Source organism: Acuticoccus sp. I52.16.1 (assembly GCF_022865125.1).
Taxonomy (GTDB): domain Bacteria; phylum Pseudomonadota; class Alphaproteobacteria; order Rhizobiales; family Amorphaceae; genus Acuticoccus.
This window is the reverse complement of record NZ_CP094828.1, coordinates 3988008-4101272: the sequence shown is the minus strand read 5'-3', so window position 1 is coordinate 4101272 and position 113265 is coordinate 3988008. Positions and strand designations below refer to the sequence as shown.

Sequence of the window (113265 nt, the reverse complement as noted above, 5' to 3'; positions counted from 1 at the left end):
GTCGACGTCGAGGATCGGCATGCCGTAGATCGGCGAGGACGGGTCGTCGCGCGCCGCCGGGTTCGTCACGTCGTTGGCGCCGATGACGAAGGCGACGTCCGTCTGCGCGAACTCCGAGTTGATGTCCTCCAGCTCGAAGACGTCTTCGTAGGGCACCTGCGCCTCGGCCAGGAGTACGTTCATGTGCCCCGGCATGCGGCCCGCGACCGGGTGGATCGCGTACTTCACGGAGATGCCCTCCTCCTTGAGGACGTCGGCCATCTCGCGCAGAGCGTGCTGGGCCTGCGCCACCGCCATGCCGTAACCCGGCACGATGATGACCGACCCGGCGTTCTTCATCATGTAGGCCGCGTCTTCGGCCGAGCCCTGCTTGACCGTGCGGTCGCCGAGGTCGCCCGCGGGGCCGGCCGTCTCGCCGCCGAAGCCGCCGAGGATGACCGAGATGAACGAGCGGTTCATGCCCTTGCACATGATGTAGGACAGGATCGCGCCAGAGGAGCCGACCAGCGCGCCGGTGATGATGAGCGCGGTGTTGCCCAGCGTGAAACCGATGCCGGCCGCCGCCCAGCCCGAGTACGAGTTCAGCATCGACACGACGACGGGCATGTCAGCCCCGCCGATCGGGATGATGATGAGCCCGCCCAGCGCCAGCGCCGCCAGCACGATGAGCCAGAACAGGAAGCGCTGCTGCAGCACCATCTCGTCCGCGCCGACGAACCACACCACCAGCAGGATCAGGACGATCGCGAGGCCGGCGTTGATGAGGTGGCGCGCCGGAAGCAGGATCGGCTTGCCCGACATGCGACCGTCCAGCTTGGCGAAGGCGATGACCGAGCCGGTGAAGGTCAGCGCGCCGATCGCCGCGCCGATCGCCATCTCGACCAGCGACAGCGTCTTGATGTGGAAGGGCGTGCCGATGCCGAAGGCCTCCGGCGCATAGAGCGCGCCCGCCGCCACGAAGACGGCCGCGAGACCCACCAGCGAGTGGAAGGCGGCGACGAGCTGCGGCATCGCGGTCATGGGGATGCGCCGCGCCATCACGGCGCCGATGCCACCGCCGATGCCGACGCCCAGCAGGATCAGCACCCAGCCCAGCACGTCCGGCGCTGCGACGATCAGCGTCGTCAGGATGGCGATCGCCATGCCGATCATGCCGAACATGTTGCCCTGGCGGCTCGACGTCGGGTGCGAGAGACCGCGCAGTGCCAGAATGAACAGGACGCCGGAGATCAGATACAGGATGGCGGCGATGTTGGGGCTCATTGCTCGTCCAATCGCTTCTTGTCGTTGTGAGGCCGATGGGTGCCGGCGGCGGCGTGGATGCGGGCGCGGGGCCCGCTACGCCGAACGAAGGGAGCCGCGCCGGACCGGTGAGGCCCGGACGGGGCGGCGCGCCGCACGATCGCGGCCGCCAGGCCACCCCGCGCGCGCCAGAGGCGGGACGTCATCGCTTCTTCTTGTACATCGCCAGCATGCGCTGGGTGACGAGGAAGCCGCCGAAGATGTTCACCGACGCCAGGATGAGCGCGATGAAGCCGAACACCTTGGCCCACAACGCCCCGTCCGCCTCCGCGAAGGAGACGCCGGTGGCCAGCAGCGCGCCCACGACGATGACCGAGGAGATCGCGTTGGTGACGCTCATCAGCGGCGTGTGCAGCGCCGGCGTCACCGACCAGACCACGTAGTAGCCGACGAAGATCGCCAGCACGAAGATCGCCAGGCGGAAGATCGTCGGGTCGATGGCCCCGGCGGTGGCGGCGCTGGCGGCGACCGCCAGCGCATCCGCCTGCTGCGCCGCATGGCCCGCGGCCTCCGCCGCGACGGACGCGGCGTGCGACGCCTCGGCCGCTTTCGTCGCCGCGTCGGCCGCGACCGTCGCCGCCTGCGCCGCGTCGCTGGACCGCGCAGCAGCTTCGGCGGCGGTGCGCGCCGCCTCCAAGGCGGCTTCGGCGTTGTCCTCGTTCATTCGCTCTTCCCTGCTCGCCACACCGGTCGGGCCGACCGGGGCTCACGGCTGTTCTGGTTGGTCTGTGGGTGTCAGCCCGCGGAGCTTGCAGCCTGAGGCGCCGCCGTTGCCGGCGCCGTCCCCCCGAACTTCGGATGCACCAGGCCCCCGTCCTTCGTCAGCAGCGTCGCAGTCATCAGCTCGTCGTCCCATTTCGGGGCGAACGCCTTCTCCTTGTCGAGAAGCACGGTGTCGATGAAGGTGTAGAGGTTCTTGGCGTAGAGCAGCGAGGCCGAGGCCGCGATTCGGCCCTGCATGTTGGTGTGGCCGATGATGGTCGTCGGACCCACCGTGACCACGTCGCCCGGAACCGCCCCCTCGACGTTGCCGCCCCGCTCCACCGCGAGGTCGACGATCACCGAGCCGGGGTTCATCGACGCCACCATCGCCGCCGAGATCAGCTTCGGCGCCGGGCGGCCGGGGATGAGCGCGGTCGTGATGACGATGTCCTGCTTGGCGATGTGCGCGGCGACCAGCTCGGCCTGCTGCCGGCGGTAGTCCTCGCTCATCTCCTTGGCGTAGCCGCCGGCCGTCTCGGCCGCCTTGAACTCTTCGTTCTCCACCGCGATGAACTTGGCGCCCAGCGAGGCGACCTGCTCCTTCGCGGCCGGCCGCACGTCGGTCGCCGAGACGGCGCCGCCCAGGCGCCGCGCCGTGGCGATCGCCTGAAGGCCCGCCACGCCCGCGCCCATCACGAAGATCTTGGCCGCCGGGACGGTGCCCGCCGCAGTCATCATCATCGGGATGGCCCGGTCGTAGACCGAGGCGGCGTCGATGACCGCCTGGTAGCCGGCGAGATTGGCCTGGCTGGAGAGAATGTCCATGGACTGCGCGCGGGTGATGCGCGGCATCAGCTCCATCGCCACCGCGGCGAGGCCGGCGTCGGCGATCGCCTTCATCCCGTCCGCGTCCCCGTAGGGGTCGAGCGCGCCGATCAGGAAGGCGCCGCGTTTGGCCGCGCCCAGCACCGCCGCGGACGGGCGCCGCACGGTCAGAATGATGTCGGCCCCGCTGACGGCGGCCTCGGCGGAGTCGGCGATGGTGGCGCCCGCCTCGCGGTACGCCTCGTCGGTCACGCGCGAGTCCGCGCCAGCCCCGCTCTCGATTGCAACTTCGGCGCCGGCATTGACGTAGCGCTTCACAACGTCGGGCGTTGCAGCGACGCGCGTGTCTTCGGCCTCGGCCGGAACGGCGATCTTCAAGCGTATCCTCCTGTCGCGAACTTAGGTGTCGCGTCGTGTATTATAGGAGGAAGACGGCCATAGCGATCAAGATGACCACAACGGTGCCGATCCCCCACTTTGTCAGGGAAACGAACGCCTCGTAGGTGCGCACGTGATCCTGATAGTCGGTGCGCGGCGGGTTGCCGCTTTCGTCCGCAAAGGAATAAGTCGGTTCACTGGCCATCGGGTTCCTCCGTCAATCGAGGGTTCTAGTCGGGTGCCTCGACGCTGGCAAGAAAGAGGGCCCGAGCCAAGCCTGGATGTTCCCGATTTCGCAAGGAACGGCCCGCCGCGGCGCAACACCTCAGACCAAAGTACGCACCTTGGATTGCGCCACCAGCGCCATGAAGCGCTGATAGTTCTCCTCCAGCGCGTCCAGCACCGCCGGCTCGATCGGCAGCTGCGCCTTGTCGGCGTAGCCGCGGTGCATCTCGGTCTCGTCCTCCACCGGCGCTTCACCCTTCAACAGCTTGACGACGTTGGCGACCGAGCGTGCCATCCGCTCCTGCGCCACCACCGTCACCCGTTCGGCCGGGAAGACGCGCAGCATCTGGTCGAAGAACATGTCGATCCGGAAGCGGTGGACGCTGCGATGGTAGTAGTCGTCCACCGAGCAATGGGCCCAGAACTCCGGGTCGCGGTGGACGAAGTGGTTCGGCTGCAAGTGCGCCCCGGTCCGCGCGATCCGCCGGTGCATGTTGTGCCAGGACAAGAGCACCCGCGGCAGCCGGCGAAAGCACAAGACGATCTGCGCATCCGGCGCGATCTCCCCGTTGAGCTGCTCGAGGTCTTCCCGCTTCAGCACGTAGGAGGGGCACTTGTGAACGATGATCTTGTCGAGCGGCAGGTTCGCGCGGTCGGGAAATTTGGCGTCCACCGAACCGCCGGCGGAGCGGATGACGTGAACGTCCTCCTCCTCCTCGAAGCGGCGGATCAGTGCCGACGTCCCGCACTTGGGGAAGCCGACAATGGTGATCTCACGCATACGAGCCCTTTAAACAATCCCGTGAACAACCGGGCGTTGATACAAAAGCGATCCCCGATTGTCAGCCCGAAACGGACGACGGCGCGACACGGGCGCGATCAGAAATGTTGGAAGCGCCCGTCGCGGACCTCGGCCGACCGCCCCTCGCGCGTCAGCGCCACCCGCGTCTCGCCGGCGACGATCTCGCCCACCGCCGTCGCCGTGACCCCCGCCTCGGCGAGGGCCGCGAGGTAGGCGGCGAGCCTGTCACCGGGCACCGTGGCGAGGATCTGGTAGTCGTCGCCCCCCGTCACCGCACGGTCGAACGCCGCCGGGTCCGCCGCGATCGCCGCCCGCGCCGCCGCCGACAGCGGCACCGCGCCGAGGTCGAGCCGCGCTCCGACACCGGCCGCGCGGCACAGCTTGGCGAGATCGCCGATGAGCCCGTCGGAAACGTCCATCGCCGCCGCCGCATGCGCCCGCACGGCACGCCACGCGGCGACCGGCGGGTCGGGCCACAGATAGGCCCGGTCCAGCGCGGCCGCGTCCTGCGGCTCGATCGCCCACGGTTCGGCGATCCGCGCCTGCAGGCCGAGCGCGGCATCGCCGATCGTCCCCGTCACGACCACCACGTCTCCCGGCCGCGCCGCCCTTCGGCGCACCGTCGCCCCGGCCCCCGTGCGCCCGAAGGCGGTGACGGTGATCGTCGCCCCGCCCCCCGGCGAGGCGCGCAGGGTGTCGCCCCCCAGAAGCGAGACGCCGTAACGCGCCTGATCCGACGCGAGGCCGCCGGCGAACGCACGTGCCCACGCTTCGCCGCAACTGGCGGGAAGCGCCAGCGCCAGCAGGTAGCCGAACGGCTCGGCCCCCTTGGCGGCGAGATCGGAGAGGTTGACGCGCAGCGCCTTGGCCGCGATCGCCGCCGGCGGATCGTCGGCGAAGAAGTGCACCCCGGCCGCCAGCGCGTCGCAGGTGACGACGATGTCCCCCGCCCCGCCCTCGAAGGCGGCGGCGTCGTCGCCGAGCCGGTCGGCGCCCGCCGCGGTCGCCAGCGGCGCGAACACGGTGGCGATCAGCGCGTCCTCGTCCACCCGCGATCAGCCGAGGAAGGCGAGGATGTGCCGCGCCACGGCGTCCGGTGCCTCGCGCGTCGGAAAATGGTTGAGGCCGGGGAGCACGTGCCGCTCGTAGCGCCCGGTGAAGAGGCCGTCCTTGCCTTCGGACGTCCACGCCGCCGTGACCGGGTCGGCGCCGCCGTGCAGCATCAGCGTCGGCACGCGGATCGTGCGGTCCGCCCGCTGCGCGGCCCGCAGCGCGTCGTATTGCGGGTTCGCCGGCGCGTTCCCCCAGCGCATCGCGTACGAGTGGATGGTGACGTCCGGCCAGGCGGGATTGTCGAACGCATCGGCCGTCGCCTCGAACCCGGCGAGCGCCGCGGGGAAGTCCGGCATCCAGATGGTCCAGATGTAGCGGGCGAACCCGCGCGGATCCTCGCGCAGCCGCGCCGCACCGTAGGGTGTGGCGAAGAACCAGTGATACCAGTAATCCTGCGCCTGGTTCAGCGGCAGCGGCTGGTCCGCCGTGTTGGTGCCCCAGCCGACCGAGATCGCCACGCACGCCCGGATCCGCTCCGGCGCCGCATGCGCGGCCACATAGGCCGCCCGCGCCCCCCAGTCGTGCCCCACCACGACCGCCTCGGCCAGTCCCAGCCGGTCCATCAGGTCGAGGACGTCCTGCCCCAGCGCCTCGAGATCGCCCGACACGGTCGCGCTCTGGTGAAACACCGTCGGCCCGAAGCCGCGAAGGTAAGGCACGATCGTGCGGTAGCCGGCGGCGTGCAGCTCCGGCAGGAGGGCGTCCCAGGTGCGCGGGTCGTCCGGCCAGCCGTGCAGCAGAATCATCGGCCGGCCGCCGGTGGGGCCGGAAATCTCCGCCGAGATCGTCAGCGTGCCGGTGTCCAGCGCGACGACGCCCAGCGTGTCAGCCACCGATCGGCTCCGGGCGCACCTTCTTCGCCACCGCGTCGAGGACGCCGTTGGTGAGCCGCGGCTCGTCCTCGCCGAAGAAGGCCTTCGCCACCTCGACATATTCCGACACGATCACCCGCATGGGCACATCCTCGCGATACATCAGCTCGAATGTCCCCGCCCGCAGCAGCGCACGCAAGGTCAGATCGATCCGCCGCAGCGGCCACCCCTCCTTCAACGCCTCGTCGATCGCGCCGTCGACCTCGCGCTGGTGCGCCACGACGCCCGAGACGATGCCGTCGAACCAGTTCATGTCGATGGCGCGCAGCTCCTCGCCGTCGAGGTCCTGCTTCAGCCGGAAAAGCTCGAATTCCTTGACGATGTCGCGCGCGCCGGCGCCGGTCACGTCCATCTGATAGAGCGCCTGCACCGCGGCGAGGCGCGCCACCGCCCGCTTGTTGGCGGGCTTGGGCTTGTGGTCCTTGCGCGGCGCCCTCATCGGTTCAGCGCTTCGCGCAGGTCGTAGAGGGCGATGGCCGCGGCGGCCGCGTCGCCGCCTTTGTCCTTCTGCTTCGGGTCCGCGCGCACCAGCGCCTGCTCGTAGGTTTCCACCGTCAGAATCCCGTTGCCCAGCGCCAGCCGGTTGGTCACCTGCAGGTCCACCACCGCGCGATTGCCCTCGTTCGAGACGATCTCGAAGTGGTAGGTCTCGCCGCGGATCACGCATCCCAGCACCACGAACAGCGCGTATGGCAGGTCGCGCCGCCGGGCCGAGGTGAGCGCCATGGAGAGCGCCGGGGCGATCTCCAGCACCCCCGGCACGCTGATCACGTCCGATTCGAACCGGCGCTTGGCCAGCTCCGCCTTGGCGCCGGCCTGCAGCATGTCCGCGATGTCGTCGTAGAAGCGGGCTTCGATGATGAGCGCGCGTGAAGCCATGGGTGTCGTCCTTCGAAACGCCGCGTGGCGGCTGTCGCCCTCGTCGGTCGGCGGTGTGGGCTGATCGGATCAGCCGGCTGTCCGCGCGCCGACAAGGCGGGCGACGTACCGCGCAATCGTGTCGACTTCAATGTTGACAAGATCGCCCGGTTGACGGTCGGCCCAGGTGGTCACGGCCAGGGTGTGCGGGATCATCGCCACCGAGAAGGTGTCCCCCGGCTCGTTCGTGGTGAGCGACGTGCCGTCCAGCGCCACCGAGCCCTTGTGGGCGATGAGCGACAGCAGGTCCGCCGGCGGCGCAAAGCGGAAGGTGGTCATCTCCTCCCCCTCGATCCGCTCGACGATCTCGGCGCGCCCGTCGACATGGCCGGAGACGAGGTGGCCGCCCAGTTCGTCGCCCGCTTTGAGCGATCGCTCGAGGTTGATGCGGTCGCCCTCGTTCCAGGTGCCGATGGTGGTCTTGTCCATCGTCTCGCCCGACACGTCGACGCTGAAGGTCGCGCCGTCCGCCCCGCCCGCCAGGGTCGTCACCGTCAGGCAGCAGCCGCCGCAGGCGATCGAGGCGCCGATCGCAATGGTGTCGGCCGGGTAGGACGAGGCGATGGAAAGCCGCGCCCCGTCGCCGAACGCCTCGCGCCGGGTGATGGTGCCGACGTCGCTTATGATGCCTGTGAACATTTATCGCTGCCAGTGGAGCCATCGGTCGTCGCCGACCCGAGACACGTGGCAAAGGGCGAGCCGTTCCGCAAGCCTCGCGCGGCCCTCTCCGCCGAACGGACGCACCAGCGCACCGCCGATCGCCCGCGGCCCCTCGATCCAGACCGCCGCGTCGACGAGGTCGGCCGCCCACAGGGCCTCGGCGAGAACGGCCCCGCCTTCGACGAGAAGCGTCGTCACCCCCGCGGCGCCGAGCGCCGCCAGCGCCGCCGCGAGGTCGAGCCGCCCCCCCGCTCCGCGCGGCACTGCCATGACCGCAGCGCCCACCGCCCGCAGCGCGTCGAGGCGCACCGCGTCCGCGTCGGCCGCCGTCAGGATCGTCGGCGCCGCCGCCGCCACCGCCGCCGTGCCTGCGCGCACCCCGCCCAGCGCCTTTGCCGGCCCCGCGAACACCGCCGCGGTCGGCGGCGTGCGAGCCTCGGTGTCGAACACCAGGCGGTGCGGCGAGAGCGCGGCCATTCCCGGCAGGCGGCACGTCAGCGCCGGGTCGTCGGCCAGCACCGTGCCGACGCCGATGCCGATCGCGTCGTGCTCGGCGCGCATCAGGTGGACCCTGCGGCGCGAGGCCGCCCCAGAGATCGCCACCTGCCCCGACCCGCGCCGCCCGATCCCGCCGTCCGCCGAGACCGCGAGTTTCAACGTCACGTGCGGGCGGCCGAGGCGCATTCGCGTCAGGTGTCCGGCCATGTCGCGCCGCGCCGCCGCCGCACCGAGCCCGACCGACACCTCGATCCCCGCCTCCCGCATGCGCCGCGTGCCGCGGCCGGCGACGTCCGGGTTGGGATCCTCGATCGCGACGACCGCGCGGGCGATGCCGGCGGCGATCACCGCGTCCGCGCAAGGCGGGCTCTTGCCGAAGTGCGAGCAGGGCTCCAGCGTGCAGTAGAGCGTCGCGCCGCGCGCCGCCTCCCCCGCCTGCGCCAGCGCGACCACCTCCGCGTGCGGCCGCCCGCTGTCCGCCGTCCGCCCCAGCCCCACGACAGCCCCGTCCTTTACGACGACCGCGCCGACGGATGGATTGGGCGCCGTTCGGCCGTTCCCTTGTCGCCCAATGGATAGCGCCGCGGCCATGTGGGTGTCGTCATCCTGACCGTTTCGAGCCTCGAATAGTTCCAAATTTAATATAATCCCATCTTCAATCAGCAAGGTCTCGAAACCATACTGATCCCGTGACCGATTGGGCCATCTTCATAAAGCGCGCCGGCGCATTGACACGGACCAGGGCCGTCGCGCTGGCACTGGCTGCCGCGCTGGCGCTCGCCTGGGCGGCCGTGGATGCCGCCGTGGACGCCGCCGCCGTCGCCGCGCACACCGAGTTCGCCTCGCGTGCCGGCCTCCTGCTCGCCGTCAGCCTCGTGCTGACGGTCCGCTTCGACGCGCACCTCGTCTGGCTCGCCTACCTGCTGGAGAGCCTGGCGAGCCTCTTCTGGCTCTTCGTGCTCGAGGGTCTGCGCGTGGCCGGCGGACCGGTCGCGCTCGTCCTCGCCTGCCTCTACGTCGCCACCACGCAGGACCTCGTGCCCGACACGGCCGGCGGTCTGTCCCGCGTGGACGACATGGTCGTCGCGCTGGTCCTCGTCATCGGCGCTCATCGCGCCGCACTGGCGGTCCCGCGCCTGCCCTCCCCGTTCGCCGAGCCGGGGGGTCTCGCCCGCATCGCCGCCGCCCTCGTCCCGGCCTATGTGCTCCTATGGAGCCTCGGGGTCGCCCCGGTCTGACGGCTCGTCCGCCCCGGCGGCGCCGCGGCCCTGGCCCACATTCTGTGCCAGCTCGGTGACGAACGCCTCGAAGTCGCGCGCCTCGGAGAAGTTGCGGTAGACGGACGCGAACCGCACGTAAGCGACATCGTCGATCCCCTTCAGCGCCTCCATCACCCGGTCACCGATCTCGGCCGCCGTGACCTCGCTCTCGCCGCCGGCTTCGAGCTGGCGCACCAGCCCCGAAATCATCCGCTCGAGAACGTCCCCGTCCACGCAGCGCTTGCGCGTCGCGATCTGGATGGAGCGGGCCAGCTTGTCCCGGTCGAACGGCTCGCGCTTGCCGGAGCGCTTCGCCACGGTCAGCTCGCGCAACTGCACCCGCTCGAACGTGGTGAACCGGCCGCCGCACACCGTGCAGGCGCGGCGGCGCCGGATCGCGGCCCCCTCCTCGGAGGGTCGCGATTCCTTCACCTGGCTGTTGTCGGCCCCGCAGTACGGGCAGCGCACCGTCTACTCGGCGTAGATCGGGAAGCGCGCGGTCAGCGCGTGCGCTTCGTCCTTCACCCTCTTCGACACCGCCTCGTCGACGTTGCCGCCCTGGTCCATCGCGTCGACCACCTCGGCGATCATCCGCGCCACGTCCTGGAACTCGGCCACGCCGAAGCCGCGCGTCGTGCACGCCGGGGTGCCGACGCGGATGCCGGACGTCACCATCGGCTTCTGCGGATCGTTCGGCACGCCGTTCTTGTTGGTGGTGATCGACGACAGGCCGAGCCCCTTCTCCGCGTCCTTGCCGGTGACCCGCTTGGGCCGCAGGTCGACGAGGATCACGTGCGTGTCGGTCCCGTTGGAGACGACCTCGAAGCCGTGGCCCTTCAGCGCCTCGGCGAAGGCCTTGGCGTTCTCCACCACCTGATGCGCATAGGCCTTGTAGGCCGGCTGCAGCGCCTCGTGGAAGGCCACCGCCTTGGCGGCGATCACGTGCATCAGCGGCCCGCCCTGGAGGCCGGGGAAGATCGCCGAGTTGATCTTCTTGGCCATGTCCGCGTCGTTGGTCAGGACGATGCCGCCGCGCGGGCCGCGCAGCGTCTTGTGCGTGGTCGACGTGACGACGTGGGCGTGCGGGAACGGGCTCGGGATCACCCCGCCCGCGACGAGCCCGGCGAAGTGCGCCATGTCGACGTGGAAGACCGCGCCCACGCTGTCGGCGATCTGGCGGAACTTGGCGAAGTCGATCAGGCGCGAGTAGGCCGAGCCGCCGGCGATGATGACGCTCGGCTTGTGCTCGGCGGCGAGCGCCGCGACCTGGTCGTAGTCGATGAGGCCGGTGGCCGGATCGACCCCGTAGGCGACCGCGTCGAACCACTTGCCGGACAGGTTGACCTTGGCGCCGTGGGTGAGGTGGCCGCCGGCGTCGAGCCCCATGCCGAGCAGCGTGTCACCCGGCTTGGCGCAGGCCAGCAGCACCGCCTGGTTGGCCTGGCTGCCGGAGTTGGCCTGCACGTTGGCGAAGTCGCAGCCGAACAGGCGCTTCACCCGGTCGATCGCCAGTTCCTCGGCGATGTCCACGAACTGGCAGCCACCGTAGTAGCGCCGGCCCGGATAACCCTCTGCGTACTTGTTCGTCAGGACCGTGCCCTGCGCCTCGAGCACCGCCTTGGAGGCGATGTTCTCGGACGCGATCAGCTCGATCTCGTTCTGCTGGCGCTCCAGTTCCAACGCCACTGCGCGGGCGATCTCGGGATCGGTCTCGCTGAGCGCCTGGTCGAAGAAAGAACGGGTCTCAGCGGCTTCGCGTAGGCTCATACGCGCCTCCTCAATGTTCGGTACTGTCGGGCGGCACGCCGTGTCGCCGCGGAAGATGCGCCGCGTGGTGACGCGCGCGCGGACCATAGTGGCGCTGCCGACGGTGCGCAACGCTCCCCCCTCGCCCGCGGCGGCATATAAATCACGACATCGAACGTTCGAGTGACCGCGTCGCCGAGCTGAAGCGCGGCCCGCTCGCCCGCTGGCTGGAGCGCCCGCTGGTGCGCCCGGTCGTCGCCGCCTACGGCGGGACGCTGCGGCGCGCCGACGTCGCGGCGGTGGCGGACGCGGAGCGGTACGGGCGCTGCAGATCTCCGCCGCGGCCACCGCTGGCGTCGCCGCCGCCGTCACCCTGCCGTGGCACGACTGCGCCCTCTCCTTCACTCGCTGGGGGAGCCGGACCCACGGTTCCTGCGCCGCACGCGCCGCAAGGACCTCGGCCCCTTGCGCAGAGCGGAGGCGCCGCTCTTCCGGCGCCTCGCATCTCTGGCGCCTGGCATTGAGAGGCGCCGCAAACGCAAGAAGCGAGGCGCACCGGCCGGTGCGCCTCGCTTCCATGTCACATCGCCGGGCTCGTCACATCGCCGCACTCTTCGCGTCGGCCCGGGTCGGGCGGGACGCGGCCGACCCGGTGCCGGCGGGCGTCCCGTCTCGCGCGCATCGGCGCATTCGGCGCGATCAGCGCACCGTGTTGGAGGCGCTGTAGGCCAGCGTCTCGGCGCCGTCGCGGTTGTAGATGTCGTCGCGGAAGTGGACCACACCGTCCGCGTTCACCCAGGCGGTGATGTAGGCGAACAGGATCGGCGTCTTCAGGTCGACCGGCACGTCCAGCCGCTCGCCGTTGCGGATCACCGCGTCGACCTGCTGGCGGTCCCAGCCGTTCGGCGCCAGCAACCACGTGATCAGCTCGCGCACGTTCTGGACCCGCACGCAGCCGGAGGAGTGGAACCGCGCCCCCTCGCCGAAGAGGCCCTTCTGCGGGGTGTCGTGCAGGTAGACCTGGTGCTGGTTGTGGAAGTTGATCTTCACCGTGCCCAGCGAGTTCAGCTCGCCCGGCTCCTGGCGGAACATGTACTGGGTCGCCTCGTCGGTGTTCCAGTCGATCTCGGTGTAGGCGTACTCGCGCGTCTCGTCGCCCCACTTGAAGATGTGGATCTTCTGGTTGGCGAGGTAGGACGGGTCGTTCTGCATCTTCGGGATCAGGTCGCGCCGCACGATGGAGACCGGCACGGTCCAGTACGGGTTGAAGTTGATCTCGTGGACGCGCGAAGTGAGAATCGGGCTCGGCCGGTCGACCTTGCCGACCACCGCCGTATGCCGCGAGCGCACGCGCCCGTTCTCCACCGCCTCGATCTCGGCGGCGGGGATGTTCACCAGCACATAGCGGTCGCCCAGCCCCTGCCCGCGCTCCTGGATGCGGCCGAGGTTGGTCTCGAGCTGGCGCAGGCGCACGTGCACCGGCACGTTCATCGCGATCAGCGTCGGCGCGTCGAGCACACCGCTCGCCGGCAGGCCGTGGCGCAGCTGGAAGCGGCGCACCGCGGCGGCGACATAGGAATCGTAGACGTCCTGTCGGCCGCCGCGCTCCTGAAGGTCGCCGGTGATGATCAGCCGCTGGCGCAGCGTCGGCACGTTGCCGTCCCGCGCGCCCAGTTGCAGCGCCTGCTTGGGAGAGTTGACCGTCGGCCATCCGCCGGACGCGGCGATGGAGCGGTACTGTTCGATCGCCATCTGCATGCGACCCAGCGCCTCGGGCGACAGGGTCGGATACAGCGAGTTGACGGCGCGCACTTCCGGCAGCGTCGCGTCGAACCGGTCGGACCATTCGGCCTGATGCTTGTAGTCCCTGAGCGCGGCGAGCGGGCTCTGCCCGATGTCCTGCGCCGATGCGGCTCCGCTAAAGGCCATCACGGCCAGACCGAGCCCAAATACACCCCATCGGGCGCACACCGAACGACGTGCCATTGAAGTCACGCGACCCCCCGAAACTCACGGAACAGATGTCGCGGTACCACGCAAATGGTGAACGAACAACGTTTTCCGGCGCGATGGAGGCCTGCGACCCTCGGTCTCAGCCCGCGGCCCGCCGCCGCCCCGGCGCAAAAAGCAGAGGGCTCGCCGGCGTCGACCGCCCCGCGAGCCCTCTCGATGTCCCGCGGCGCGCGGCCGGTTCGGCACCGCGCCCGCCCTCGCGCGCCCCGTCAGAGGCGGTAGAGCACCTGATCCTTCCAGAACCGGTCGAGCCGCTTCAGTGTCTGCGTCGCCTGGTCGAGCTGCTCGGCCTCGACGCCGCCGATCGGCCCCAGCGACTGCATGTGCCGGTTGATCAGGTTGTCGACCAGCGCGGCAACCTCGGAGCCCTTCTCGGTGACGGAGATGCGCACCGTGCGCCGGTCGCGGTTGGACTTGCGCTGTTGCAGGTAGCCCAGCTCGTTCAGCTTCTTGAGATTGTAGGAGACGTTGGAGCCCAGATAGTAGCCCCGCGTCTTCAGCTCGGAGGGGGTCAGCTCCTCCTCGCCCAGGTTGTGCAGGAGCACCGCCTGCACGTTGTTCACCTCGTCCCGGCCGACCCGGTCGAGTTCGTCCTTGACCACGTCGAGGAAACGGCGGTGCGCGCGTTCGATCAGCCGGATCGCCTCCACGTACGCATCGTTTCCTCGTGGGGTGACGGGTGCATCCATCACCCTGTCACAGTCCGTCTGCCGCACCACTAAGTTCATGGGTCTGCCTCTTGGTTATCGGCCCGTTCGGGCGCTTTTCCGCGAGGTTGGCGCGAGGCGTTAAAGCGGTCCTTAAGCCGCAGCGTTAACCAAAGGTGAACGCAATTCTCGTGGTATTATCGTCACAAGGCGCCGCAGCCCCTATTTGGGCGCCCCGGACCGCCCGCCGACGCCGCCACTCAGCGGTTTCGGCTGCGCTGGCTCCAGCCTTTGACGGCGGCGAGCCCGCACGCCAGCGCCAGTCCGGCGACGTTGGCGACCAGCGCCAGCATGCCGAAGGGCACCGCCTGGGGATTGACGATGGTGGAGATGATCGCCGCCAGCACCGCGCTGGACCACAAGACGACGCCCCACGAGGCCGACAGCCAGAGCCCCACCGAGATCACCGGCATCGTCACCGCGGCGATCGCGGTCGAGATCCACGGCCCGCCCGGCTCGTGCCAGCTGGCGACGAGCGCGTCCTCCGAATAGCCCAGAAGGCGGATCCACACGATCACCGCCCCCGCCAGCCACACCACCGAGGCGATCTTGACGACGACGTCGATGGCGAGGCGGACCGGGTCGTGCCCCTCCTGGTGTCCGGCCATCGCCGCGTGGATCGCCGCCAGCGACATCGGCGCCGTGCGCGAGACGGTGCGGCGCGGCGGGCGGGCGTCGCGGGGCGACGCCTTCGCGCCGGGTTTCGCGGGGGCGGGCTTGGCCTGGCCGGTGCCGGCGGGCAGCTGCGCCTTGGCGGGAAGCTGCGCGCGGGCCGGTGCATCCGCCCCGCCGCCCTTGGTCGGGCGCGCGGGGGCCTGGGCCTTCGCCGGATCGGCGGGGGGCGGCAGCGCGAGGGTGGTGCGCTGGCCCGGCGCTGCCTTGGCCGCCTCGCCGGTCGGCCGGGGGGGCCGGGCCGCGCCGGTCGCCCGTGCCGCCGCGGCAGCCTCCCGCCGCGCCGGCGTGTCGCCACGCTGCGCCGCACGGCGAGGCTCGCCGCCCTGTTGTGCGTCGGCGGACGCGGTGTCGCTCGGCGCCGGGGGCTCGGGCGTGGCGTCCGCCGGCGCGGCGTCGGCCGGCGGCTCGGCGGACCGCGTGCGCATCAGCCCGCGCGCGGCTTTCGGCCTGGCCTCGCCCTCGGGCGGGGTGTCCGGCGGCGTCGGTTCGTCAGGACGCATGCGACGACGCTTGGTCGGGACGCTCGCCACCGCCCGCCTTCAGCCCCAGCGTGCCGTGCGGGCCGGTCACGAAGTGGGCCGCGATGTCGGCCGGGTCCACCTTCTCGATGTCCGCCGGGTCCCACTGGGGGGCCTGGTCCTTGTCGATCAGCACCGCGCGGACCCCCTCGTAGAGGTCGTGCCCGTCGAGGACGCGGCCGACGATCGCGAAGTCCATCTCCAGCACCCCCGCCGGGTCGAGCTTCGCCGCCCGGCGGATCTGTTCGAACGTGATGGCGAGGCTCGTGGGCGAACGCTGCCGGATCTCGCCCGCCGCGGCCGCCGCGAACTCGCTCTCCGCCGCCTCCAGCCGGTCCAGCACCGCAACGACGCTCTCGGCGGCGAACGCCTCGCCCATCACCTTGCGGTCCGCCTTCGGCATCGGCTCGATCTCGACGACCAGCTCGTCCAACGCCGTGCCGAGGTCGCGCCCGTGGGCGACGCGGTCCAGGGCGGCGTCGAGCGAGCCCTCCACCGGGTGCGTCACGTAGCCGACGTCCGCGGCGAGGTCCCGCTTGATGCGGTGGCCTGTGAGGCCGAGCCACATCCCCGCCTCGTCCGCCATGCGAGACAGCAGGTGCGTGGCGCCGACGTCCGGAAAGAGGCCGATCGCCGTCTCGGGCATCGCGAAGGTCAGCGTCTCGTTGGCGACGCGGTACGGCCCGTGCGCCGAAAGGCCGACGCCGCCCCCCATGCACACGCCATGGATCAACGACACATACGGCTTCCGGAAGCCGGCGATGCGGTTGTTGGTGCGGTACTCGTTGGCGAAGAAGTCGATCGCACCGGCGCGCCGGTCGTAGACGGAGCGGATATCGCCCCCGGCGCAGAACGCCTTCGGCCCCTCGCCGCGGATCGCCACACGGGCGATGCGGTCGTCCGCGGCCCATTCGTCGAGCGCCTCGCCCAGTTCCAGGACCATCGCCTCGGTCAGCGCATTCAGCGCCTTGGGGCGGTTGAGCGTGATCAGCCCGGCGCGGCCGACGGTCTCGAACAGGATATCGCTCATCGCTCGCAGGCTCCCGCAGGGGGGCGGACTGTGGTTACGCGCATGGTGTCGGTCGTGCCTTCCAAACTCGGGTGGCCGGGCGATTCCAGGCGGCGGCGCCGCAAGGGTTCGACCCACGACATAGCGGCCACCGCGGCGAAGCTGAAGTGCATCGTTGATGATGGCGCGCGTGATTTTCAGGGCAAGGGGCGCCTTCGGCCCGCGCGGCGCCGCCGCGGGGCTCGTCATGTGCCGTCGAAATTCGTGTGACCTTATGTGCCGTTGCTTCGCCCGCCCCGCCGACCGACCGCACGCCCGCCACCGCCCGGATCGACGATGCGGCCGAGGCCGCCGCGCGCCGTCTGCTACGGTCCCGCGCCCTGACCCTGCCGGTGCTGGACGCCGCCGGCACGCTCGTCGGTGTCGCCGGGCTCTTCCTCTATTTCCAGATCACCAGCCGCATGCAGGGCCTCAGCCCGATCTAGTAGCACCGGCGCCAAGCGCGTGGACGGGAACCGGCGCCATCCGCTAAAGTCCGGCTTCGAGCGGTGCTGAAGAGGCAAGTCATGGATATCGATCCCCGCACGATCAGCGGCGGTCCTGTCGACGTTGCTGGCGTGCTCAAAGGCCGGCGCATGCGGCGCACGCGGCGGGCCGACTGGTCGCGCCGCCTGGTGCGCGAGAACACGCTCACCGTCGACGACCTGATCTGGCCGCTGTTCGTGACCGAGGGTCGCGGCGTGCGCGAGCCGGTGCCGTCGATGCCCGGCGTCTTCCGCCTGTCGGTCGACGAGGTCGGCGCCGCCGCCGAAGAGGCCGCCGCGCTGAAAATCCCCGCCGTCGCCCTCTTCCCCTACACCGGCCCGGACAAGCGCGACGAGGCCGGCAGCGAGGCCTACAACGCCGACAATCTCGTCTGCCGCTCGTGCCGCGAGATCGCCCGCCGCGCCCCCTCCGTCGGCATCATGACCGACGTCGCCCTCGACCCCTACACCAGCCATGGCCACGACGGCATCATGGTCGGCGACGAGATCATGAACGACGTCACGGTCGAGGCGCTGATCCGTCAGGCGCTGACGCAGGTCGAGGCCGGCTGCCACATCATCGCCCCCTCGGACATGATGGACGGGCGCATCGGCGCCATCCGCACCGCGCTCGACGAGGCGGGGCACGAGAACGTCCTCATCATGGCCTACGCGGCGAAGTTCGCCTCCGCCTTCTACGGCCCGTTCCGCGACGCGGTCGGCGCATCCGGCGCCCTCAAGGGCGACAAGCGGACCTACCAGCTCGACCCCGCCAACGGCGACGAGGCGATGCGCGAGGTCGCCCTCGACCTCGACGAGGCGGCCGACATGGTCATGGTGAAGCCCGGCATGCCCTACCTCGACGTGGTGCGCCGGGTGCGCGAGAGGTTCGCCGTGCCGACCTTCGCCTACATGGTGTCGGGCGAATACGCCATGATCGAGGCCGCAGCCGCCAACGGCTGGCTCGACGGCGAGCGGGCGATGATGGAGAGCCTGATGGCCTTCAAGCGCGCCGGGGCCGACGGGATCCTCACCTACCACGCGCCGCGCGCCGCGCGCCGCCTCGCCGCCGGCTGACCCAGCCGATGGAGGCCGCCGCGCCCTCGTCCGCCACCGCCGCCCCGCCGCCCGCGATCACCGCGGAGGCCATCCGCGAGGCCGCGCGCCGGCTCGACGGCGTGGCGCTGAAGACGCCCTGCCTCGCCGCGCCGCGCCTGTCGCAGCTGACGGGCGCCAACATCTTCGTCAAGTACGAGAACCTTCAGCCGACCGCCTCGTTCAAGGAGCGTGGCGCCTACAACAAGCTCACCTCGCTGACGGAGGCGGAGCGACGCGGCGGCGTCATCGCCATGTCCGCCGGCAACCACGCCCAGGCAGTGGCCTACCACGCGGCCCAGCTCGGCATCTCCGCCGTCATCGTGATGCCGGAGCGGACGCCCTTCGTGAAGGTCAACGCCACCGAGGGCTACGGCGCGCGCGTGGTGCTCGCCGGCGAGACCATCGCCGAGAGCGCCGAGGCCTGCGCCGAAATCGCCGCCGCCGAAGGCCGCCTGCTGATCCACCCCTACGACGACCCTCGCATCGTCGCCGGCCAGGGCACCATCGGCTTCGAGATGCTGGAGGCCGTGCCCGAACTCGACGTCATCGTCGTGCCGATCGGCGGGGGCGGGCTGATCGCCGGCATCGCCACCGCCGCCAAGGCGATCAAGCCGGAGATCCGCATCGTCGGCGTGGAGGCCAAGCTCTTCCCCTCCTGCTACGCGGCGCTGCGGGGCGAGCCGGGCCGGTGCGGCGGGTCCACCATCGCCGAGGGCATCGCGGTCAAGACCATCGGCAAGGTCACGCTGCCGATCATCGCCGCGCTGGTAGAAAGGGTGATCCTGGTCGACGAGCCGACGCTGGAATGGGCCGTCAACGCCTACCTGACGCTGCAGAAGACGATGGCCGAAGGGGCCGGCGCCGCGGGCCTCGCCGCGCTCCTCGCCGAGCCGGACCTCTTCCGCGGCCTCAACGTCGGCCTCGTATTGTGCGGCGGCAACATCGACCCGCGCATCGCCGCCTCGATCATGGTGCGCGAGCTGACCCGCGCCGGGCGCATCATCGCCATCGAATCCGACTATCCGGACGAGCCGGGGCTGCTGGCCCGGATCACCTCCGCGGTCGGGCGGGCCGGCGGCAACATCCTCGAAGTCACGCACAATCGTCTCACCCTCACCCACCTGGCGCGCGAGACCTCCATCCGCCTCACCATCGAGACGCGGGACGACGCGCACACCCAGCGCATCGTCGAAGCGGTGCGCGCGGCGGGGCTGCCGGTCCGCCTCACCGAGCACGTCGACGGGCGCTTCTGAGGCCACGCCATGACCGCCGCGACACCCGCCACCGCCGCCATCGAGACCGCCCACGCCCCGGCCGATCCCGACCCGCACGCCACGCCCACCCACAGGCGCGATAGCCTCGCGCGCCGCGGCATGGCAGAACACTGTGGCAAAAAGGGAGAGGGAATGGACCTCGTGACGGGACAATTCGAGGGGACCTGCGATTGACGGCAGGTCCAAAGTCCACCGCGCACGTCGTCATCCGGACGCGGCGCGCCGGCGCGTCGTGCTTTGACGAGCAGAGCCCCGGTGCGCCAAAACCGCCGATGACACAGTCATGACGCGAGCCTTCGCCTAGATGGAAGCCGATCTCGCGATGGTGGGGACCCTCCTCGTCATCGCCGTATCCACCATACTCTACGCCACCGAACGCTACTCGATCGAGGCCATCAGCCTCGGCGTGCTGGCGGCCTATATCGCGATGTTCGCGGTGATCGGCCTGCCCGCCGGGCATGGCGAGTTCAACGTCGGCGAGATCCTGTCGGGATTTGCCAACTCCGGCCTCATCACCATCGTCGCGCTGCTGGTGGTCGGCCAGGGACTTTTCCACACCGATGCGCTGGAGCGGCCGGCGCAGATCCTGGTGCGCTGGGTGGTCAAGCACGGCAGCATCGGCATCTGCGTCACCTTCGTGTCGATCGCCGCCCTGTCGGCCTTCCTCAACAACACGCCGGTGGTGGTGATGTTCATCCCGATCATCGCCACGCTCGCCTCGGCGCTGAAGTCGACCGGCTCGCGCTTTTTGATGCCGCTCTCCTTCGTCACCATCCTCGGCGGCATGACGACGCTGATCGGCTCGTCGACCAACCTCCTCGCCGCCAATGTCGCGCGCGATTCGGGAGCGGTGGACCTCTCCTTCTTCTCGTTCACGCCGATCGGGCTGATCATCGCCGGCATCGGCCTGCCTTATGTCCTCGGCGTCATGCCGCTGCTCCTGCGCGAGAACCGCACCATGGCCGAGGCCATGCGGGCCTCCGGCGGCAAGCAGTTCATCGCCGAGATCCCGATCCGCGCCGGCCACCCGCTGGTGGGGGCGGAGAGCAAGCAGGGAATGTTCCCTCAGCTCCAGGACATGACCGTGCGGCTGGTCCAGCGCGGCGAGCGACCGCACCTGCCCCCGTTCGAGAACGTCAAGCTCCAGCCGGGCGACATCGTCATCGTGGCGGCGACGCGGCCGGCGCTGGAGCGCGCCCTCTCCACCAAGTCCGCCGTGATGGGCAAGGAGAGCGGCGAGGACAAGCCGCTCGGCGTCGTCACCCTGGCGGAGGCCATCGTCGCGCCCGGCTCGCGCCTGATCGGCCGCACGGTGGCGCAGTCCGGCTTCCGCGGCGAGGTGGGGTGCGTGGTGCTCGCCATCGAGCGTCGCTCGCGCATGCCGCGCATGCCGATGGTCGACATCCGGATGGAGGCCGGCGACGTGCTGCTCTTCGCCGGCCCGCGCAAGGCGATCGAGGAGCTGCGCGGCAATCGCGACGTGCTGCTGATCGACTGGACGGCGGCGGACGTGCCGGCGCGCCGCCACGCGCCCGCCGCCATCGCGGTCTTCCTGTCGGTGGTGCTGTCGGCCGCGTCGGGGATCATGCCGATCGCCGCAGCCGCGGTGCTCGGCGCCTTCGCCATGCTTGCGACACGCTGCCTCAACACCCGCCAGGCCGCGCGCGTGGTGGACGGGCGCATCATCATGCTGATCGCCGCGGCGATCGCCTCGTCCAACGCGCTGACGGCGACCGGCGGGGCGGAGACGATCGCCCACGGGCTGCTCAGCCTGCTGGCCGGCGCACCGCCCGGGGTCGTCATGTCGGCGCTCTTCATGTTGATCGCGCTGACGACCAACATCATGACCAACAACGCCGCGGCGGTCCTGTTCACCCCCATCGCGATCGGAATCGCGGCAAGCTTGGGCTTGCCGGCCGAACCCTTCGTCGTCACAGTCATCCTCGCGGCCAACGCCTCGTTCGCGACGCCGGTGGCGTACCAGACGAACCTTCTCGTCATGGGTCCCGGCCATTATCGCTATCGGGACTTTATGGTCGCGGGCGGTCCGTTGGTTCTGTTATTATGGGGGGCATTCTCAATCATCGGCCCCTGGTGGTACGGTCTTTAGCGGTCGCGATCGGCGACCGAACGTAATGGCGGAGGCGTCCCTCAGCTCATGGTGAAGTCGAACGACCGTTTCGACCACGACGCGACGGCCGAAGCCGAACGGGAGGCTCCGGCTCGTCCGCGGCGCCGGGTCACCGTCCGCCGCTTGTCCGAGCATCCGCAGTTCTATCTGACGGCACCGTCCCCCTGCCCGTATCTGCCCGAGCGTTACGAGCGGAAGGTCTTCACCCATCTCGTCGGCGAGCGGGCCGAGGCGTTGAACGACCTCCTCACCCAGGGCGGGTTCCGTCGCTCGCAGAACATCGCCTACCGCCCCGCCTGCGAGGGATGCCGCGCCTGCATCTCCGTGCGCGTCGTGGTCGACGAGTTCGAGTGGACGCGCTCGCTCAAGCGCGTCTGGCGCGAGAACAAGGACCTCGAACGGCGCGAGCGGCAGCCGCTCCCCTCGTCCGAGCAATACAGCGTCTTCCGCGCCTATCTCGACACCCGCCACGCCGACGGCGGCATGGCCGACATGACCGTCCTCGACTATGCGATGATGGTCGAGGACACGCACGTCGACACGCGCATCTTCGAGTACCGCGAGCCGGGCGGGCGCACCCGCGGCCCCCTCGCCGGCTGCGCGCTGACGGACCTGCTGACCGACGGCCTGTCGATGGTCTATTCGTTCTACGAGCCCGAACGGCGAGCCACCTCGCTCGGCACCTACATGATCCTCGACCATATCATGCGCGCCAAGGAGATCGGGCTGCCGTACGTTTACCTCGGCTACTGGGTCGATGGGTCGGACAAGATGGCCTACAAGACCCGCTTCCAACCGCAGGAGCGACTGGGCCCCAAGGGCTGGTCGCGCGGATAGACGCGGACGCCCTGTGAGACGCGCCGGATGACCGAGCATATCCCGAACGGCGGTGGCACGCCGAGCGCGCCGCTGCGCCCCCGTCCGCCCCGCGTGCCGGGCTTCCGGCCGGCGCGACGCCTGCCCTACGTCGCCAACGTCAGCTGGCCGCGCTCCGGCCACGTCCTGCTCGCCCGCATCCTGACCGAGACGTTCGAGGGCTGGTTCGGGTACTGCGAGTACTATACCCCCTCCAAGGTCGAGAATTCGCCCTGCTGCGGCGCCTTCCCCTGCCGGCGGACCGACATCGTCAGCATGTCCAAGCAGCACGACTTCAAGTTCGACGCCGAGCTGCCGGACGACCACCTCCTCATCGTGCAGTACCGCGCCTTCCTGCCCTCCCTCGTCTCGCACTGGGACCAGCGCGCGGCGACCTCGCCCGGCCTCGTCGACAGTGCCGAGGAATTTCGCCGCTTCGCCCGGCACAAGGCCGAGGACTACGAGCGCTTCCTCGAGCGCTGGGTGCGCCGTCCGCGCACCAACCGCCTCCTCCTCCCCTACGAGGCGTTCACCGCCGAGCCGTCCCGCAAGATGCGCCAGGTGCTCGACCTGTTCGACGCGGCCGATTGCGCGGGGCGCATGGAGGAGGTGATCGCCACGATCGACGGCCTCACCTTCGCCGACGGGGGCGAGAAGAAGCTCGCCGGCGCCGGCATCGCCGACCGGCGGGACATCACGCAGTTCCGCTACTACGACGCCGCCTTCTTCGCCGAGCTCGGCGAGACGACCGACACCGACGTCACGACCTGAGCGCGCGATGAAACTCTGGCCGCGCCGCGCGACGGCGGATCCGACGCAGAAGACCCGCGGCTACTACCCCGCGACGCCGCTCCCCTACGTCGCCAACGTGAGCTGGCCGCGCTCGGGGCACCATCTCCTGGTGCGCCTGCTGCAGGGGACCTACGGACCTCTGTTCGGCTACTGCGAGCACTTCGTGCCCAAGGGGCTGGCCAACTCGCCCTGCTGCGGGGCCTTTCCCTGCCGCCGCGGCGGCCTCGTCCACATGTCCAAGCAGCACGACTTCGACCTGACCGCGGTCGTTCCGGAGGGCCTCGGCCTCGTCGTCCAGTATCGCGGCTTCCTGCCTTCGGCCGTCTCCCAATACGAGATGCACATCCACAAGAGCGCCGAGCCCGACACGCCGGCCACCTTCCGCGCCTACGCCGAGGCGATGCTGCCGACCTACCGCGGCTTCATGGACCGCTGGGTGCGCGGTGAGCGCGCCTCGCGCGTGGTAATCGCCTACGAGGACCTCGTCGCCCACCCGGTGCGCGAGGCGGAGAAAGTGCTCGGTCTCTACGGCACGCCCGACTACGGCCCCAATCTGCGCAAGGCCGTGAAGCGGGTGAAGGCCGCGACCTACGTCGACGGCGTCGAGAAGGTCGCCAAGGAGCGCGGCGTCCAGGAGGCCCGCGACGAGACCGCCTTCCGCCACTACGACCCCGCCCTCTTTACCGACCTCGCCGCCCGCGCCGCCCGCTGACGCCGGCCCCGCGGCTGCCGAGCCGGTGGGCCGAGCCCGGTTCAGTCGCCCCAGAAGCGGGCGTCCATCTCTCGCCGCATCGCCCACAAAGTGGACGCCTGTGGGGCGTGGAGGTGTGCCAGTGTCAGATCCTCGCCAGCGCTGAGGTTCGCCGCCAAGGTGCAGCCGGAGGCCATATGAAACGGGACCGGTGCATCGCCCCGCACCGGACCCGCCGGCACCAGGCGACCATCGAGACCGTCGATGCTATGGTGAGCGCCGTTCGGCGTCAGCACCGTTCCGGCGGGAATCGGCTTGTTGGCACGGGCAACGACGTCGAATTTGGCCGTCTGCGTTCCAGATCCGGACGAACGACGCTCCACCGCCGCCAGAAGCACAGTCGTTGCCGACTGCACGCCGAGGAGGTGCACCGGCTCAGGGATGACCGCGGAGCGGCGGTCACGGCTGACCAAGTGACCTTTGCGTGCCAACATCTCCCAAGTCCGCTCGTCGTCGCACGCCACCACCACAAAGACGCCACCCGCGAGGCTGAACTCGTCCGGCCGGCGGAGCAAGTTCACGACGTCGACCACGCCGCTGTGATCCAGGATGCCTCCGCGCGCCTTCGTGGTCAGTATGTCGGCGATTTCGGTGACACGGGCGATCGGCGCGTGGAAGGCGGGCGTATCCACCTCCAGTTCAAGGGCGTTGGCGACGATTGCCATCTCGGTTTGGTCCGCGACAGTGTGCTGCGGTAGCCCCGCCAGCATGGTCGAGCGCGCCGCGACGATTTCGGATGGCGTCGTCATCTGCCAAAGCGAGCCGAAGTCGGGGACACTGACTGTTCGGTCCAAGCAACTCACGGTGCCCGCGGCCTCGTCCCACACGAAGTCGTATTCACTGGCCTTCGCGGCGCAGATCAGCTCCATCCCGCAGATTTTCGCCCACAACACCTTCTGAATGAGGAGCGCCGGCTGATCCCCGTCGACCGGGGTGTAGACGACGCCCGCCGCCGAGGCTTCCGCCGCCAGCAGCGCCCCCACCACGCTGTCGGCCTCCTTGGAGACCATCACCACATGCCGTCCGGCAGCGATCGCCTCGCGGGCATGACGTGCAGCCGCCTCAGCGTTGCCCGTCGCCTCAACCACGACATCGACGTCAACGTCCGCGAGCAACGCGACGTCGCAGGTCGAAACCAGCTTGCCCGCCTGCGCTGCAGCCTTGGCATCGCTCGAGGTCGTCGCGGTGACGACGCGGTCGGAAGCGATCCCCGCACGAGCGAGCGCGTTGGTGGCAGCGTCACCGTCCGTATCGCACACGGCGACGACTTCAAGCCCCGGCGTACCGGTCGACTGGAAGACGAAGGAACGACCGAAGTCGCCCGTGCCGATCACCGCCACGCGGACGCGCGCTGTGGCCGCCGCCGATAGGAGAGCCCCTGGATGCATCTAGTAGTCCGTCCCCTGTTGCGCCGCGAGGATCGCGGCTTTCACGGTCTGTATCTTGGCCTCCAGGTGGCGCTTCAGGATGCGGCTCAGCCGCTCTCCGTCGCGCTTGTGCAAGGCGTCGAGGATGAGGTCGTGCTCCTCCATCGCCTTGCGCCAACGCACCGGGCTGATGTTGGAGATGAAGCGCGCGCGGCGCATCCGCTGCGACAGCATGCGGTGATGCTGCGACAGGATCGGGTTGCGCGCCGCATCCAGCAGCGCGTGGTGGATCGCCTGGTTCAGCTCGAAATATCCCGTCAGGTCACCCGCCTCGTAGGCGACGCGCATGCGCGCGTTCATGTCGGCGATGGCGGCGATCTCCGCGTCGGTGGCAAACTTCACCGCCAGCTCGCCCGAAAGGCCCTCCAAGGTGGCGATCACCGGGAAGCCCTGCTCCACCTCTTCCACCGTCAGCCCGCAGACCCGCGCGCCGCGGTTGGGGACGAGCTGGATGTATCCTTCCGCCGAGAGGATCTTCAGCGCCTCGCGCAACGGCGTGCGGGAGACGCCGAAGCGCTCGCACAGCGCCTTCTCCGGCACCTTCTGGTCGTCCTTCAGGTCGCCGGCCATGATCATCGAGCGAATGTGCTCGGCCAGTTCCATCGACAGCGGCGGGCGAACGAGCAGAGCATCATGGGTGTTCATGCGGTTCCTCCATTCTATGCCGGCTCGGCGCGTGGCAAGGCGCTCTCCAGGACACGCGCGACGTGGATCGCCTCGCGCGCCGCCCCGTCGTGGATCTGGTGGCGACAGGACGTCCCGTCGGCGACGATGATGGCGTCCGCCTCCGCCGCCCGCACCGCCGGCAGAAGCGACAGCTCGCCCATCGCGCGCGACACGTCGGCCGTCTCGGCGGCGTAGCCGAACGCGCCGGCCATGCCGCAACAGCTCGATTCGATGGGCTCGACCGCAAGCTCCGGGATGAGCGCCAGCGCCTTCTGCGAGGCGGAGAACGCCCCGAACGCCTTCTGATGGCAGTGGCCATGGATGTAGGCCTTGGTGGCGCGCGGCTCGAACGGGGGCACGATGTCGCCCGCTTCCACCGCGGCGACGAACCATTCCTCGAACAGGAAGGCGTTGTCGGCGATCTCGGCGGTCTCCGCGCCCGGCAGCAGCGACAGGAACTCGTCGCGCAGCGTGAAGAGGCACGAGGGCTCCAGGCCGATCACCGGGCGCCCGGCCGCCATGTGGGGCGCCAGCGCCGCCACCATGCGCCCGGCTTCGGCGCGCGCCTCGTCGACGAGGCCGGCGGCAAGGTAGGTGCGCCCGCAGCACAGCGGCCGCCCGCCCTCCCCGGCCAGCGCGTGGACCGGCACGCCGCTGGCGCCGAGCACGTTGACGGCGGCCCGCAAATTCTCCGGCTCGAACCAGCGGTTGAACGTGTCGGCCAGCAGCACCACGCCGGGGCTCGCGCCGTCGCCGGGCCGCGCGGCCTCGGCGTCGCGGAAGAAGTCGCGGCGGAAGCGGGGCAGCGAGCGCCCGGCGGCGAAGCCGGTGATACGCTCCGACAGGGCGGCGATGCCGGGAAGGTCCCGCAGCGCCAGGAGCCCGCCGGCGCGGGCCGCCGCGGGGGCATAGCGCGGCAGATAGGCGACGAGGCGGTCCTTCAGCGGCAGGCCGTGCGCCTTCACCCGCGCCGCCATCACCTCGATCTTCATCTTCGCCATGTCGACGCCGGTCGGACACTCGCGCTTGCAGGCCTTGCAGGAGACGCACAGCGACAGCGTCTCGGCCATCTCCGGCGAGGTCAGCGCGTCCGGTCCCAGCTGGCCCGACAGCGCCAGCCGCAGCGTGTTGGCCCGGCCGCGCGTGACGTCCCGCTCGTCGCGCGTGACGCGGTAGCTGGGGCACATCGCACCGCCGGCGGTCTTCCGGCAGGCGCCGTTGTTGTTGCACATTTCGACCGCGCCCTGGAAACCGCCCAGCGCGCCCGGCCAGGCCGACCAGTCGAGCTGCGGCGTCATCTCCACCGCGCCGTAGTGCGGCGGGTAGCGGAACAGCGTGCGGTCGTCCATCTTCGGCGGATGCACGACGCGATTGGGGTTCAGCCGCCCGTCCGGGTCGAACCGGTCCTTCACCTCCTCGAAGGCGCGCACGATGCGGGAGCCGTACATCGGCTCGTGGAACTCGGAGCGGACGATGCCGTCGCCGTGCTCGCCGGAGTGGGAACCCTTGTACTCTCTGACCATCGCGAACGCCTCCTCGGCGATGGCGCGCATGGTCCTGGCGTCCTGCTCCAGCTTCAGGTTCAGCACCGGGCGCACGTGCAGGCAGCCGACGGAGGCGTGCGCGTACCATGTACCCTTGGTGCCGTTGCGCTCGAACACCTCGGTCAGCCGCTCGGTATAGTCGGCGAGGTCGGTGAGCGGGACGGCGCAGTCCTCCACGAAGGACACCGGTTTGCGGGCGTCCTTCATCGACATCATGATGTTGAGGCCGGCCTGGCGGAACTCGGCGATGGCGCCCTGCAGCCCCGCGTCCAGGATCTCGACTGCGCCGCCTTCCTGTGCCCCGCCCTTGCCGAAGGCGAAGCCGAGATCGGCCATCACGTCATGCACGGAGGCGGCCTTGCGGGCGCTCTCGTCCCAGTCCTCCTCGGCGAACTCCACCAGGAGCAGGGCCGCCGGCTCGCCCTTCACGAACCGGTCCAGCGTGCGGGCGAACATCGCGATTTCGCGGCCGAGGCCGATCATCGTGGCATCGACCAGCTCCACCGAGGTCGGCTCGGTGGCGACGAGGTGCTGCGCGGCCTCCATCGCGGCGCGGAAGGTGGGGAAATGGCACGCCATCATCGCCTTGCGCTTGGGCGGCAGCGGCCACAGCGTGATCTCGACAGCTGTGGAGAGCGCCAGCGTCCCCTCCGAGCCGACGAGGACGTGGGCGAGGTTGATCGGCTCGTCCCGCGGCACCAGCGCGTCGATATTGTAGCCGCCGACGCGGCGCGAAACCTGGGGGTAACGGGCCGCGATCTCGTCGGCCTCGCGCAGGCCCAGCGCCACCAGCCCGTGGGTCAACGCATCGTTGCTGCCGGCGGGGATCTCGCCGAAACGGCGGGCGGTGCCGTCGGCCATCAGGGCGTCGATCGAGCGGACATTGTCGCGCATGATGCCGTAGCGCAGCGAGCGCGCGCCGCACGAGTTGTTGGCCGTCATGCCGCCGATGGTGGCGCGCGAGGCGGTCGACACGTCCACCGGGTACCACAGGCCGTGCGGCTTGAGCTGTCGGTTCAGCTCGTCGAGCACGATGCCCGGCTCGACCACGGCGCGGCGGCCGGCGACGTCCAGCTCCAGGATGCGGTTGAGGTGGCGCGAGAAGTCGACCACGATCCCGGAGTTGACGGTCTGCCCGCATTGCGAGGAACCGCCGCCGCGCGCCGTGACCGACAGGCCCTCCTCCCGCGCTGCGTCCAGGGTCACGCCCAGATCCTCGATCGTGCGGGGAATCACCACGGCGCTCGGGATCACCTGGTAGATGGAGGCGTCCGTCGCGTAGCGGCCGCGGGTGAAGGCGTCGTGATGGGCGGCGCCCTTCAGTTCACGCTCGAGTCTGCGTTGCAGGCCGGGCCTCAGCAAATCCGACAATTGCCCCCCCTTGACGGAATAATGAATGCATTATTCACTCTGGGCCAAAGGAGCCCTTATGCGCAAGGGGCGGAACACGCCGCGGGCAAAAGGGCCGACCGGTGAACAACGCCGGCGCTGGGGACGGAACGGAGCGAGGCGGGAGAAGCCTGTGACATACATGCCTGGCCGGCATTTTCTTCAGATTCCGGGGCCGACGAACGTCCCCGACCGCGTGCTGCGGGCGATGGACATGCCGACCATCGACCACCGCGGCCCGGACTTCAAAGCCCTCGCCGAGGGGGTTTTGGTGCGCGTTCGCGAGGTGTTCGGCACCACCAACCCGGTGGTGATCTATCCCGCGTCCGGCACCGGCGCGTGGGAGGCGGCGCTCGTCAACACCATGTCGCCGGGCGACCGCGTGCTGATGTACGAGACTGGCCACTTCGCGACGCTGTGGAAGCGCCTCGCCGAGCGGCTCGGCCTGACGCCCGAGTTCATCTCCGGCGACTGGCGCTCCGGTGTCGACCCCGCCGCTATCGAGGCCCGCCTCACCGAGGACAAGGGCCACGAGATCAAGGCGGTGTGCGTCGTCCACAACGAAACCTCCACCGGCTGCACCTCGCGGATCGACGAGGTCCGCGCCGCGATCGACGCCGCCAAGCACCCCGCCCTCCTCCTCGTCGACACGATCTCCTCGCTGGGCTCGATCGAATTCCGCCACGACGAATGGGGCGTCGACGTCACCGTCGGCGGCTCGCAAAAGGGGCTGATGCTGCCGCCGGGGCTGTCGTTCAACGCCGTTTCCGACAAGGCGATCGAGGCGTCGAAGACCGCCAAGCTGCCGCGCTCCTTCTGGGCGTGGGACGAGATGATCGAGGCGAACGAGAAGGGCGTCTTCCCCTTCACGCCGGCGACCAACCTCCTCTACGGCCTCGACGAAGCGCTGACGATGATGAACGAGGAAGGCCTCGACACCATCTACGCCCGCCACCAGCGCCACGCCGAGGCGACCCGCGCGGCCGTCACCCACTGGGGCGGCAACGGCAGCGTCGAAGTGCTGTGCGAGAACCCGCGCCACTATTCCGGGTCGCTGACGGCGGTGATGCTGCCGGAGGGCTACAACGCCGACGACTACCGCAAGGTGGTGCTGGAGAACTTCAACATGAGCCTCGGCAACGGGCTCTCGAAGCTGTCGGGCCGGGTGTTCCGCATCGGGCATCTGGGCGACTTCAACGACCTCATGCTCATGGGCACGCTATCGGGCGTGGAGATGGGGTTCGAGGTCGCCGGCATCCCCTACCGCAAGGGCGGGACGCAGGCGGCGATGGAGGTCCTCACCGCCGCCGTGAAAGAAGGCGGCTGACGCGGCGGCACCGCCGCCCATAAGACGAACTTTGCGAGGCGGCCACCAGAAGCCGCCCGCACAGGCCACAGTCGACCAACCAAAAACACAGGGAAACGCACAATGAAGAAGCTACTTCTCGCCGGCGCCGCGCTCGGCTTGCTGCTGACGCCGGCCAGCGCGCAGAGCACCATGAAGCTAGGCCACGTCGGCGAGCCGGGCTCGCTGTACCACGTGACGGGCGACGAGTTCGCCAAGTGCATGAAGGAGACCGCCGACGTCGAGGTGCAGCTCTTCGGCTCCTCGCAGCTCGGCAACGACGAATCGATGCTGCAGAAGCTGAAGCTCGGCCAGCTCGATTTCTCGATCCCGTCCTCGATCATGTCCTCGGTGTCCGACACGTTCGGCGTCTTCGAGATGCCCTACATCGTGAAGAGCCGCGACCACATGCGCGCCATCCGCGACCAGGCCGGCGACATGTTCCGCGACGCGGCCCGTGACGAGGGCTACGAGATCATCTCCTTCTGGGAGAACGGCTTCCGCAACGTGACCAACAACGTGCGGCCGGTCTCCACGCCGGAGGATCTGAAGGGCATCAAGCTGCGCACGCCGAAGGGCCAGTGGCGCGTGAAGATGTTCCAGGCCTACGGCGCCAACCCGACGCCGATGGCCTTCTCCGAGGTGTTCACCGCGCTCAAGACCGGCGTGATCGACGGCCAGGAGAACCCGCTGATCCAGATCTACGCGGGCAAGTTCCAGGAGGTGCAGAAGTACCTCTCGATGACCGGCCACGTGTATTCCCCGGCCTACCTCGCCACGTCCTCGCGCAACTGGAACAAGTGGGACGACGACCTCAAGTCGGCGATCTCCGACTGCGCGCTCCAGGCCTCCAACTACGCCTATGAGCAGGGCGCGAAGGTCGACGAGGAGTTCGTCGCGAAGTTCGAAGAGGCCGGCGTCGAGGTGAACGAGGCCAACAAGCAGGCATTCATCGACGCTTCGGCCGCGATCTACGAAGAGTTCGGTGAAGAGGTCGATGGCGGCGCAGATCTCATCAAGAAGATCCAGTCGCTCGACAGCGGCGCGTCCTGATCCCGATCGACGCACCCTGATCCTGGGGCGGCTCGGCTGTGGCCGCAGCCGCCCATTCATCCCTTTCGTCCCGTCCCCCCGTCCGAGGAGGCGCCGACGTGCGCGTGCTAGCCCGCATCATGGGCGAATTCCTGACCTGGGTCGTCATCGGCCTCATGGTCCTATTGACCGTCTTCGTCGTCGTCGCGGTGATCTTCCGCTACTCCGGCGCATCCCTGTCCTGGTATGACGAGGTGGCCGGCGTGCTGCTGGCCTGGATCACCTACTACGGCGCGGCCCTCGCCGCCCTCCATCGCGGCCACATCGGCTTCGACGACGTGTTGCTGATGCTGCCCATCAAGGCACGCGCCGTCGCGGTCATCGTGTCGGAGGCGCTGGTGATCGGCTTCTTCGCGTTGCTCGCCTGGGCGGGCCTCGAAGTGCTGCACATCCTGCAGGGCGAGACCCTCGTCGCGCTCGACTGGGTGCCCGTTGCGGTCACGCAGTCCGTCATCCCGATCGGCGCGACCCTCTTCATCATCGCCGAGATCCTGTCGTTCCCGTTCTACTGGTACGACGTGATGCACGGCCATTCCACCGAGCACGCCGTCATGGCGCACGGCGAGACGCCGGAGCACGACGCGGCGACCCCCACGCCCGACGCGACGGAGAACGGCCGATGATCGTCCTACTGATGTTCTTCGCCCTGGTGGCGATGGTGTGCATCAACGTGCCCATCGCCATCGCGCTGTCGCTGGCGGCCATCCTCGGCATCGCGATCACCGACGGCATCGAGTCGCTCGTCATCGTCGGCATCGAGATGTATTCGGGCGCGCAATCGTTTTCGCTGATCGCGATTCCGATGTTCGTGCTCGCCGGCGCCATCATGAACTCGACCGGCATCACACGGCGCATCATCGCCTTCGTGTCGGCCCTCATCGGGTTCGTGCGCGGCGGCCTCGCGATGGTCAACATCGGCGTCTCGCTCTTCTTCGCCGAGATCTCCGGCTCGGCCGTGGCGGACGTCGCCGCGCTCGGCTCGGTCATGATCCCGGAGATGAAGCGGCGCGGCTACAGCGCTCCGCTGGCGGCGGCGGTCACGTCCTCGTCGGCCTCGCTGGCGATCATCATCCCGCCGTCGATCCCGATGATCCTCTACGGCGTGTCGGCCGGGGCCTCGATCCAGGAGCTGTTCGTCGCCGGCATCGTCCCCGGCCTCCTCGGCGCCGCGGGCCTGATGGGCGTCGCCTACGGCTTCGCCAAGCGCTACAACCTGCCGCGCGAGGAAGCCTTCCAGATGAAGCGCCTGCGCTCGACCTTCGTCGAGGCGCTGCCGGCCTTCATGCTGCCGGTCATCATCCTGGGCGGCATCTTCGGCGGCTTCGTCACCGCCACGGAGGGCGCGGGGCTGGCGGTGATCGCCTCCATCGCGGTCGGCATCTTCTACCGCGAGATCGACTGGCGCCAGCTCAAGACCGCGATGGTCGAGGGCGGCGTGCAGACGGCGGTGGTGATGCTCCTGGTGGCGGCGTCGGTCCTCATGGGCGGCTACCTCACCTCCGCGCGCATCCCGCAGGAGATCGCCGAGGGGATGCTGGAGCTGACGTCCAACAAATACGTCATCCTTCTGATCCTCAACGTCTTCTTCCTGATCATCGGCTTCTTCCTGCACTCGGCGGCGGCGATCATCCTCGTCATCCCCATCATCGTGCCGCTGATCAATCAGGCGGGGATCGATCCGGTGCACTTCGGCCTGGTGGTGACGCTCAACCTCGCGATCGGCCAGCAGACGCCGCCGGTGGCCTCGGTGCTGATCACCTCGTGCTCCATCGCCAAGGCCAACATCTGGGAAGTGTCGAAGGTCAACGTGTTCTTCGTCGCGGTGCTCTTGTTCGTCCTGCTGTTATGCACGTACGTCCCCGCGGTACCGATGTTCCTTCCCGACCTCTTCTACAGGTAAGCGCATGACCACCCTCACCGCCGGCACCGACGATCTGATCTACGAGATCGAGGACGGCATCGCGACGCTCACGCTGAACCGCCCGCAGGCCCGCAACGCCTTCACCTTCGCCATGTACGACGGCGTGCAGAAGCTGTGCGAGGAAATGCCCACGGACGGCTCGGTGCGCGTCCTCATCATCACCGGTGCCGGCGAGAAGGCCTTCGCCGCCGGCACCGACATGAGCCAGTTCCACGCCTTCGACAAAGCCCAGGACGCGCTCGACTACGAGAAGCGCGTCGGTCGCGTCGCCGAGGCGGTGGAGAAATGCCCGGTGCCGACGATCGCCGCGATCGCCGGCGCCTGCACCGGCGGCGGCGCGGGCATCGCTTCATGCTGCGACATCCGCATCGCGACCGAGGGGCTGAAGTTCGGCTTCCCCATCGCCCGCACGCTCGGCAACACGCTGTCGATGGAGAACTTCGCCCGCGTGAAGGACCTCATCGGCGTCGCCAAGGCAAAGGAGATCATCTTCACCTCCCGCCTCGTCGGTGCGCAGGAGGCGCTGGCGGCCGGCCTCGTCAGCGAGGTGCTGCCCGACCATGCCGCCCTGATGGCCCGCGCGAAGGAGCTCGCCGTCCACATCGCAGGCCACGCCCCCCTCACCTTGCGCGCCTGCAAGGAGGCGTTCCGGCGCCTCAGGATCGACGGGCCGCACGCCGAGGGCGACGACCTCGTCGTGATGACCTTCATGAGCGAGGACTTCCGCGAAGGCCTCGACGCCTTCTTCAACAAGCGCAAACCGGAGTTCAAAGGCAAATGAGCGAGCGGACCGGCCCTTTGACGGGCATGCGCGTCATCGAGCTGGCGCACATCATGGCGGGCCCGGTGTGCGGGCTGATGCTGGCCGACATGGGCGCCGACGTCGTCAAGGTGGAGAAGCCCAACGGCGACGACACGCGCCGCACCATCCCGCCGGAGGTGAACGGCGAGAGTGCGGCCTTCATGATCATGAACCGCAACAAGCGCGGCATCGCCCTCGACCTGAAGTCCGACGAGGGCAAGGCGGCGCTGCGCCTGCTCCTCGCCGACGCCGACGTCGTCATCGAGAACTACCGCATGGGGACGATGGAGAAGCTCGGCCTCGGCTTCGAGGAGCTGCGCAAGGAGAACCCCGGCCTCATCTACTGCGCCGTCTCCGGGTTCGGCCGCACCGGCCCCTACGCGGCGCGCGGCGGGTTCGACCTCGTGGCGCAGGGCATGTCCGGGCTGATGGCGATCACCGGCGAGGGGCCGGGCCGCCCGCCGGTCAAGGTCGGCGCCCCGGTGTCGGACATCACCGCCGGCATTCTCGCCGCGCTCGGCTGCGCGTCGGCCTACGCCCACAAGCTGCAGACCGGCCAGGGGCAGATGGTCGACACCTCGCTCCTGGAAGCGGCGATCACGCACACCTACTGGCAGTCCGCCATCGCCTTCGCGACCGGCGTGTCGCCGGGGCCGATGGGCTCGGCCCATCCGCTGAACGCGCCCTACCAGGCGTTCCCGACGGCGGACGGGTGGATCAACATCGGCGCCGCCAACCAGAGCAACTGGGAGCGGCTGGTGTCGGCGCTGGGCGCGCCGGAGCTCGCCGCCGACCCGCGCTTCGCCAACGGTCACGCCCGCATGGACAACCGCGAGGTGCTGATCGCGACGCTGGAGCCGCTCTTCAAGCCGCGCACCACCGAGGCGTGGCTGGCGGCGATGGAAGAGGCCGGCGTACCGGCCGGCCCGGTCCTGTCGATCATGGAGATGCACGAGGATCCGCACGTCCTGGCACGCGACATGGTCGTCGAGCTCGACCATCCGACCGCGGGTCCGACCAAGGCGATCGGCCTGCCGATCAAGTTCTCCGACACGCCGGGGAAGGTGCAACGCCCGGCCCCGCGCCTCGGCGAGCACACGCGCGAGATCCTGGCCGAGGCCGGTTACGGCGCGGATGCGATCGAGCGGATCGTCGGCGCCGGCGCGGCGATCACCGCCGACGCGGTCTGAGCCGGGGCGGTCCGAGCCCGGGCGGCGGCCGGCCGGTGCGGGCCACGTCGCCGCGCGCCGGCCGGCGTCGCTCCAGCGCCGGCCCTATCGCGCCACGTAGTCCAACGTGACACCGCCCAGCCCCTCGACCGTGCCCTCGACGTGCGTGCCGGGGGCGATGAACGGCATGCCGGTCAGCGAGCCCGTCGTCAGCACCTGCCCCACCTGGAACCCACCGCACAGCGTCCCGACATGGCGCGCGAACCGCTCCAGCGCGCCCCAGGCGTCGCCCCCCGGAGGCGCGGCGCGGCCCTCGAAGGCGACCGCACCGTCGAAGGTCAGCCGCACCGCAGCGTCGGGCGCGAGGATCGTCCCCGTGTCACCCAGCACCAGGCCGCCGTTGCTCTGGTTGTCGGCCAGCTTGGCGGGGGCGGGCGAATTGGTGAAATCCTCGATCCGTCCGTCGACCACCTCGATCACGACGATCGGCGTCACCGCCGCGCGCAGGGCCGCGGCGAAATCCGGCGCGTCGACGGGCGGCAGCGGTCGGTCGAGGCGGAAGGCCATCTCCAGCTCGATGCCGCAGGCGCCGATCTCGTCGGTCCCGAAGGTGGCGCCGGAGGGGCGCACGTCACCGGCGAAGATCGGCGCGATCATCGGCCGGTCGGGGCCCGGCGCGGTCTTCCATGCGCCGACGGGGCCCAGCGCCCCGGCCACCAGCGCCTGCACGGCCTGCACGTCGGCCGGTGTCGCCTCTTCGGCGAATGCGGCCGCCTTCGCCACGGTGGTGCGTGAATTCTCGCGATGCGCCGCGATCAGGATTGCGGCAAAGCGTTCGGCTAGACTTGTCGGCACGACGTCCCCTCTGTGTTGTGGCGGCTTGCCTGCCGTCCGCCGCTGCGTTCGGCCGGGCGCCATCTTCAGGCCACATTCTCCACTCCCCGCCCCCCGAAAGGCAACGCGCAAACGCGATTTCGGCACGACTCCGCCGCCCTCGCCCCCGCCGAGAGCACGGCCACGGCACGCGACCCTGTTCATCGGTGCATCCGAGGCCCCGCAGCATCTCCCCAGCCCAAGAGCAGGCCAATGAAAATCACGAAAATCACCGCGGTCCCGATCTCCTTCCGCATCCCCGAGGGGGGCAACGTCACTCTCGGCATCGGCCGGGCCGTCAAGCGCGACGCGGTGCTGGTGCGGGTCGACACCGACGAGGGCATCACCGGATGGGGCGAGGCACACCATGGCCGCTGTCCCGGCGCCATCGCCAAGCTGATCGACACGACGTTGGCGGACATCGTCGTCGGCATGGACGCGGGGGACATCGTCGGTGTGTGGAGCCGAGTCTACCGCATGCAGCTCGCCAGCCACGGGCTCGGCAGCGGGTCGGCGATGGCGCTCTCCGGGCTCGACATCGCCCTGTGGGACATCAAGGGCAAGGCGCTCGGCCAGCCGCTCTACCGCATCCTCGGCGGCGCGCCGCGGCCCAGTCCCGCCTACGCCGGCGGCATCTCGCTCGGCTGGCAGGACTCCGCCTCGCTCGCCGAGGAAGCGCTGCGCTATGTGGCGCAGGGCTACCGCGCGCTTAAACTGCGCGTCGGCGACAGCCCCGCGCGCGACATTCCGCGCGTGCGGGCCGTGCGCGAGGCGGTCGGCGACGACATCGCGATCATGGTCGACGCCAACACCGGCTACACCCTCGGCGACGTGCGCCGGGTGATGCCCCTCTACGAGGAGCTGGCGGTGGAGTGGCTGGAGGAGCCCTTCCCGCCGCACGACCTGCGCGACTATCGCGAGGCGCGCGCCCTGGGCACGGTCCCGCTCGCGGCCGGCGAGAACCACGTCATGCGCTACGACTTCATGCAGATGCTGGAGGAAGGCGCCATCACCGTCCCGCAGCCGGACGTCTCCAAGACCGGCGGCCTCACCGAGACGCTGCGCATCGCGGCGCTGGTGTCGACCGTGAAGATGAACTGCAACCCGCACACCTCGCTGACCAGCATCAACATGGCGGCCTCGATCCATCTCCTCTGCGCGATCGACAATCCCGGCTACTACGAGGGCGACTGCGCACCGCACAACCCGTTCCGCGACCGCGTCGGCGGCACGGTCGGCACCCTCGACGCGAACGGCTGCGTGTGGCCCACGCAGGGGCCGGGCCTGGGTCTCGAGATCGACGAAGAGTTCATCGCGGCCCACCCCCTGATCGACGGCCCCTGCTACGTTTAGAGCGGTTCGCGCTCGGTTCGGGGCGACCGACGTCGGCGGTACCCGCGCGTCACCTCGCAGGATCGCCCGCGCGTCAGCCGTGGCCGGCGATCAGGGCGGCGACGCCGGCGACCGCGAGGACGATGCCGGCGATCTGGCGCGGGCTCGTCGTCTCGGCGAGGCGGCGTGAGACAACCTGCGCGAAGAGCACCTCCACCAGGCCCAAGGTGCGCACGTTGGCGGTCGACGTCAGCGCGAAGCCGATGAACCAGAACTGCGTCGCCAGCGCGCCCATCGCCCCGGCGAACACCGATTCGCGCCACGCCCCGAGCGTCGCCACGATCACGCCGCGGTCCGTCAGCCCCAGCCAGCCCACCAGCAGCACGCACTGCATCGCCTGCGCCCAGACCAGCGTGGTCGACGCGCGCACGAACTGCCCGCCGTCGTCGAGCGAGAGGATGGCCGCGCGGAAGAGCACCGCCGCCACCGCAAACCCCGCCGCCGAGGACAGGCCGAAGAGGGCGGGCCGCGCCGCCAGCCCCTTCGCCAGCGCCGCACCGCGAACCTGCGACATGACGATGACCCCCACCGTCGCCGTGACGATGCCCGCCAGCGACAGCGCCGACAGCCGCTCGCCCAGCACCAGGAAGCCGAAGATCGCCACCTGCACCGGCTCGGTCTTGGTGTAGGCCACCGTGATCGAGAAGGTGGTGATGCGCATTGCCGCCAGCATCAGCGCCGTGCCGGCGATCTGCGCCACCGAGGCGAGCGCGACGAGGCCGAGGAACTCGGCATGCGGCGTCGGCACGCGGTCGCCCGTGAGGAGGACCATGAGCGCCAGGAAGACGAGCGCGAACGGCAGGCCGTAGAGGAAGCGCACCAGCGTCGCCCCCAGCGTGCCCAGCGAGGCGGTGAGGTGACGCTGCATCGCGTTGCGGGCGGTCTGCGCCGCCGCCGCCGCGATGGTCGAGAGAACCCAGATCGGTATGAAGGTCATCGCCCGACGCCCCTCGCGGCCCGGTCGCCGCGGCGGTCAGGCCGGGGCATCGCCGTCGGCCCACCAGGCGCCGCCGATCACGATGCCGGACGCTGCGAGGCGCGTGTCCGCCCGCAACCGCTCGCCCGAGACGTCGACGTGCTCGACCGGCTCGTCGCGCAGCTCCAGCACCGTGGCATCGCCCGGCGTGCCGACGGCGAGCGAGCCGAGTTCCGGCCGGCGCAGCGCCGCCGCCGGGTTGGCCGTCACGCACCGCACCACGTCGCCCAGCGCCATCCCCAGCGCCATGAACTTCGACATCACCGCCAGCACGTCGTGCGCCGGCCCGTCGACGCACAGGATGTGCACGTCGGACGAGATGATGTCGGGATAAATGCCTTCGTCGAACATCGTGCGCGTGGAATCGAACGAGAAGCCGCCCTGCCCGTGGCCGATGTCGAAGATGACGCCGCGCTCGCGGGCGGCCAGCACCTCGGCCCGCACGTTGCGCTTGCCGTCGATCGGCGCGTTGGGCCACGGGCGGAAGCAGTGGGTCAGGACGTCACCGGGGCGCAGCACCTCGATCACCTCCTTCTGGCTCGGCGGCGCGTTGTCGATGTGCGCCATCACCGGCAGGTCCAGCTTGTCCGCCACCTCGAGCGCCAGATGCAGCGGCGCCATGCCGGACATGCCGCCCGCCTTGGCGCCGATGCGCGCCTTGATGCCGACGACGATGTCGCGGTTGTCCCTGGCGGCCGCCAGGCATTCGTGCGGGTGGACGAGGCGCATGTCGCCGCACTCCCCCACCATCACGTTCTTGGAAAAACCGTAGATGCCGGGGAAGGAGATGTTGACGTAGGCGAGGATCCGCGGCGCGACGCGCTCGATCACGTGGGCGCGGAACCCCGGGAAGTTGCCCGCGCCGGCGCTGCCCGCGTCGATGAAGGTCGTCGTGCCGCTGCGCCGCGCGATCCGCTCGGCGTCGACGCCGAGCGAGGTGCCGCCCCAGTAGACGTGGGTGTGAAAGTCGATCAGGCCGGGGGTGACGATACGGCCGGTGACGTCGCGCACCGGGGCGCCGGCGGGGTCGATGTCGGGTCCGACGGCGGCGACCTTGCCGTCCGCGAAGGCGACGTCGGCCATCCCGTCGAGCCCTGACGCCGGATCGACGACGCGGCCGCCCTTCAGAATGAGATCGTACATGCCATCGTCCTTCTCGTCGGCCGAGCGGGTCGCATGCCCGTCACGACCCTCTCGTCGGTGGGGGTGGGAAATTCTCTCTGATGCCGGACCGTCTCGGGAGGCCGCGCCGGCCGCCTCCCGCCGACGCTAGGCCGAGCGCGGCTCGGCCGGCAGGAAGATGGCGATGACACCGGCCAGCGGCAGCACCGAGCACACCTGGTAGACGAACGTGATGCCGTAGGCGTCCGCCAGCATGCCCAGCAGCGCCGCGCCGATACCGCCGACGCCGAACGCGAAGCCGAAGAAGAGCCCCGAGACCAGCCCGACGCGCCCCGGCACGAGCTGCTGCGCATAGACGAGGATCGCCGAGAAGGCCGAGGCCAGGATGAACCCGGCACAGGCGCTCAGCACCGCGGTGCCGACCAGGCCCGCGTGCGGCATCGCCAGGCTGAACGGCAGGACGCCCAGGATCGAGCCGACGATCACCGCCTTGCGGCCGATGCGGTCGCCGATCGGCCCGCCGGCGAAGGTGCCGGCCGCGACGGCGGCGAGGAACAGGAACAGCATCATCTGCGACTGACCGACGCCGAGGTCGAAGGTCTCGATGAGGTAGAACGTGTAGTAGCCGCCGAGCGAGGCCATGTAGACGTGCTTGGAGATCACCAGGATCCCCAGCATCGCGATCAGCAGCGGCACCCGGCCGGGGGGCGCGATGGGCGCCTTCACCGGCTTGGGCCGGCTGGCGACGCGCACGTGCTCGCGCTTGGCCCACGACCCGGTGTTGAAGAGCAGCACCATGCCGATCATCGCCAGCACGCCGAACCAGGCGAGGCTCGCCTGCCCGAACGGCAGCACGACGAAGGCTGCCAGCAGCGGGCCGATGGCTGTGCCGGTATTGCCGCCGACCTGGAACAGCGATTGCGCGAAACCGAAGCGACCGCCCGAGGCGGCGCGGGCCGTGCGCGAGCTGTCCGGATGGAAGATCGACGAGCCGACGCCGATCAGCATCGCGCCGATGAGGAGCAGCGAATAATCCCCGGCGTAGGCGAGCACCACGAGCCCGACGAGGCTGGCGGCCATGCCGAGCGTCGCGATGTGGAACACCGGCCGCTTGTCGGTGGCGATGCCGACGGCGGGTTGCAGCAGCGAGGCCGTCGCCATGAAGGCGCAGTGGATGATGCCGACTTCGGTGAAGGTCAGCGCGTAGTTCTCCCGCAGCAGCGGATAGATGGCCGGAAGGAGCGACTGCATGGTGTCGTTGAGGCCGTGGCAGATGCTGAGGGCGACCAGAACGGCGAGGGTGGTGCGGGGAACGCTGTCGTCACGGGGGGCGGCAGCAGCATCGGGTGTGATGGTGCTCATGGGGGTGCCTTTCGGCTCTTGTCTCGCATGCCGCAAGTGCCGGGGCAATCGGCCGCATCGCGATATCGTGCAGGGCTATATGGTGGGCCTATGGCGCCGCCCTGCCCGCCCGGCGGCGCTCGGGGGGCGTCCCGTCCCGCGGCCGCGTCTCACGCCGTGCGCTCGGCTGCCGCGACCCCGCATGGCGCCGGCCCCGCCGGGAGGAAGCGCCCCGCCTGACGCCGCACCTCCTCGGCGATGAAGTCCGCCGTAAGGCGCACGCGGGCGAGGTCGCGGGTGTCGCTGTGGACGACCATGTAGAAGGTCCGCGTCAGCGCGACGCGCCGGGGCATGATGCGCGTCAGGCGCGGGTCGTCGTCGGCGAGGAAGCAGGGCAGCACGCACAGCCCCGCGCCCGCCGCGGCCGCCTCCTTCTGGGCGAGGAGGTTGGAGCTCGTCAGGCGCGGGCGGATGCCCTTGGCGATCGCCGGCAGATAGTCGAGCTCGGGGGCGAAGATCAGGTCGTCGATGTAGCTGACGAAGGGGGCGCGGGCGAGGTCCTGCGGCTCGGCGAGGCCGGCCCAGCGCGGCGCCTGCGCAGCGGCGGCGTAGACGCCCAGCTCGTAGTCCGTCAGGCGGCGCACGTGCAGGCGGCCGCGGTCGGGACTGGAGAGGCCGATCGCGATGTCCGCCTCGCGCCGCGAGGTGGAGAAGTTGCGCGGCAGGGCGACGAGCTGAATCTCGAGATTGGGGTGATCGCGCTGCAAGCGGCCGATCGCGGGCGACAGGATGGCGGTGCCGAACCCGTCGGGTGCGCCGATCCGCACCACGCCCGACGCTTCCGTGCGCGCCGTTCCGACGTCGGACTGGATCGAGAGCATGGTGCTCTCGATCGTCTCGGCGTGGCGCAATAGGGCGAGGCCGTCGGGCGTCAGCGCATAGCCGCTGCTGCCCCGGTCGAACAACTTGGTCTCCAGCGCGCGCTCCAGGGCGGCGAGCCGGCGGCTCAAGGTGGAGTGATCCGCGCCCATCCGGCGCGCGGCTTCGGTGAGCGTCCCCGCACGGGCGATCGCCAGGAAGGACTGCAACAGATCCCAGTCGAAGGAGGGCTGCATGTGGATTTACGCACACCGGATGTGATCTTGTGAGCCTATGGCTGTGCATCGCTGCGTGCAAGGCTTCGACAAAAGCAAAGCAATGAGGGACGGATATGCGCGAGATCGGGCATTTTATCGGCGGCCAGCGGGTCGCCGGGCGCAGCGGGCGCACGGCGGACGTCTTCAACCCGTCGACCGGTGACGTGCAGGCGCAGGTCGCGCTCGCCGGCACCGAGGAGCTGCGTCAGGCGGTCGAGAACGCCAAGGCCGCGCAACCGGACTGGGCGGCGCAGAACCCGCAGCGGCGCGCCCGCGTGATGATGAAGTTCCTGCAACTGGTGCAGGACGAGTTCGAGGACCTCGCCAAACTCCTCGCCAGCGAGCACGGCAAGACGGTGCCGGACGCACGCGGCGACATCCAGCGCGGCCTCGAAGTCGTCGAGTTCGCGTGCGGTATCCCGCACCTCCTGAAGGGCGAGTATACCGAGGGCGCCGGACCTGGGATCGACGTCTACTCCCTGCGCCAGCCGCTCGGCGTGGTGGCCGGCATCACCCCGTTCAACTTCCCCGCCATGATCCCGCTGTGGAAGTGCGCCCCCGCCCTCGCCTGCGGCAACGCCTTCATCCTCAAGCCGTCCGAGCGCGACCCGTCGGTGCCGATGCGCCTCGCCGAGCTCTTCGTCGAGGCGGGGCTGCCGAAGGGCGTCCTCAACGTCGTCAACGGCGACAAGACGGCCGTCGACGCGATCCTGACCGACCCCGACATCGCCGCCGTCGGCTTCGTCGGCTCGTCCGACATCGCCCAGTACATCTATGCCGAGGCGGCGAAGACGGGCAAACGCGCCCAGTGCTTCGGCGGCGCCAAGAACCACGCCATCATCATGCCCGACGCCGACATGGACCAGACCGTCGACGCGCTGATTGGCGCCGGCTACGGCTCGGCCGGCGAGCGCTGCATGGCGATCTCGGCCGCGGTGCCGGTGGGCGAGGCGACGGCCGACCGGCTGATGGAGAAGATGATCCCCCGCGTCGAGGCGCTGAAGATCGGCCCCTCCACCGACATGGCCGCCGACTACGGCCCGCTGGTGACCGCCGCGGCGGTCAAGCGCGTGCGCGGGCTGATCGACAAGGGGGTCGAGGAAGGCGCCAAGCTCGCCGTCGACGGGCGCGACTTCAAGATGCAGGGCTACGAGAACGGCTTCTTCATCGGCGGCTGCCTGTTCGACGAGGTGACGCCGGACATGGAGATCTACAAGCAGGAGATCTTCGGTCCCGTCCTCTCCGTGCTGCGCGCCAAGACCTACGAGGACGCGCTCGCCCTCGCCACCGACCACGAGTACGGCAACGGCGTCGCCATCTTCACCCGCGACGGCGATGCGGCGCGCGATTTCGTGTCCCGCGTGCAGGTCGGCATGGTGGGGGTCAACGTGCCGATCCCGGTGCCGGTCGCCTACCACACCTTCGGCGGCTGGAAGCGCTCCGGCTTCGGCGACCTCAACCAGCATGGGCCGGATTCGGTGCGCTTCTACACCAAGACCAAGACCGTCACCTCCCGCTGGCCCTCGGGCGTGAAGGAGGGTGCCGAGTTCGTCATCCCGACAATGGGCTGACGGCGGTGATCGGTTTCACCCCCACCGAAGAGCAGGAGGCCATCCGCGAGATGGCCTCCGAGTTCGCCGCCAGCGAGATCGCCCCCCACGCGCTGGAGTGGGACGAGACGAAGACCTTCCCGGTCGAGACGCTGCGCGCGGCGGCCGCCTTGGGCTTCGGCGCGATCTACGTCGCCGAGGACGTCGGCGGGTCGGCCCTGTCCCGGCTCGACGCGGCGATCGTCTTCGAGGCGCTCGCCACCGGCTGCCCCACCGTGTCGGCCTACATCTCGATCCACAACATGTGCGCCTGGATGATCGACCGCTTCGGCAACGAGGAGCAGCGCCGGGAGTGGATTCCGGGGCTCGCCACGATGGAGACCCTGGCGAGCTACTGCCTCACCGAGCCCGCAGCCGGCTCCGACGCGGCCGCCCTCAAGACCCGCGCCCGGCGCGAGGGCGACGATTACGTCCTCGACGGGCAGAAGCAGTTCATTTCCGGCGCCGGCGCCTCGGGGCTCTACGTCGTCATGGCGCGCACGGGGGAGGACGGGCCGCGTGGCATCTCGACCTTCCTGGTGCCGGGCGACACGCCGGGGCTGTCGTTCGGCGCCAACGAGCGCAAGATGGGGTGGAACGCGCAACCGACCCGCACCGTGGTGATGGACGGCGCGCGCGTCCCCCCCTCGGCCCGGTTGGGCGAAGAGGGCGTCGGTTTCAAGATCGCGATGGCCGGGCTCGACGGCGGGCGGCTCAACATCGCCGCCTGCTCGCTGGGCGGGGCACAGGCCGCACTCGACAAGACGCTCGCCTACATGGCCGAGCGGCGGGCCTTCGGCAGTGCGCTCAACGAATTCCAGGCCCTGCAATTCCGCCTCGCCGACATGGCGACCGAGCTGGAGGCCGCCCGCACCTTCCTGTGGCGCGCCGCCGCCGCGCTCGACGCCAAGGCGCCCGACGCCACCAAGCTCTGCGCCATGGCCAAGCGCTTCGTCACCGACGCGGGCTCCGACGTCGCCAACCAGGCGCTGCAACTCCACGGCGGTTACGGCTATTTGTCCGAATACGGGATCGAGAAGATCGTGCGCGACCTGAGGGTCCACCAGATCCTCGAAGGCACCAACGAGATCATGCGCCTCATCATCGCCCGGTCGCTGACCGCCGGCCGCTGAGCCGCGCCCACACTTCAGGAGGAACCACAATGGCCGAGAAAACGGCATTCATCGGCGTGGGCAACATGGGGGGCCCGATGGCCGCCAACCTCGCCGAGGCGGGGTACGACGTCGTCGTCTTCGACCTCTCCACGAAGGCCTGCGACGACGCCAAGGCGCGCGGCCTCGCCGTCGCCTCGTCCGTGGCGACCGCCGTGGAAGGCGCCAGGATCATCATCACCATGCTGCCCGCCGGCCGGCACGTCACCGCCGTCTGGGGCGAGCTGGCGGGCCTCGCCGAGGACGGGGCCCTCCTGGTCGACTGCTCCACCATCGACGTCGCCAGCGCCCGCGAGGCGCACGCCCTCGTCGAGGGGCGCGGCCGCCTGACGCTGGACGCCCCGGTCTCCGGCGGCACCGGTGGTGCGGAAGCCGGCACGCTGACGTTCATGGTCGGCGGCTCCAAGTCCGCCTTCGCCGTCGGCGGGCCGGTGCTGGAGGCGATGGGCAAGAAGGTGGTCCATTGCGGCGATCCGGGCGCCGGCCAGGCGGCGAAGATCTGCAACAACATGATCCTCGGCATCTCGATGATCGGCGTCGCCGAGGCCTTCGTCCTGGCCGAGAAGCTCGGCCTGTCGCACCAGGCCCTCTACGACGTGGCGTCGACCTCGTCCGGCCAGTGCTGGTCGCTGACGACCTACTGCCCGGTGCCCGGCCCGGTGCCGACCTCACCCGCCAACAAAGGCTACACCCCCGGCTTCTCGGCGGAGCTGATGCTGAAGGACCTCACCTTGGCGCAGGACGCCGCCCTCTCCTCCGGCGCGGCCACCCCCCTCGGCGCCGAGGCCCGGCAGCTCTACAAGCTGTTCGACCAGCTGGGCGAAGGCGGGCGCGACTTCTCCGGGATCATCAACTTCCTGCGCGGCGCCGACCACTCGGGCCCGGCGGACTGATCCACCGCCGCACGACCGGCACGCGAGCCGGCGCCCCTGCGCGCCGGCCTCAGCGGAACTTGTTCGTGCGGGGCATGCCCTGGGGCGCCATGCGGCCGGCCGAGGCGCGCTCGCCGCGCCAGTCGGCGAGGTCGTCCATCGTGCGGCGGTGCTCGCGCCCGGACTTGTCGCGCCAGGTCAGCCCGTCCGCGCCGACGAAGGTCTTGATGTCCGATAGGCCGCCGTCCTTGTAGCGCTGCAGCCGCACGCCCCGGCCGCGGGCGAGTGTCGGCACCTGCTCGATCGGGAACACCAGGAGTTTGCGGTTCTCGCCGATCACCGCGACATGGTCGCCGTCCGCCCGCACCGCCAGCATCGCGATGTCCCCGTCCGCCGGCGACATGACCTGCCGCCCGCGCTTGGTGTTGCCGATGAGATCGTCCCCGCCGACGATGAACCCGCGGCCCACCTTCGAGGCGATCAGCCATTGCGCGTCCGCCTGGTAGACGAACATCGCCGAGATCTCGACCCCGCCGGACAGTTCGAGGATCAGCCGCAGCGGCTCGCCGTGGCCGCGCCCGCCGGGCAGCTTGTCGGCCCCCAGGGTGTAGACGCGGCCGTCGCTGGCGAGCACTAGCAACTTGTCGGTGGTCTGGGCGTGGAACCACGAGCCCATCTGGTCGTCCTGGCGGAAAGCCAGCTTCTCGAAGTCGTCGGTATGGCCGCGCAGCGCCCGCACCCAGCCCTTCTGCGACAGAACGACCGTGACCGGCTCGCGCTCGATCATCGCCTCGGCGACGATGTCGGGGCTGATCGTCGTCGGCGCGTCGCCGAAGGTCGTGCGGCGCTTGCCGAGCGGGGTGTCGGGGCCGAAGAGCTTCTTCACCTCCCGCACCGTTCCGGCGACCTTCTGCCACTGCTTGTCGTCCGAGCCGAGCAGCTCTTCGAGCCTCGCCCGCTCGGCGGTCAGCGACTCGTGCTCCTTGCGGATCTCCATCTCTTCGAGCTTGCGCAGCGACCGCAGGCGCATGTTGAGGATCGCCTCGGCCTGCACGTCGGTCAGCTCGAAGACCTCGATCAGCTGCTCCTTGGGGTGGTCCTCGTAGCGGATGATCGCAATCACCCGGTCGAGGTCGAGGTAGACGATGAGGAAGCCGGCCAGGATCTCCAGGCGGTGAACCACCTTCTCCAGCCGATGCTGCGCCCGCCGGACGGCGACCTCCTTCAGATGGTCGAGCCAGGCCTGGATGACCTCGATCAGGCCGACAACGCGGGGCACCTGCCCGCCCATCAGGATGTTCATGTTGAGCGAGATGCGCGTCTCGAGATCGGTGACGCGGAAGAGGCTTTCCATGAGCACCGTGCCGTCCACGGTCTTGGCGCGCGGCTCCAGGACGATGCGGATGTCCTCCGCGCTCTCGTCGCGCACGTCGGCCAGCAGCGGCAGCTTCTTCTGGTCCAAGAGTTCGGCGATCCGCTCGATCAGGCGCGATTTCTGCACCTGGTAGGGGATCTCGGTGACGATGATCTGCCAGGTCCCGCGGCCGAGATCCTCCGTCTCCCAGCGGGCGCGGGTGCGGAAGCCGCCGCGCCCGGTGCGGTAGGCCTCGGCCATCGACGACGCACTCTCGACGACGACGCCGCCGGTCGGAAAGTCGGGCCCCATGATGGGACCGTTCTGCGGGTCGAACAGCGTCTCCAGCCGGGCGCTCGGGTGCTTGATGAGGTGCAGCGCCGCCTCGGCGATCTCGGCCGCGTTGTGCGGCGGCACGTTGGTCGCCATGCCGACCGCGATGCCGGAGGCGCCGTTGGCCAGCAGGTTGGGGAAGCCCCCCGGCAGCACCACCGGCTCGCGCTCGGAGCCGTCGTAGGTGTCGCGAAAGTCGACCGCGTCCTCGTCGAGCCCGTCGAGCAGGAGGCGTGCGACGTCGGTCATGCGCGCCTCGGTGTAGCGCATGGCGGCGGCGCCGTCGCCGTCGACGGTGCCGAAATTGCCCTGCCCGTCGACCAGCGGGTAGCGCACCGCGAAGTCCTGCGCGAGGCGCACCAGCGCATCGTAGACCGCGGTGTCGCCGTGCGGGTGATATTTACCGATCACGTCGCCGACCACACGGGCGGACTTCTTGAAGGCCTGCCCCGGGTCCAGCCGCAGCTGGCGCATGGCGAAGAGGATGCGCCGGTGGACCGGCTTCATGCCGTCGCGCACGTCCGGCAACGCGCGGTGCATGATCGTCGACAGCGCGTAGGCGAGATAGCGCTCCTCGAGAGCCGCCTTCAGATCCACGGATGTATCGTCGCTATCGCTCAACACTGCCCTCCCGAGCCGCCGCCCTGCCCCGGATCGCCAGACCCTCGCTTCGCCGCAGTCGCCCACCCATACACCGCCCGGCGCCACACTCCCACCACGCGGCGCGCTTCGTCCCGACGATCCACACGCCGGGGCCGGCGCGGCCGAGCGGACGGCTCATGCGGACGGCGCTATGCACTTTTGCGCGGCAGATATCGCACATCTTTGGTGCACAACCGGGCGTCGACGCCCCATGTGCTCTTCAGCGGCAGGTGATGCCGCCAACCCCAGCCGAAAGCCCGATCCGATGATCTTGTATGTTCTCTCCTCCCGGTCCCTGCGGCGCGCGTTCTACGCCGCGATGACGCTGATGGCCCCGCCGCGCGAGCAGGCCAACATCGCCCGCCACGGCCGCTGACCGCATCACGGCACGGTCGAACGTTCGACGCCGGGACGGGCACGCGCTAGTTTGCCCCGGCCGAACGCCCTCCGGGTGTTCCTCTCGGAGGGTCCATGCCTCACCGCGTCCCGCTCGGCCTCGTCGCCATCCTGGCCTTTGGTGCCGCCGTCCCCGCCGCGGCCGACTCGCTGATCGGCCGCACGGCCGCGTTCAACGTGCTCGCCTACGACGACCCCCGGCACCCGCGCTACCAGGGCCTCGTCCATACGGCGACGATCACCGAGCAGGTCGAGTTCGGGCTGATCCCCGAAGGCGTGCAGAACGGGCTCGACGTCGTGCCCGTCACGGTCGACATCTCCGCCCACCGTATCGAGATCAGCTTCACGCCATCCCCGCCCGGCCTGATTGCGGACGCCACGTTCAACGGCTACGTCCTCTCGTTCACGCCCGATTGCCTGATCTTCAACACCGCCCGCGTCGACACCCGCACGACGACACTGCCCGTGAGCGATGCCGACATCACGCTGAACGGGCGCACCCTCTACGTGAACCTGGAGGGGCTCGCCTACGAGAGCACCAGCCGCGTCGACATCGAGCTCGACGTGACGGACTGCCCGGTCACTTAGGAGATGTCTCGCTCTAGCGGCTGTCGAGGCGGGTGTCGGGGTCCATGTGGCGCGCGGTCCAGCGGGCGTGGCGCCAGGGGCGGCGTCCAGCGTCCGGCGGCAGGTCCGGGACCGGGTCGTAGCCGGCGGCGCCGAAGGGATTGCAGCGCAGGATCCGCGCCAGCGTCAGCCATGCCCCGGTCCACGCGCCGTAACGCTTCAACGCCTCGTCGGCATATTGCGAGCAGGTGGGCAGATAGCGGCACTGCCGGCCCATGATGGGCGACAGCAGCACCCGATAGACGGCGACGGCCCCGCGCAGCAGCGCCGTGGCCGGCCTCACGCCGCCTCGGCGACGTCGGCGGCCTTGCGCGCCGCCTCCAGCGTGGCGCCGAAGGTCAGCATGGTGGAGGCATGGCGGGATTTGTGATCGCGCACCGGCTCCAGATACTTCAGCTCCTCCCAGCGATCGCCGGTCGGCGGCGGACCGTTCTCCTTCAGCATCGCCTCCATCTGGTCGTGCACCGCCTCGAGCTCCTCCACCGTCGCGCCGATGACATGGCGCGCCATGATGGAGGAGGACGCCTGGCCGAGCGCACAGGCCTTCACGTCGTGGGCGAAGTCGGTGACGCGGCCGTCCTTCATCGTGAGGTCGACGGTGACCTGACTGCCGCACAGCCGCGAGCGGTGCGTGGCGGAAGCGTCGGGCGCGTCGAGCCGGCCCAGCCGCTCGATATTTGCAGCCAGCCCCAAGATCTTGTCGTTGTAGAGGTCACTCAGCATAACGGCCCTCCTCCGTCAGACCCGGATATATGTCGTGACACGTGTCGCAGAAAGCCTTCAATTGCCCAGCACCGATGCCGCCGAGCAGGAGCTCGGCCTCACCTTCCGCCCCAAGTTCGGCGCCGATGGGCTCGTGACCGCCGTCGCGGTCGACGATGCGTCGGGCGAGATCCTGATGCTCGCGCATATGGACCGCGAGGCGCTCGCCGCCACGATCGCCACCGGCGAGGTCCACTATTTCAGCCGGTCGCGCGGCGAGCTGTGGAAAAAGGGCGAGACGTCGGGCCAGATCCAGACGGTGCGCCGCATCCTCGTCGACTGCGATCAGGACGCGCTGGTGCTGCGCGTCACGGTCGGGGGTGACGGCGGCGCCTGCCACACCGGCGCGCGCTCGTGCTTCTACCGCGCGCTCGGGGCGGACGGCGCGCTCCAGCGGGTCGACTGACCGGACGCTCACCGCGCGGGGCCGGCTCAGCCGGTCGGCCCGCGGCGGCGGAACTGGTCGGTCGGGATCACGGCAAGGATCAGCATGAGGAGGAGGCCGAGGCCGCCGACGCTGCCGCTCTCCCCCGCCTGCGAGCCGCCGCCCGAGATCAGGAGATAGACCACCGCGACCAGCCACCCGGGGAGCCCCGTGTCACGCGCGCGCTTGGCGACGATGTTGAGGTTGGCGAAGACGGCGGCGAGCGCCAGCACGATCAACGCCACGATCGCCGGCAGGCCGATGGCGTCGGCGATGCGCTCGGGCATGGTAGCGAACTCACCGCTGGCGACGCCGAGCCCCACGCCCATGCCGACCAGGATCAGCAGCATGCCGAGGAGCAGAAAGCCGATGAGCCCCACCCACAGCAGGACATACCGCCCTCGCCCCAGGCGGCCGGCGGCCAGCTGCGTGAAATAGTCTCTCAGCACGGTGCCCCGGCCCCCGTCGTCCGCCTCCGTCGTCCGCGGCCGTCGTCCGCCGCCTGGCCCGGCCGCACCCCACGGCCGCGGGAGCCGACACGTTCGCGCAGCCTGGCGGCGCGTCGCTAGGTGGACATGATGTAGTCGCGGATCTCGTCACGCTCGCGCACGGCGGCTTCGATCCGGCGCTTCACGACGTCGCCGATGGAGATCAGGCCGACCACGCGGCCGCCTTCGACCACCGGCATGTGACGAAAGCGCGAGGTGGTCATGCGCGACATCACGTCGTCGATCAGATCGTCCAAGGCGGCCGTCTCGACCGACTTGGTCATGACCGAGGCTGCGGGCGCGTCGAGCGCCGCCGCGCCCGTCGCCGCGATTTGACGGACGATGTCACGTTCCGACAAGATCCCGGCCAGTCGATCGCCTTCCATGATCAACAACGCGCCAATCTTCCGGCTGGATAGCTCCTGCGCAACCGCGGCCAAAGTCGTATCCGGAGACATCGAGAAGACGTCACCGCCCTTTTCCTTAAGGATCGCCTTTACAGTCATCGTTGTCCGCCTCCCTCTGCCGTCAGAGTTGCGAGCGTCACACAATTTTAGGGATAAGACCAGAGATCAACGTGGCGAAACCGGGTCGAAAAAACGAAACAGCAGGAGCCCCACGAGGAAGCCGCCGATGTGCGCCTCCCAGGCGATGGCGATGCCACCCGAGACCGAGCTGCCGAGCCCGACGGCCAGGTTGATGCCGAACCAAATGACGATGAAAAGCAACGCGCTACGGTTTCGGAACGTGTCCACCAGACTGCGCGCGGGGCGGCGGAAGGCGCTGTCGTCGCCCGGCCGGCGCAGCACGATGGGCCCGCCGGCGTCGAACACGAAGCGGGCGGCAGCGGCCATCTGCCCCGCAATCGCCGCGGATGCGCCCACCACCGGGATCGGATCGCCGAAGTGGAGCGCCAGGTGCAGCGCCGCGCCCCCGGCCGCCGCAGCCGCCGAAAACAGCCAGAAGCGCAGCGGCCCGAACCGGCGGGCGACCGCGCTGCCGAATGCCACCAGCCACACCGCGTTCGTCAGCAAGTGCACCCACGAGCCGTGCAGCAGCGCATAGGACACGAAGGTCCACACGTCGGCACCCAGGCCGCCGGGGAAGGGAAAGAAGCTGTCCGCGTAGCGCGCCGGGATGAACGCGAACCACAGCTGTGTCACCACGTCCTGCTGCGGGCTCAACGTCGAGCGGACGAGCTGGACGAGGGCGATGATGGCGACCATCACCACGACCGAGCCCGGCAGCATCAGCGCCGGCTCGCGCGCGGGCTCGGCGCCCGCCCGGTGCGGGTCGTGGCCCGGCGGCGTCCCTTGCGGCGTGCCCGAACGGGGCGTGCCGCCCTCCGCGCCGGGCCGCGCGGCGGCGGTGCGCCAGGGGCGCGGGCGAGCGTCGTCGCCCTCCGGCGGAATGCGCGGGATGTGGCTCATGCCGAACCGACCACCGATGGCCGAGGGCGGGCGGCCTCTGCCGCGGCGGGATGGGTCATGATGTTGAAAATGGGATGCTCACACCGGTTCGCAACCGGCGGCGAAACGCCGCCAGTTGGCCGCATAGCCCGCTGCCGAGCCCAGCTGCCGCCGCACTTCGTCGTCCGACAAGGTCCGCACCGGCTTGGCCGGCGCCCCCAGCGCCAGGGTGCGCTCCGGCACCACCTTGCCCTCGGCCACCAGCGCCTGCGCGCCGACGAGGGCATGGTCGCCGATCACCGCATGGTCGAGCACCACCGCGTTCATGCCGACCAGCGCGCCCCGCCCCACGGTGCACCCGTGCAGCATGACCTTGTGGCCGATCGTGACCTCCGGACCCAGCGTCAGCGGGGCGCCCATGGAGGTGTGGCAACAGGCGAGATCCTGCACGTTGGAATTCTCGCCGACCTCGATCCATTCGTTGTCGCCGCGCAGCACCGCACCGTACCAGACGGAGGCGCCGGCGAGCAGGCGCACGCGTCCGATGAGGATCGCCGTCGGGGCGATCCAGGTGTCGGGGTGGATCTCCGGCCCGATGCCGTCGAGCCGGTAGAGCGGCATCAGGCGCCCTCGACGTCCATTTCGAGGATGGCCATCGTGAAGTTCCACGACAGCTCGCCCTCGTCCTCGTCGCGGTAGAGCACGCCGATAAACTCGTCGTTGATATAGACTTCCGCCGAGTCGTCCTTCTTCACCTGCGGGCGAATGCTGATCGTTTCGTTGCCGAATACACGACGCATGTAGGCCTCGAGCTTGGCCATCTCGGTCTTCTTCAACGCTATCTCCTGAGGGTTAACCGGGACGCGGCAAGCGGCCGCCTCCGGTGCTGATGGCACGCTGCCCGAACGTGGCCCCCCGATCAACACCCGCCGCGTGCGAACAACGCCGCCATGCAAGGCTGCAGACGCGCGGCGACGGCCCGCATCGCGGTGCGCAACGCAGCCGGCCACGCATGGGCCGGCCGTCGATACGGCGCCCAGCGCGGCGAAATGTGGGGGATATCGGGAAAGCTAGAGGCGGGTGGCGCGCACGACCACGTCGGCGTCGTCGCCGGAACGGACCGTGAAGGAGCGGCGGAACTCGATGTCCCGGTGCTGGGCGACCACCTCGTAGGTGCCGGCGGCGAGGGTGATGGCGGCATGGGCGCCGACGCGCTCGTAGATCGGCTGCCCGTCGTCGGCGTAGACGGTCCACGACGTGTTGGCGAGAGCCTCGCCGCCGTTGTCCCGGACCAGCTTCAGCCGGACCTTACCGGCGGCGTGGCGCAGCGACACTCGGGTCAGCTTCCCGGCGTCGACCGTGACGTCGGCACTGCGCACGGCGTTCACGCCGCCATAGCGGCTGACCACATGATAGACGCCGGCCGGAAGACGGGCGATCGCCCCGGCACGGATGTCGCCCAGGAGGACGCGGTCGTCGTCCTGGACCATGTAGAGCTGAAACTCGGTGTCCTTGGAGACCGGCTGGTTGCTCTCGTCGAGCACCGCGGCGAGCTGCAGGCCGCCGGCGTTCAGCACCATGGTCTCGGAATTGACGGGCTTGTAGAGGTCGATCGTGCGGGAGACCGACGCGCGGCCATAGCTGGCGTGCACCACGTAGCGGCCCGGCTTGACGCGCAGCTCGAGGTCGCCGCCCGTCGCCTTCTCCACCAGCGGCAGCTGGCCCGAGACGGTCGGCCCGTCGCGATAGACGCGCCAGGTGACGCCGCTGCCGATGGGACCGGATTTTTCGGAGAGCTTGCCCACCAGATAGAGGGCGACTTCGCCGCCGACGTCGGGCCGCAGCTCGGCGGCGGTCGGGGCGGAGGGGGCGTAGGCGTTGATGCGGGGGGAGCTGCTGATGTCAGCCCCGCCCATCAGGCGCTGAATGGCCGATTGCGGGTCGGCGGAGGCGAGGGCTCGGCTGGGGTGCGGCTTCGGGACAGGGACTTCGGCGAGTGCAACGCAGGGAACAGTACTCACGGCGACAATGGCAAGAGCTGTCCAACGTTTCATCACGCGTCCCTCGATCGCTCGAATAGCTCGCCACGCAAAAGCACGGCCCGGTGCGGTTCGACCGCACCTGTTAACCTCTGACGTGGTTGATACCCTATTGCAACGATGTCGGACCATTGAGTGTAAAGCGCTCAGATCAGTTCAGGAGATGACGGAATGCGCGAGCTGCGTGACTATTTGGCAACGCGTCGGACCACTGCAGCGAGCTTTCTCGATTCCCCGAGCCCCGAGCAAGCGACCCTTGATAGAATGTTGTCGATAGCGACGCGTGTCCCCGATCACGGCAAGCTGGCACCCTGGCGCTTTATTGTAATCGAGGGCGCAGCGCGAGAGGCGGCGGGCGAAATCGTTGCGCGGATTGCCGCGGCGTCGGGCACGCAGCGCGACCTCGCGGAGGAGCGCGGCCGGTTCACGCGGGCGCCGCTGGTGGTCGCCGTGGTGAGCACCGCGGCGCCGCATGTGAAGATCCCGGAATGGGAGCAAGTGCTGTCGGCCGGCGCGGTCTGCCTCAACCTCGTCCATGCCGCGCACGCCTTCGGCTACAGCGCGCAGTGGCTCAGCGAGTGGATCGCCTACGACCGCGAGGTGCTGCGCGCGCTGGGTGTGGCGGACGGCGAAAATGTCGCGGGCTTTATCCACATCGGCACCCCGCAATTCGTCCCGGCCGATCGCGACCGGCCCGCGCTGGAGGCCGTCGTCACGCGTTTCGAGCCGGGCTGACGCGCCGCGCCCTCCCCGCGCCGCCGCTCCCGGCCGGGCAGCGCGCCGCGGCGGCGCGGCGTTCGCCGGTGCATCGCGGCGGTGTGGGGTTCCGTCGACAGTCATCGTCTGCGGTGACCTCGACGAAGCGGTCAGCTCTTTCATGTTGCAAGCGTGCCACAGAGTGCTTGCGCGAGGCCGACGAAGTGTTGTGCGGGCCTGAACTTCCAGTCATTCCCGAAGCATCACGGTCGCGGATCGGAACATCCGCGCAATTCTCGGCGCGACTGCGCGACAGGCCGACGAAATGTCAGGCGCCCCGGCCGAACCTAACGCTCCTCGCGGGCCGCCTTGATCGCGGCGATGCGGTCCACGTCCCCGGTGTGCAGATATCGCCCGCGCTCGGCGATCTCGCGGGCATATTCGTCGTAGGTGAGGCCGAGGGCCGCCGCGTTGCGCAGGCGAAGCTCCATGACGGCGCGCGACACCGGGGCGCGCTGGCGTTTGTAGGCCGCGCGCCAGGCGAAGAAGGTGCCCAGGTGCTCGCCCCACGGCGGCCGGTGCTCCAACGGCGGCCCGCCGTTGTGGCCGATGGCGGGCGGCTCGTTCGCCCCCTCCCCGGCGGCGTGCTCGCGGCCCGGATCGGCGTCCTTCAGCCGGCTCGCGGCGGCGACCAGCAGCGCCACGCGCCGCCGCGTCGCGCGGCTGGGCCGTGCCTCGCCCATCGGCTGGCCTAGCCCTTGGCGCGCCGGCGCGCGGCGGTCGCGGGGTCGGCGAGCGGCAGGCGCACGCCGGCGGCGATGGTCTTGGGGTTGTAGGGCTCCCGCGCGAACACGGCTTTCACCAGCGGGCGGAAGAAATCCAGCGGCAGGCTCTCGTAGTCCGGATCGAACGAGGCCTGGTCCCAGCGCTCGCAGAAGGCGACCGCGTCGTCGTAAAAGGGGTGGCCCTCGTGGCGCTTGCGGGCGTTGCGGTCACCGCCGAAGTGATGGGCATAATAATAGCGCTGGAACAGGCCGTGATGGGCCACCACCCAGGTGCATTGCTCGCGAACGTACGGCCGGAGCACCGCCGCGGCGTACTCGTCGTGATTATAGGGTGCGTACACGTCGCCGATATCGTGCAACAGCGTCGCGACGATCCAGTCCTCGTCGGCACCGTCGCGCCAAGCCCGCGTCGCCGACTGGACCGAGTGCTCGAGCCGCGTGACCCGGTAGCCCGACTCGGCGCTGTCCAGGGCCGAGAGACCCTCGAAGAGGCGCTGCGCGACGGCCGACGCCGCGGCCCGCTCGTGCTCCTCGAGGAAGAGGTAGTCCTCGCGGTCCCCCTCGGCCATCTGCTTGAACTTGACCGTCTCCACTTGTCCCTCCGTGGGCGTCGACCGCGCCGATCGGCGAATGGTCAGAGCCGTGTCGGACGGCTCTGACTCATCGCGATGGGCTCGGCAAGAGCTCCGACGAGGTATAATCGGTCTAAGTTGCCCGCGCGAGTGCAGTTTCGACCAGCTGGGTCCAGTAGGAACAGCCGACGGGGATCAGCTCGTCGTTGAAGTCGTAGGATTCGTTGTGGAGGTTGGCGACGTCCTCGCCCACGCCGGCGAAGATGAAGGCCCCCGGCCGCTCCTCCAGCATGAAGGCGAAGTCCTCGCCGCCCATCGTCGGCGTCGCGTTGCGGTCGACGTTCTGCTCGCCGACGATCATCGCCGCGACGTCACCGGCGAACTGGGCGTCGACCTCGTGGTTGGAGAGGACCGGGTAGTCGCGCCGATAGGCGAGCGTCGCCTTGACGCCGTAGGCGGCGCCGACCTGCTCCACCACCTGGCCGAGCCGCTCCTCGACGAGGTCGCGCACCTCGGCGCGAAGGGTGCGCACGGTGCCCGTCAGCGTCGCGGACTGGGGGATGATGTTGTCGGCCGTGCCGGCGTGGAAGGTGGTCACCGAGACCACCGCCGCCTCGTTGGGGTCGACGTTGCGGCCGACGATCGCCTGCGCCGCGGTCACGATCGCCGAGCCGGCCACGATCGGATCGCACGACAGGTGCGGGCGCGCCGCATGGCCGCCCAGACCCTCGACGGTGATGGTGAAGCGATCGGCCGATGCCATCTGCGGCCCGGTGCGGATCATGAACTTGCCCACCGGCTGGCCGGGCCAGTTGTGCATGCCGAACACTCGGTCGATGCCGAAGCGCGTCAGCAGCCCGTCGTCGATCATCGCCTTGGCGCCGCCGCCCCCCTCTTCCGCGGGCTGGAAGATCAGCACCACCGTGCCGGCGAACTTGCGCGTCTCGGCGAGATATTTCGCAGCCCCCAGCAGCATCGCGGTGTGCCCGTCGTGGCCGCAGGCGTGCATCTTGCCGTCGACCTTGGAGGTCCAGGTCTTGCCGGTCTTCTCCAGGATCGGCAGTGCGTCCATGTCGGCCCGCAAGCCGACCGTCGGCCCCGCGCCGGCCCCCTTGATCACGCCGACGACCCCCGTCCGGCCGATCCCGGTCACCACCTCGTCGCAGCCGAATTCGGCCAGGCGCTCGGCGACGACGGCGGCGGTGCGCACCGTGTCGTAGCCGATCTCCGGATGCTCGTGCAGGTCACGGCGCCAGGCGGCGATCTCGTCGGCGAGATCGGCGAAACGGTTTACGATGGGCATCGACGGCTCCAAATAGTCGGGTCGGAGAGTTGAACCACAAGAGCACGACCCGCGCCAAGCGCCAGGCGCGAGGCCCCGGCGCGCCGGGAACGCCCCGCCACGCGCGATGCCGACGCACGAACATGTCGCATCCGCGCAACGCAGATGCGACCGGTTAACAATTAACCGGCGTTCACAAGACGGCGGCGTGTGTTTACGCAAATCTCGCGCAGGCGGGCCGCGAACTCGTCCGAGCGTTGTGGACGCCGCCCCGACGGCGCCATAACCGACCAGAAGCGAAGCCGCGCGGGCCCGCCCGCTGCGAGTCACTCAACGATGATGAGGAAACGTTCATGAGCGATACAATCCCGGTTCCCGCGTCCATCGCCTCCAGCGCGCATGTGGACAAGGAGAAGTACGCGGAGATGTACGCCGCGTCCGTCGAGAATCCAGACGCGTTCTGGGCCGAGGAAGGCCAGCGGATCGACTGGATCAAGCCGTTCAAGACCGTCCGCAACGTCGACTACACCTACGGCGACGTCGCCATCAAATGGTACGAGGACGGCACCCTCAACGCCGCCGCCAACTGCCTCGACCGCCACCTCGAGGCGCGCGGCGACCAGACCGCAATCCTCTTCGAGCCGGACGATCCGGACGCCGCGGCGCAGCACATCACCTACCGCGAGGTGTACGAGAACGTCTGCAAGTTCGCCAACGTCCTCAAGAAGATGGGCGTGGCGAAGGGCGACCGGGTCGTCATCTACCTGCCGATGATCCCCCAAGCGGCCTACGCCATGCTGGCCTGCGCGCGCATCGGCGCGATCCACTCGGTGGTCTTCGCCGGTTTCTCGCCCGACAGCCTCTCCAACCGCATCAACGACTGCGAAGCCAAGGTCCTCATCACCGCCGACGGCGCCCCGCGCGGCGGGCGCACCACCAACCTGAAAGCCAACGCCGATAATGCGCTCAAGAACTGCGCGGCGGACGTGAAGTGCCTCGTCGTCAAGCGCACCGGGCAGGACGTCGCCTGGAACGCGCAGCGCGACGTGTGGCTCGAGGAGATGGAGGCCGGCGTCTCGGCCGAGTGCCCCCCGGCGGAGATGAACGCGGAGGACCCGCTCTTCATCCTCTACACCTCCGGCTCCACCGGCAAACCCAAGGGCGTCGTCCACACCACCGGCGGCTACATGGTCTTCGCCGCGATGACCCACCAGCTCACGTTCGACTACAAGCCGGGCGAGGTCTACTGGTGCACCGCGGACGTGGGCTGGGTGACGGGGCACACCTACATCGTCTACGGCCCGCTCGCGAACGGGGCCGTCACGCTGATGTTCGAGGGGGTGCCGACCTACCCGGACGCGGGCCGCTTCTGGGCCGTCGTCGCCAAGCACAAGGTCAACACCTTCTACACGGCGCCGACCGCGATCCGCGCGCTGATGGGCAAGGGCGAGGAGCTGGTGAAGAAGCACGACCGCTCGTCGCTGCGCATCCTCGGCACCGTCGGCGAGCCCATCAACCCCGAAGCCTGGCGCTGGTACCACGAGGTCGTGGGCGACAAGCGCTGCCCCGTGGTCGACACCTGGTGGCAGACCGAGACCGGCGGGCACCTCATCACCAACCTCCCCGGCGCCACGCCGATGAAGCCGGGCTCGGCAACGACGCCCTTCTTCGGCATCCAGCCCGCCGTGCTCGACCCGGCGACGGGCGAGGAGCTCTCCGGCAAGGCGGAGGGCGTCCTCGTCATCAAGGCGTCGTGGCCGGGGCAGATGCGCACCGTCTGGGGCGATCATCAGCGCTTTATGGACACCTACTTCCAGCAATATCCGGGCACCTACTTCACCGGCGACGGCTGCCGGCGCGACGAGGACGGCTACTACTGGATCACCGGCCGCGTCGACGACGTGCTGAACGTCTCCGGCCACCGCATGGGAACGGCCGAGATCGAGTCGGCGCTGGTGGCCCATCCGGCCGTCTCGGAGGCGGCGGTCGTCGGCTATCCGCACGATCTCAAGGGCCAGGGCATCTACTGCTACGTCACCTTGATGGGCGACCGCGAGCCGACCGATGCTTTGAAGAAGGAGCTGTCCGACTTCGTGCGCTCCGAGATCGGCCCGATCGCCAAGCCGGACCTCATCCAGTGGGCGCCCGGCCTGCCGAAGACCCGCTCCGGCAAGATCATGCGCCGCATCCTGCGCAAGATCGCCGAGGACGACTTCGGCGCCCTGGGCGACACCTCGACGCTCGCCGAGCCGGGCGTGGTCGACGACCTGATCGAGAACCGCCAGAACCGCAAGACGGACGCCTGAGCGCGCGCGGCGGCCGCCCGCGGGGCCGCCGCGTCCTCCCGCTCGGGCCGGGCCTTGCGGGCCTCGGTCCGGCATGAAATAGACTTCGCGCGTCCAGTTAAAGTGAGCGCGCGATGCCTTCTTCGACCAATCCCGCCCTCTCCTCGATCGACAGCGCCACCGCGTTGACGAGCAACGACGTCGCCGTCTACTTCGCCGCCGACGGCGAAGCGTTCGACATCATCGTCAACGACGGCGACTGGAGCGCATACGAGCAGGACCAGGTCATAGCCGCGCTGGAGACCTACGGCGCCTTCGCCGACGTCTCCTTCCACACCGTCGCCGACCCCGCCGAGGCCGACTTCAAGCTCACCAAGTCCGCCTCGGAGTTCGGCTCGCTGGCGTTCATGAACCTGCCGGACCCTGCGTTGGGCGACCTGCAGGGCCTCGCCTGGTTCAACACCTACTTCGACTGGAGCGGCGCCGCCGGGGGCCTCATCGACGCCGGTGCCTACAGCTACACGATCCTCCTGCACGAGTTCGGCCACGGTCTCGGCCTGGCGCACCCGTTCGAGGCGTCGGGCGGCTCCACGGTGATGCCGCAGGTGGGCGAGGGCCTCGGCCTCGACCAGGGCGTCTACACCGTGATGACCTACAACGACGGCTGGCCCGAAGCGCCCGCCGGCCCGGCGGACGGCCCCGCCTACGGCTGGAACCTCACCCCCTCGCCCATCGACATCGCGGTGATCCAGGAAAAATACGGCGCCAACAGCGGCACCGGCGCCGGCCGCGATACCTATATTCTGCCGGACACCAACGCGCCGGGCACGGGCTATGCCGCGATCTGGGACGTCGGCGGGCTCGACACGATGGTCTACGCCGGCGACGAGGACGCGGTGATCGACCTGCGCGCCGCGACGCTGCTCGCGGCGCCGGGCGGCGGCGGCTTCGTCAGCTACGCGGACGGCATCCACGGCGGCTACACCATCGCCCACGGCGTGGTCATCGAGAATGCGACCGGCGGATTGGGCGACGACACGCTGATCGGCAACGAGGCGGAGAACCGCCTCAACGGCGGGGCGGGCGCGGACCTGATGATCGGCCGGCGCGGGGACGACATCTACGTCGTCGACGACGCGGGCGACGTCGCCTACGACGCGCGCGGCGGCGGGATCGATATGATCCGCACCAGCCGGGTCGACGTGACGCTGCGCGAGCACCCTTACGTGGAGGACGTCACCCTCTTCGGCAGCCGCGACCTCGACGTCACCGGCACGCGCGCGCACAACCGGATCGACGGCAACAAGGGCGACAACACGATCGCCGGCGCGGGCGGCGACGACGCGCTGTTCGGCGGCGCGGGGTTCGACGTGCTCGACGGCGGGGCCGGCGACGACACCCTCGAAGGCGGTCGCGGACCGGACAGGCTGACCGGCGGCGCCGGTGCGGACCGGTTCGTCGTCGCACCCGACGACGGCCGCGGGGTCATCACCGATTTCTCCGGCGGGGACGTGCTGGACCTGACGGCGTTCGCCCTCCCCTCCTACGCGGTGCTGGAGCGCGGCGTCGCGCAGACCGACGCCGGCATCGAGATCCAGCTCGACGGCGCATGGGTGCTTCTCGCCGGCCTGGAGGCGGGCGACCTGACCGAGGATATGGTGCTGATCTGAGGCCGGCGCGACGCGCGGCTCGGCGACCGCCCGACAAGCGGCGACGGCCGCCCGCGGCGCGACGACGCGCGTGGACGACGAGGGAGGGCCGCACTCCGGCGGCAGCCGGCGCGGCGTCGGGCGTCAACCCGCGAGGCGGGGCCGAGCGGGGCGGCGATCCGCCCCGCGTCCGCGCTTACGCGCCCGGGATGCCCTTGAACTTGTTCTTGAAGCGGGAGATGCGGCCGCCACGGTCGAGCAGGGTCTGCTGACCACCGGTCCACGCCGGGTGCGTGCGGGGGTCGATGTCCAGCGCGATACGGTCGCCGGTGCTGCCCGCGCAGGAGCGGGTGACATACTCGCTGCCATCCGTCATCACGACGGTGACCGCGTGATAGTCCGGGTGAAGATCCTTTTTCATCGCTCGCCTCATCAGGTTGCAGCGGGACGCAGGCTGGGACGCGTCAAAACCGCCGCGCCGCCGTCCACACTGCCGATCCCGGGAATCCGGATGCATCTAACCGTTCGGCCGCCACCATGCAAGCCGTCAAACGGGTTTCGCGCCACCTTATAAGCGCTCAAACCGCATTGACTTCATCGGCTTCAAACGGTTCTGAAACGTCATGCAGTCGCGCGCGCCGTCGTCGGCCTCCCCCAGCCCCGCCTCCGAAACGAAACGCGTGCGCCTCGCACCGCTCCGGTTCCTGTGGCCCTATGCCCTGCGCTACAAGGCGCGCCTCGCCGCGGCGTTCGTCGCGATGCTGGCCGCCACCGGCGCCACGCTCGCCGTGCCGATGGCCGTGCGGCGCATGATCGACCACGGCTTCGGTCCCGAGAACGCCGGCTTCATCGACACCTATTTCGCCATGCTGGTCGTCGTCGCGGGCTGCCTCGCGGTGGCGTCCGCCTCGCGGCTCTACCTCGTCACCACGCTCGGCGAGCGCGTCGTCGCCGACGTCCGGTCCGACGTTTTCGCCCGCGTCATGACGCTGTCGCCGGGTTATTTCGACCGCACCCTGTCGGGCGAGATCGTCTCGCGCCTGACCGCCGATACCACGCAGATCAAAGCCGCGGTCGGCTCGACGGCGTCGGTCGCGCTGCGCAATCTGCTGATGTTCGTCGGCGCGATGGGCATGATGGCGGCGACTAGCCCGACCCTGTCCGGCACGGCGCTGGCGGCGATCCCCATCCTGGTGCTGCCGCTGGTGGCGGTCGGCCGGAGGGTACGGCGCAAGTCCCGCGCCGCGCAGGACCGCCTCGCCGCCATCTCCGCCTACGCCACGGAGGCGATCGGCGCGGTGCGCATGCTGCAATCCTTCGGCGCCGAGCCCCGCGCCACCCACCGCTACCGCGCGGGCGCGATGGACGCCTTCGCCGCCGCCCGCAGCGCCACCGCCGCCCGCGCCGCACTGACGGCCGTGGTGATCTTCATCGTCTTCTCGGCGATCGTCGGCGTCCTGTGGATGGGGGCGCAGGAGGTCCTGCGGGGCACGCTGACGGCCGGCGCACTGGGCCAGTTCGTGCTCTACGCGCTGTTCGCCGCCGGTGCCCTCAGCGAGCTGAGCCAGGTCTGGGGCGACATCGCGCAGACTGCCGGTGCCGCCGAGCGCCTCGCCGCCCTCGCCGCCGAGGAGCCGGACGTCGCCTCTCCCGCGCGCCCGGTGCCGCTGCCCGAACCCGCCCGCGGCAGCGTCGGCTTCGAGGCGGTCTCCCTGGCCTACCCGACGGAGCCGAGCCGCAAGGTTCTGAAGGCGGTGGACTTCACCGTGGAGCCGGGCCGCACGGTGGCGCTGGTCGGCCCGTCGGGCGCCGGCAAGACCACCATCTTCCAGCTCATCGGCCGCTCCTACGACGTCACCGCCGGCGCGGTGCGGGTCGACGGGCTGGACGTGCGCGAGGTGGACCTCACCGCGCTGCGGCAGCGGATCGCGCTGGTGCCGCAGGACACCACGATCCTCGCCGCCTCCATCGCCGACAACATCCGCCTCGGCCGGCCCGACGCCGGCGACGCCGAGGTGCGCCAAGCCGCCGAGGCCGCCTACGTCGACCGCTTCGTCGCCGCCCTTCCCGAGGGGTACGACACCGTGGTCGGCGAGCGCGGCATCACCCTCTCCGGCGGCCAGCGGCAGCGCATCGCCATCGCCCGCGCGATCCTGAAGGATGCCCCGATCCTCCTGCTCGACGAGGCGACCTCCAGCCTCGACGCCGAGAGCGAGGCCCACATCCACGCCGCGCTCGACACGCTGATGGCCGATCGCACCACATTGGTGATCGCTCACCGGCTCGCCACCGTGGTCAAGGCGGACACGATCCTCGTCATGGATGACGGCCGCATCGTCGACAGCGGCACCCATGCCGAGCTGTCGGCGCGCGACGGTGTCTACCAGCGCCTCGCCAAGTTGCAGTTCGACGCCGCGCCCGCCCCGGCGCTGTAGGCGCATGCCAGCCGCGCGCGCCATGGATTGACGCCGCCCCGCCGACGGCGCACGACCACGGCGTGTTCAAAGCCTATGCCTTCCTCAGCCTCGCCATCGTCGCCGAAGTGATCGCGACGCTCGCCCTGTCGCGTTCGCACAACCTGACGCGCGCGCTGCCGACCGCGATCACGGTGGTCGGCTACATCATCTGCTTCGCCTGCCTGTCGGTGACGATGCGCGATCTGCCGACGGGGATCGTCTATGCGATCTGGTCGGGCTGCGGCATCGTGCTGATCTCGATGATCGCCTGGATCTGGTTCGGCCAGGGTCTCGATACGCCCGCCCTGTGCGGCATCGGCCTGATCCTCGCCGGCGTCGTCGTCATCAACGCCTTCTCCAAGGTCGGCGGCCACTGACGGCCGGTCAGCGCTCGGTCAGCTTCAGTTCGATACGGCGGTTGCGCTCGTAGGCGTCGGGGGTGTCGTCGGGGACGAGGGGGTTGAACTCGCCGAAGCCCGCCGCGACCAGGCGGTTGGGCGGCACGCCTTCCTCGATCAGATACTGCACCACCGAGATCGCGCGCGCGGCCGACAGGTCCCAGTTGGACGAGAAGCGGCCGCCGGAGATCGGGCGCGAGTCCGTGTGCCCGTCGACGCGCAGCACCCAGTCGATGTCGTCCGGGATCTCGGAGTCGAGGTCAATCAGTTCGCGCGCCAGGGTCGCCATCTCCTGGCGGCCGGCGTCGTTCAGCGCGTCGGAGCCGGACGGGAAGAGCACCTCCGACTGGAAGACGAAGCGGTCGCCGACGATCTCGATGCCGGACCGTTCGGCGAGGATCTCGCGCAGCCGGCCGAAGAAGTCGGATCGGAAGCGGTTGAGGATCTGCACCCGCTCGGCGAGCGCCACGTTGAGCCGCCGGCCGAGGTCGGCGAGGCGCGTCTGACTCTCCTCCCCCTTGGATTCGGACGCCTCGAGCGCCTCCTCCAGAGCCGCGATCTGCTGGCGCAGGCCGCGCAGCTGCTGATTGAGGAGCGCCACCCGCGACAGCGCGTCCGCCCCCAGCGCCTGCTCCTCCTCCAACTGCCGACGCAGCGCGGCGGTTTCGGCGGTGGCGGCGGCGTCCGCCTCGTCACCGCCGGCGATGATGCCCTGGAGCTGGTTGCGCTGCTGCTTCAGCGCGTTGAGGCTGGCGGTCATCGCCGACACCTCGTCCGCCTGCTCGGTGTTGCCGGCCCGCTCCAGCGCCAGCAGGTCGGACAGCTCGGCGATCTGCGCGTTGAGGCGCTGCAACGCCGTCTCGCGGCCGGACAGCTCCTGCGACAGGAAGAACTGCGACAGCATGAACAGTGACAACAGGAAGATGATGACGAGCAGAAGCGTCGCCATCGCGTCGACGAAGCCGGGCCAGTAGTCGGCCCGGACCTCGCGGCGGCGTTGGACTAGCGGCATCGGGGCCCCCGTTCAGTGGTCGATCGCAGCGCGCGCGGGGCGGTCACGCGCGCTCGTCGGCTTCCAGCGCGCGGTTGAGGCGCACCAGCAGCTCCTCGATCCGTTCGTTCTGCGCGCCCTGCGCCTCGGCCCAGTCGATCAGGACCTTCTGCTCGCGCCGCGTGTTCTTGACGATGGCCTGGATGCCTTCCGCGAGGGATCCCAGCGCCTTGGCGGTCTGCCGGTCGGTGCCGCCGCCCTGGGCGGTGGCCAGCACCTCGGACAGCCGCTCCACCGCCCGTTGCAGGTCCAGCGCCACCTGCGACACGCCCGACGCCTCGACGTCGTCGACGATGTCTGTCAGCGTGGAGAGCCAGTCCTCCAGCTCGGTGTAGAAGCGGTTCTGCGCCTGGCCGGCCTGCAGGTCCAGGAAGCCGACGATGAGCGAGCCCGTCAGACCGAAGAGCGAGGACGAGAACGCCGTGCCCATGCCCACAAGCGGCGCCTCCAGCCCCGACTTGAGGTTCTGGAAGACCAGCGACGAGTCGCCCGACGACACGTCCAGCGACTGGATCGTCGCCCCCACCGACCCCACCGTCTGCAACAGGCCGTAGAAGGTGCCCAGCAGGCCGAGGAAGACCAGGAGGCCGATGAGGTAGCGCAGGATATCGCGCTTCTCGTCGAGCCGGGTGCCGATGGTGTCGAGCATGGCGCGCATGGTGACCGCGCTCATCACCGTCTCGTCCACACCGTCGCGCAGGAGCGTGGCCATCGGCGCCAGCAGCAGCGGCGGCCGGCGCCCGGCCGGCATGCCGGTGCGGAACCGGTTCACCCAGGCGATCTCGCGGAAGAGGCGCATCACCATCAGCACCGCCAGCACGATGCCGAACACGCCGACGGCGATGATGAGCCCGTTGAGCACCGGGTTCGCCATGAACGAGTCGGCGACCGTCTCGAACTGGATGAAGAGCAGGAACGCGCACAAGATGACGAACAGCGACATGCGCCACAGATAGACCTGTGGGCTCGAGAGCTTATAAGGGTCTTTCTTGCGCGCCATAGGGCCTCGCTGTAGCCGACTTTGAGGCGATCTCAAAACATCGCGAGCCGCCGGTGAATGCTCCAGCGGCGGCCCTCAACACTTTAATGGCGACCGAAGCTGAACCCGCTATGAGCGGGGGCCCACTTTGGCCGGTCCGGCGTCCGCGACCATCTTCAACAGCGAGCGGTGCACCGATTCGTTGCCCGCCACGATCGACGCCGATTCGAAGTACTTCGTCCCGCCCGACGCGTCGGTCACGAAGCCGCCCGCCTCGCGCACCAGGACGATGCCGGCGGCCATGTCCCACGGCTTCAGGTCGTGCTCCCAGAAGCCGTCGTAGCGGCCGGCCGCGGTCCACGCCAGGTCGAGCGCGGCCGCACCCGGCCGGCGGATCCCGGCGACGCGGCCGAACAGCTGTTGCAGCTCCGACAGTGTGCGCACCTGGTTGCCGTGGCCCATGAAGGGCAGCCCGGTGCCGATCAGGCAGTCGGCGAGGTCGGACCGGGCGGAGACGCGCAGACGCCGGTCGTTCATGAAGGCGCCGTTGCCCTTCTCGGCGACGTACAGCTCGTCCATCACCGGATTGTAGACGACGCCGGCGACCAGCTCGCCCTGCCGCTCCAGCGCGATGGAGACGGCGAAGATCGGCACGCCGTGCAGGAAATTGGTGGTGCCGTCGAGCGGGTCGACGATCCAGCGGTGATGCCCGTCGCCCTGCTCGCTGGTCCCCTCCTCGCCCAGGAAGCCGTAGCTGGGGCGCGCCTTGGACAGCTCGCGATAGACGATCTCCTCGGCACGCATGTCGGCCTTGGAGACGAAGTCCGCCGGGCCCTTGCGCGAGACCTGGAGGTTTTCGACCTCGCCGAAGTCACGGGCGAGTGATCGTCCGGCCTTCTCGGCGGCGGCGACCATTACGTTGAGCAGCGCGGAACGGGCCATGGTGTCCTTGTCGTTCGTCTCGTGCGACCTGCACGGCGGGTCCCCGATGACCTGCCACGAATAGCAGCGCGCGGCGAGGCCCCGGCCATGGTCGGGTTGGGTGACGCGTGGGCGCGGCCGTTGCGTCGCGACGCGGCCGGAGCGCCCGCCAGCCCCCATCCATAACGCCGAAACGGCCCCAGGGAAGCCCCTTTTTGAACCCGGATCGATGCCGGCCCGGTCGCGGCCGGCATCCGGCGCCACGTGGAACCGCGACGCCGCGACGTCCGCGGCGGGTGGAGATGAAAGCTGTTAAGCCACCGGCCGTTTTGCAAAACTGGGCTGCAATCGTGCCGCCTCCGACCGGGAGGACGCGCCCCGGCGCCCCCACGACGCAAAACGGCGGCCCCTGGGGGCCGCCGTCGCCGTGCGATATCGTGCCGAGGTGGCCGGGCGGTCAGGCCCAGGGGTCGCCGTTCGCCAGCATCGCCTCGATCTCGTCGTTGCTGAGCGCCTCGCCGTGGACCTCGAGGCCATAGACGGCGCCGACCAGGTCCGTGTCGCCCGCCCAATTGGATTCGCCGATGAGATTGGAGCTGCGGTCGACGCTGGCGACCTGCGCCCCGGCCAACCCGAGCGAGGCGGCCAGCAACCTGCCGTCCTTGAAGATCGACATCGCGCCGCTCTCGTCCACACGCGCGGTCCACACCGCCCGCTCGCCCTCCACGATCGCGTTGTCGGCGCGCACCTCGTATTGCGATCCGCCCTGGTGGATGTGGAAGACGAGGTTGTTGGACGTCCCCTCCTGCGTCACCAGAATATTGTCGGCAAAGGGTCCGTTGCCGAAGTCGAAGATGCGCTGCCAGCCACCGGCGGACAGGTCGTCGAACCGGGCCGACGCGGTGAAGGTCAGCGGGCCGCCCAGCTGGTTGGCGCCGGTGAAGTCGGGCGCGGCGTCGCCCGCGGCCCAGGCGACGAGGGCGTCGGGCACCAGGTCGGTGACGACGTCGACGAGCGATCCGTCGCCGGTCGACGGGAGGGCGGGAGACGCGGTGGCGCCGCCGCTGTCCTCGACCTCGGTGGTGCGCACATAGTCCGACACAGAATCGTCGAACGGCAGGGCGAGGCCGAAGAGGCGCAGGACGCCGCGCTGCTGCGCCCGCACCGCGCGCAGGACCAGCTCGCCCCGCTCGTAGAGCTCCGCGGTCTCGAACGCGAAGGTCTGCGCCTCGTGCACGGCCGCCAGCGCCGCGTCCGAATCGCCCAGCATCAGGTCCAGCTGCGCCGTGGCGGCGGAGGTGGCGCCCGCCGCCGCCTCGCCCGCCGAGGCTGCGGCCATGGCGGCGTTGCGCTCGTTCGCGAGCTTGAACATGTACGCTGCCTGCATGGACAGCGAAGTCCCCGCGACGGTCACCATGGCATTCTCCCCTCTACGACGTCGGCACACACGTCGATATTGTGCACCCGTAGGTTGGAGAACACGCCTCCGTATGGTCAGTTCGCCGGCGGCGTCGCAATTGCAGTATTGCATGCAGGGAGCCCTGCCGGCGCCGACCTCGCCGCGGGGCGCTGCCGCGCCCGTGGCGGCGCGGCGGCGCGATCCTCAATCCGCGCGGCGGACGTAGGCGATTTCTTCGGTGTCGACGATGATCTTCTCGCCCGCTTCGATGAACGGCGGAACCATCACCTTGACGCCGTTTTCCAGGATCGCCGGCTTGTAGGACGAAGACTGGGTCTGCCCCTTCACCACGGCGTCGGCCTCGGTGATCTCCAGCGTGACGTGCTGCGGCAGGGTGATGCCGATCGGCTTCTCTTCCCAGATCTCGACGGTCACGGTCATGCCGTCCTGGAGGAAGGCGGAGCGCTCGCCGACGAAGTCCTCGGCCAGTTCCATCTGCTCGTAGGTGTCGTTGTCCATGAACACCAGCTGCTCGCCCTGCCTGTAGAGGTACTGGAAGTCCTTCTGCTCGAGGCGCACGCGCTCGACCGTGTCGGCGGAGCGGAAGCGCTCGTTGAGCTTGCGGCCGTCGATGAGGTTCTTGAGCTCCACCTGGGCGAAGGCGCCGCCCTTACCCGGCTTGACGTGCTGCACCTTCACCGCAGCCCAGAGGGAGTTCTGATGCTCCAGCACGTTGCCGGGGCGGATTTCGTTGCCGTTGATCTTCATGACCGTTCCTGAAAGGCGCGTGCGCCGGGGAGCTGGCCGCGCGGCGGTGGGTGCCGCCGCGATGCAGCCGGCCGCCCGCGGGCGAATGCGCTCCGAAAACCACAGGCTGAAGCGAACCGCAAGGCGGTGGCGCTATCGCTTGATGAACGCGGCGGCGCGACGCCGCGCCTCGGCGACGTCCTTGGCCGCTGCCGCGCCCATGTAGCCGTCGAGATAGAAGTCGGACACGCCGGCCTCGCGGGCGATGAGGTGCCACTTGATCGCCTCGACCGGGTCCGTGGCGATGCCGCGGCCGTTGGCGAGCACGCGGGCGTAACGGTTCATCGCCATCGGCAGACCGAGGCGGGCGGTCGCGCCGAGGTAGTAGGCGGCGGTCGCCTCGTCGGCCGGGGCGCCGATGCCGTTGAAGATCCGCGTCGCGTAGGTGAGCATCGCGGCCGGGTCGCCGCCCTCCGCGGCGCGGCCGTACCAGAACGTCGCCTCGGCGTCGTCCGGCGGTGTGCCGCGGCCTTCCTCGTACATCAGCGCGACGGCGTACTGGGCCTGCGTCTTCCCCCCTTCGGCCGCCTGCTTCATGTAGCGGAAGGCGCCCTCCGGGTCGCTGGCGCGGCCCTCGCCCTTGATGAGCATCATGGCGAGGCTCTCGGCCGCCTCGACCGAGCCCTCCCGCGCGGCGGTCTCGAACACGTCGGCGGCGCGGGCGGAGTTCTGCGGCACGCCGCGGCCCACCAGCAGCATCGCGGCGAGACGGGTCTGCGCTTCGGCCGAGCCGAGGTCGGCGGCGACCGCGTACCATCCGGCAGCCTTGGCGAAGTCCTGCTGCACGCCGTTGGCCTCCTCGTAGAGGCGGCCGATGAGGGCGGCGGCGGACGCCTCGTCCTCGGCCGCGGCGCGCAGGGCGACGCGGAACGCGGTGTCGTACAGGCCGCGCTGGTAGGCGCCGTAGGCGTAATGCGCCAGCGACAGCTCCTTGCCGAGCGCCATCAGGTCCACCGCGCGCTGCGAGGAGGTGCCCGAATAAGGCGACGCGGCGGACACGACGACGCCCGGCGCCTCCTGCTGCGGCACGACCGGCGGGGTATCGAGCGGCAGCGGCAGGTAGCGCGGCTTGGACTTGCGCTGCTGCGGGTTGACGCGGGCGAGCGCCTCGTCCGGCCACTGCGGGATGTTGCGTGACGCGGGCTGCGTCACCACGGCCACGGGGCGCGCGGCGCCGTTGCCGAAGGGGCCGGCGTGGTCCGCGGCCGGCGGCGCGGCGTCCTCGGCGACGGCGGGGCTCCCCCCGGCGGCCGGTGTCGCGGCGGCGGCCGCCTCGGCGGCGGGTGTCGGAGTGGCGGGTGATGGGGCGGCGGTTTCGACCGGTGGCTCGGCGGGCGCGGCGGTCGGCTGGCCGGGTGCTTCGGCGGGGGCCTGCCGGGGCTGGTCCGGCACCTCCATCGCCAGCGTCGGCGTCTCGATCTCGACGCCGGGGAGCGCCGGCGGGTCGAGCGGGTCGGCGATGTCGCGATCGCCGAGCGCCTCGGCGGACGCGTCGATCGGCGGCAGGCCGACGAGCGTGGCGGAGGGATCGCTCTCGCCGGCGGCCGGGTCGTCGCCGGCTGCGGCCGGGTCCGGCAGCGCCTCGACGGCGGCGAGCGGCGGTGTGTCGGCCTCCGCGGCGGGCCCCTCGTCGACGCTCGCCGCGACAGCCGGGGAGTCTTCGGCCTCGGGCTCGGCCGCGACGATGCCGCTGGCCGGCGCAGCCGGGGTCTCGCCCGCGTCGTCCTCGCCGCTGGTGGCGGCGGTCGCCGCGGCTTCCGCCTCGAGGTCGGGGGCCGGCGGCGCGTCCGGGGCTACGGTGGCGGCCGCCTCGACGGGGGCGGCGTCGACCGGGGCGGCGGGCGCGATGGCGGCGGCGCTCTCGGCCTCGGGCGCCGGCCGGTCGACGGCCATGCGCGGCTGTACGGCCTCGACGGCGGGTGCCGCGGGCACGTCCGTCGCGGCTCCGCCCGAGGCCGGCTCGGCGGCGGTGGCGGCGGTGGGCTCGGTGGCCGCGGCCGTATCGCGCGGCGTGGCCTCCGGGGCGCTCGGCATCGCGGCACCGTCCGGCGAGGCGTCGGTCGTCGCGGCGCGCTCGCTGGGCGGCGGGGTGGTCGCCGCCGCGTCGACGTCCTCTTCCGCTGCCGCGGCTGCCGCTTCGGTCTCGCGCGGGGGCGCGTCGGGCGAGGTGGCGGCGGTAGCCGGCGGCTGGGTCGTCGCGCCGGAGCCGGCGGGCGCCGGCGTCGTCGGTTCGGTCGTCGCGGCCGTGTCGCGGGGCTCATCGGCGGGCGGCGCGGCGGCGTTCGCCTCTCCCACGGCGTCCGCCGCGGCATCGAAGGGGGACGGCGCGGCGGCCGTGGCTGCCGGCTCGGCAGCGGCGGGCTCCGGCGTCTCGGCCGGGCCGGGCGACGGCGCGGCGTCCGCCTCGGCCGGTGCCGGCGCGGTGTTCGCCGGCGGCGCATTCGCTGGCGCGGTGGCCGCCGTCTCGTTATTCGCTGGCTCGTTGTTCGCAGGCGCGGTGATCGCGGGCCCGGTGGTCGCCGCGCGCGTCGGCACGGAATCGGCGGGCGCAGGGTCGGCGGCGGCGTCTTCGCTCGGCTGCGCCTGAGTCGGGGCCGGTGTCGCGGCACGCTCGACCGGGCGCGGAGCGGCGGACGGGGTCGGTGCCGGCGCGCGGCGGACCGGCGCCGCGGGGGCGCTCGGCTCCGGCGTCAGCCGCAGCGGGCCGGAGGACGGGGTTCCCCCCGGCGAAGCGGCCGCGCTCGACGGGGCCGCGGGCGCAAGGCTCGGCGACGCGGGCGACGGCGCGGGGTCGGATGGGGCGGGCGTCGTGGCGGCGGCGCGCTCCGGCACGCGCGGCGCGCCGGGGCTCGGCGTGGCCCCGAGGGGATCGGCCGGCGCGATAGGCTGGGCCGGGGCGAGCACCATCGGCCCGGCGCCCTCCTCCGCCTCGCCTCGTCCGAAGCTCGGAACCAGATTGCCCAGGCCCCGCACCGTCCCGGTGACGCCGTCGCTCACCGCCCCGGTCATGCGGCCGGTGAACCGGCCGATGCGGCCCAGCGGGCCGGACGCGGGCTCGGCCTCTGCCGCCTCGTCGGGCGACGGAGCGGGCGCGCCTGTTTGCGCCAGGCCGGGCAGCGCGATCGACGTCGCGACGAGCCCGGACGCGAGCGCCACCACCCAACGCCTCACGATGTTACGGCGCCTTCTCGCAGCAGCGCATTGATGGCCGCGACCCGGCGCACCGGGTCGGCTTCGGACTCGAACACATTCACCGCGATGAACTCCACACGTGTCGCGATCATCAGGGCCAGCGCGGGATCGTCCGCCGGGCCCGCGAGGACGGCCGGGACCTCGAACAGGGCCTGCCACCAGCAGGCCATCTCGGCCGCAGCCTCCGACAGCGTCGCCGTCGACCCGAACCATACATAATCGGACCCGGCTTCGCCTAGGGTCATCGCCTCATGGCGCGATTGCGCCGCGGCGCCCACGGTCAGCCCCTCCGGCCGCCGGCCCAACCCGGCGACGCGTGCGGCGAAATCGCCGACGAGATGGGCCCCGTCGGCGTCACCCTTCAGCGGCCAGGGGCTCGCCCCCTCGCCCAGCGCACATGTCGCCAGCGCCGCCGCGCCCGCGTTCTGCGCGACTTCGATGAGCGCGGGGGACGCCGAGCGCCCCTCGAACACCACCGCGGCGGCGGCGCCACCCTCGAGCGTGGCGCCGAGCACCTGCGGATCGAGACGGTCGGGAACCGTGAGGATCAGCCGTTGCATCGCATTCCCCCAGCGCGTCCCCGCGGTCCGGACCTTACGCGGCCTCGCGCTCGTCCTCGGCACGCCAGGTGCCGAGCGCGGCGAGCCCGTTCATCTTGGCGCGGTGCTTGAACGCCGCCTGCGCGGCCGGCACGTTCTCCTTCTTGCCGCCCCACGCCTTGAGGCAGGCCTGTTGCAGCGCGCGGCCGTAGGAGAAGGTCATCTTCCAGGGGAAGCCGCCGATCTGGTTCATGATGGCGAGATGCTCGGTCGCCGCCTCGTCCGACTGACCGCCGGAGAGGAAGGCGATCCCCGGCACCGCGGCCGGCACGGTCGCCTTCAGACACGCGATCGTCTGCTCGGCGACCTCGCGGGTGGATACCTGCGGCCCGTTGGCGCCCGGCACGATCATGTTCGGCTTCAAGATCATGCCCGTGAGGTCGACGCGCTGCGCGTACAGCTCGTCAAACACCATGTTCAGCGTCAGCTCGGTCACCTTGTAGCAGGTGGCGATGTCATGGCCGGAGTTGGGGCCGTCCATGATGACTTCCGGCTCGACGATCGGCACGATGCCGTTCTCCTGGCACAGCGCGGCATAGCGGGCGAGCGCGTGCGCATTGCAGGCGATGGCGCCTGCGGTCGGCAGGCTGTCGGCCGGCAGGATGTCGATCACCGCGCGCCACTTCGCGAAGCGGGCGCCGAGCTCGTAGTATTCCTGCAGGCGGCCGCGCAGCCCGTCGAGGCCCTCGGTCACCTTCTCGCCCGGGAATGCGGCGAGCGGCTTGGCGCCGGCGTCGACCTTGATGCCCGGCACGGCGCCGGCGGCCTTGATCACCTCGGCGAAGCGGCGCCCGTCCAGCGTCGACTGGCGCAGGGTCTCGTCGAACAGGATCACGCCGGAGACGTAGTTCTTCATCGCGTCGTCGGCAGTGAAGAGCAGTTCGCGATAAGCTTGGCGGTTCGCTTCGGTGTTCTCGACACCGATCTGGTCGAAACGCTTCTGGATGGTGCCAGTGGACTCATCGGCCGCCAGGATGCCCTGACCATCGGCCATCATGGCCGCGGCAATGTCCTGCAACGTCTCACTCATCTCAAACCTCTCGGCGCTCTGGATTTCTGCTTGTTCGACTTCTACCGTCTATTCGGCCGGCTTCAAAGCGTCGACGCCCGGGAGCGGCTTGCCTTCGAGCCACTCCAGGAACGCCCCGCCCGCCGTCGACAGGTAGGAGAATTTGTCCGCGACCTTCGCATGCGACAAGGCCGCCACCGTGTCGCCACCGCCGGCGACCGACAGCATGCCCGCCGCCGTCCGCTTGGCCGCATGCAGGGCGACGGCGGAGGTACCGCGGTCGAACGGGTGCAACTCGAACGCGCCGAGCGGACCGTTCCAGACCAGCGTGTTCACCCCGTCCATCGCTTCGTTGATGAGGTGGACCGTGCGCCCGCCGACGTCGAGGATCATCTTGTCGTGGTCGACCCCCTCGTCGACGCCGATGTGGATGTGCGGCGCATCCGCCTCGAACTTCTCGGCGGCGATGGCGTCCTTGGGGAGCATGATGGCGCAGCCGGCACGCTCGGCCGCCGTCATGATGCGCTGCGCGGTGTGTGCCATCTCCCGCTCGACCAGCGAGTGGCCGACGTCGATCCCCAGAGCGTGCAGGAAGGTGTTGGCCATCCCTCCGCCGACGACGAGGACGTCCACCTTGGCGACGAGGTTCTCCAGGAGGTCGATCTTGGTGGAGACCTTGGCGCCGCCGATCACGGCCATCACCGGCCGCTTGGGGTTCCCCAGCGCCTTCGTCAGCGCGACGAGTTCGGCCTCCATCGAGCGGCCCGCGTAGGCCGGCAGGCGGTGGGCGATCGCCTCGGTGGAAGCATGGGCGCGGTGGGCGGCGGAGAAGGCGTCGTTGACGTAGAGGTCGCCGTTGTGCGCCAGCGCGTCGGCGAAGGCGGCGTCGTTCTTCTCTTCCCCCGCATGGAAGCGGGTATTCTCCAGGACGAGCACACCGCCGTCGGCGAGGGCCGCGATCGCCTCCGCCGCCGGAGCGCCGATGCAGTCCGCCGCGAAGGCGACGTCGCGGCCCAGCGTCGCGGCCAGCGCACCGACGACCGGCTCGAGCGACATCTCGGCGACCCGCTCGCCCTTGGGACGGCCGAAGTGGGCCAGCAGGATCACCTTGGCGCCCTTGTCGGCCAGCTCCGTCACGGTCGGCTTGATGGCGACGAGGCGCGCGGTGTCCGACACCGCGCCATCCTTCATCGGCACGTTGAGGTCGACCCGGACGAGAACGCGCTTGCCGGCGACCGGGCCAATGTCATCGAGGGTACGGGCGTCGGACAACGGAGCCTCCAGTCACCATCCAAATCGCAGCCTACATAGACGCCATGCACGTTCGTGGGAACGGTCTACACCGTCTACCGGCGACGATTACGGCCAAGCGGCGGCGACGGGGCGATTTCGACGCGGCAAAAATTACCGAGATGTCATGAAACCGGTTCGCGTACCGAACATTCGATAGCACCCACCGCCGCTAGGACGGGGGGAACAACCGGAAAGGTTCGTGTCATGGGTGAGTTGAAAGACAAGGCCAAAGGCCACGCCAAGGAAGCCGCCGGCTCGGTGAAGGCCGCGGCGGGCCGCGCGACCGGCGACCACAAGCTCGAGGCCGAAGGCCACGCGCAGAAGGCTCGCGGCGAGATCGACAAAGCCAAAGGCGCCGTGAAGGGCGCGCTCGGCGACAAGGTCTGATCGCAGAGCGACCGGACCGGCGACACCGAGGACCAGTGACCCTCGATGCCGCGAGCCGGTCGGCGCACGCCTGAACCTTCGGGACGGCAAGCCGAGAGGCTGAGCCTCCCCTGACACCCGGACGACCGCCGACGAACCCTCGCCGGCGGTTTTTTCATGTCCTGCACGGGGCGCTGGTGGCCGGCCCGAGCGATCCCCCGCCCGTTCCTCCGATGGATCGACCGATCCGATCCTTCGAATGGCGGCGGCGCCCGCTCGCCATGGCGAGGACCGGGCGATCGGGATCGGTCCCCTAGGTCGTGAACTCATGGTCCGGGATTCTCAAATGGTCGCGCCCATGATTCAATCTCCTGTCAGTCAGGAGTCGCGGTGTGGCACGTTACGATCTGAGCGAAGTGGAATGGTCGATCATCGAGCCGCTGTTGCCGCCGGCGCCGGCCGGAAAGCAGCGTGTGGACGACCGGCGTGTCCTCAACGGCATCTTCTGGGTGTTGCGGACCGGGTCACCGTGGCGCGACTTGCCGGCGCGCTATGGCCCATCGACGACGGTCTACAATCGCTTCAACAGATGGGCCAAGCGCGGCGTATGGCTGGCGGTGTTCGAGGCACTTGCTCAAGAAGAGCCGGCCGCGCTCCAGCTCATCGACAGTTCCATCGTGAAGGCTCACCAGCACGCAGCCGGCGGAAAAAAGGGGGCCCGGATCACGCCATTGGCCGTTCTCGTGGAGGACTGACGACCAAACTCCACGCCGTCGTCAACGAGCGGGGCCTGCCGATCCGCTTCGTAATCACGGCTGGTCAGGCCTCCGATAAGACAACAGCGCCGATCCTCCTCGACGGGCTCCCACTCGCACCGGACATCGTGGCCGACCGCGGCTACAGCGCCAAGGCGCTGATCGAATGGTGTGCGGCCAGAGGCGCCACCGCCCACATCCCGAGCCAGCGCAACGTTCGTGTTATGCGCACCGTTGCGCCACCGCTCTATCGGCTGCGCAACCTCGTCGAGCGGTACTTCAACAAGCTGAAGCACTTCCGCCGCATTGCCACCCGATTCGACAAACTCGCCCGAAACTTCATGGCCGCCGTCGCCTTGGCATCGACCCGCCTATGGCTACGACACCATGAGTCCACGACCTAGTCTCGCGGCGCCAGGACCGCCTCGCGCCAGCCCTCCAGGTAGCCGCGCTCCGCCTCGGTCACGCGATCCATGCCGTTGAGCGCGCGGTGCCACAGCGGGAAGATCGCCCCCGGCCGGCCGACCGCCTCGATCCGCGCCGCCTGCTCGGCACTCAGCGACAGGTCGGTGGCGCCGAGGTTGTCCCTCAGGTGATCGGCCGTGCGGGCGCCCAGCACCAGGGAGTGGACGTTGGGCCGGTCGCGCAGCCAGGCCAGCACCACCTGCGGCACGCTGCGCCCCACCTCGGCCGCCACCGCCTTCAACACGTCGATCACGTCCCAGAGCCTGGCGCGGTCGATGATGTGCGGCTCGGGCCAGTCGGCCTGGCGGGTTCCGGGCGCGGGGGGCGTCTTCCGGTCGATCTTGCCGGTGAGCAGCCCCTCCCCCAGCGGGCTCCAGATCATCGAGGCGACGCCGAGGTCCTCACCCGCCGGGAGCAGCTCGTATTCGGCGTGCCGCGCCTCGGGGGTGTAGTTGATTTGCTGTGCGACGGGTTGCGGGCAGCCCATCATGCGCGCCGTGATCACCGTCTTGGCGAGCTGCCAGCCGGAATAGTTGGAGACGCCCCAGTAGCGGATCTTGCCGGCGCGGATCAGGTCGGCCATCGTCGCGACGGTCTCCTCGACCGGCGTCACCCCGTCCCACTGGTGCACCCAATAGAGATCGATCCAGTCGGTCTGCAACCGCTTCAGCGAGGCCTCGACCTGGCGCATGACGTGGACGCGCGAGGCCCCGCGGTCGTTCGGCCCGTCCCCCATCTCGGTGCGTACCTTGGTGAAGACGAGCGCGTCGTCGCGCCGGCCCTTCAGCGCCTCGCCCAGCACGATCTCCGAGTCGCCGCGCGAATAGATGTTGGCCGTGTCGAGCGCGTTGATGCCGGCGTCGAGCGCCATGTCGATCAGGAGGCGCGCGTCGTCGACACCGGTCGAGCCGACCTGCTGGAAGCCGTGTGTGCCGGCGAACGTCACCGTGCCGAACACGAACTGCGAAACCATCATGCCGGATTGGCCGAGCGGGTGATATTCCATGGCGGATCCCCTGCGGCCGGTCGTCGGGCGGGAGGGCGCCGGCCGGCCTCCGCCGCCCACGCCTCGTCAGGTAAGGCGTTTGCGCAGCAGCACCCAGTCCGTCACCGGATTTTCCCACCCTTCCTTCACCGCCCGCCGGCGCGCCACCTCGCGGTAGCCGCAGCGCTCGTAGAGCCGGCGCGCGCCGTGGTTGGCGTCCGAGACGATGATCGTCGAGGCGTCGTGGCCGGCGTCTGCGGCGATTGCCTCGGCCAGGGCGATCAGCCGGCCGCCCCACCCTTGGCCGCGCGCCTCCGGCACCGTGGCGAGCACGTTGATGTACCAGGAGCCGACCGCGAGGTTCTCCAGCTCCTGCAACGGCACGAAGCGCGGCGGGATCCCCTCGGCCGCCTCGGCGCGGTGGATCGGGTAGCCGATCAGCCCGGCGACGGCGGCGCCCGCCCTGTCGGCGACGACGACCTCGCCCGCCTCGGCCTTCGCGGCCATGCGCGCGGCGCCGATCGCCCAGGGGTCGCCACCGGGGCCGGCCAGATCCTGCCAGATCAGCATCGGCAGCCCCTCCCCGGCCCACATGATGAACCGCGCGAGGACGGGGCCGTCGGCCGCGGTGGCGAGGCGGAAGGGCGGATGGAGGTGCATGATGGCGGCTCCCGATGCGTGGCCGCACGGTGGGTCCGCGCGGCCGGAGCCACGAGATCGGCACCGCCGCGGGCGGACGCTGTGCTGGCCGGCACAGCGCCCGCGCCGCCGCGGAACGCCCGTCAGCTCGACTGCGGCAGGTCGGCGTAGGCGGTGTCGATGCCGCCGGCCTGGGTGGCGCTCATGACGAGGTTGGAACCGTCCGTCGGCACCGGCCCGGAGAGCTGCACCAGGATCTTGCCGTCCTGCGTGTTGTTCTCGGCGTCGTCGAAGATCCCGTCGCCGTTGATGTCGTAGTCGATCACGGCGAAGACCGCGCCGGTGCCGCTGTCCTCGATGAGATAGTCGATCGCCGCGGTGTACTGCGTGCCGTCGATGACGACGAACTGCGTCGCGTCGTCGGACCGCTCGTTGACGGCGTCGTCGCCGTTCAGCACCCCGTCGTCGTCGATGTACTCGATCATGATCGGACCGCTGACGAAGTCGATCGACTTGTCTTCGGCGGTCATGAAGTTGCTGCCCGACGTGACCTGCGCCCCCAGCACGTAGCCCATGAAGTGCGGCGTGGGCTCCGGCTCTGGATCCGGCGTGGGGATCACGGGCTCGGGATCCGTGACGGTGTCGGTGTCGGTGTCCGAGTCGGTGTCGGACACCATGTCAGGGTCGCCGTAGCTGCCCCCGGCGCCGGCCACGGTGTCGTTCCAGACGACCGGGGTCGGCCTCAGCAGGCTGGGAAAGGTGCTCTGTTGCAGGGCCGAGGGTCCGGCGCTGCCCAGCAGCCGCAGCACCCCGTCATGCTGGGCGCGGCTGATGTCGCCCAGGGACGACACGAGGCTGAGGTGCTCGGCATAGTCCTGGAGCTTCACGAAGGCGGCGGCGTCACCGAGCTCGGCGGCGCGGGTCTGCAGACCTTGCAGGAGGGTCGCCGTCGTGGTGGGAACGGCGCGGCTGTAGGTGCGCACGTTCAGTGCAGCCTCCACCGGGAGCCCCGCCACGTCGGACGCGGCCGACAGCTTGCGCGCCTCGACCGCGAGGCCCGCACGGATCGTACGGACCCCCTGAAGCGACGAGGTCGTTCCGGGCGACGCGTTGAGCAAGTCCATTCTCTCCCTCCCATCGGCAACTGGCACACGACGATCACAACGCACTCCGCAGATCCCGGGTGCCATCTCGCCAGATATTTCCAGTTAAGACGAATGGGGAGATATTCTTTGGGTGTACTCGCCTCCTAATCCGATCCGAGACCCGAACTTAATACTATATCCGCGCGCCATCCGCCGCCAATCCCCACCGTTCGACGGTGGACCGCACCGATCAGCCTCGCGCAAGCTTCACGATTGCTGCAACATCAGGCGCGATGATCTTACCGGGTGGGGCGGGAGCACCGAGGCGGCGGGACACGCCGGCCCGCCCCGTGTGCCCGCCGACACACCGCCCGGCGCGCCGTGCGGCCACCTATGCGCAGAGCCGCGGCCCCAGACCGGGATCGCGGAGACAGGAGACAGGAGAGCGAGATGTCGGAGGAAACGGCGCAGAACCGTCGCGTGGAGTTGATCATCCTGCCCCGGAGTGCGGTGCAGGCCCCGCAGGGCGAGGCCCCGGACCCGGCACCCACACCGATCGGCCCGGTCCTCGACGCGTTCACGAGCGCGGAGGCGGCCTACTTCTTTTCCGATGCCGGCGATACGACGCCGCCGGCCGACTTCACCGACATGGCCTATGACGGCCAATGCAACCTCGCCGATTTCGGCTACGCCTCCGACACCGGCGACTTCCTCGCCTGAGGCCCCAGCGCCAGGGCGAAGGGCGAAGGGCGCGCCACGGATGACGCGCCCCCTTGGTCAGATGAACTTCGCCAGCGCGATCGCGGTGTCCGACATGCGGTTGGAGAAGCCCCACTCGTTGTCGTACCAGGTGAGGATCCGGCAGAAGTTGCCGTCCATCACCTTCGTCTCCGGCGTCGCGAAGATCGACGAATGCGGGTCGTGGTTGAAGTCCATCGAGACCAGCTTGTCGTCGGTATAGCCGAGGATGCCCTTCAGCTCGCCCGTCGCCGCGGCGCGGATGGCGTCGTTGATCTCGTCGGCGGTCACGTCGCGCGCGGTCTCGAACGTGAGGTCGACGACCGACACGTTCGGCGTCGGCACCCGGATCGACACGCCGTCCAGCTTGCCGTTCAGCTCCGGCAGCACGAGGCCCACGGCCTTGGCGGCGCCGGTCGAGGTCGGGATCTGGTTCATCGCCGCGGCACGCGCCCGGTAGAGATCCTTGTGCATCGTGTCCAGCGTGGGCTGGTCGCCGGTGTAGGAGTGGATCGTCGTCATGAAGCCGCGCTTGATGCCGAACGCCTTGTTGAGGACGTAGGCGACCGGCGCCAGGCAGTTCGTCGTGCACGAGGCGTTGGAGACGACGAGGTCGTCCTTGGTCAGCGCCCCGTCGTTCACGCCGAAGACGATGGTCTTGTCCGCGCCCGTCGCCGGCGCCGAGACGAGCACGCGCTTGGAGCCGTTCTCCAGGTGCAGCGCCGCCTTCTCGCGCGCGGTGAAGATGCCCGTGCACTCCATCGCGACGTCGACGTCGGACCAGGGCAGCGCCTTCGGGTCGCGCTCGGCGGTGACGCGGATGGGGCCGCGGCCGAGGTCGATGCTGTCGCCCTTCACGGTGACGGTGCCGGGGAAGCGGCCGTGGACCGAATCGTAGCGCAGGAGGTGGGCGTTGGTCTCGACCGGACCGAGATCGTTGATGGCCACAACCTCGATGTCCGTACGATCGTTTTCGACGATCGCGCGTAACACGTTGCGTCCGATCCGCCCGAACCCGTTGATTGCCACTTTGACGGTCATGCCGTGCCCTCCAGAGAGATATTCGTTGGCACGGCATGTGCGTCATCCGTGCCGCAAGGGCAAGGTAGGCGCGCATTGGATTGACGGAACCGTCAAATGAGGGGGCGGCACGAGGCCGCGCGCCGACGGCCCCGGCCGCGATGAGGCGGCGCGTCGACAAGGCGTACGGCGGGAGGGAATTGGGGGGCGAAGCCACATCGGCCGTCGGACGGTTCGATCCCGGGACCTACAAAGTAGGTGGGCGCCGTTTTGCTCCAGCCCACGGGCCGAAACAGGGACAGCTCCCTTTAGGATCGATAAGGCCCCGGGGATGCAATTGTCCTAACGAACCGCGCAGCCTCGCCTGACTGTCAATATAGTCCTGAGAGGACGGACGGGGAAGGGAGATTCGCACGCCCGCCGCATTTCCAACCGCTACGTCGAGCCGCAGGCGAGCCTGGCGCGGGCCGCGAGCGTACGCGGCGGGGCGCGCGGTGTGTCAGGCCGTCGCGTTCCGGGTCTGCGGGCCATGATCCGGCCGGGGCTCGCCCACCCGCTCGGCGTCGCCGGGCGGCGGCGCGACCGCGATGCCGGCTTCCGCCGGAAGCAGCGGATCGCCCCATACGTGCAGGTCCAGCGCCACCCTGAGGTTGGCGAACAGAAGCCGGCTCTCCAGGCTGCTGTCGTCCCCTTCGCACCACATCCGCGTCACCCACATGAGGTCAGATGATTCTACATCCGGAGATATGCAATCTAAAACTGCATTGCGCAAGCCCCGCGAAAGGCGACGCTCACCGCCGGGCGAACGCGAGCGCCGTCCCGCCCGCCACCATGAGACCGCCCGCGACCCGCTCCACGAACCGCACGCGCGGGCGCGTCAACACCGCCCCGGCACGGCCGGCCAGCAGCGCGTAGATCGAATCGAACACGCTCGCCACGAGCATGAAGATACCGCCCAGCACCGCGATCTGCAGCCAAACCGGCTCCGTGCGGTCGACGAACTGCGGGATGAAGGCGCCGAAGAAGAGCAGCGCCTTGGGATTGGACCAGATGACGAAGAACCCCTGGACCGCGTAGCCGGCCATGGAGCGCGCATCGCCCTCCATCCGCTCCAGCCGCCCGTCCGAGCGCAGGTGCTTGATCCCAAGCCACACCAGGTAGGCCGCGCCGAGGAGCTTCAGCACCACGAAGGCCTCGCCGATCAGCGCGACGATGGCGTCGAGCCCGGCCATCAGCACGAGCATCATCGTCGCGACGCCGAGCTGCGTGCCGAGCACGTTGGCGAGCCCCGCCATCGGCCCGCGCCGCAACGAGTTGGCGACGATGAGCGTCACCGTCGGCCCGGGGACGACCGCCAGCGCGGCCGAGGCGACCGCGAAGGTCGCCAGCACCGAGAGATCCAGCACGGCCGCTCCCTCCTACAGCGTGATCGGGCTGCCGATGTCCGGCACGGTGACGATGCCGGACTTGGCGCCCATCGCGGCGAGGAAGGTGTCGGGCGACTGGTCGAGCACGGGGAAGGTGCCGTAGTGGCAGGGAATCACCGTGTCGAAGTCGAAGAACTTGGTGCAGGCCAGCGCGGCCAGCTTGCCGCCCATGGTGTAGCGGTCGCCGATCGGCACGATGCCCACCTTCGGCCCCCAGATCTCGTTGTAGAGGCCCATGTCGCCGAAGATGCCGGTGTCGCCCATCAGGTAGACGGTCTTCTCGCCCGGCGCGGCGATGATGTAGCCGACCGGGTTGCCGAGGTAGACCGTGCTCCCGTCGACGTCCATGCCCGACGAGTGGAACGCGTTGACGAAGGTGGCCGACGCCTCGCCCAGGTTCAGCGTGCCGCCGTGGTTGCCCGGGTTGACCCTCTCCACCCCCTGCGAGGCGACGAAGTTGCAGACCTCGAACGTGGAGGTGACCGTCGCGCCGGTCGCCTTCGCGATGGCGACGGTATCGCCGATGTGGTCGCCGTGGCCGTGGGTCAGAAGGATGTGGCCGACGCCCTCGGCCGGGCCTTCCCAGCCCTTGCCCCACTTCGGATTGCCGGAGAGGAACGGGTCGATCAGGATGGACTGGCCGCCGATGTCGAGGCGGAAGGTGGCATGCCCGTACCAGGTGAGCTGCATGGGATCCTCCATAGCGCTTGCGCGATGATTTGCAGGAGGACCTAGCACGTCCATCGCCGATGCCTAGGGGCCTAAGCGGACGCCGGCCCCAGACCGCCGGTCCCTGGTCCCTCGACCCGCGCCCGCCTTCCCGCACTCCGGTGGACAGGGTGCGCGTCACGCGGGGTCGTGCATCGCCAGTGCGCGGGTGACGATCTTCTTCATCACCGTGGGAAGGCCGGCGTCGGCGGGCAGGGCCCACCAGGCTCCCGCCGGTGCCGGCGCATCGGCCTCTGCCTGCGCCCGGTAGACGTCGACCGTCAGCTCGGCGTGGGTGAAGCCGTGGGCGATGCTGCCGGCAGGCGTCCAGTCGGCGGCGAACGGGGCATGCGCCAGCGGCTCCTGCGGCGTCGCCCCCCAGGCCGATCCGAACACCTCCGCCATGCCCCCCAGCAGTCCGCGCGCCGGGCGGCGGCGCAGGAGGACCGTTCCGTCCGGGCGCACCGGCACGAACGCCACGCCGTGCCACACCGAGCGGGCGCGCTTGGGTGCCTTCACCGGGTAGTCCTGCATGTCGCCGTGGGCGGCGGCGGCACAGACCGGGCGCAACGGGCAGAGGGCGCAGGCGGGCGAGCGCGGGGTGCAGATGGTGGCGCCGAGGTCCATCATCGCCTGCGCGAAATCGCCGGGGCGATCGGCCGGCAGCATCGCTGCGACGGCGTCCTCCACCGCACGCTTGGCCGTCTTGGGCGGACGGTCGAGCCGCGTCAGGCGGGACACGACCCGCTCGACGTTGCCGTCGACCACGGGAACGGGCTCGCCGAAGGCGATCGCGGCGATCGCGGCAGAGGTATAGTCGCCGACGCCCGGCAGCGCGCGCAGGCTCTCGCGGGTCGCCGGGAAGGCGCCGCCCGCGACGACGCGGGCGCAGGCCAGCAGATTGCGCGCGCGGGCGTAGTAGCCGAGGCCCGCCCACGCGGCCATGACCGCGCCGTCTTCGGCGGCCGCGAGGTCGGCGACGGTCGGCCAACGGGTCAGGAACACCGCGTAGTAGGATTTGACCGCCGCGACCGTGGTCTGCTGCAACATGATCTCCGAGAGCCACACGCGGTACGGGTCGGCCCGCTCGCCCGGTGCGGCGCGCCACGGCAGCCTGCGCCGATGCCGATCGTACCAGGCCAGCAGCGCCGCGCCGGCCTCCCGCCCCGGCCCGCCGAGTGTCGCCACCGGCGCCGCGGCACGGGCGCCGCGCCGGGCGGCGCGATCGGCAGGAGCGAGCGCGCCGGCACACGGTGCGAGAGGCTCGGGCGCGGCGACGACACTGGCGCTCGGCGCGGCCCGCATCCGCTGCGGCGGCCGGCGCGCCGGCGACCCGGTCACAGCAAGAAGAGCGCCGCCCTCCGCCAACGCGCCGGGCGGGAGCGCGCCGGGCGGGAGGAGCCCGGCGGACGGGAGAGGACCGGCGGGCGGCTCCGCTGGGGCGCCGTCGTCGGCTCCGCTCGGGTCCGCGCCTGGCACTCCGGGGGCGCCGGGCGGGACGGCCGCGGCCGCCGGGTCCGCCGCGGCGGCTCGCGTCTTCGCGCGTCCCGTCTTGGGGCTGCGCGCCGCCAGCCGACGTGCGGCGCGGCGCGCGTCGCCCCCGTGGGGCACTGTCTTCGATCGGCGATTTCGAGGCGGCTTGTCCATGGACGGAATCGGCACCACGAGGCCGCCCCGTTGGCAAGGCCCCCGATCACCGCAGAGCCCCGAATCCCCGCTCTTCGCTGCAGCGCCGCATCGCGCCATTCGTTCATTGCACGGCAAGGCAAATCACGGCATTGCGATGGCATGTCCATCCGGCGCAACACCCCCGCCAAGCCCCTGGCCGAGCTGATCGGCTCCCTGGTCACGCCCGCGTGCCGGCGCCGCGGGATCGCCTCCGCCGCCTTGATGCTCGACCCCGCGGACGTGTTCGGCGAGCGCTTCGCCCGGTCCGCCGCGATCGAGCGCATCCTGTGGCCGAAGGGATCGAGTATCGACAACCAGTCGTCCGGCGCCACGCTCATCGTGCGGGCCGACGCGGCCGCCGCCATCGCGCTCCAGCACGTCGCGCCGCAGGTGGTCGAGCGGGTGAACGTGCTCATCGGCTGGCCGGCGATCGCGCGGTTGCGCGTCACCCAGGTCCGCGGCCGTGCCCAGAGCCGGTGCGCCTACCTCGCGCCCGTGCCCCCCCTCCCCGCCCCGCGCGACGAGGCCCGCGCCGAGGCGATCGCCGCCTCGCTGCAATCCGTCGAACACCCACAATTGAAGGCCGCATTGTCGCGGTTGGGGGCGAGTGTGGAGGCCCGCGGTTTAACCCGCGGCCGAAAGGCCACATAAGGGGGACGAGACCACAAGGGATTCGACTATGATCACCCGACGCCACTTCGCCGCGATGAGCCTGGCCCTGCCGTTCGCCGCGACGTCGTTCCTGCCCGCGTTCGCCCAGGACAGTGCCGCGAGCGCGGACGCCACCCCCGCCGAACCGCTCGCCGATATCGTCATGGGCAGCGAGGACGCTCCGGTGACCATCGTCGAGTACGCCTCGATGACCTGCCCGCACTGCGCCGCGTTCCACAACGGCCCCTTCAAGGAGCTGAAGTCGGAATATATCGACACCGGCAAGGTGAAGTTCGTCCTGCGCGAGTTCCCGCTGGACCGCCTGGCCCTCGCCGTCGCCGTCCTCGCTCGCTGCAAGAGCGACAAGTACTACGACATCGTCGACCTCTACTTCGAGAATCAGCAGGTCTGGGCCACCAACGACGACCCGGTCGGCAAGATGTTCGCGCTCGCCCAACAGGCCGGCTTCTCGCGCGACGAGTTCGGCGAATGCATCAACGACCGCGCCGTCCAGGAGGGCATCTACGCCAACCGCGCGCGCGGCGAGGCCGAAGGCGTCACCGGCACCCCGACCCTCTACATCGACGGCGAGAAGTACGAGGGTGCCCGCTCCATCGAGGGCCTGCGGGAAGTGCTCGACCCCAAAGTCGGCGGCTGATTCGGCCGTGCTGTAAACCATCCGGCAGGCGCGCGGATCCTGTTGTCCCACAAGGATTTGCGCCGCCGCCGGTCCGCTGCGCCTCAGCCGGGGAGAACCCCGGCAAGGTCTTGTTAACCCTTCATCAAGCAGGCTTCACAGACGCGTCTTGACAGGGCGCCCCCCTGAAGAAGCCGGGTGTGATGAAGTTCGACCGTCTGCGTCTTATCGGGTTCAAATCGTTCGTCGAACCGACGGATGTGTTGATCGAGCCGGGCCTCACGGGGGTCGTCGGCCCCAACGGCTGCGGCAAGTCCAACCTCGTCGAGGCGCTGCGCTGGGTGATGGGCGAGGCGTCCTACAAGTCGGTGCGCGGCTCGTCGATGGACGACGTCATCTTCGCCGGTTCCGGCCGCCGGCCGACGCGCGACACCGCCGAGGTGACGCTCTTCCTCGACAATACCGCCCGCACCGCCCCCGCCGAAATCAACAACGCCGACCATCTGGAAGTCACCCGCCGCATCAACCGCGGCGTCGGGTCGGACTACCGCGTCAACGGCAAGCTGGTGCGCGCGCGCGACGTGCAGCTCCTGTTCGCGGACGCGGCGACCGGGTCGCGCTCGCCCTCCATGGTGCGCCAGGGGCAGGTGGCCGAGCTGATCGCCGCCAAGCCGACCGACCGGCGCAACATCCTAGAGGAGGCGGCCGGCATCTCGGGCCTCAGAGCGCGCAAACACGAGGCGTCGCTGAAGCTCAACGCGGCCGAAGCCAACCTGGCGCGCGTCGAGGATGTCGCCGGCGAGGTGGAGCGGCAGGTGGAGACGCTGCGCCGGCAGGCCAAGCAGGCCGCGCGCTACCGCAAGATCTCCGAGGAGATCCGCACGCTGGAGGCGACGGTCCATCACCTGCGCTGGGTGGAGGCGCGGGCCGCCGTGCGTGAGGGCGAGGCGGCGCTGGAGACGACGGCCACCGCGCAGGCGCAGGCCGCCGCGCATCAGGAACGCACCGCCATCGAGGAGGCGGCCGCCGAGCACGCCCTCCCCGCCCTGCGCGACGCGGAGGCGGCCGCCGCGGCCGAGCGGCAGACCCTCGCCGCTTCGCTCGCCGCCCTCGACGCACGCGACCGCGAGATCACCGACAAGATGGCCTCGCTGAAGCGCCAGGCCGAGGCGCTGGCCGCCGACCTCGCCCGCCAGGATCAGACCAAAGGCGACGCCGCCGCCGCGGTGAAGCGCCTGGAGGCCGAAGAGGCCGACCTCACCCGCGCCGACGCCGGTGCCGAAGAGCGCATCTGCGAGCGCGAAAGCGTCGCCGAGGAGGCCGCCGCGGCCGCCGAGGACGCCGACGCCCGCTCCGTCGACGCCACCGAACTGGCCGCGACCGCGCTTGCCGCCCGCGCCGCGCTGGACCAGGCCGTCGCCCGCGCCGAGGGCGAGGTGGAAAAGGCCGCAGAGGCTGTGCGCCGCACCGAGGCCGAGCTTGCCCGCGCGGCCGGCCACGAGGCCATGCGCCGCCGCGACGAGGCCGCCGCCGCCGTCGCCCTCGCCGAGGAGGCCGAGGCCGAGGCCGCCGCCCGCGAGGCCGAAGCGGCCGAGGCCGAGGCCGAGGCGCAGGAGACCGAGGCCGACAGCCGGGGCGCGGAGGCCGAGGCCGCCGACCTGGTCGCCGCGAGCGAGGCCGCTCTCGCCCCCGCCCGCGCTGCCGAGGCCGCCGCCCGCGAGGCCCTCGCCGCCGTCGCCTCCGAGGTCTCGGGCCTGGAGACCGAAGCCAAGGCGCTCGACCGGCTCACCGCCTCCCTCGGCCGCGCCGAGGACGCCGTGCTCGACGATTGCACCGTCGAGCCGGGGTACGAGGTCGCCTTCGCCGCCGCGCTGGGCGACGACCTGGAGGCCCCGGTCAGCGACACCGCCCCGGCGCGCTGGTCGGCCGTGCCGCCCGGCGGCACCGCCCCTGCCGGCGCCGACCCCGCCCTCCCCGCCGGTGCGACCCCGCTCGGCCCGCACGTCACCGCTCCACCGGCTCTGGCGCGCCGCCTGGCGCAGGTCGGCCTCGTGGAGGACCGCCTGTTGGTGGACGGCGCGCTGCTGGCCACCCTGGCACCCGGCCAGCGGCTGGTGACGCGCGAGGGGGCCCTGTGGCGCTGGGACGGCTACGCCCGCGCCGCCGGTGCCCCGAGCGCCGCGGCCGAACGGCTCGCCCAGAAGAACCGCCTCGCCGAGCTGCACCGCGAGATCGAGGCGCTGAAGCCGCGCCGCGAGGAGGCCGAGGCCGCGATCGCCGAGGCGCAGGACGGCGTCGCCGCCGCCGCCGATGCCGACAAGGCCGCGCGCGAGACGCTCGCCGCCGCGCGCCAACGCGTCGCCGCCGCGCGGCAGGCGCTCTCCGCCGCCCGCAGCACGCTGTCGACCGCGCGTGGCGGACTGGCGAGCGCGCGCAAGGGCGTGACGGCCGCCAAGGAGCGCCTCGCCGCCGCCGACGCCGCCGCCAAGGAGGCCGAAGCCGCCGAGGGCCGCATCGCCGCCACGCTGGACGCCGCCCGCACCACCGCCGCCAACGCGGCCGAGACCCTCGCCGAGGCCGAAGCCGCGCGCGATGCCGCGTCCGACGGCACCCGGGAGACCGACGCCCGCGACCAGGCCAAGGCCGCCGCCCAGGACGCCCGCCGCCGCGCCACCGAGGCCGCCAACGCCGTCGACGCCGAGCGCCGCGCCAGCTACGGTCGCACCAAACGCCTGGAACGCCTCGCCGGCGAGCTCGCCGAATGGCGCGCCCGGCTCGACGGCGCCGACACGCACCGCGCCGAGCTGGTCGAGCGGCTGGAAGAGATCAGCGAGCAGCGCGAGGCGCTGGCCGACGCCCCGTCCGACACCCAGGAAGAGCGTCACCGCCTCGCCCGCACGGCCAAGGCCGCCGAAACCGCCGACACCGCCGCCCGCGACGCGCGCGCCGCCGGGGAGGCCCGTCAGCGCGGCGCCACCCAGGCCGCGCGCGAGGCCCTCGCCGCGCTCTCCAGCGCCCGCGAGGCCGCGATCCGCGCCGAGGAGCGCACCGCCGCCGCCCGCGAGCGACTGGCCGAGGTCGAAGCCGCGCTCACCGAGGCACTCGACGTCGCTCCCGCGGGCGCCATGCGCCTCGCCGGCCTCGACGCCACCTCGGATCTGCCGGACCGCGCCGCGTCCGAGCATCGCCTCGACCGGCTCAAGTCCGAGCGCGAGCGGCTCGGCGGCGTCAACCTGTGCGCCGAGGACGAGCTGAACGAGATCGAGACGCGGCAGTGCGCGATGCTGGCCGAGCGGGACGACATCGTCGCCGCCATCGAGACCTTGCGCGTGGGCATCCGCGAGCTGAACCGCGAAGCGCGCGAGCGGCTCCTGGCCTCGTTCGGCCAGGTCAACTCGGAGTTCCAGCGCCTCTTCAAGCGCCTGTTCAATGGCGGCGAGGCCGAGCTGATCCTCACCGAGGCCGAGGACCCGCTCGACGCCGGGCTCGACATCGTCGCCCGCCCGCCCGGCAAGAAGCCGCAAGTCCTCTCGCTGCTCTCCGGCGGCGAGCAGACGCTCACCGCCACCGCCCTCATCTTCGCGGTGTTCCTCACCAACCCGGCGCCCATCTGCGTCCTCGACGAGATCGACGCGCCGCTCGACGACGCCAACGTCGAGCGCTTCTGCAACCTCCTCGACGAGATGGCCGGCGCCACCGAGACGCGCTTCATCACCATCACGCACAATCCGATCACGATGGCGCGCATGCACCGCCTCTACGGTGTGACGATGGTGGAGAAGGGCGTCAGCCAGCTCGTCTCGGTCTCGCTGGAAGCGGCGGAGGAGCTGCGGGAAACCGCCTGAACCGGCCCCGACCGCCGGTCCGCGCCGGGTACTCCTGGCGCGGCCGGCGTCTCGGCTGCGGTCCGGAACGCTAGAGGCGCAACTCGCGGCGCAACTCGGTCCGCAGGACGTCGAGTGGGACGAGACCCGCGCCCGCTTCCACATGCCAGTAGGTCCAGCCGTTGCAGCTCGACAGGTTGCGCACCGCGGCGCCCACCTTGTGGATCGAGCCCTCGTATTCGCCCGAGCGGATCGAGCCGTCGACGCGGACCCGGGCGCGGGGGCCGTTGCGCCCTCCGACCAGCTCGTCCCCCGGAGACACGCGGCCCGCCTCCACCAGAAGGCCGAAGGGGATGCGTTTGGGGCGCCCCTCCGCGCCGACCTGGTCGAGGTCGTGGTGCGGCACCACCTTGGCGATGCGCGCCTCGGCGAGCCTGGCGTAGGCCGGGTCCTGCTCGATGCCGATGAAGTGGCGGCCGAGACGGCGTGCCACAGCCCCGGTGGTACCGGTGCCGAAGAATGGGTCGAGCACCACGTCGCCCGGCTTGGACGAGGCCAGCAGGATGCGGCTCAGCAGCGCCTCGGGCTTCTGGGTCGGGTGCGCCTTGGCGCCGTCGTCGCCGCGCAGCCGCTCCGGGCCGATGCAGATCGGCAGCGTCCAGTCCGAGCGCATCTGGATGTCGTCGTTGAACGCCTTCAGGGACTTGTAATTGAAGGTGTAGTCGGTGCGGCTGGCGTCGGCGACCGCCCAGAGCAGCGTCTCGTGCGCATTGGTGAAGCGCCGGCCGCGGAAATTCGGCATCGGGTTGGTCTTCACCCACACCACGTCGTTGAGGATCCAGAACCCGGCGTCCTGGATCGCGGTGCCGACGCGGTAGATGTTGTGATAGCTGCCGATGACCCAGACGGTGCCGTTCGGCTTCAGCGCCCGGCGCACCAGCGCCAGCCACTCGCGCGTGAACGCGTCGTAGGCGGCGAAGTCGGCGAACCGATCCCACTCGGCCGACACGCCGTCGACCTTCGTCTGGTTCGGCCGGTAGAGCGCGTCCGAGAGCTGGAGGTTGTAGGGCGGATCGGCGAACGCCACGTCGACCGACGCGGGCGCGAGCCGGCCGAGCGCCTCGAGGGCGTCGCCCACCAAAACCGTATCAAGAAGGGGCGGCCGAGACGCATGCAGCGCCTCGGCCCGATGTTCGCTCATTGCGACGCAATACCCTCACGCAAATCGCGTATCATCATCTAAGCAGAATCCGTGAAGGTCTGGTTAAGCCTCTTCGGTTGTTTCAGTTAACCTTAGTTAGGGATTGTGGCGCTTCGCCAGGGAGTTAGCCGGATCGCCCAGCATTCCTGCGGTCTTTGCCTCCGGCCGTTCCCGCCCCGTCGAAAGGCAAAAAAAATGCGGCCCCGAAGGGCCGCATCGTGCGGTGCGTCGTGGCGGGCGCGCCGCGGTGTCGCCAGCTGCCGGGCGCGAATCGCGCCCAGTCTCGCAACAGGTCGGCGCGAATCGCGCCCAGTGTCGCAACGGGCCGGCGCGAATCGCGCCGGGTGCAGGGCTCAGGCCGCGTGAGCCGTACTCAGAGGCAAGTCGCCCAGCAGGCCCGAGGCGACTGCCAGGCGCGAGATCGACACCCGCCCTCCGGCGACGATGTCGTTGATGGAGCGCTGCGTGCGCGCCACGGTAGCGCCTCGCGATTCGATCCAGGCGTCCACCCGCGCGGCGCCGTCGGTACCGGTGGTGGTGCGCAGCACCTCCATCGCCAGGTTGCGGTGTGCGTCCGCGAGGGTGCGGCGGGCACGGTCGAGCGCGAGGCCGTCGTAGTAGTCGCCGATGTCGATCGTGCGGGCGGTCTCGTCGAGGTTGCGGATGCGGAAGCGGTCGTTGAGAGCGAAGAAGACCGCACCGGCCTCCGGGATCGTCACCCCGCAGGCCGAGGCGACGACCACGACGTCGAGCGCGGCGGCTGCCAGCGGCAGGCGCGTGAAGGGCTGCGCCAGCTCGTCCGGGACGCCGTCCGCGGTCAGCACCGCCATCTGCTGCTCCAGCTCGTGCGCGTCCTCCTCCGGCAGGATCGCCTCGAACGCGTCGCGCAGCTCGTCGATCCCGCTCTGGAAGCGGTCGACGACCGACTGGAGCCCGCCCGCGAACGTCTCGTTGCGCACGAACCAGATGGTCGCGTCGATCAGCAGCTCGCGGATCGTGGCGTAGAGCTTGAGCTGGATCTCACCGTCGAGCTTGTTGTCGAGGTGGTCGACCAGGCGGTAGAGCGCCGGGAGCCCGAAGGAATCGCGCGCGGCCGCGAAGCCCCGCGCGATCTCGGACACCGGCGCGCCGGTCTGATCGCCGATGCGCACGATGAAGGTGGGCCCGCCGCGGTTGATCATCGAGTTGGCGAGCATCGTCGAGATGATCTCGCGCCGCAGCCGGTGGGCGTGGACCTCTTCGTCGAACCGCTCCCGCATCTGCCTGGGGAAGTAGCGCTCCAGCTCCTGGGAGAGGTAGGCGTCGTCCGGCACGTCCGACTGCAGGATGTCATCGAACAGGATGATCTTGGAGTAGGCGAGCAGGACGCCGATCTCGGGCCGGGTCAGCCCCTCGCCGCCGGCGACGCGGTCGTCCAGCGCCGCGTTGGACGGCAGATCCTCGATCTCGCGGTCGAGGCCGCGGGGCTCCAGCACCTCCATCAGGCGCCGTTGCAGGCCCGCGTTCTGGGTGTTCTGCCGCTTGGACAGCGAGATCGCCAGTGTCTGCAGGTAGTTGTTGCGCAACACCAGCTCGCCGACCTCTTCGGTCATCTCCACCAGCACCACGTTACGGTCTTCGCGGGTGAGTTTGCCGCGGCGCATCGCGTCGGCCAGCGCGATCTTGATGTTGACCTCGACGTCGGACGTGTTCACGCCGGCCGAATTGTCGATCGCGTCGGAGTTGATGCGTCCGCCGTTCATCGCGAAGGCGATACGACCCTTGTGGCTGACGCCGAGGTTGGCCCCCTCGCCCACCACCTTGACGCGCAGGTCGTCGGCGGTGACGCGGATCAGGTCGTTGGCGCGGTCGCCGATCTCATGGTTGCCTTCGCTTTCGGCGCGCACGTAGGTGCCGATGCCGCCGAACCACAACAGGTCCGCCGGCGCCATCAGGATCGCGCGCATGACGTCCTGCGGGGTCAGCGGACCGCGGCCGATGTCGAGCGCGACCCGCGCCTCGGGCGACAGATCGATCGACTTGGCGGTGCGCGAGTAGATCCCGCCGCCCTGCGACAGGAGCGTGCGGTCGTAGTCCTGCCAGGACGAGCGCGGCAGCTCGAACATCCGCTTGCGCTCGGCCCAGGACGCCTCGGGGTCCGGGTTGGGGTCGATGAAGATGTCGCGGTGGTCGAACGCGGCGATCAGCTTCGTCGCCTTCGACAGCAGCATCCCGTTGCCGAAGACGTCGCCCGACATGTCACCCACGCCGACCGCGGTGAAGGGTCTCGTCTGGATGTCGTGGTTCATTTCGCGGAAGTGGCGCTTGACCGCTTCCCACGCGCCGCGGGCGGTGATGCCCATGACCTTGTGGTCGTAGCCCTGGCTGCCGCCGGACGCGAAGGCGTCGTCCAGCCAGAAGCCGTGCTCCATGCTGATGGCGTTGGCGGTGTCGGAGAAGGTGGCCGTGCCCTTGTCGGCGGCGACCACCAGGTAGGGGTCGTCCGGATCGTGGCGCACCACCTCCTTGGGCGGGATCACCGTGTCGCCGTCGAGGTCGTCGGTGATGTCGAGCAGGGTGTCGACGAAGACCTTGTAGGATTCGCGCCCCTCCTCGAACCACGCGTCACGCTGGGAGCGGTCCGGCAGGCGCTTGGGGAAGAAACCGCCCTTGGCGCCGACCGGCACGATGACGGCGTTCTTCACCTGCTGCGCCTTGACGAGGCCCAAGACCTCGGTGCGGAAGTCCTGCGGCCGGTCGGACCAGCGCAGGCCCCCGCGCGCCACCGCGCCGAAGCGCAGGTGCACCCCCTCGACCCGCGGCGAGTAGACCCAGATCTCCCGGAACGGGGCCGGGCGGGGCATGCCGTTGACCTTGTGCGGGTCCAGCTTGAACGCGAACGTGCGCGCCAGCTCGCCGTCCGCTTCGTGCTGGAACAGGTTGGTGCGCACCATCGCCTGGATGAAGTTCTCGAACCGGTGGACGATCGTGTCGTCCGCCAGGCTCTCGATGTCGTTGCACAGCTCCTCGATGCCGCTGGCGATCGCCTGCTCGGCCTCGTGGCGGGTCGCGTCGTCCTCGGCCGGATCGAAGCGGGCATTGAAGAGCTGGATCAACGACAGCGCCAGGTCCGGGTACTTGTTGAGCGTCTGCGCCATCAGGTCCTGGCCGTAGGCGATGCCCACCTGACGCAGGTAGCGCGAAATGGCCCGCAGGACCGCGATGTCGCGCCAGCCGAGCCCCGCGTTGAGGAGGAGTGCGTTGTAGCCGTCGCTCTCGGCCGCCCCCTCCCACACCGCGATGAACAGCGCCTGCAGCTTCTCGGCGTAGGCGGCGACGTCGATCTCGGCCCCGCTCGCCACCGCCAGCGTCATGTCGTGGATGTAGATGCCATCGGGCGAATTCGGCACGCTCACCCGGAAGGTGCGCTCGTTGACGACGATGAAGCCCATGTTCTCGAGGATCGGCACGCGGGCCGACAGGAGGATGGGCGCGTCCTTGTGGTAGATCTTCAGCGAGCAGCGGTCCTTGCCCTCGGACGGATCGCGCCGGAAGAAGAGGATGGCGGTGGGCGTCTCGTCGCCGATACGCTCCAGGATGGTGATGTCGCGCACCGCGCGCTCGGCGGTGTAGGTGGCGCGGTAGGATTCGGAGAAGGACTCCGACCAGGCGCCGATCTTGAACCGGTCGAGCCCCAGCTTCGGTGCGGCCGCGGCGGCGCGCAGCAGTTCGTCGGACCAGGTGCGGATCATCGCCGCGATACGGTCTTCCAGCTCGCGCGTGTCGGGCCGCGGGGTCTGCCGCTCGCGCCGGCCGATGATGAGATGCAACCGGTTGAGCACGCCCTCCGGCATCGATAGGTAGCGCGCCGAGACGTGTCCGTCGTAGGCCTCGGCCATCATCGCCTCGATCCGCTCGCGCACCTGGGTGGTGAAGCGGTCGCGCGGGACGTAGATCAGGAGCGACACGAAACGGTCGAACGGGTCGATCCGCGGCAGCACCCGCACCCGCGGCCGCTCGGAGAGTTGAAGGATGACGAGGAGATACCGGGCGAGCAGGTCCTCGCCGATCTGGAACAGCTCGTCGCGCGGGTAGGTCTCGAGGATGTGGCGCAGGGCGTTACCGGAGTGGCTCTCCGGGTCGAAGCCGAGAGTGCGCAGGGCGTTGTTGGCCTTGCGCCGCAGCATCGGGATGTCGAACACCGATTGCGTGTAGGCCTCGGAGGTGAAGAGGCCGACGATGCGCAGCTCGCCCTTCAGCTGCCCGTCCTCGTAGCGCTTGACGCCGATATAATCGAGCTGCGTGACGCGGTGCACGCGGCTCTTCACGTTGGCCTTGGCGATGAAGACCGGCTCGGGGCTCTTGAGGAACTCGCGCACCTCCGGCGTCAGCGTGACCAGTTCGGTGCCGCGGCGCAGCACCTTGATCTCCGGGTCGCGCAGGATGCCGAGGCCGCCGCCGGGCGCGGCGACCAATTCGCCGTCGTCGGGCGAACCGTCGAGGATGTACTCGCGCATGCCGGTGAGGATGAAGTCGTTGCGCTCGACCCGCTCGAGGAAGGCGATCGCCTCCGACAGCACCTCGCGGTCGACCGGCGGCGGCTGATGACGGTAGCGCTCGACCGCCTCGCGCAGGACCGCGCGCATCTTCGGCCAGTCGCTGACCGACTGGTCGACGTCCTTCACCACCGCCAGCAGCGACTGACGCAGCGCCTCGCGATGGTCGGCGTCGTCCAACGGCTCGACATGGATGTGGACGAAGCTCTCGTGCGCGTAGCCGTCGCCCGGACGCGCCTCGCCGTGGAAGCCGATCAGCGTACCGGTGGCGTTGCGCTCGACCGCCAGGATGGGGTGGACGACGAGATGCAGCTCGAGGTTCTGCGCGTGCAGCTCGTTCTTCAGCGAGCCGAACAGGAACGACTTGTCGTCGTTGATGGCCTCGATGATGGAGATCGAGTGGTGTGTGTCCTCCTCGGTGACGGCGACCGCTTCGGGCGCCAGCACGCGGATCTGCGGCTGTCCGAGGGTTCGCGTCTGCAACGCGTCCCAGGCGGTCTGCGCCACCCGCATCAACCCCTCGACATCGTATTTCGCCAGGTCCTCCGCCGCCGCGTGACGGAACAGAAGCTCCGAGAACGTGGCGAAGCCGACGTCGCCGCCCTCTTCCCGGACCGTTTCGGCGAGCGCGCTGAGCTTGCCGTCCTTGGTCTCTTCTTCGTCTTCAAGCATGCTCGCTCCTCCCACCCGGGCACATTGACAGTCGCGCCGCGTGTGTCCAGTCCCCCAAAAATCACATGACGCCAGGGACCCCCTTAGCCATGTCACATGAAGAACCGGTGATATCGCTGGATTTGCCAGCCCCAGCCTTGTCGGCTGAAACCGAGGCCTATTTCGCCAAGTGCCGCGAAAAGCTCGGCCTCCTCCCCAACGTCCTGCGGGCCTATGCGTTCGACGAGACGAAGCTCCGCTGCTTCACCGAACTCTATAACGATCTGATGCTCGGGGCGTCAGACCTCACCAAGCTGGAGCGCGAGATGATCGCGGTGGTGGTCTCCTGCGCCAACCGCTGCCACTATTGCCTGGTCGCGCACGGGGCGGCGGTCCGCGAATTGTCGGGCGACCCGAAGCTGGGCGACACGCTGGCCGCCAACTGGCGCCACGCCCCGCTGGAACCGCGCCGGCGCGCCATGTTGGCCTACGCCTGGAAGCTGACGCTGACACCCGACGCGATGGAGCCGGCCGACACCCAGGCCCTGCACGATGTCGGCTTCACCGACCGCGAGATCTGGGACATCGCCGCCGTCGCGGCCTTCTTCAACATGACGAACCGCGTGGCGAGCGCCACTGCGATGCGGCCCAACGATGAATATTATGGGATCGCGCGGTGATCCGGCCCAACGGGCCGAAAGCATCTGGTATCGTTTGCGCAACTGCTGCATGAGCAGCGGACGATTCGACATTTTGGGAGAGACCCGGTGGATATCGAGCAGCTCATCAACGATTTCCTCGCTCAGGATCCCGACCTTCTCATTCCGGTCCTGGCCGGCTGCGCCATCATCGTGGGCGGCCTCCTCATCGGCATCTTCCGCGGGATGACCGGGGGGGTGATCGTCGCGCTGCTGTTCGGCGGGTTGATGACGACGTCGCCCATCCTGATCGGCAAGGTCACCCCGCCGGAGCCGGAGATGGGGGCGAACGACCCCGCCCTCCTCGCCGCGGATGTCGCCAAGGGCGCCGCGCAGCTCAGCATCATCAACTCCGAGGCGGTCACCAGCCTCACCCGCGTCGTCAACTCGATGCGCCTCGCGCTCGACGGGCTCGGCCAGGTGGTGGCGCCCACCGGCGGCGCCGCCGGCGACAGCGCCGGCTCGGAGGTCGCCTCGCGCTTCGCCAGCAGCCTCGATTCGGCCGGAACGCAGCTCGATCAGGCGTCCGCGTCGCTGGATCGCATCAACACCCTGCGCACGCAGCTGGAAGACGATATAGAGAAGCTCCAAAGCGCGCTGGACGGCGCCGCATCGCAATAAGGGAGCGCCCGGAGGGAGACGCAATGGAGCCATTCAAGACACTGACGGCGGTCGCCGCACCGCTGCCGATGATCAACGTCGACACCGACATGATCATCCCGAAGAACTACCTGAAGACGATCAAGCGGACGGGCCTCGGCCGGGGCCTCTTCGCCGAGATCTCGCGCGACGACGACGGCAACCCGGACCCGAACTTCCCGCTCAACAAGCCGCAATATGAGAACGCCGAGATCCTCGTGGCGGGCGACAACTTCGGTTGCGGGTCCTCGCGCGAGCATGCGCCCTGGGCCTTGCTCGACCGAGGGATCCGCTGCGTGATCTCCACCTCGTTCGCGGACATCTTCTACCAGAACTGCTTCAAGAACGGGCTGCTTCCGGTGAAGGTGTCGCCCGACGAGCTGGAGCGCCTGATGGCCCACGCCGAGCGCGGCGCCAACGCCACCCTTACCGTCGACCTGCCGAACCAGACCATCGCCGGGGCCGACGGCGAGCCGGTCCACTTCGAGATCGACCAGGGCCTCAAGCACATGCTGGTCGAGGGGCTCGACGAGATCGGCCTGACGATGCAGAAGGCCCCCAGCGTCTCCGCCCACGAGCAGACGCTCGCCCAGTCGCGCCCCTGGATCTGATCCCGGCGCCCGGCCGCCGAGGCGTGCGCGCCTCGGCTACATGCGCTCCTTGATGCCCCGCCGGACGAGCCACCAGTTCACCGGATAGGCGGTGACGAAGCCGCACAGCATCGCCAGCTGCATCACGAACCAGAACTCGACGCTGGGGACCTCGAGCGAGGCGCCCAGCACGCGCTGGAACAGCACGAAGTGCGCCAGGGCCATCGCCCCGTACATGCCCACCTGCCACGCCGTCAGCGACAGCGCGTCGGCCTTCACCGCCGCGACGAGCGCGGCGCGGGGCGTCAGGTCGCGCATCGGCTTGATCGAGAAGTACTGGAAGGCGACGCCGAAGAGGAAGGCGAGGACGAAGTCCAGCACCCACACGGCGAAGATCTTGTCCGCGAAGAGCCACTGCCAGCCGAACCAGACCGCCACCGCCGGCACGAAGAAAGCCAGCCATTCGGCGATGATGTCACCCAGCGTGCAGCCGCTGCCGCAGTGCAGCGTGCCCTTCGCGACGGCGGTGGGAAACGGCGTCTCGCCGCCTTCGTCGGTGCCGGATCCGCTGTGCGCGTGCCCGCCTCGATGGTGGGCGCTCATGGTGCCGCCCTTGCCGGCGGTGAAATAGAACGCCAGCGCCAGCGGCCCCGCGAACAGCGCCGTCAGCGGCCAGACGAGGTTCATGATCCACATGGGCTGCGGATCGCGGCGCACGTCCAGCGCGATCGCCACCGCCGCCAGCATCGCCACGAGCAGCGACGCGATGGAGAGGATGTGAAGCCAGTCGGGTATCATGGTCGGGGGCCTCCCGTCGTCGCAACGTGAGGCCAACCCGTGGACATCGCGGATGTTCCGCCCGCCTGCCGCGGGCCCGCGTCCTGCCGAACGCATAGCGGGGCGGCCGGGCGCCGCCCCGTCCGCCTCAGGCGCCGAGGAGCGCCTTGGCCTTGTCGGCGACCGCCTTCGGGGTGATGCCGAAGTGCTGGTACAGCTCCTTGTAGGGGCCCGATGCGCCGAAGCCGGTCATGCCGACGAAGCCGCCCTTGCGTCCGATGAGCGCGTCCCACCCCTGGCGGATCGCCGCCTCGACGGCGACCTTCACCGTGCTGCCACCGGTGATGGAGTCGATGTAGTCCTCGTCCTGCTGGAAGAAGAGCTCGAACGACGGGACACTGACGACATCGGTCGGGATCCCCTCGGCGATCAGGCTCTGCGCCGCCTCCACCGCGATCTCCACCTCGGAGCCGGAGGCGAACAGCGTCACCTCGGCCTTCTGCGTGGTCAGGATGCGGTAGGCGCCGCGGCGCGAGTGGTTCTGCGTCGCCGGGCCGGGCGAATGCACCGGCAGGTTCTGACGCGTCAGCACCAGCACCGAGGGACCCTTGTATTCGCAGGCGATCTCCCACGCCTCGGCCGTCTCCACCGCGTCCGCCGGGCGCAGCACCAAAAGGCCCGGTATCGCCCGCAGCGCGGCCAGATGCTCGACCGGCTGGTGCGTCGGGCCGTCTTCGCCCAGGCCGATCGAATCGTGCGTCATGACGTGGACGACGCGCGTGCCCATCAGCGCCCCGAGCCGCAGCGCCGGGCGCGAATAGTCCGAGAAGCACAGGAACGTGCCGCCGTAGGGCAGGATGCCGCCGCTCAGCGCCAGCCCGTTCATCGCCGCCGCCATGCCGAACTCGCGCACGCCCCAATGGACGTAGCGGCCGGCGAAGTCGCCCGGGGCGATCGGGGCCACATGGTCGGTCTTGGTGTTGTTGGAGCCGGTGAGGTCGGCCGACCCGCCGACGGTCTCGGGCAGCACCGCATTGACGGTGTTGAGCGCGCGCTCGGACGCCTTGCGGGTCGCCATGGCGGGGCGCTCGGCCAGCAGGGCCTGGCGCAGGCGCGTCATCGCCGGGGCGAAGTCGCTCGGCAGGTCGCCGCGCATGCGCCGGTCGAACTCGGCGCGGCGCTCGGCGTCCATCGCCTCGTAACGGGTGCGCCACTCGCGGTGCGCCTGGGCCGACCGCAGGCCGACGATGCGCCACGAATCGCGGATGTCCTCCGGCACCTCGAAGGGGCCGGCCGTCCACCCCAGCGCGCTGCGCGTGGCCAGCGTCTCGGCCGTGCCGAGCGGCGAGCCGTGCACGCCCGCGGTGCCCGCCTTGTTGGGCGCGCCGAAGCCGATGACGGTGCGCGCCGCGATCAGCGACGGACGGTCGGACTGGGCCGCGCGGGTCAGCGCCGCGTCGATGGCGCCGAAGTCGTGCCCGTCGATCCGCTCGGCGCGCCAGCCGGCGGCCTCGAACCGGCGCACCACGTCGCCGGTCTCGGCGATCTTCAACGGCCCGTCGATCGAAATTTCGTTGTCGTCGTAGATGACGGTCAGCTTGGAGAGGCGCATGTGCCCCGCCAGCGAGATCGCCTCGTGCGAGACGCCCTCCATCAGATCGCCGTCGGAGGCGAGCACGAAGGTCCGGTGGTCGACCACCTGGTCGCCGAACTGGGCGTTGAGCAGCCGCTCGCCCAGCGCCATGCCGATCGACGTCGCGAGACCCTGCCCCAGCGGGCCGGTGGTCGTCTCGATTCCCTTGCCGTGGCCGTATTCGGGGTGACCGGCGGTGATCGAGCCGAGCTGGCGGAAGCGCTTCAGCTGGTCGATCGTGAAGTCCTCGTAGCCGAGGAGATGATACAGCGAATAGAGCAGCATCGAGCCGTGGCCCGCCGACAGCACGAAGCGGTCGCGATTGGGCCAGTCCGGATCCGCCGGGTCTATGCGGATATGGCGCATGAAGAGCGCGGTAACGAGGTCCGCCGCCCCCATGGGCAATCCGGGGTGGCCTGATTTGGCCGCCTCCACCGCGTCGACGGACAGCATCCGCAACGCGTTCGCCATCGGTTTGAGCTTGTCCACATCCACCATCTGAGACACTCGAAGGGCTAGGTTCTTGTTGTTTGGGGCGCCCACATAGCGCACGAGTCGGGGGCGGCGCAAAACCCATCGGCCACAATTCTGCTGAGGGTGTGAAATAAGGGGGGCCGACGATCGCTGGATTGAGGACCAGTCAAGCCTTGGCGAGGCTCGAAGCCGCCCTCGTGCGGCTGGAAGCCGCGGCCGCGCTGAAGACCGACGCGGGCGGCACCGTGAGCGCGCTGAAGGACGACAATGCGCGCCTGGAGAGCGACCGCGCCACCCTCGCCAACAAGCTCGACGCCGCCGAAGCGCGGGCCGACCGGCTGCACCAGGCCAACCAGGAGGTCGCCGCGCGGCTGGTGAAGGTGATGGAACGCGTCCGGCGCATGTCCGCCGCCCCGCCCGGTGGTGCGCCGCACACCCTGGGTGACGGGGAGGAGCAGCGCTGAGCCAGGTTCGGGTCGAGATCGACGGCCACACCTACCGCATGTCGTGCGACCCGGGCGAGGAGGCGCGGGTCGAGGCCCTGGCGCACGAGCTGGACGGGACGATTCGCGCGCTGAAGGGGCGCATCGGCGAGATCGGCGACCGGCGCATCGCGGTGATGGCCGCGTTGACGATGCTCGACCGGCTAAAGAGCGCCGAGGAGAAGATCGCCACCCTCAGCGAGGAAAACGTCCGTCTGGAGCGCGCGCGCGAGCGCGCCGCCCTCACCGCCGAGGCCGACGACGAGCCGCTGATCGCACGCATCGACGCCGCCACCGAGGCGATCGAGCGGCTGACCGCGGAGTTCACCGGCCAGGTGCGCAGCTCCCAATCGCAGACAGCGTCCGCGGATGCGGCGAGCGCCAGCTTCAGCCGCGTGGTGCGCCGCACGCCGATCGCGCCGCCCGACGACGCGCCCTCCCCCGAGGAGCCCGCTCCGGACGACCCGTCCGCCACGGGCCCCAGCGCCCCCAGCTTCGCCCGGCGCAGCTAGGTCGTGAACTCATGGTCCGGGATTCTCAAATGGTCGCGCCCATGATTCAATCTCCTGTCAGTCAGGAGTTGGGGCGTGGCACGTTACGATCTGAGCGAAGTGGAATGGTCGATCATCGAGCCGCTGTTGCCGCCGGCGCCGGCCGGAAAGCAGCGTGTGGACGACCGGCGTGTCCTCAACGGCATCTTCTGGGTGTTGCGGACCGGGTCACCGTGGCGCGACTTGCCGGCGCGCTATGGCCCATCGACGACGGTCTACAATCGCTTCAACAGATGGGCCAAGCGCGGCGTATGGCTGGTGGTGTTCGAGGCACTTGCTCGAGAAGAGCCGGCCGCGCTCCAGCTCATCGACAGCTCCATCGTGAAGGCTCACCAGCACGCAGCCGGCGGAAAAAAGGGGGCCCGGATCACGCCATTGGCCGTTCTCGTGGAGGACTGACGACCAAACTCCACGCCGTCGTCAACGAGCGGGGCCTGCCGATCCGCTTCGTAATCACGGCTGGTCAGGCCTCCGACAAGACAACAGCGCCGATCCTCCTCGACGGGCTCCCACTCGCACCGGACATCGTGGCCGACCGCGGCTACAGCGCCAAGGCGCTGATCGAATGGTGTGCGGCCAGAGGCGCCACCGCCCACATCCCGAGCCAGCGCAACGTTCGTGTTATGCGCACCGTTGCACCACCGCTCTATCGGCTGCGCAACCTCGTCGAGCGGTACTTCAACAAGCTGAAGCACTTCCGCCGCATTGCCACCCGATTCGACAAACTCGCCCGAAACTTCATGGCCGCCGTCGCCTTGGCATCGACCCGCCTATGGCTACGACACCATGAGTCCACGACCTAGGCGGCGCGATCTACCGCGCCCCCTCCAGGATGCGGACACACTCGATCAGCTCGGAGAGGATGGCGGTGGGGTCGGTGCCGGTGGCGCGAGGCTGCGGCGGCACCGGACGGCCGCGGTGACTCACCAGCGCGTCGGCCGGGATCGCGCGGGGCGGCGCGGCGACCTCGGCCACCGCCGCCGGCTCGACGTGGCGCAGCAGCGCCCGCCCGCGTTTGGCGACGGCCTTGGCGCGGCCGGAGCGCAGGTAACCCATGACTTCGCGGAAAGAGCGGCCCTCGCCGTAGAGCAGCTCGGCGCAACCGGCGAGCAGCTCCGCGTCGGCCGGGCGGTAGAGCCGGCGCCGGCCGTCGGCGATGGAGTGGACGCCGGGGAGCCGCGCTTCGAGATAGGTCAGAACCGAGGCCGGGACGCCCACCTCGTCGGCAAGCCGCACCGCGTCGATCAGGCCGCGACCATCATCGTCGTCCTCGGCCCCGTCGTCCACGTTGTGTGCCGCACCCGCGCTTGCCACCCGGCGCCTCCCTCGGGCGCCGCGAGCCTGCGGCGCTACAATCTGTTGCCAGCCTGCTCGTTAATATATCGCTTCAAGACATCGCTGGGACGGAAGGTCACCACCGAGCGTTGCTCGATCGGCACCTCTTCTCCGGTCTTCGGATTGCGCCCGACGCGCTCCTTCTTTTGGCGCACCTCGAAGGCGCCGAACGAGGACATACGGACCGACTCCCCGCGTTCCAGCGCAGAGACGATCTCCTCGATGATCTGGTCGATAAGCTCTGCCGCCTCTGCACGCGAGACGTTCACCTTGCTGCACACAGCGTTGGCAAGGTCCGCGCGGGTAATCGTGCGTCCCATGGCTCCCCGATCGATTCCTGGCGCCGCGCAAGCGTCTGATGTCCTGGCGGCTGCTCTATTTGTTACAGGGAGGTAAGCTAAAGTGCTCCGTGTGTTCGGGTCAACGAGTCAGCATCGCATTGGGCGATAAAGTTTTCTTATGGAGAACCCGGTTCGACTACCAACGAACCAGAGTCGCGCCCCATGTGAACCCGCCGCCCATCGCCTCCAGCAGCACCAGATCGCCGCGCTTGATGCGTCCGTCGCCGGCCGCCTCGGCGAGCGCCAGCGGGATCGACGCGGCGGACGTGTTGCCGTGGTGCTGAACGGTCAAGATCACCTTCTCCGGCGCGATCCCGAGCTTGCGGGCGCTGGAATCGATGATGCGCTTGTTGGCCTGATGGGGTACGAACCAGTCGATCTCGGCCGCGGTGACGTCGGCCTTGGCGAAGACGTCCTCCACCACGTCCACCGTCGCCGAGACGGCGAAGCGGAAGACCTCCTGCCCGCGCATGCGCAGGTGACCGACCGTCTGCGTGGTGGACGGGCCACCGTCGACGAAGAGCTTCTCCTTATGCGCGCCGTCGGAGCGCAGGCAGGAGGCGATGATCCCGCGCGACGGGTCGTCGCCCCCGCCCTCGGCCGATTCCAGCACCACGGCGCCGGCTCCGTCGCCGAAGAGCACGCACGTGGTGCGGTCCTCCCAATCGAGGATGCGCGAGAAGGTCTCCGCGCCGATCACCAATGCGCGCTTGGCGATGCCCTGGGCGATCAGCGCATCCGCGGTCGTCAGCGCGAAGACGAAACCCGAGCAGACCGCCGCCACGTCGAACGCCGCGCCCTTGGTGATGCCGAGCCGGTGCTGCACCGAGACGGCGGTCGAGGGGAAGGTGTTGTCCGGCGTCGCGGTGGCGAGCACGATGAGGTCGATGTCGTCGCAGGAGCAGCCCGCGCTCGCCAGCGCCGCACGGGCGGCCCGCTCGGCGAGGTCGGAGGTGTATTCCCCCTCGGCGGCGATGCAGCGTTGCTCGATCCCGGTGCGCGACACGATCCACTCGTCGGACGTGTCGACCATGGTCGCGAGGTCGGCGTTGGTGACGACGCGCTCGGGCAAGGCGGACCCGACGCCGACAACGCGCGTCGCAGGCGGTCGCAGATTCGCGTCGTGCGCACGTTCCCCTGCCGCTTCGGCGTATCGATCAACCCGCGTTTGCAAGCTCTTTGGTCTCCGTGAGTGTTGCCACGTCCGAGGCGATTCGGGCTTGAAGGTCGTTGCGGACCATGTCGTGCGCCAGTTCCACTGCGCTGGCAAAGCCGTATTCGTCCGTCCCGCCGTGGCTCTTGATGACCAGACCGTTCAGTCCGAGGAACACCGCGCCGTTAATTTTGCGCGGGTCCATCTTGTCGCGCAATCGGGCAAATGCCGGTTTTGCGAGCACATAGCCGATCCGCGCCCGCAATGTGCGGCCGATCGACATGCGAAGATATTCGGCAAGCTGTCGCGCGGTGCCTTCGGCCGTCTTCAGCGCGATGTTGCCGGAGAACCCCTCCGTGACCACGACGTCGACGATACCCTTGCCGATGTCGTCCCCCTCGACGAAGCCTTCGTAGCGCAGGTTCGGAAGGCCCGCGTTGCGCAGGATCTGCCCCGCCTCGCGGACTTCTTCGAGGCCCTTCACCTCCTCGACGCCGATGTTGAGGAGGCCGACCTTCGGCATCTCGATGCCGAAGACGGCGCGCGACATCGCCGCGCCCAGGATCGCGTGGGTGACGAGGTTCTTGGTATCGACGCCGATGGAGGCGCCGACGTCGAGCACCACCGATTCGCCGCGGATGGTGGGCCAGATCGCCGCCAGAGCGGGGCGGTCGACACCCTCCATGCCGCGCAGGCAGAAGATCGCCATCGCCATCAGCGCGCCGGTGTTGCCGGCCGACACCATGGCCGACGCGTCCCCCTGCTTCACGCTGTCGAGCGCGCGCCACATCGACGAGACCCGCCGCCCCATCCGCAGCGCCTGGCTCGGCTTGGCGTCCATCGGGATCGACACGTCGGTGTGGTGGATGGTCGACCGGGCGGCGAGCTCGGGATGCTTGGCGATGGCCCGCTCCAGCTCGCCCTTGTCGCCGAACAGCTCGAACGCGAGGTCCGGGCAACGCATCAGCGCGACCGCGAGGCCCGGCACCACCATGGATGGGCCTTCGTCGCCCCCCATGGCGTCGATAGCCAGTCGGATCTCGCCTGTGGTCATGGGTTCCTGTTCGCTGCCTGTCGCCGCGCCACATTGCAGCGGCGCGGACCATAGTGGAAGTGATCGCCCGACAAAACGCCTAAGTCGGTTTGTTCTTCAATTGCGCCAGAACCGCGAACGGGGACGGCTCCTCGGCGTCCTCCTCGTCGTCCGGCTCCAGCTCGAATTCCACCCCGGGCGCCCGCGGGTAGGGGTCGAGGCCGAGCGCGAAATGTTCGACCGCGATCGCCCCGACGTCGACCTCCTGGCCCTCCAGCCGCTCGGGCGGGTCGGGCTCATCGGGATCGACGACGACCTCCTCGCTCTCGGCGACGTCGGGATGGAAGCGGCGGTCGAAGGTCTCCTCGACGTGCCCCGCCACCGGCTCCAAGGTCACCACGCAGGCCTGCGTGACGTCGCCGCGCACGGTGCCGATGACACGCACGCCCTCGCCGCGCCACGGACGCACGGTGACGTCGGCGGTCAGGCTCTCGATGGAGACGATGTCGAGCGCCTCGGCGAGCGCGGCACGCTCCTCGGCACTCGCCTCGATCGTCATTTCGTCCGGCGTGGTGACGCGCCGCACGCCGACGGGGCGATGGAAACGCGCGCTCACGATGCGACCTCGGCGGCCTCGCGGCGCGGCGCGAAGGCCAGCGGCTCGGGGAAGCGGGGTGTCGCGGTGAGGGTCTCGGGCGCCATGTCGCTCAGCGCGCGAAAATAGTCGGCGAGGGCGAAGGCCTGCGGCGAGGCGAGACGGTCCGGCTGGTCCAGCACGTTGCGCGCCATCGCGGCGGCGAGGCCGGTCCGGTCGTCACGCGCACCGAGATAGGCTTCGTAACGGCCATAAAATGCAGCGCCCATTTTCTTCATCTTCTTCGGAACGGACAGATCGCTGACGCCGATGGTGCGCAGGTTCTGCTCCATGTCACTCAGGAAATGGTCGAACAGAGCCTGTCCGTCCACCCCCATCGTCGCACCCGACCTTAAGGCGTTGATAAAGGGGCTGATGTGAAGAACGATCATCTCGAAGCGACCGTCCAGCGTGTCGGCCACGCCATAATTTGTGTAAAAGACCGCGGATCGCGCTTGCGTCACGGCTGCATCGTAGAGCTGGCGCACCGCGGGATCGGGCTTGTTGCGGAAGAAGAAGCGAAGCATGGCACAGAACCCCTTACGCGCCTCAGATAAGTCGGGTGCGCGGCGTTTCGAGGTGAAGTCGCTCGTCGCCGTCGCCGCGGTGTGTCTCGCGCTCACGGCATGTAGCACGGGCGAGGAGTTCACTCGCGGGCAAAAAATCACGGCCGACCAGCTCGAACAGGTCCCAGTCGGGTCCTCCAAGGAACAGGCCGTCCTGGCGCTCGGCACGCCCACCACCACCGGCCTCGCCGGCGGCGAAGCCCTCTACTACATCTCGCAGACCGACGCACGAAGCTTCGCCTTCCAAAAGACCAAGGTCCAGGACCGGCGCATCCTCGTCGTCTACCTCGACGACGACGGGCGTGTGCGGCAGATCGCCGAATACGGCCTGAAGGACGGCAAGGTGTTCGACTACCTGTCGCGCAAGACGCGAACCTCGGGCCAGGACCTGGCCTTCCTGTCGCAGGTGCTGTCCGGCCTCACCAATCCCGAGCTGTAGCCCCGCGCGCCCACCGATGCCGCGTCCGCCTCGCACCGACTGGGAGATCTACGCGCAGGTCGTCCACCGCCTGCGCTTCGTCATCCTGGCACTCGGCGCGATCGCCATCGGCGTGACGCTGCCAGCCTCCGAGCGGGTGACCTACGACACCGACGTCCTCACCTACTTCGAGGCCGACACTCCCAGCCGCGACGCCTTCGAGGCGATCGAGGCCCGCTTCGGCCGCTCGGTGGAGGTGGTGACGCTGGTGGTCCCGCGCGACGGCACCGTCTTCACCCCGCAAGGCGTCGCCGCCATCGCCCGCCTCGCCGAGGCGTCGGCGGCGCGGCCCGAGGTCAGCGCGGTGCGTTCGCCCCTCCCGCCGCCCCCGCCCCCGCACGCTCCCGCGAGCGACGATGCCCCGCCGAGCACCTGGGCCGAGCGGTTCGCCGCCGCGGCGGACGCGCCGGAGAACCGCCCGCTGGTCGCCGCCGACGGCTCGGTCGCGGCCGTCGCGGCGGTGGTGGACGCCCGGGCGGCGGAGGCGGACGTGCGCGCGATCGCCGCGGCGCACCGGGCATTGCGCGACGCGGTGGCGGCCGACGCGCCGGGCTTCGAGCTGATCCAGACCGGCCGCATCCCCATCGACGACGCCTACCTGCGCGAAAGCCGCGACGACGTCGACCGCTATGCCGGCCTGCAGATGGGGATCCTGGCGGCGCTGATCTTCGTGGCGGTGGGCTCGCTGTCGATGACCTTGGCGATCATGGTGGTGGTGGTCGCGCTCACGGGCGGGTCGGTCGGCGTGCTGGCGCTGACCGGGACGCCGCTGAACGGCCTGTCGAGTGCGGCGCCGGCGGTCTTGATGGGGCTGATGGTGGCGAGCGTCCTGCACATCGCGCTGGCCTATCAGGGGGCGATACGCGGCGGCGCCACGCGCCAGGCGGCGATCGCCCTCGCCTACGCCCGGAACGCACGGCCCGTGGTCCTCTCGGTGGCGACGACGATGGTCTCCTTCCTGCTGCTCAACGTCGCCGAATCGCCGCCCTTCCGCCAACTGGGGACCGTCGTCGCGGTCGGCCTCGTCGGCGTGCTCGCCCTCGCCTTCACGCTGCTGCCGGCGCTGCTGGCGGTCCTGCCGCGCAACGCCGCGCGCCACCGCGCGGGGGCGGAGCGGGCCATCGGCGCGCTCGCCGGCGCGTCGGCCCGGCATGCACGCGTGGTGCTCGTCGCGGCAGGCCTCGTCGCGGCGGTGGCGGGGGCGGGGGCCGGCCGCCTCGTCGCCAACGACACGTTCGCCCACTACTTCGACGCGCGCTACGAGGTGCGCCGCGCCACCGACCTCTTCGAGGCCAAGCTCTCCGGCACCACCATCGTCGACATCGAGGTCGACGCCGGGGCTCCGGAGGGCGTGTTCGCCGGGCCTGTCCGGTCCGCGGGGCGCGACCTCACCGCCTGGCTCCAGGCGCGGCCGGAAGTCGCCCGTGTCGATTCCATCGCGGCCCTCCTCGCCACCGCCCCGGCGCCCGGCACCCCGGCGAAGGCGGCGGTGACCGCGGCGACCGACCGCCTGGCCGCCACCGGCGGGCCGCGGCTCCTCGGGCCGGCGGCACGCTACGAGCGGCTCTCGGTGGTCCTCGCCGGCGTCTCCTCGCAGGACATCCTCGCCTTCCAGCGGGCGACGGAAGCGCAGGCGGCGCGGCTCTACGGCGCCGGCGCCGTGCGGGTCTCGGGGCTGCCGGTGCTCTCGGCGGAACTCTCGGTGAATTCGGCGCGGTCGATGATCCTCGGCATGGCGCTGGCGCTGGCGGCGATCTCGGGCCTCCTGATGGTGACGCTGCGCAGCGTGCGGCTGGGCCTCGTCAGCCTGGTCCCCAACCTCCTCCCGATCCTCCTGGCGTTCGGCGCCTGGGGGTTCGCGGTGCGCGAGGTCTCGTTCGCGGCCACCGTGGTCGGCGCACTCACCTACGGCATCGTCGTCGACGACACGGTGCACATCCTCGCCGGCCTCGAGCGCGCCCGCGACACCCGGCCGCCCCGCGAGGCGCTGGAGGCGACCTACCGCCGCGTCGGTGTCGCGGTCGTCGTCACGACGCTGGCGCTGGCGCTCTCGTTCATGCCGTTCGCCGTCTCGGGCTTCCTGGTCAACCGACATTTCGGCATTTTGACGGCCCTGACGCTCGCCGCGGCGTTGCTGGCCGATCTCGTGGTGTTGCCGGCGTTGATGGCCGTCGTGGACCGCGAGCGGCCCCGCCGCCGGCGCCGCTGAGGCCGCCGGGCAGGATTTTTGTCCGGAACGATGATGCCGAGGCCTTCGTTACCACAACCGAAGGCGGCGCGAGCCCAGGGCCCGCGGCCGCCGCAGTGAATTTGTGGAGAGAGTCATGACCAAGGCTATGATGGCGGCGCTTCTCGCCGCGACGATGGGCACCGGTATGGCGGTGGCTCCCGCGACCGCTCAGGTCAGTATCGAGTTCGGCGACAACGACCGCGTGCGCCAGGACGACGCCCGCTACGACCGCCGCAACGACGCGCTCCAGCAGCGCGAGGACCAGGTCGAGGCCGAGGGCGATCGCCGCGCCGACTACCTGCGGTCCAAGGGCAACTACCGCGCCGCCGAGGACGTCGAGGATCGCTACGACGCCAAGGAAGACCAGATCGACGATCAGCAGGCCCGCAATGCGCGCCACCGCGATCGCAACGATGCCGGCGACGGGCTGACGATCCAGCTCAACTGACGCCCCGCCGAGGCGAGTCCGGCCGCGGCACGCGGCGGCCGGCACCCGGGATGAAGGAAGGGCCGCGCACGGCGAGTGCGCGGCCCTCTTTTTTTGAGCCGCCGGCTGCGGCGATGGCGCCGCAGCCGCGACGCCACGCGGCGCGCGGCCCGGTCGTGCGCGAGCGAGCGCGGCCTACTGGTGCGCCAGCACCGCCAGCAGCAGCAGCGCGACGATGTTGGTGATCTTGATCATCGGGTTCACCGCGGGCCCGGCCGTGTCCTTGTAGGGGTCGCCCACGGTGTCACCCGTGACGGAGGCCTTGTGCGCCTCCGAGCCCTTGAGGTGTTTCACCCCGTCCCGGTCGACGAAGCCGTCCTCGAACGACTTCTTGGCGTTGTCCCAGGCGCCGCCGCCGGCGGTCATCGAGATCGCCACGAAGAGCCCCGTCACGATCACGCCGAGCAGCATCGCGCCCGTCGCCGCGAAGGCCTCGCCCTTGCCGGCGATCGCGTTGATGACGAAGAACACCACGATGGGCGACAGCACCGGGAGCAGCGAGGGGACGATCATCTCGCGGATCGCCGCCTTGGTGAGCATGTCCACGGCGCGGCCATAGTCGGGCCGGTCCTTGCCTTCCATGATGCCCGGCTTCTCGCGGAACTGGCGGCGCACCTCGTCCACCACCGCGCCCGCCGCGCGGCCGACGGCGGTCATCGCGATGCCACCGAAGAGGAACGGCAGCAGCCCGCCGAAGAACAGCCCGACCACCACGTAGGGGTTGGCGAGCGAGAAGTTCAGCGTCTCGGACGTGACGCCCTGGAAATAGGGGTACTGGTCCGAGTGGGCGATGAAGTACTTCAGGTCCTCGGTATAGGCCGCGAAGAGCACCAGGGCGCCCAGGCCCGCCGAACCGATGGCGTACCCCTTCGTCACCGCCTTGGTGGTGTTGCCGACGGCGTCCAGCGCGTCGGTGGTGGCGCGCACGTCCTCCGGCAGGTCGGCCATCTCGGCGATGCCGCCGGCATTGTCCGTCACCGGCCCGAACGCGTCGAGCGCCACAACCATACCGGCAAGCGCGAGCATGGTGGACACCGCGATCGCGATGCCGAAGAGGCCCGCCATGGAATAAGTAAAGATGATACCGGCGATGATCACGAGGGCCGGAAGCGCCGTCGCCTCCAGCGAGATCGCCAGACCCTGGATGACGTTGGTGCCGTGCCCGGTGACCGACGCCTGGGAGATCGACCGCACCGGGCGATAGCCGACGCCGGTGTAATACTCGGTGATCCACACGATGAGACCGGTGATGACGAGACCCGCCACGCCGCAGAGGTAGAGGTCGAGCGGGGTGAAGGTGAGCGCGCCGGTGGCGGCGACGGCGGCGACGCCCTCCGCCCCCTCGGTCCCCGCGGCGGTGGCGGCCGCATCGGCCACGGCGCCGATGGTGATCTCGGCGTTCAGCGAGCCGAACACCAGGTAGGTCACCGGCAGCAGGATGATCAGCGACAGCACCGCCGTCACGATGAAGCCCTTGTAGAGGGCGCCCATGATGTTGGTGCCGCCGCCGAGCTTGACGAAGAAGGTGCCGGCGATCGAGGTCAGGACGCAGGCGCCGCCGATGGCGAGCGGGTACAGCATCGTCGCCGACAGGAACTCGGTGCCGGCGAAGTAGATCGCGGCCAGCACCATCGTCGCCACGATGGTCACCGCGTACGTCTCGAAGAGGTCGGCCGCCATGCCGGCGCAGTCGCCCACGTTGTCGCCCACGTTGTCGGCAATGGTGGCGGGGTTGCGCGGGTCGTCCTCCGGGATCCCCGCCTCGACCTTGCCGACGAGATCGCCGCCGACATCGGCACCCTTGGTGAAGATGCCGCCGCCCAGGCGCGCGAAGATCGAGATCAGCGAGGCGCCGAAGCCGAGCGCCACCAGCGCGTCCACCACGGTGCGCGAGGTCGGGTCGATCCCCATCACCGCGGTCAGCACGAAGAAGTAGACCGCGACGCCCAGGAGCGCGAGCCCGGCCACCAGCAGCCCGGTCACGGCGCCGGACTTGAACGCGATGTCGAGCCCGCCCTGCAACGAGACCGAGGCGGCGTGCGCCGTGCGCACGTTGGCCCGCACCGAGACGAGCATGCCGATGTAACCGGCGAGCCCCGACAGCACCGCGCCGATGGTGAAGCCCACCGCGACGAGCGCGCCCAGAAGCCAGAAGACGATGGCGAAGATGACCACACCCACGACCGCGATCGTGAAGTACTGGCGGGCGAGGTAGGCCGAGGCGCCCTCCTGGATGGCGCCTGCGATCTCCTGCATCCGCGGCGTGCCGGCAGGCGCGGCGAGCACACTTCGGATGGCCCATGCACCATAGAGCAGCGAGACGAGCCCGCACGCGATGACGATCAAGATCGGGTTCATTCAAATCCTCCAGCGCGCGGCCCCTCGTCGGGGGCCGCATCTCTTTTCATTGCCGCCGGAGTAAAGCGTTCGTCAGCCCATCAGGCAAGCTTATCGGAGCGGCGACTTTGGGAGAGGGCCGCGCCGATC

107 protein-coding genes and 1 other RNA gene (2 of these 108 running past the window's edge) are annotated in these 113265 nt (G+C 70.1%); 40 read left to right on the top strand and 68 right to left on the bottom strand.

From position 1 onward, the window contains the following. The 11 genes from MRB58_RS18485 to ribD form a co-directional block, all read right to left on the bottom strand. Nucleotides 1-1263, bottom strand: partial view of an NAD(P)(+) transhydrogenase (Re/Si-specific) subunit beta gene (locus MRB58_RS18485; protein ID WP_244778561.1) — the 5' portion only. 144 nt of this gene lie to the left of the window's left edge; 1263 of the gene's 1407 nt are visible here — the first part of the coding sequence; it begins with the start codon at nucleotides 1261-1263; its stop codon lies off the left edge, out of view. Between the two features lie 181 nt (nucleotides 1264-1444). Beyond that, a complete protein-coding gene (locus MRB58_RS18480; protein ID WP_244778560.1) occupies nucleotides 1445-1966 on the bottom strand; it encodes a proton-translocating transhydrogenase family protein in 522 nt (173 codons plus the stop codon). 71 nt (nucleotides 1967-2037) lie between these two features. Next, the gene (locus MRB58_RS18475) at nucleotides 2038-3207 is read right to left on the bottom strand and encodes a Re/Si-specific NAD(P)(+) transhydrogenase subunit alpha (RefSeq protein WP_244778559.1); all 1170 of its coding nucleotides are present in this window, start codon (nucleotides 3205-3207) and stop codon (nucleotides 2038-2040) included. Between the two features lie 40 nt (nucleotides 3208-3247). Further along, a complete protein-coding gene (locus MRB58_RS18470) occupies nucleotides 3248-3412 on the bottom strand; it encodes an aa3-type cytochrome c oxidase subunit IV (protein WP_244778558.1) in 165 nt (54 codons plus the stop codon). Nucleotides 3413-3532: 120 nt separating this feature from the next. Continuing rightward, complete coding sequence (locus MRB58_RS18465) at nucleotides 3533-4213, bottom strand: hypothetical protein (RefSeq protein WP_244778557.1); 681 nt, start codon at nucleotides 4211-4213, stop codon at nucleotides 3533-3535. Between the two features lie 98 nt (nucleotides 4214-4311). Beyond that, on the bottom strand, nucleotides 4312-5283 hold the full coding sequence (gene thiL, locus MRB58_RS18460; protein ID WP_244778556.1) for a thiamine-phosphate kinase: 972 nt from the start codon (nucleotides 5281-5283) through the stop codon (nucleotides 4312-4314). 6 nt (nucleotides 5284-5289) lie between these two features. Beyond that, entirely contained in the window at nucleotides 5290-6180 is an 891-nt protein-coding gene (locus MRB58_RS18455) for an alpha/beta fold hydrolase (RefSeq protein WP_244778555.1), read from the bottom strand. Then, nucleotides 6173-6658 carry a transcription antitermination factor NusB gene (nusB, locus tag MRB58_RS18450; protein ID WP_244778554.1) on the bottom strand — a complete coding sequence of 162 codons (486 nt, stop codon included), beginning with the start codon at nucleotides 6656-6658 and terminating at the stop codon, nucleotides 6173-6175. The genes MRB58_RS18455 and nusB overlap by 8 nt, the downstream gene beginning before the upstream one ends. Then, on the bottom strand, nucleotides 6655-7098 hold the full coding sequence (ribH, locus tag MRB58_RS18445; RefSeq protein WP_244778553.1) for a 6,7-dimethyl-8-ribityllumazine synthase: 444 nt from the start codon (nucleotides 7096-7098) through the stop codon (nucleotides 6655-6657). Before ribH ends, nusB begins: the two co-directional genes overlap by 4 nt. 69 nt (nucleotides 7099-7167) lie before the next feature. Further along, nucleotides 7168-7776, bottom strand: a complete 609-nt coding sequence (locus tag MRB58_RS18440) for a riboflavin synthase (RefSeq protein WP_244778552.1) — start codon at nucleotides 7774-7776, stop codon at nucleotides 7168-7170. Further along, complete coding sequence (ribD, locus tag MRB58_RS18435) at nucleotides 7777-8931, bottom strand: bifunctional diaminohydroxyphosphoribosylaminopyrimidine deaminase/5-amino-6-(5-phosphoribosylamino)uracil reductase RibD (protein WP_371747303.1); 1155 nt, start codon at nucleotides 8929-8931, stop codon at nucleotides 7777-7779. A gap of 92 nt (nucleotides 8932-9023) precedes the next feature. Here ribD and MRB58_RS18430 point away from each other — a divergent pair, with 92 nt between their 5' ends. Continuing rightward, the gene (locus MRB58_RS18430; protein WP_244778550.1) at nucleotides 9024-9533 is read left to right on the top strand and encodes a hypothetical protein; all 510 of its coding nucleotides are present in this window, start codon (nucleotides 9024-9026) and stop codon (nucleotides 9531-9533) included. Here the strand turns inward: MRB58_RS18430 and nrdR are convergent. The 6 genes from nrdR to MRB58_RS18400 all read right to left on the bottom strand — a co-directional run bounded on the left by nrdR (nucleotide 9504) and on the right by MRB58_RS18400 (nucleotide 16243). Then, nucleotides 9504-10022 carry a transcriptional regulator NrdR gene (gene nrdR, locus MRB58_RS18425; protein WP_244778549.1) on the bottom strand — a complete coding sequence of 173 codons (519 nt, stop codon included), beginning with the start codon at nucleotides 10020-10022 and terminating at the stop codon, nucleotides 9504-9506. The two genes, MRB58_RS18430 and nrdR, sit on opposite strands and share 30 nt — an antisense overlap. Nucleotides 10023-10025: 3 nt before the next feature. Beyond that, nucleotides 10026-11321: a serine hydroxymethyltransferase gene (gene glyA, locus MRB58_RS18420; RefSeq protein ID WP_244778548.1), complete on the bottom strand. Its 1296-nt coding sequence runs from the start codon at nucleotides 11319-11321 to the stop codon at nucleotides 10026-10028. Nucleotides 11322-11999: 678 nt separating this feature from the next. Next, entirely contained in the window at nucleotides 12000-13229 is a 1230-nt protein-coding gene (locus MRB58_RS18415; protein WP_244778547.1) for a murein L,D-transpeptidase, read from the bottom strand. A 293-nt stretch (nucleotides 13230-13522) separates the two neighbouring features. Beyond that, nucleotides 13523-14041, bottom strand: coding sequence for a MarR family winged helix-turn-helix transcriptional regulator (locus MRB58_RS18410; protein WP_244778546.1), 519 nt, complete (start codon nucleotides 14039-14041; stop codon nucleotides 13523-13525). Between the two features lie 179 nt (nucleotides 14042-14220). Further along, nucleotides 14221-15195 carry a hypothetical protein gene (locus MRB58_RS18405; protein ID WP_244778545.1) on the bottom strand — a complete coding sequence of 325 codons (975 nt, stop codon included), beginning with the start codon at nucleotides 15193-15195 and terminating at the stop codon, nucleotides 14221-14223. Beyond that, on the bottom strand, nucleotides 15185-16243 hold the full coding sequence (locus tag MRB58_RS18400) for an enoyl-CoA hydratase/isomerase family protein (protein WP_244778544.1): 1059 nt from the start codon (nucleotides 16241-16243) through the stop codon (nucleotides 15185-15187). Before MRB58_RS18400 ends, MRB58_RS18405 begins: the two co-directional genes overlap by 11 nt. Before the next feature lie 245 nt (nucleotides 16244-16488). Between MRB58_RS18400 and MRB58_RS18395 the strand changes: the two genes are divergently transcribed. The 7 genes from MRB58_RS18395 (at nucleotide 16489) to MRB58_RS18365 (ending at nucleotide 23608) form a co-directional block, all read left to right on the top strand. Then, nucleotides 16489-16707 (top strand): hypothetical protein, encoded by a 219-nt coding sequence (locus MRB58_RS18395; RefSeq protein WP_244778543.1) that lies wholly within the window; start codon nucleotides 16489-16491, stop codon nucleotides 16705-16707. 150 nt (nucleotides 16708-16857) lie between these two features. Then, nucleotides 16858-17823 (top strand): porphobilinogen synthase, encoded by a 966-nt coding sequence (hemB, locus tag MRB58_RS18390; RefSeq protein WP_244782045.1) that lies wholly within the window; start codon nucleotides 16858-16860, stop codon nucleotides 17821-17823. Between the two features lie 8 nt (nucleotides 17824-17831). Next, nucleotides 17832-19097, top strand: coding sequence for a threonine ammonia-lyase (locus MRB58_RS18385; protein ID WP_244778542.1), 1266 nt, complete (start codon nucleotides 17832-17834; stop codon nucleotides 19095-19097). 325 nt (nucleotides 19098-19422) lie between these two features. Then, nucleotides 19423-21228 carry an SLC13 family permease gene (locus MRB58_RS18380; RefSeq protein ID WP_244778541.1) on the top strand — a complete coding sequence of 602 codons (1806 nt, stop codon included), beginning with the start codon at nucleotides 19423-19425 and terminating at the stop codon, nucleotides 21226-21228. Between the two features lie 144 nt (nucleotides 21229-21372). Next, entirely contained in the window at nucleotides 21373-22086 is a 714-nt protein-coding gene (locus tag MRB58_RS18375; RefSeq protein ID WP_244782044.1) for an arginyltransferase, read from the top strand. A gap of 27 nt (nucleotides 22087-22113) precedes the next feature. Beyond that, nucleotides 22114-22875, top strand: coding sequence for a hypothetical protein (locus MRB58_RS18370; RefSeq protein ID WP_244778540.1), 762 nt, complete (start codon nucleotides 22114-22116; stop codon nucleotides 22873-22875). A 7-nt stretch (nucleotides 22876-22882) separates the two neighbouring features. Next, nucleotides 22883-23608, top strand: a complete 726-nt coding sequence (locus tag MRB58_RS18365; protein ID WP_244778539.1) for a hypothetical protein — start codon at nucleotides 22883-22885, stop codon at nucleotides 23606-23608. A 41-nt stretch (nucleotides 23609-23649) separates the two neighbouring features. Here MRB58_RS18365 and MRB58_RS18360 read toward each other — a convergent pair whose 3' ends face one another. Genes MRB58_RS18360 through MRB58_RS18350 form a run of 3 tightly spaced genes read right to left on the bottom strand, consistent with a single transcriptional unit; the run spans nucleotide 23650 to nucleotide 28655 of the window. Further along, nucleotides 23650-24987 carry a flagellar biosynthesis protein FlgA gene (locus MRB58_RS18360; protein ID WP_244778538.1) on the bottom strand — a complete coding sequence of 446 codons (1338 nt, stop codon included), beginning with the start codon at nucleotides 24985-24987 and terminating at the stop codon, nucleotides 23650-23652. A 48-nt stretch (nucleotides 24988-25035) separates the two neighbouring features. Beyond that, on the bottom strand, nucleotides 25036-25719 hold the full coding sequence (locus tag MRB58_RS18355; protein ID WP_244778537.1) for a GntR family transcriptional regulator: 684 nt from the start codon (nucleotides 25717-25719) through the stop codon (nucleotides 25036-25038). Between the two features lie 14 nt (nucleotides 25720-25733). After that, nucleotides 25734-28655, bottom strand: coding sequence for an FAD-binding and (Fe-S)-binding domain-containing protein (locus MRB58_RS18350; RefSeq protein WP_244778536.1), 2922 nt, complete (start codon nucleotides 28653-28655; stop codon nucleotides 25734-25736). A gap of 160 nt (nucleotides 28656-28815) precedes the next feature. Between MRB58_RS18350 and MRB58_RS18345 the strand changes: the two genes are divergently transcribed. The 6 genes from MRB58_RS18345 to MRB58_RS18320 all read left to right on the top strand — a co-directional run bounded on the left by MRB58_RS18345 (nucleotide 28816) and on the right by MRB58_RS18320 (nucleotide 35023). Beyond that, nucleotides 28816-30000, top strand: coding sequence for an alanine--glyoxylate aminotransferase family protein (locus MRB58_RS18345; RefSeq protein WP_244782043.1), 1185 nt, complete (start codon nucleotides 28816-28818; stop codon nucleotides 29998-30000). Between the two features lie 102 nt (nucleotides 30001-30102). Further along, nucleotides 30103-31071, top strand: coding sequence for a TRAP transporter substrate-binding protein (locus tag MRB58_RS18340; RefSeq protein WP_244778535.1), 969 nt, complete (start codon nucleotides 30103-30105; stop codon nucleotides 31069-31071). A 98-nt stretch (nucleotides 31072-31169) separates the two neighbouring features. After that, complete coding sequence (locus MRB58_RS18335) at nucleotides 31170-31733, top strand: TRAP transporter small permease (protein WP_244778534.1); 564 nt, start codon at nucleotides 31170-31172, stop codon at nucleotides 31731-31733. Further along, nucleotides 31730-33010 (top strand): TRAP transporter large permease, encoded by a 1281-nt coding sequence (locus MRB58_RS18330; RefSeq protein ID WP_244778533.1) that lies wholly within the window; start codon nucleotides 31730-31732, stop codon nucleotides 33008-33010. Before MRB58_RS18335 ends, MRB58_RS18330 begins: the two co-directional genes overlap by 4 nt. Nucleotides 33011-33014: 4 nt before the next feature. After that, nucleotides 33015-33812: an enoyl-CoA hydratase/isomerase family protein gene (locus tag MRB58_RS18325; RefSeq protein ID WP_244778532.1), complete on the top strand. Its 798-nt coding sequence runs from the start codon at nucleotides 33015-33017 to the stop codon at nucleotides 33810-33812. Next, complete coding sequence (locus MRB58_RS18320; RefSeq protein WP_244778531.1) at nucleotides 33809-35023, top strand: CaiB/BaiF CoA-transferase family protein; 1215 nt, start codon at nucleotides 33809-33811, stop codon at nucleotides 35021-35023. Before MRB58_RS18325 ends, MRB58_RS18320 begins: the two co-directional genes overlap by 4 nt. Before the next feature lie 84 nt (nucleotides 35024-35107). On the opposite strand, the gene MRB58_RS18315 is transcribed toward MRB58_RS18320, so the two are convergent. Continuing rightward, the gene (locus MRB58_RS18315; protein WP_244778530.1) at nucleotides 35108-35857 is read right to left on the bottom strand and encodes a hypothetical protein; all 750 of its coding nucleotides are present in this window, start codon (nucleotides 35855-35857) and stop codon (nucleotides 35108-35110) included. Between the two features lie 231 nt (nucleotides 35858-36088). Between MRB58_RS18315 and MRB58_RS18310 the strand changes: the two genes are divergently transcribed. Further along, the gene (locus MRB58_RS18310; protein ID WP_244778529.1) at nucleotides 36089-37228 is read left to right on the top strand and encodes a mandelate racemase/muconate lactonizing enzyme family protein; all 1140 of its coding nucleotides are present in this window, start codon (nucleotides 36089-36091) and stop codon (nucleotides 37226-37228) included. Nucleotides 37229-37301: 73 nt separating this feature from the next. On the opposite strand, the gene MRB58_RS18305 is transcribed toward MRB58_RS18310, so the two are convergent. The 4 genes from MRB58_RS18305 to MRB58_RS18290 form a co-directional block, all read right to left on the bottom strand. After that, on the bottom strand, nucleotides 37302-38204 hold the full coding sequence (locus MRB58_RS18305) for a DMT family transporter (protein WP_244778528.1): 903 nt from the start codon (nucleotides 38202-38204) through the stop codon (nucleotides 37302-37304). A gap of 36 nt (nucleotides 38205-38240) precedes the next feature. After that, nucleotides 38241-39386 (bottom strand): amidohydrolase/deacetylase family metallohydrolase, encoded by a 1146-nt coding sequence (locus MRB58_RS18300; protein ID WP_244778527.1) that lies wholly within the window; start codon nucleotides 39384-39386, stop codon nucleotides 38241-38243. A gap of 126 nt (nucleotides 39387-39512) precedes the next feature. Then, complete coding sequence (locus tag MRB58_RS18295; RefSeq protein ID WP_371747302.1) at nucleotides 39513-40718, bottom strand: MFS transporter; 1206 nt, start codon at nucleotides 40716-40718, stop codon at nucleotides 39513-39515. Between the two features lie 158 nt (nucleotides 40719-40876). Beyond that, nucleotides 40877-41821 (bottom strand): LysR family transcriptional regulator, encoded by a 945-nt coding sequence (locus tag MRB58_RS18290; RefSeq protein ID WP_244778525.1) that lies wholly within the window; start codon nucleotides 41819-41821, stop codon nucleotides 40877-40879. 95 nt (nucleotides 41822-41916) lie between these two features. Between MRB58_RS18290 and MRB58_RS18285 the strand changes: the two genes are divergently transcribed. Genes MRB58_RS18285 through mmsB form a run of 3 tightly spaced genes read left to right on the top strand, consistent with a single transcriptional unit; the run spans nucleotide 41917 to nucleotide 45496 of the window. Further along, a complete protein-coding gene (locus MRB58_RS18285; protein WP_244778524.1) occupies nucleotides 41917-43413 on the top strand; it encodes a CoA-acylating methylmalonate-semialdehyde dehydrogenase in 1497 nt (498 codons plus the stop codon). Next, nucleotides 43410-44564, top strand: coding sequence for an acyl-CoA dehydrogenase family protein (locus tag MRB58_RS18280; RefSeq protein ID WP_256461742.1), 1155 nt, complete (start codon nucleotides 43410-43412; stop codon nucleotides 44562-44564). Before MRB58_RS18285 ends, MRB58_RS18280 begins: the two co-directional genes overlap by 4 nt. 29 nt (nucleotides 44565-44593) lie before the next feature. After that, nucleotides 44594-45496, top strand: coding sequence for a 3-hydroxyisobutyrate dehydrogenase (gene mmsB / locus MRB58_RS18275; RefSeq protein WP_244778523.1), 903 nt, complete (start codon nucleotides 44594-44596; stop codon nucleotides 45494-45496). Between the two features lie 49 nt (nucleotides 45497-45545). On the opposite strand, the gene parC is transcribed toward mmsB, so the two are convergent. Next, nucleotides 45546-47759 carry a DNA topoisomerase IV subunit A gene (gene parC / locus MRB58_RS18270; RefSeq protein ID WP_256461684.1) on the bottom strand — a complete coding sequence of 738 codons (2214 nt, stop codon included), beginning with the start codon at nucleotides 47757-47759 and terminating at the stop codon, nucleotides 45546-45548. A gap of 516 nt (nucleotides 47760-48275) precedes the next feature. On the opposite strand from parC, the gene MRB58_RS18265 reads away from it, so the two are divergent. Then, nucleotides 48276-48788, top strand: a complete 513-nt coding sequence (locus MRB58_RS18265; RefSeq protein WP_244778522.1) for a hypothetical protein — start codon at nucleotides 48276-48278, stop codon at nucleotides 48786-48788. A 13-nt stretch (nucleotides 48789-48801) separates the two neighbouring features. Here MRB58_RS18265 and yidD read toward each other — a convergent pair whose 3' ends face one another. Further along, nucleotides 48802-49110 (bottom strand): membrane protein insertion efficiency factor YidD, encoded by a 309-nt coding sequence (yidD, locus tag MRB58_RS18260; RefSeq protein ID WP_244778521.1) that lies wholly within the window; start codon nucleotides 49108-49110, stop codon nucleotides 48802-48804. After that, complete coding sequence (locus tag MRB58_RS18255) at nucleotides 49107-49550, bottom strand: iron-sulfur cluster assembly scaffold protein (RefSeq protein WP_244778520.1); 444 nt, start codon at nucleotides 49548-49550, stop codon at nucleotides 49107-49109. Before MRB58_RS18255 ends, yidD begins: the two co-directional genes overlap by 4 nt. 61 nt (nucleotides 49551-49611) lie before the next feature. On the opposite strand from MRB58_RS18255, the gene hisI reads away from it, so the two are divergent. Further along, nucleotides 49612-49995, top strand: a complete 384-nt coding sequence (hisI, locus tag MRB58_RS18250) for a phosphoribosyl-AMP cyclohydrolase (RefSeq protein WP_244778519.1) — start codon at nucleotides 49612-49614, stop codon at nucleotides 49993-49995. Nucleotides 49996-50021: 26 nt separating this feature from the next. Here hisI and MRB58_RS18245 read toward each other — a convergent pair whose 3' ends face one another. The 6 genes from MRB58_RS18245 to MRB58_RS18220 all read right to left on the bottom strand — a co-directional run bounded on the left by MRB58_RS18245 (nucleotide 50022) and on the right by MRB58_RS18220 (nucleotide 53826). Then, a complete protein-coding gene (locus MRB58_RS18245; protein WP_244778518.1) occupies nucleotides 50022-50462 on the bottom strand; it encodes a DUF805 domain-containing protein in 441 nt (146 codons plus the stop codon). 116 nt (nucleotides 50463-50578) lie between these two features. Beyond that, nucleotides 50579-51007, bottom strand: coding sequence for a CBS domain-containing protein (locus tag MRB58_RS18240; protein ID WP_244778517.1), 429 nt, complete (start codon nucleotides 51005-51007; stop codon nucleotides 50579-50581). A 66-nt stretch (nucleotides 51008-51073) separates the two neighbouring features. Then, nucleotides 51074-51931 carry a rhomboid family intramembrane serine protease gene (locus tag MRB58_RS18235; RefSeq protein WP_244778516.1) on the bottom strand — a complete coding sequence of 286 codons (858 nt, stop codon included), beginning with the start codon at nucleotides 51929-51931 and terminating at the stop codon, nucleotides 51074-51076. 78 nt (nucleotides 51932-52009) lie between these two features. Beyond that, nucleotides 52010-52531: a gamma carbonic anhydrase family protein gene (locus MRB58_RS18230; protein WP_244778515.1), complete on the bottom strand. Its 522-nt coding sequence runs from the start codon at nucleotides 52529-52531 to the stop codon at nucleotides 52010-52012. Continuing rightward, on the bottom strand, nucleotides 52531-52746 hold the full coding sequence (locus MRB58_RS18225) for a DUF3126 family protein (protein ID WP_244778514.1): 216 nt from the start codon (nucleotides 52744-52746) through the stop codon (nucleotides 52531-52533). The genes MRB58_RS18230 and MRB58_RS18225 overlap by 1 nt, the downstream gene beginning before the upstream one ends. 234 nt (nucleotides 52747-52980) lie before the next feature. Then, nucleotides 52981-53826: a hypothetical protein gene (locus tag MRB58_RS18220; RefSeq protein ID WP_244778513.1), complete on the bottom strand. Its 846-nt coding sequence runs from the start codon at nucleotides 53824-53826 to the stop codon at nucleotides 52981-52983. 294 nt (nucleotides 53827-54120) lie between these two features. Here MRB58_RS18220 and MRB58_RS18215 point away from each other — a divergent pair, with 294 nt between their 5' ends. Next, entirely contained in the window at nucleotides 54121-54684 is a 564-nt protein-coding gene (locus tag MRB58_RS18215) for a nitroreductase (protein ID WP_244778512.1), read from the top strand. A gap of 308 nt (nucleotides 54685-54992) precedes the next feature. On the opposite strand, the gene MRB58_RS18210 is transcribed toward MRB58_RS18215, so the two are convergent. From MRB58_RS18210 to MRB58_RS18200, 3 genes are all read right to left on the bottom strand, one after another. Next, nucleotides 54993-55388 (bottom strand): hypothetical protein, encoded by a 396-nt coding sequence (locus MRB58_RS18210; protein ID WP_244778511.1) that lies wholly within the window; start codon nucleotides 55386-55388, stop codon nucleotides 54993-54995. Nucleotides 55389-55396: 8 nt separating this feature from the next. Continuing rightward, entirely contained in the window at nucleotides 55397-56023 is a 627-nt protein-coding gene (locus MRB58_RS18205) for an HD domain-containing protein (RefSeq protein ID WP_244778510.1), read from the bottom strand. A gap of 112 nt (nucleotides 56024-56135) precedes the next feature. Then, complete coding sequence (locus MRB58_RS18200) at nucleotides 56136-57305, bottom strand: M20 aminoacylase family protein (protein WP_244778509.1); 1170 nt, start codon at nucleotides 57303-57305, stop codon at nucleotides 56136-56138. Between the two features lie 332 nt (nucleotides 57306-57637). Between MRB58_RS18200 and acs the strand changes: the two genes are divergently transcribed. Beyond that, the gene (gene acs / locus MRB58_RS18195) at nucleotides 57638-59590 is read left to right on the top strand and encodes an acetate--CoA ligase (protein ID WP_244778508.1); all 1953 of its coding nucleotides are present in this window, start codon (nucleotides 57638-57640) and stop codon (nucleotides 59588-59590) included. Between the two features lie 113 nt (nucleotides 59591-59703). Further along, nucleotides 59704-61239, top strand: a complete 1536-nt coding sequence (locus tag MRB58_RS24895; RefSeq protein ID WP_305853207.1) for a M10 family metallopeptidase — start codon at nucleotides 59704-59706, stop codon at nucleotides 61237-61239. A gap of 175 nt (nucleotides 61240-61414) precedes the next feature. On the opposite strand, the gene rpmE is transcribed toward MRB58_RS24895, so the two are convergent. Beyond that, nucleotides 61415-61639 (bottom strand): 50S ribosomal protein L31, encoded by a 225-nt coding sequence (gene rpmE, locus MRB58_RS18185; RefSeq protein ID WP_244778507.1) that lies wholly within the window; start codon nucleotides 61637-61639, stop codon nucleotides 61415-61417. Nucleotides 61640-61841: 202 nt separating this feature from the next. On the opposite strand from rpmE, the gene MRB58_RS18180 reads away from it, so the two are divergent. Both MRB58_RS18180 and MRB58_RS18175 read left to right on the top strand, forming a co-directional pair. Beyond that, on the top strand, nucleotides 61842-63653 hold the full coding sequence (locus MRB58_RS18180) for an ABC transporter transmembrane domain-containing protein (RefSeq protein WP_244778506.1): 1812 nt from the start codon (nucleotides 61842-61844) through the stop codon (nucleotides 63651-63653). Nucleotides 63654-63715: 62 nt separating this feature from the next. Then, nucleotides 63716-64051 carry a multidrug efflux SMR transporter gene (locus MRB58_RS18175; protein ID WP_244778505.1) on the top strand — a complete coding sequence of 112 codons (336 nt, stop codon included), beginning with the start codon at nucleotides 63716-63718 and terminating at the stop codon, nucleotides 64049-64051. Between the two features lie 7 nt (nucleotides 64052-64058). Here MRB58_RS18175 and MRB58_RS18170 read toward each other — a convergent pair whose 3' ends face one another. The 9 genes from MRB58_RS18170 to pgk form a co-directional block, all read right to left on the bottom strand. Beyond that, entirely contained in the window at nucleotides 64059-65084 is a 1026-nt protein-coding gene (locus MRB58_RS18170) for a peptidoglycan -binding protein (protein ID WP_244778504.1), read from the bottom strand. A 43-nt stretch (nucleotides 65085-65127) separates the two neighbouring features. Beyond that, nucleotides 65128-66123, bottom strand: coding sequence for a flagellar motor protein MotA (locus tag MRB58_RS18165; protein WP_244778503.1), 996 nt, complete (start codon nucleotides 66121-66123; stop codon nucleotides 65128-65130). A 108-nt stretch (nucleotides 66124-66231) separates the two neighbouring features. Then, nucleotides 66232-67044 carry an inositol monophosphatase family protein gene (locus MRB58_RS18160; protein ID WP_244778502.1) on the bottom strand — a complete coding sequence of 271 codons (813 nt, stop codon included), beginning with the start codon at nucleotides 67042-67044 and terminating at the stop codon, nucleotides 66232-66234. A 436-nt stretch (nucleotides 67045-67480) separates the two neighbouring features. Then, complete coding sequence (locus tag MRB58_RS18155) at nucleotides 67481-68440, bottom strand: LamG domain-containing protein (protein ID WP_244778501.1); 960 nt, start codon at nucleotides 68438-68440, stop codon at nucleotides 67481-67483. Nucleotides 68441-68626: 186 nt separating this feature from the next. Beyond that, nucleotides 68627-69190: an elongation factor P gene (efp, locus tag MRB58_RS18150; RefSeq protein WP_244778500.1), complete on the bottom strand. Its 564-nt coding sequence runs from the start codon at nucleotides 69188-69190 to the stop codon at nucleotides 68627-68629. 132 nt (nucleotides 69191-69322) lie between these two features. After that, a complete protein-coding gene (locus MRB58_RS24890) occupies nucleotides 69323-72400 on the bottom strand; it encodes a hypothetical protein (RefSeq protein ID WP_305853206.1) in 3078 nt (1025 codons plus the stop codon). Then, a complete protein-coding gene (locus MRB58_RS18140; protein WP_244778499.1) occupies nucleotides 72397-72981 on the bottom strand; it encodes a thiamine phosphate synthase in 585 nt (194 codons plus the stop codon). Before MRB58_RS18140 ends, MRB58_RS24890 begins: the two co-directional genes overlap by 4 nt. Nucleotides 72982-73015: 34 nt before the next feature. Next, nucleotides 73016-74050 carry a class I fructose-bisphosphate aldolase gene (locus MRB58_RS18135; RefSeq protein ID WP_244778498.1) on the bottom strand — a complete coding sequence of 345 codons (1035 nt, stop codon included), beginning with the start codon at nucleotides 74048-74050 and terminating at the stop codon, nucleotides 73016-73018. A 48-nt stretch (nucleotides 74051-74098) separates the two neighbouring features. Continuing rightward, nucleotides 74099-75301 (bottom strand): phosphoglycerate kinase, encoded by a 1203-nt coding sequence (pgk, locus tag MRB58_RS18130; RefSeq protein ID WP_244778497.1) that lies wholly within the window; start codon nucleotides 75299-75301, stop codon nucleotides 74099-74101. 225 nt (nucleotides 75302-75526) lie between these two features. Between pgk and MRB58_RS18125 the strand changes: the two genes are divergently transcribed. After that, on the top strand, nucleotides 75527-75709 hold the full coding sequence (locus MRB58_RS18125) for a CsbD family protein (protein ID WP_244778496.1): 183 nt from the start codon (nucleotides 75527-75529) through the stop codon (nucleotides 75707-75709). A gap of 371 nt (nucleotides 75710-76080) precedes the next feature. Next, nucleotides 76081-76847, top strand: a protein-coding gene (locus MRB58_RS18120) for an IS5 family transposase (RefSeq protein WP_244778495.1) whose coding sequence is annotated in 2 segments (ribosomal slippage) — nucleotides 76081-76390 and nucleotides 76390-76847 — 768 coding nt in all. Because the reading frame shifts where the segments join, the coding sequence is not laid out codon by codon here. Here the strand turns inward: MRB58_RS18120 and MRB58_RS18115 are convergent. From MRB58_RS18115 to MRB58_RS18105, 3 genes are all read right to left on the bottom strand, one after another. Next, on the bottom strand, nucleotides 76844-77914 hold the full coding sequence (locus MRB58_RS18115) for an aldo/keto reductase (protein WP_244778494.1): 1071 nt from the start codon (nucleotides 77912-77914) through the stop codon (nucleotides 76844-76846). The two genes, MRB58_RS18120 and MRB58_RS18115, sit on opposite strands and share 4 nt — an antisense overlap. A 66-nt stretch (nucleotides 77915-77980) precedes the next feature. Next, complete coding sequence (locus MRB58_RS18110; protein ID WP_244778493.1) at nucleotides 77981-78553, bottom strand: N-acetyltransferase; 573 nt, start codon at nucleotides 78551-78553, stop codon at nucleotides 77981-77983. A gap of 122 nt (nucleotides 78554-78675) precedes the next feature. Next, nucleotides 78676-79656 carry a hypothetical protein gene (locus MRB58_RS18105; protein ID WP_244778492.1) on the bottom strand — a complete coding sequence of 327 codons (981 nt, stop codon included), beginning with the start codon at nucleotides 79654-79656 and terminating at the stop codon, nucleotides 78676-78678. A 411-nt stretch (nucleotides 79657-80067) separates the two neighbouring features. Here MRB58_RS18105 and MRB58_RS18100 point away from each other — a divergent pair, with 411 nt between their 5' ends. Beyond that, nucleotides 80068-80337 carry a hypothetical protein gene (locus MRB58_RS18100; RefSeq protein ID WP_244778491.1) on the top strand — a complete coding sequence of 90 codons (270 nt, stop codon included), beginning with the start codon at nucleotides 80068-80070 and terminating at the stop codon, nucleotides 80335-80337. 57 nt (nucleotides 80338-80394) lie between these two features. On the opposite strand, the gene gap is transcribed toward MRB58_RS18100, so the two are convergent. The 6 genes from gap to MRB58_RS18070 form a co-directional block, all read right to left on the bottom strand. After that, nucleotides 80395-81396, bottom strand: coding sequence for a type I glyceraldehyde-3-phosphate dehydrogenase (gap, locus tag MRB58_RS18095; RefSeq protein ID WP_244778490.1), 1002 nt, complete (start codon nucleotides 81394-81396; stop codon nucleotides 80395-80397). A 185-nt stretch (nucleotides 81397-81581) separates the two neighbouring features. After that, nucleotides 81582-81739: non-coding RNA, 6S RNA (gene ssrS, locus MRB58_RS18090), on the bottom strand. Between the two features lie 135 nt (nucleotides 81740-81874). Beyond that, the gene (locus MRB58_RS18085) at nucleotides 81875-82093 is read right to left on the bottom strand and encodes a hypothetical protein (protein WP_244778489.1); all 219 of its coding nucleotides are present in this window, start codon (nucleotides 82091-82093) and stop codon (nucleotides 81875-81877) included. Between the two features lie 73 nt (nucleotides 82094-82166). Continuing rightward, the gene (locus tag MRB58_RS18080) at nucleotides 82167-82781 is read right to left on the bottom strand and encodes a LysE family translocator (protein ID WP_244778488.1); all 615 of its coding nucleotides are present in this window, start codon (nucleotides 82779-82781) and stop codon (nucleotides 82167-82169) included. Nucleotides 82782-82793: 12 nt separating this feature from the next. After that, the gene (locus tag MRB58_RS18075; RefSeq protein ID WP_244778487.1) at nucleotides 82794-83492 is read right to left on the bottom strand and encodes a metal-dependent hydrolase; all 699 of its coding nucleotides are present in this window, start codon (nucleotides 83490-83492) and stop codon (nucleotides 82794-82796) included. Nucleotides 83493-83648: 156 nt separating this feature from the next. Beyond that, a complete protein-coding gene (locus tag MRB58_RS18070) occupies nucleotides 83649-84698 on the bottom strand; it encodes an A/G-specific adenine glycosylase (RefSeq protein ID WP_244778486.1) in 1050 nt (349 codons plus the stop codon). 600 nt (nucleotides 84699-85298) lie between these two features. Here MRB58_RS18070 and MRB58_RS18065 point away from each other — a divergent pair. From MRB58_RS18065 to smc, 3 genes are all read left to right on the top strand, one after another. Then, entirely contained in the window at nucleotides 85299-85829 is a 531-nt protein-coding gene (locus tag MRB58_RS18065; RefSeq protein ID WP_244778485.1) for a DUF721 domain-containing protein, read from the top strand. Nucleotides 85830-85857: 28 nt separating this feature from the next. Next, nucleotides 85858-86487 carry a DsbA family protein gene (locus MRB58_RS18060; protein WP_244778484.1) on the top strand — a complete coding sequence of 210 codons (630 nt, stop codon included), beginning with the start codon at nucleotides 85858-85860 and terminating at the stop codon, nucleotides 86485-86487. 182 nt (nucleotides 86488-86669) lie between these two features. Next, nucleotides 86670-90311, top strand: coding sequence for a chromosome segregation protein SMC (gene smc / locus MRB58_RS18055; protein WP_244778483.1), 3642 nt, complete (start codon nucleotides 86670-86672; stop codon nucleotides 90309-90311). A gap of 70 nt (nucleotides 90312-90381) precedes the next feature. On the opposite strand, the gene MRB58_RS18050 is transcribed toward smc, so the two are convergent. Continuing rightward, complete coding sequence (locus tag MRB58_RS18050; RefSeq protein ID WP_244778482.1) at nucleotides 90382-91491, bottom strand: site-specific DNA-methyltransferase; 1110 nt, start codon at nucleotides 91489-91491, stop codon at nucleotides 90382-90384. 353 nt (nucleotides 91492-91844) lie between these two features. Beyond that, nucleotides 91845-96698: an NAD-glutamate dehydrogenase gene (locus MRB58_RS18045; protein ID WP_244778481.1), complete on the bottom strand. Its 4854-nt coding sequence runs from the start codon at nucleotides 96696-96698 to the stop codon at nucleotides 91845-91847. Between the two features lie 89 nt (nucleotides 96699-96787). Here MRB58_RS18045 and MRB58_RS18040 point away from each other — a divergent pair, with 89 nt between their 5' ends. From MRB58_RS18040 to leuD, 3 genes are all read left to right on the top strand, one after another. Next, nucleotides 96788-97357 carry a peroxidase-related enzyme gene (locus MRB58_RS18040; protein WP_244778480.1) on the top strand — a complete coding sequence of 190 codons (570 nt, stop codon included), beginning with the start codon at nucleotides 96788-96790 and terminating at the stop codon, nucleotides 97355-97357. Nucleotides 97358-97444: 87 nt separating this feature from the next. Continuing rightward, complete coding sequence (locus MRB58_RS18035; protein ID WP_244778479.1) at nucleotides 97445-97996, top strand: hypothetical protein; 552 nt, start codon at nucleotides 97445-97447, stop codon at nucleotides 97994-97996. A gap of 23 nt (nucleotides 97997-98019) precedes the next feature. Continuing rightward, nucleotides 98020-98625 carry a 3-isopropylmalate dehydratase small subunit gene (gene leuD / locus MRB58_RS18030; RefSeq protein ID WP_244778478.1) on the top strand — a complete coding sequence of 202 codons (606 nt, stop codon included), beginning with the start codon at nucleotides 98020-98022 and terminating at the stop codon, nucleotides 98623-98625. Between the two features lie 36 nt (nucleotides 98626-98661). Here leuD and MRB58_RS18025 read toward each other — a convergent pair whose 3' ends face one another. Next, nucleotides 98662-99402, bottom strand: coding sequence for a DUF4396 domain-containing protein (locus tag MRB58_RS18025; protein ID WP_244778477.1), 741 nt, complete (start codon nucleotides 99400-99402; stop codon nucleotides 98662-98664). A 127-nt stretch (nucleotides 99403-99529) separates the two neighbouring features. Further along, on the bottom strand, nucleotides 99530-101512 hold the full coding sequence (tkt, locus tag MRB58_RS18020; RefSeq protein ID WP_244778476.1) for a transketolase: 1983 nt from the start codon (nucleotides 101510-101512) through the stop codon (nucleotides 99530-99532). 149 nt (nucleotides 101513-101661) lie between these two features. On the opposite strand from tkt, the gene MRB58_RS18015 reads away from it, so the two are divergent. The 3 genes from MRB58_RS18015 (at nucleotide 101662) to MRB58_RS18005 (ending at nucleotide 103324) form a co-directional block, all read left to right on the top strand. Then, nucleotides 101662-101952, top strand: coding sequence for a DUF4164 family protein (locus MRB58_RS18015; RefSeq protein ID WP_244778475.1), 291 nt, complete (start codon nucleotides 101662-101664; stop codon nucleotides 101950-101952). Continuing rightward, on the top strand, nucleotides 101949-102482 hold the full coding sequence (locus MRB58_RS18010) for a cell division protein ZapA (RefSeq protein ID WP_371747301.1): 534 nt from the start codon (nucleotides 101949-101951) through the stop codon (nucleotides 102480-102482). The genes MRB58_RS18015 and MRB58_RS18010 overlap by 4 nt, the downstream gene beginning before the upstream one ends. Nucleotides 102483-102557: 75 nt before the next feature. After that, nucleotides 102558-103324 (top strand): IS5 family transposase gene (locus MRB58_RS18005; protein WP_244778430.1). Its coding sequence is split into 2 segments (ribosomal slippage): nucleotides 102558-102867 and nucleotides 102867-103324, totalling 768 coding nucleotides; the frame shifts between segments, so codons are not numbered across the junction. A gap of 10 nt (nucleotides 103325-103334) precedes the next feature. Here MRB58_RS18005 and MRB58_RS18000 read toward each other — a convergent pair. From MRB58_RS18000 to MRB58_RS17975, 6 genes are all read right to left on the bottom strand, one after another. Further along, on the bottom strand, nucleotides 103335-103835 hold the full coding sequence (locus MRB58_RS18000; RefSeq protein ID WP_244778473.1) for a MerR family transcriptional regulator: 501 nt from the start codon (nucleotides 103833-103835) through the stop codon (nucleotides 103335-103337). Nucleotides 103836-103870: 35 nt separating this feature from the next. Further along, nucleotides 103871-104176 carry an integration host factor subunit alpha gene (locus tag MRB58_RS17995; protein ID WP_244778472.1) on the bottom strand — a complete coding sequence of 102 codons (306 nt, stop codon included), beginning with the start codon at nucleotides 104174-104176 and terminating at the stop codon, nucleotides 103871-103873. Between the two features lie 157 nt (nucleotides 104177-104333). Continuing rightward, a complete protein-coding gene (locus MRB58_RS17990; RefSeq protein ID WP_244782039.1) occupies nucleotides 104334-105311 on the bottom strand; it encodes a beta-ketoacyl-ACP synthase III in 978 nt (325 codons plus the stop codon). Between the two features lie 43 nt (nucleotides 105312-105354). Then, the gene (gene plsX / locus MRB58_RS17985; protein WP_244778471.1) at nucleotides 105355-106404 is read right to left on the bottom strand and encodes a phosphate acyltransferase PlsX; all 1050 of its coding nucleotides are present in this window, start codon (nucleotides 106402-106404) and stop codon (nucleotides 105355-105357) included. A 79-nt stretch (nucleotides 106405-106483) separates the two neighbouring features. After that, nucleotides 106484-106999, bottom strand: a complete 516-nt coding sequence (locus MRB58_RS17980) for a DUF177 domain-containing protein (RefSeq protein ID WP_244778470.1) — start codon at nucleotides 106997-106999, stop codon at nucleotides 106484-106486. Further along, nucleotides 106996-107505: a ubiquinol-cytochrome C chaperone family protein gene (locus MRB58_RS17975; protein WP_244778469.1), complete on the bottom strand. Its 510-nt coding sequence runs from the start codon at nucleotides 107503-107505 to the stop codon at nucleotides 106996-106998. Before MRB58_RS17975 ends, MRB58_RS17980 begins: the two co-directional genes overlap by 4 nt. A 37-nt stretch (nucleotides 107506-107542) precedes the next feature. Between MRB58_RS17975 and MRB58_RS17970 the strand changes: the two genes are divergently transcribed. From MRB58_RS17970 to MRB58_RS17960, 3 genes are all read left to right on the top strand, one after another. After that, the gene (locus tag MRB58_RS17970) at nucleotides 107543-108022 is read left to right on the top strand and encodes an outer membrane protein assembly factor BamE (RefSeq protein ID WP_244778468.1); all 480 of its coding nucleotides are present in this window, start codon (nucleotides 107543-107545) and stop codon (nucleotides 108020-108022) included. A 16-nt stretch (nucleotides 108023-108038) separates the two neighbouring features. Then, a complete protein-coding gene (locus MRB58_RS17965; protein WP_244778467.1) occupies nucleotides 108039-110270 on the top strand; it encodes an RND family transporter in 2232 nt (743 codons plus the stop codon). A 115-nt stretch (nucleotides 110271-110385) separates the two neighbouring features. After that, nucleotides 110386-110739 carry a hypothetical protein gene (locus tag MRB58_RS17960; protein WP_244778466.1) on the top strand — a complete coding sequence of 118 codons (354 nt, stop codon included), beginning with the start codon at nucleotides 110386-110388 and terminating at the stop codon, nucleotides 110737-110739. Between the two features lie 174 nt (nucleotides 110740-110913). Here the strand turns inward: MRB58_RS17960 and MRB58_RS17955 are convergent, their stop codons facing one another. Continuing rightward, nucleotides 110914-113136, bottom strand: coding sequence for a sodium-translocating pyrophosphatase (locus MRB58_RS17955; protein ID WP_244778465.1), 2223 nt, complete (start codon nucleotides 113134-113136; stop codon nucleotides 110914-110916). A gap of 80 nt (nucleotides 113137-113216) precedes the next feature. Next, nucleotides 113217-113265, bottom strand: partial view of an MFS transporter gene (locus MRB58_RS17950; RefSeq protein WP_244778464.1) — the 3' portion only. It continues 1160 nt past the right edge of the window; the window shows 49 of its 1209 coding nt (coding positions 1161-1209); its start codon lies beyond the right edge, outside the window — the gene reads right to left on this strand; it ends in the stop codon at nucleotides 113217-113219.

What these genes read in the sequence shown, in the direction of transcription:
- MRB58_RS18480 (WP_244778560.1), bottom strand. Translation starts at nt 1,966, where the DNA reads ATGAACGAGGACAACGCCGAAGCCGCCTTGGAGGCGGCGCGCACCGCC.
- MRB58_RS18470 (WP_244778558.1), bottom strand. Translation starts at nt 3,412, where the DNA reads ATGGCCAGTGAACCGACTTATTCCTTTGCGGACGAAAGCGGCAACCCG.
- MRB58_RS18465 (WP_244778557.1), bottom strand. Translation starts at nt 4,213, where the DNA reads ATGCGTGAGATCACCATTGTCGGCTTCCCCAAGTGCGGGACGTCGGCA.
- nusB (WP_244778554.1), bottom strand. Translation starts at nt 6,658, where the DNA reads ATGAGGGCGCCGCGCAAGGACCACAAGCCCAAGCCCGCCAACAAGCGG.
- ribH (WP_244778553.1), bottom strand. Translation starts at nt 7,098, where the DNA reads ATGGCTTCACGCGCGCTCATCATCGAAGCCCGCTTCTACGACGACATC.
- MRB58_RS18440 (WP_244778552.1), bottom strand. Translation starts at nt 7,776, where the DNA reads ATGTTCACAGGCATCATAAGCGACGTCGGCACCATCACCCGGCGCGAG.
- glyA (WP_244778548.1), bottom strand. Translation starts at nt 11,321, where the DNA reads ATGAGCCTACGCGAAGCCGCTGAGACCCGTTCTTTCTTCGACCAGGCG.
- MRB58_RS18415 (WP_244778547.1), bottom strand. Translation starts at nt 13,229, where the DNA reads ATGGCCTTTAGCGGAGCCGCATCGGCGCAGGACATCGGGCAGAGCCCG.
- MRB58_RS18410 (WP_244778546.1), bottom strand. Translation starts at nt 14,041, where the DNA reads ATGAACTTAGTGGTGCGGCAGACGGACTGTGACAGGGTGATGGATGCA.
- MRB58_RS18405 (WP_244778545.1), bottom strand. Translation starts at nt 15,195, where the DNA reads ATGCGTCCTGACGAACCGACGCCGCCGGACACCCCGCCCGAGGGCGAG.
- MRB58_RS18400 (WP_244778544.1), bottom strand. Translation starts at nt 16,243, where the DNA reads ATGAGCGATATCCTGTTCGAGACCGTCGGCCGCGCCGGGCTGATCACG.
- hemB (WP_244782045.1), top strand. Translation starts at nt 16,858, where the DNA reads ATGCGGCGCACGCGGCGGGCCGACTGGTCGCGCCGCCTGGTGCGCGAG.
- MRB58_RS18385 (WP_244778542.1), top strand. Translation starts at nt 17,832, where the DNA reads ATGGAGGCCGCCGCGCCCTCGTCCGCCACCGCCGCCCCGCCGCCCGCG.
- MRB58_RS18380 (WP_244778541.1), top strand. Translation starts at nt 19,423, where the DNA reads ATGGAAGCCGATCTCGCGATGGTGGGGACCCTCCTCGTCATCGCCGTA.
- MRB58_RS18370 (WP_244778540.1), top strand. Translation starts at nt 22,114, where the DNA reads ATGACCGAGCATATCCCGAACGGCGGTGGCACGCCGAGCGCGCCGCTG.
- MRB58_RS18365 (WP_244778539.1), top strand. Translation starts at nt 22,883, where the DNA reads ATGAAACTCTGGCCGCGCCGCGCGACGGCGGATCCGACGCAGAAGACC.
- MRB58_RS18355 (WP_244778537.1), bottom strand. Translation starts at nt 25,719, where the DNA reads ATGAACACCCATGATGCTCTGCTCGTTCGCCCGCCGCTGTCGATGGAA.
- MRB58_RS18345 (WP_244782043.1), top strand. Translation starts at nt 28,816, where the DNA reads ATGCCTGGCCGGCATTTTCTTCAGATTCCGGGGCCGACGAACGTCCCC.
- MRB58_RS18340 (WP_244778535.1), top strand. Translation starts at nt 30,103, where the DNA reads ATGAAGAAGCTACTTCTCGCCGGCGCCGCGCTCGGCTTGCTGCTGACG.
- MRB58_RS18330 (WP_244778533.1), top strand. Translation starts at nt 31,730, where the DNA reads ATGATCGTCCTACTGATGTTCTTCGCCCTGGTGGCGATGGTGTGCATC.
- MRB58_RS18325 (WP_244778532.1), top strand. Translation starts at nt 33,015, where the DNA reads ATGACCACCCTCACCGCCGGCACCGACGATCTGATCTACGAGATCGAG.
- MRB58_RS18320 (WP_244778531.1), top strand. Translation starts at nt 33,809, where the DNA reads ATGAGCGAGCGGACCGGCCCTTTGACGGGCATGCGCGTCATCGAGCTG.
- MRB58_RS18310 (WP_244778529.1), top strand. Translation starts at nt 36,089, where the DNA reads ATGAAAATCACGAAAATCACCGCGGTCCCGATCTCCTTCCGCATCCCC.
- MRB58_RS18305 (WP_244778528.1), bottom strand. Translation starts at nt 38,204, where the DNA reads ATGACCTTCATACCGATCTGGGTTCTCTCGACCATCGCGGCGGCGGCG.
- MRB58_RS18300 (WP_244778527.1), bottom strand. Translation starts at nt 39,386, where the DNA reads ATGTACGATCTCATTCTGAAGGGCGGCCGCGTCGTCGATCCGGCGTCA.
- MRB58_RS18290 (WP_244778525.1), bottom strand. Translation starts at nt 41,821, where the DNA reads ATGCAGCCCTCCTTCGACTGGGATCTGTTGCAGTCCTTCCTGGCGATC.
- MRB58_RS18285 (WP_244778524.1), top strand. Translation starts at nt 41,917, where the DNA reads ATGCGCGAGATCGGGCATTTTATCGGCGGCCAGCGGGTCGCCGGGCGC.
- mmsB (WP_244778523.1), top strand. Translation starts at nt 44,594, where the DNA reads ATGGCCGAGAAAACGGCATTCATCGGCGTGGGCAACATGGGGGGCCCG.
- MRB58_RS18265 (WP_244778522.1), top strand. Translation starts at nt 48,276, where the DNA reads ATGCCTCACCGCGTCCCGCTCGGCCTCGTCGCCATCCTGGCCTTTGGT.
- MRB58_RS18255 (WP_244778520.1), bottom strand. Translation starts at nt 49,550, where the DNA reads ATGCTGAGTGACCTCTACAACGACAAGATCTTGGGGCTGGCTGCAAAT.
- MRB58_RS18240 (WP_244778517.1), bottom strand. Translation starts at nt 51,007, where the DNA reads ATGACTGTAAAGGCGATCCTTAAGGAAAAGGGCGGTGACGTCTTCTCG.
- MRB58_RS18235 (WP_244778516.1), bottom strand. Translation starts at nt 51,931, where the DNA reads ATGAGCCACATCCCGCGCATTCCGCCGGAGGGCGACGACGCTCGCCCG.
- MRB58_RS18230 (WP_244778515.1), bottom strand. Translation starts at nt 52,531, where the DNA reads ATGCCGCTCTACCGGCTCGACGGCATCGGGCCGGAGATCCACCCCGAC.
- MRB58_RS18220 (WP_244778513.1), bottom strand. Translation starts at nt 53,826, where the DNA reads ATGGGCGGGGCTGACATCAGCAGCTCCCCCCGCATCAACGCCTACGCC.
- MRB58_RS18215 (WP_244778512.1), top strand. Translation starts at nt 54,121, where the DNA reads ATGCGCGAGCTGCGTGACTATTTGGCAACGCGTCGGACCACTGCAGCG.
- MRB58_RS18210 (WP_244778511.1), bottom strand. Translation starts at nt 55,388, where the DNA reads ATGGGCGAGGCACGGCCCAGCCGCGCGACGCGGCGGCGCGTGGCGCTG.
- MRB58_RS18200 (WP_244778509.1), bottom strand. Translation starts at nt 57,305, where the DNA reads ATGCCCATCGTAAACCGTTTCGCCGATCTCGCCGACGAGATCGCCGCC.
- acs (WP_244778508.1), top strand. Translation starts at nt 57,638, where the DNA reads ATGAGCGATACAATCCCGGTTCCCGCGTCCATCGCCTCCAGCGCGCAT.
- MRB58_RS24895 (WP_305853207.1), top strand. Translation starts at nt 59,704, where the DNA reads ATGCCTTCTTCGACCAATCCCGCCCTCTCCTCGATCGACAGCGCCACC.
- rpmE (WP_244778507.1), bottom strand. Translation starts at nt 61,639, where the DNA reads ATGAAAAAGGATCTTCACCCGGACTATCACGCGGTCACCGTCGTGATG.
- MRB58_RS18180 (WP_244778506.1), top strand. Translation starts at nt 61,842, where the DNA reads ATGCAGTCGCGCGCGCCGTCGTCGGCCTCCCCCAGCCCCGCCTCCGAA.
- MRB58_RS18170 (WP_244778504.1), bottom strand. Translation starts at nt 65,084, where the DNA reads ATGCCGCTAGTCCAACGCCGCCGCGAGGTCCGGGCCGACTACTGGCCC.
- MRB58_RS18165 (WP_244778503.1), bottom strand. Translation starts at nt 66,123, where the DNA reads ATGGCGCGCAAGAAAGACCCTTATAAGCTCTCGAGCCCACAGGTCTAT.
- MRB58_RS18160 (WP_244778502.1), bottom strand. Translation starts at nt 67,044, where the DNA reads ATGGCCCGTTCCGCGCTGCTCAACGTAATGGTCGCCGCCGCCGAGAAG.
- MRB58_RS18155 (WP_244778501.1), bottom strand. Translation starts at nt 68,440, where the DNA reads ATGGTGACCGTCGCGGGGACTTCGCTGTCCATGCAGGCAGCGTACATG.
- efp (WP_244778500.1), bottom strand. Translation starts at nt 69,190, where the DNA reads ATGAAGATCAACGGCAACGAAATCCGCCCCGGCAACGTGCTGGAGCAT.
- MRB58_RS18140 (WP_244778499.1), bottom strand. Translation starts at nt 72,981, where the DNA reads ATGCAACGGCTGATCCTCACGGTTCCCGACCGTCTCGATCCGCAGGTG.
- MRB58_RS18135 (WP_244778498.1), bottom strand. Translation starts at nt 74,050, where the DNA reads ATGAGTGAGACGTTGCAGGACATTGCCGCGGCCATGATGGCCGATGGT.
- MRB58_RS18125 (WP_244778496.1), top strand. Translation starts at nt 75,527, where the DNA reads ATGGGTGAGTTGAAAGACAAGGCCAAAGGCCACGCCAAGGAAGCCGCC.
- MRB58_RS18115 (WP_244778494.1), bottom strand. Translation starts at nt 77,914, where the DNA reads ATGGAATATCACCCGCTCGGCCAATCCGGCATGATGGTTTCGCAGTTC.
- MRB58_RS18110 (WP_244778493.1), bottom strand. Translation starts at nt 78,553, where the DNA reads ATGCACCTCCATCCGCCCTTCCGCCTCGCCACCGCGGCCGACGGCCCC.
- MRB58_RS18105 (WP_244778492.1), bottom strand. Translation starts at nt 79,656, where the DNA reads ATGGACTTGCTCAACGCGTCGCCCGGAACGACCTCGTCGCTTCAGGGG.
- MRB58_RS18100 (WP_244778491.1), top strand. Translation starts at nt 80,068, where the DNA reads ATGTCGGAGGAAACGGCGCAGAACCGTCGCGTGGAGTTGATCATCCTG.
- gap (WP_244778490.1), bottom strand. Translation starts at nt 81,396, where the DNA reads ATGACCGTCAAAGTGGCAATCAACGGGTTCGGGCGGATCGGACGCAAC.
- MRB58_RS18085 (WP_244778489.1), bottom strand. Translation starts at nt 82,093, where the DNA reads ATGTGGGTGACGCGGATGTGGTGCGAAGGGGACGACAGCAGCCTGGAG.
- MRB58_RS18075 (WP_244778487.1), bottom strand. Translation starts at nt 83,492, where the DNA reads ATGCAGCTCACCTGGTACGGGCATGCCACCTTCCGCCTCGACATCGGC.
- MRB58_RS18065 (WP_244778485.1), top strand. Translation starts at nt 85,299, where the DNA reads ATGTCCATCCGGCGCAACACCCCCGCCAAGCCCCTGGCCGAGCTGATC.
- MRB58_RS18060 (WP_244778484.1), top strand. Translation starts at nt 85,858, where the DNA reads ATGATCACCCGACGCCACTTCGCCGCGATGAGCCTGGCCCTGCCGTTC.
- smc (WP_244778483.1), top strand. Translation starts at nt 86,670, where the DNA reads ATGAAGTTCGACCGTCTGCGTCTTATCGGGTTCAAATCGTTCGTCGAA.
- MRB58_RS18050 (WP_244778482.1), bottom strand. Translation starts at nt 91,491, where the DNA reads ATGAGCGAACATCGGGCCGAGGCGCTGCATGCGTCTCGGCCGCCCCTT.
- MRB58_RS18045 (WP_244778481.1), bottom strand. Translation starts at nt 96,698, where the DNA reads ATGCTTGAAGACGAAGAAGAGACCAAGGACGGCAAGCTCAGCGCGCTC.
- MRB58_RS18040 (WP_244778480.1), top strand. Translation starts at nt 96,788, where the DNA reads ATGTCACATGAAGAACCGGTGATATCGCTGGATTTGCCAGCCCCAGCC.
- leuD (WP_244778478.1), top strand. Translation starts at nt 98,020, where the DNA reads ATGGAGCCATTCAAGACACTGACGGCGGTCGCCGCACCGCTGCCGATG.
- MRB58_RS18025 (WP_244778477.1), bottom strand. Translation starts at nt 99,402, where the DNA reads ATGATACCCGACTGGCTTCACATCCTCTCCATCGCGTCGCTGCTCGTG.
- tkt (WP_244778476.1), bottom strand. Translation starts at nt 101,512, where the DNA reads ATGGTGGATGTGGACAAGCTCAAACCGATGGCGAACGCGTTGCGGATG.
- MRB58_RS17995 (WP_244778472.1), bottom strand. Translation starts at nt 104,176, where the DNA reads ATGGGACGCACGATTACCCGCGCGGACCTTGCCAACGCTGTGTGCAGC.
- plsX (WP_244778471.1), bottom strand. Translation starts at nt 106,404, where the DNA reads ATGACCACAGGCGAGATCCGACTGGCTATCGACGCCATGGGGGGCGAC.
- MRB58_RS17970 (WP_244778468.1), top strand. Translation starts at nt 107,543, where the DNA reads ATGGCACAGAACCCCTTACGCGCCTCAGATAAGTCGGGTGCGCGGCGT.
- MRB58_RS17965 (WP_244778467.1), top strand. Translation starts at nt 108,039, where the DNA reads ATGCCGCGTCCGCCTCGCACCGACTGGGAGATCTACGCGCAGGTCGTC.
- MRB58_RS17960 (WP_244778466.1), top strand. Translation starts at nt 110,386, where the DNA reads ATGACCAAGGCTATGATGGCGGCGCTTCTCGCCGCGACGATGGGCACC.
- MRB58_RS17955 (WP_244778465.1), bottom strand. Translation starts at nt 113,136, where the DNA reads ATGAACCCGATCTTGATCGTCATCGCGTGCGGGCTCGTCTCGCTGCTC.